At 62.4% G+C, this 115,343-nt stretch carries 102 protein-coding genes (2 of these 102 only partly in view); 59 read left to right on the top strand and 43 right to left on the bottom strand.

The window, feature by feature from the left end; all coding sequences use genetic code 11:
* Positions 1-1,066, top strand: the 3' portion of a protein-coding gene (locus ACIQH5_RS02130; protein WP_400399845.1) for a DUF3500 domain-containing protein. 179 nt of this gene lie to the left of the window's left edge; the window shows 1,066 of its 1,245 coding nt (coding positions 180-1,245); the start codon falls outside the window, past its left edge; the stop codon is at positions 1,064-1,066.
* Positions 1,067-1,153: 87 nt separating this feature from the next.
* Here the strand turns inward: ACIQH5_RS02130 and ACIQH5_RS02125 are convergent, their stop codons facing one another.
* From ACIQH5_RS02125 to ACIQH5_RS02110, 4 genes are all read right to left on the bottom strand, one after another.
* The gene (locus tag ACIQH5_RS02125) at positions 1,154-2,221 is read right to left on the bottom strand and encodes a quercetin 2,3-dioxygenase (protein WP_400399843.1); all 1,068 of its coding nucleotides are present in this window, start codon (positions 2,219-2,221) and stop codon (positions 1,154-1,156) included.
* A gap of 81 nt (positions 2,222-2,302) precedes the next feature.
* Complete coding sequence (locus tag ACIQH5_RS02120) at positions 2,303-4,582, bottom strand: family 78 glycoside hydrolase catalytic domain (protein WP_400399841.1); 2,280 nt, start codon at positions 4,580-4,582, stop codon at positions 2,303-2,305.
* Between the two features lie 36 nt (positions 4,583-4,618).
* On the bottom strand, positions 4,619-5,908 hold the full coding sequence (locus tag ACIQH5_RS02115) for a glycoside hydrolase family 1 protein (RefSeq protein WP_400399839.1): 1,290 nt from the start codon (positions 5,906-5,908) through the stop codon (positions 4,619-4,621).
* Positions 5,909-5,917: 9 nt separating this feature from the next.
* A complete protein-coding gene (locus ACIQH5_RS02110; RefSeq protein WP_400399837.1) occupies positions 5,918-7,258 on the bottom strand; it encodes an MFS transporter in 1,341 nt (446 codons plus the stop codon).
* 189 nt (positions 7,259-7,447) lie between these two features.
* On the opposite strand from ACIQH5_RS02110, the gene ACIQH5_RS02105 reads away from it, so the two are divergent.
* Together ACIQH5_RS02105 and ACIQH5_RS02100 are read left to right on the top strand one after the other, a co-directional pair.
* On the top strand, positions 7,448-8,089 hold the full coding sequence (locus ACIQH5_RS02105) for a TetR/AcrR family transcriptional regulator (protein WP_400399833.1): 642 nt from the start codon (positions 7,448-7,450) through the stop codon (positions 8,087-8,089).
* 54 nt (positions 8,090-8,143) lie between these two features.
* The gene (locus ACIQH5_RS02100) at positions 8,144-8,530 is read left to right on the top strand and encodes a nuclear transport factor 2 family protein (RefSeq protein ID WP_400399831.1); all 387 of its coding nucleotides are present in this window, start codon (positions 8,144-8,146) and stop codon (positions 8,528-8,530) included.
* Here ACIQH5_RS02100 and ACIQH5_RS02095 read toward each other — a convergent pair.
* Positions 8,527-8,931, bottom strand: coding sequence for a RidA family protein (locus tag ACIQH5_RS02095; protein ID WP_400399829.1), 405 nt, complete (start codon positions 8,929-8,931; stop codon positions 8,527-8,529). The two genes, ACIQH5_RS02100 and ACIQH5_RS02095, sit on opposite strands and share 4 nt — an antisense overlap.
* 45 nt (positions 8,932-8,976) lie before the next feature.
* Positions 8,977-9,396: an alternative ribosome rescue aminoacyl-tRNA hydrolase ArfB gene (gene arfB, locus ACIQH5_RS02090; protein WP_400399827.1), complete on the bottom strand. Its 420-nt coding sequence runs from the start codon at positions 9,394-9,396 to the stop codon at positions 8,977-8,979.
* Between the two features lie 104 nt (positions 9,397-9,500).
* On the opposite strand from arfB, the gene ACIQH5_RS02085 reads away from it, so the two are divergent.
* The 6 genes from ACIQH5_RS02085 (at position 9,501) to ACIQH5_RS02060 (ending at position 15,483) form a co-directional block, all read left to right on the top strand.
* Complete coding sequence (locus ACIQH5_RS02085; protein WP_400399825.1) at positions 9,501-10,325, top strand: ABC transporter ATP-binding protein; 825 nt, start codon at positions 9,501-9,503, stop codon at positions 10,323-10,325.
* Positions 10,326-10,382: 57 nt separating this feature from the next.
* Positions 10,383-11,357: an ABC transporter substrate-binding protein gene (locus ACIQH5_RS02080; protein ID WP_400399823.1), complete on the top strand. Its 975-nt coding sequence runs from the start codon at positions 10,383-10,385 to the stop codon at positions 11,355-11,357.
* 10 nt (positions 11,358-11,367) lie between these two features.
* On the top strand, positions 11,368-13,506 hold the full coding sequence (locus tag ACIQH5_RS02075; RefSeq protein ID WP_400399821.1) for an iron ABC transporter permease: 2,139 nt from the start codon (positions 11,368-11,370) through the stop codon (positions 13,504-13,506).
* Between the two features lie 130 nt (positions 13,507-13,636).
* On the top strand, positions 13,637-14,032 hold the full coding sequence (locus ACIQH5_RS02070) for a hypothetical protein (protein ID WP_400399819.1): 396 nt from the start codon (positions 13,637-13,639) through the stop codon (positions 14,030-14,032).
* Between the two features lie 101 nt (positions 14,033-14,133).
* Positions 14,134-14,754 (top strand): dihydrofolate reductase family protein, encoded by a 621-nt coding sequence (locus ACIQH5_RS02065; RefSeq protein ID WP_400399817.1) that lies wholly within the window; start codon positions 14,134-14,136, stop codon positions 14,752-14,754.
* 90 nt (positions 14,755-14,844) lie between these two features.
* Positions 14,845-15,483 carry an MBL fold metallo-hydrolase gene (locus ACIQH5_RS02060; protein WP_400399815.1) on the top strand — a complete coding sequence of 213 codons (639 nt, stop codon included), beginning with the start codon at positions 14,845-14,847 and terminating at the stop codon, positions 15,481-15,483.
* A gap of 27 nt (positions 15,484-15,510) precedes the next feature.
* Here the strand turns inward: ACIQH5_RS02060 and ACIQH5_RS02055 are convergent, their stop codons facing one another.
* The gene (locus ACIQH5_RS02055; RefSeq protein ID WP_400399814.1) at positions 15,511-15,951 is read right to left on the bottom strand and encodes a hypothetical protein; all 441 of its coding nucleotides are present in this window, start codon (positions 15,949-15,951) and stop codon (positions 15,511-15,513) included.
* A 253-nt stretch (positions 15,952-16,204) separates the two neighbouring features.
* Here ACIQH5_RS02055 and ACIQH5_RS02050 point away from each other — a divergent pair, with 253 nt between their 5' ends.
* Both ACIQH5_RS02050 and ACIQH5_RS02045 read left to right on the top strand, forming a co-directional pair.
* On the top strand, positions 16,205-16,687 hold the full coding sequence (locus ACIQH5_RS02050; RefSeq protein ID WP_062065594.1) for a pyridoxamine 5'-phosphate oxidase family protein: 483 nt from the start codon (positions 16,205-16,207) through the stop codon (positions 16,685-16,687).
* Between the two features lie 6 nt (positions 16,688-16,693).
* Positions 16,694-17,050 carry a TraR/DksA family transcriptional regulator gene (locus ACIQH5_RS02045; protein WP_400399812.1) on the top strand — a complete coding sequence of 119 codons (357 nt, stop codon included), beginning with the start codon at positions 16,694-16,696 and terminating at the stop codon, positions 17,048-17,050.
* A 17-nt stretch (positions 17,051-17,067) separates the two neighbouring features.
* Here ACIQH5_RS02045 and ACIQH5_RS02040 read toward each other — a convergent pair whose 3' ends face one another.
* A complete protein-coding gene (locus ACIQH5_RS02040; RefSeq protein ID WP_400399810.1) occupies positions 17,068-17,328 on the bottom strand; it encodes a hypothetical protein in 261 nt (86 codons plus the stop codon).
* Positions 17,329-17,484: 156 nt separating this feature from the next.
* On the opposite strand from ACIQH5_RS02040, the gene ACIQH5_RS02035 reads away from it, so the two are divergent.
* A complete protein-coding gene (locus tag ACIQH5_RS02035) occupies positions 17,485-18,069 on the top strand; it encodes a peroxidase-related enzyme (RefSeq protein WP_400399808.1) in 585 nt (194 codons plus the stop codon).
* Between the two features lie 10 nt (positions 18,070-18,079).
* Here the strand turns inward: ACIQH5_RS02035 and ACIQH5_RS02030 are convergent, their stop codons facing one another.
* From ACIQH5_RS02030 to ACIQH5_RS02000, 7 genes are all read right to left on the bottom strand, one after another.
* Positions 18,080-19,387, bottom strand: a complete 1,308-nt coding sequence (locus tag ACIQH5_RS02030) for an MFS transporter (RefSeq protein WP_400399806.1) — start codon at positions 19,385-19,387, stop codon at positions 18,080-18,082.
* Between the two features lie 205 nt (positions 19,388-19,592).
* Positions 19,593-20,963, bottom strand: a complete 1,371-nt coding sequence (locus ACIQH5_RS02025; protein ID WP_400399804.1) for a DUF3100 domain-containing protein — start codon at positions 20,961-20,963, stop codon at positions 19,593-19,595.
* On the bottom strand, positions 20,960-22,186 hold the full coding sequence (locus tag ACIQH5_RS02020) for an amidohydrolase (RefSeq protein ID WP_400399802.1): 1,227 nt from the start codon (positions 22,184-22,186) through the stop codon (positions 20,960-20,962). Before ACIQH5_RS02020 ends, ACIQH5_RS02025 begins: the two co-directional genes overlap by 4 nt.
* A gap of 11 nt (positions 22,187-22,197) precedes the next feature.
* Complete coding sequence (locus tag ACIQH5_RS02015) at positions 22,198-23,745, bottom strand: aldehyde dehydrogenase family protein (protein ID WP_400399801.1); 1,548 nt, start codon at positions 23,743-23,745, stop codon at positions 22,198-22,200.
* A 27-nt stretch (positions 23,746-23,772) separates the two neighbouring features.
* Positions 23,773-24,678, bottom strand: a complete 906-nt coding sequence (locus tag ACIQH5_RS02010) for an NAD(P)-dependent oxidoreductase (protein WP_400399799.1) — start codon at positions 24,676-24,678, stop codon at positions 23,773-23,775.
* Between the two features lie 60 nt (positions 24,679-24,738).
* A complete protein-coding gene (locus ACIQH5_RS02005) occupies positions 24,739-25,593 on the bottom strand; it encodes a MurR/RpiR family transcriptional regulator (RefSeq protein ID WP_400400238.1) in 855 nt (284 codons plus the stop codon).
* A 215-nt stretch (positions 25,594-25,808) separates the two neighbouring features.
* Positions 25,809-27,758, bottom strand: coding sequence for an FAD-binding monooxygenase (locus ACIQH5_RS02000; protein ID WP_400399797.1), 1,950 nt, complete (start codon positions 27,756-27,758; stop codon positions 25,809-25,811).
* Between the two features lie 167 nt (positions 27,759-27,925).
* Between ACIQH5_RS02000 and ACIQH5_RS01995 the strand changes: the two genes are divergently transcribed.
* Positions 27,926-28,876: a 5'-3' exonuclease H3TH domain-containing protein gene (locus tag ACIQH5_RS01995; protein WP_400399795.1), complete on the top strand. Its 951-nt coding sequence runs from the start codon at positions 27,926-27,928 to the stop codon at positions 28,874-28,876.
* Positions 28,877-29,049: 173 nt separating this feature from the next.
* A complete protein-coding gene (locus ACIQH5_RS01990; protein ID WP_400399793.1) occupies positions 29,050-29,625 on the top strand; it encodes a Clp protease N-terminal domain-containing protein in 576 nt (191 codons plus the stop codon).
* Between the two features lie 464 nt (positions 29,626-30,089).
* Here the strand turns inward: ACIQH5_RS01990 and ACIQH5_RS01985 are convergent, their stop codons facing one another.
* The 4 genes from ACIQH5_RS01985 to ACIQH5_RS01970 form a co-directional block, all read right to left on the bottom strand.
* A complete protein-coding gene (locus ACIQH5_RS01985; protein ID WP_400399791.1) occupies positions 30,090-32,249 on the bottom strand; it encodes a DUF222 domain-containing protein in 2,160 nt (719 codons plus the stop codon).
* A gap of 125 nt (positions 32,250-32,374) precedes the next feature.
* On the bottom strand, positions 32,375-34,054 hold the full coding sequence (locus ACIQH5_RS01980) for an acyltransferase (protein WP_400399789.1): 1,680 nt from the start codon (positions 34,052-34,054) through the stop codon (positions 32,375-32,377).
* Positions 34,055-34,157: 103 nt separating this feature from the next.
* On the bottom strand, positions 34,158-34,562 hold the full coding sequence (locus ACIQH5_RS01975; protein ID WP_400399787.1) for a cupin domain-containing protein: 405 nt from the start codon (positions 34,560-34,562) through the stop codon (positions 34,158-34,160).
* A 22-nt stretch (positions 34,563-34,584) separates the two neighbouring features.
* Positions 34,585-35,481, bottom strand: coding sequence for a helix-turn-helix transcriptional regulator (locus ACIQH5_RS01970; protein ID WP_400399785.1), 897 nt, complete (start codon positions 35,479-35,481; stop codon positions 34,585-34,587).
* Between the two features lie 129 nt (positions 35,482-35,610).
* On the opposite strand from ACIQH5_RS01970, the gene ACIQH5_RS01965 reads away from it, so the two are divergent.
* Both ACIQH5_RS01965 and hrpB read left to right on the top strand, forming a co-directional pair.
* Positions 35,611-36,654, top strand: a complete 1,044-nt coding sequence (locus ACIQH5_RS01965; RefSeq protein WP_400399783.1) for an NAD(P)-dependent alcohol dehydrogenase — start codon at positions 35,611-35,613, stop codon at positions 36,652-36,654.
* Between the two features lie 107 nt (positions 36,655-36,761).
* Positions 36,762-39,545, top strand: coding sequence for an ATP-dependent helicase HrpB (gene hrpB / locus ACIQH5_RS01960; protein ID WP_400400236.1), 2,784 nt, complete (start codon positions 36,762-36,764; stop codon positions 39,543-39,545).
* Between the two features lie 53 nt (positions 39,546-39,598).
* On the opposite strand, the gene ACIQH5_RS01955 is transcribed toward hrpB, so the two are convergent.
* Positions 39,599-41,254, bottom strand: a complete 1,656-nt coding sequence (locus ACIQH5_RS01955; RefSeq protein WP_400399781.1) for an amidohydrolase — start codon at positions 41,252-41,254, stop codon at positions 39,599-39,601.
* Positions 41,244-42,701 (bottom strand): APC family permease, encoded by a 1,458-nt coding sequence (locus tag ACIQH5_RS01950; RefSeq protein WP_400399779.1) that lies wholly within the window; start codon positions 42,699-42,701, stop codon positions 41,244-41,246. The genes ACIQH5_RS01955 and ACIQH5_RS01950 overlap by 11 nt, the downstream gene beginning before the upstream one ends.
* A 158-nt stretch (positions 42,702-42,859) precedes the next feature.
* Between ACIQH5_RS01950 and ACIQH5_RS01945 the strand changes: the two genes are divergently transcribed.
* The 3 genes from ACIQH5_RS01945 to ACIQH5_RS01935 all read left to right on the top strand — a co-directional run bounded on the left by ACIQH5_RS01945 (position 42,860) and on the right by ACIQH5_RS01935 (position 46,496).
* Positions 42,860-43,477: a TetR/AcrR family transcriptional regulator C-terminal domain-containing protein gene (locus tag ACIQH5_RS01945; RefSeq protein WP_400399777.1), complete on the top strand. Its 618-nt coding sequence runs from the start codon at positions 42,860-42,862 to the stop codon at positions 43,475-43,477.
* A 13-nt stretch (positions 43,478-43,490) separates the two neighbouring features.
* Complete coding sequence (locus tag ACIQH5_RS01940) at positions 43,491-44,225, top strand: M50 family metallopeptidase (RefSeq protein ID WP_400399775.1); 735 nt, start codon at positions 43,491-43,493, stop codon at positions 44,223-44,225.
* 159 nt (positions 44,226-44,384) lie between these two features.
* A complete protein-coding gene (locus tag ACIQH5_RS01935) occupies positions 44,385-46,496 on the top strand; it encodes an elongation factor G-like protein EF-G2 (RefSeq protein WP_400399773.1) in 2,112 nt (703 codons plus the stop codon).
* Here the strand turns inward: ACIQH5_RS01935 and ACIQH5_RS01930 are convergent.
* Entirely contained in the window at positions 46,493-47,158 is a 666-nt protein-coding gene (locus ACIQH5_RS01930; protein WP_400399771.1) for an alpha/beta family hydrolase, read from the bottom strand. The two genes, ACIQH5_RS01935 and ACIQH5_RS01930, sit on opposite strands and share 4 nt — an antisense overlap.
* Before the next feature lie 75 nt (positions 47,159-47,233).
* On the opposite strand from ACIQH5_RS01930, the gene ligD reads away from it, so the two are divergent.
* Together ligD and ACIQH5_RS01920 are read left to right on the top strand one after the other, a co-directional pair.
* Entirely contained in the window at positions 47,234-48,259 is a 1,026-nt protein-coding gene (gene ligD / locus ACIQH5_RS01925; RefSeq protein WP_400399769.1) for a non-homologous end-joining DNA ligase, read from the top strand.
* Positions 48,260-48,285: 26 nt separating this feature from the next.
* Entirely contained in the window at positions 48,286-49,443 is a 1,158-nt protein-coding gene (locus ACIQH5_RS01920; protein WP_400399767.1) for a serine hydrolase, read from the top strand.
* A gap of 26 nt (positions 49,444-49,469) precedes the next feature.
* Here ACIQH5_RS01920 and ACIQH5_RS01915 read toward each other — a convergent pair whose 3' ends face one another.
* The 5 genes from ACIQH5_RS01915 to ACIQH5_RS01895 all read right to left on the bottom strand — a co-directional run bounded on the left by ACIQH5_RS01915 (position 49,470) and on the right by ACIQH5_RS01895 (position 54,224).
* Positions 49,470-50,090: an L-threonylcarbamoyladenylate synthase gene (locus ACIQH5_RS01915; RefSeq protein WP_062069781.1), complete on the bottom strand. Its 621-nt coding sequence runs from the start codon at positions 50,088-50,090 to the stop codon at positions 49,470-49,472.
* Positions 50,091-50,110: 20 nt separating this feature from the next.
* A complete protein-coding gene (locus ACIQH5_RS01910) occupies positions 50,111-50,938 on the bottom strand; it encodes an ABC transporter permease (protein ID WP_400399765.1) in 828 nt (275 codons plus the stop codon).
* A gap of 28 nt (positions 50,939-50,966) precedes the next feature.
* On the bottom strand, positions 50,967-51,983 hold the full coding sequence (locus ACIQH5_RS01905; RefSeq protein WP_400399763.1) for an ABC transporter ATP-binding protein: 1,017 nt from the start codon (positions 51,981-51,983) through the stop codon (positions 50,967-50,969).
* Complete coding sequence (locus ACIQH5_RS01900; protein ID WP_400400234.1) at positions 51,980-53,206, bottom strand: outer membrane lipoprotein carrier protein LolA; 1,227 nt, start codon at positions 53,204-53,206, stop codon at positions 51,980-51,982. The genes ACIQH5_RS01905 and ACIQH5_RS01900 overlap by 4 nt, the downstream gene beginning before the upstream one ends.
* A gap of 94 nt (positions 53,207-53,300) precedes the next feature.
* Positions 53,301-54,224 (bottom strand): N-acetylglucosamine kinase, encoded by a 924-nt coding sequence (locus ACIQH5_RS01895; protein WP_400399761.1) that lies wholly within the window; start codon positions 54,222-54,224, stop codon positions 53,301-53,303.
* A gap of 152 nt (positions 54,225-54,376) precedes the next feature.
* Here ACIQH5_RS01895 and ACIQH5_RS01890 point away from each other — a divergent pair, with 152 nt between their 5' ends.
* The 6 genes from ACIQH5_RS01890 to ACIQH5_RS01865 all read left to right on the top strand — a co-directional run bounded on the left by ACIQH5_RS01890 (position 54,377) and on the right by ACIQH5_RS01865 (position 60,340).
* Complete coding sequence (locus tag ACIQH5_RS01890) at positions 54,377-55,108, top strand: GntR family transcriptional regulator (protein WP_400399759.1); 732 nt, start codon at positions 54,377-54,379, stop codon at positions 55,106-55,108.
* Between the two features lies 1 nt (position 55,109).
* Positions 55,110-55,904 (top strand): IclR family transcriptional regulator, encoded by a 795-nt coding sequence (locus ACIQH5_RS01885; RefSeq protein ID WP_400399757.1) that lies wholly within the window; start codon positions 55,110-55,112, stop codon positions 55,902-55,904.
* A 169-nt stretch (positions 55,905-56,073) separates the two neighbouring features.
* On the top strand, positions 56,074-56,862 hold the full coding sequence (locus ACIQH5_RS01880) for an SDR family NAD(P)-dependent oxidoreductase (RefSeq protein ID WP_400399755.1): 789 nt from the start codon (positions 56,074-56,076) through the stop codon (positions 56,860-56,862).
* A gap of 120 nt (positions 56,863-56,982) precedes the next feature.
* Complete coding sequence (locus ACIQH5_RS01875) at positions 56,983-58,668, top strand: FAD-dependent oxidoreductase (protein WP_400399753.1); 1,686 nt, start codon at positions 56,983-56,985, stop codon at positions 58,666-58,668.
* Positions 58,665-58,955, top strand: coding sequence for a Dabb family protein (locus ACIQH5_RS01870; protein WP_400399751.1), 291 nt, complete (start codon positions 58,665-58,667; stop codon positions 58,953-58,955). The genes ACIQH5_RS01875 and ACIQH5_RS01870 overlap by 4 nt, the downstream gene beginning before the upstream one ends.
* A 41-nt stretch (positions 58,956-58,996) precedes the next feature.
* The gene (locus ACIQH5_RS01865; RefSeq protein ID WP_400399749.1) at positions 58,997-60,340 is read left to right on the top strand and encodes an MFS transporter; all 1,344 of its coding nucleotides are present in this window, start codon (positions 58,997-58,999) and stop codon (positions 60,338-60,340) included.
* Here ACIQH5_RS01865 and ACIQH5_RS01860 read toward each other — a convergent pair.
* From ACIQH5_RS01860 to kynA, 3 genes are read right to left on the bottom strand one after another with little or no spacing between them, the layout of a single operon-like run.
* Positions 60,337-61,242 carry a PaaX family transcriptional regulator C-terminal domain-containing protein gene (locus tag ACIQH5_RS01860; protein ID WP_400399747.1) on the bottom strand — a complete coding sequence of 302 codons (906 nt, stop codon included), beginning with the start codon at positions 61,240-61,242 and terminating at the stop codon, positions 60,337-60,339. The two genes, ACIQH5_RS01865 and ACIQH5_RS01860, sit on opposite strands and share 4 nt — an antisense overlap.
* Before the next feature lie 7 nt (positions 61,243-61,249).
* Positions 61,250-62,488 (bottom strand): kynureninase, encoded by a 1,239-nt coding sequence (gene kynU / locus ACIQH5_RS01855; protein ID WP_400399746.1) that lies wholly within the window; start codon positions 62,486-62,488, stop codon positions 61,250-61,252.
* A gap of 46 nt (positions 62,489-62,534) precedes the next feature.
* Positions 62,535-63,404 (bottom strand): tryptophan 2,3-dioxygenase, encoded by an 870-nt coding sequence (kynA, locus tag ACIQH5_RS01850; RefSeq protein WP_400399744.1) that lies wholly within the window; start codon positions 63,402-63,404, stop codon positions 62,535-62,537.
* A gap of 114 nt (positions 63,405-63,518) precedes the next feature.
* Here kynA and ACIQH5_RS01845 point away from each other — a divergent pair, with 114 nt between their 5' ends.
* The 5 genes from ACIQH5_RS01845 to ACIQH5_RS01825 all read left to right on the top strand — a co-directional run bounded on the left by ACIQH5_RS01845 (position 63,519) and on the right by ACIQH5_RS01825 (position 67,411).
* Complete coding sequence (locus ACIQH5_RS01845) at positions 63,519-64,037, top strand: HAD domain-containing protein (RefSeq protein WP_400399742.1); 519 nt, start codon at positions 63,519-63,521, stop codon at positions 64,035-64,037.
* A gap of 181 nt (positions 64,038-64,218) precedes the next feature.
* Positions 64,219-65,424, top strand: a complete 1,206-nt coding sequence (locus ACIQH5_RS01840) for an inorganic phosphate transporter (RefSeq protein ID WP_062069754.1) — start codon at positions 64,219-64,221, stop codon at positions 65,422-65,424.
* Positions 65,421-65,642, top strand: a complete 222-nt coding sequence (locus tag ACIQH5_RS01835; RefSeq protein WP_062069752.1) for a hypothetical protein — start codon at positions 65,421-65,423, stop codon at positions 65,640-65,642. The genes ACIQH5_RS01840 and ACIQH5_RS01835 overlap by 4 nt, the downstream gene beginning before the upstream one ends.
* A gap of 95 nt (positions 65,643-65,737) precedes the next feature.
* Positions 65,738-66,793, top strand: coding sequence for a hypothetical protein (locus ACIQH5_RS01830; RefSeq protein WP_400399740.1), 1,056 nt, complete (start codon positions 65,738-65,740; stop codon positions 66,791-66,793).
* Positions 66,794-66,871: 78 nt separating this feature from the next.
* The gene (locus tag ACIQH5_RS01825; RefSeq protein WP_400399738.1) at positions 66,872-67,411 is read left to right on the top strand and encodes a dihydrofolate reductase family protein; all 540 of its coding nucleotides are present in this window, start codon (positions 66,872-66,874) and stop codon (positions 67,409-67,411) included.
* Here ACIQH5_RS01825 and ACIQH5_RS01820 read toward each other — a convergent pair.
* Positions 67,405-67,869, bottom strand: coding sequence for a hotdog fold thioesterase (locus ACIQH5_RS01820; protein ID WP_105693359.1), 465 nt, complete (start codon positions 67,867-67,869; stop codon positions 67,405-67,407). The two genes, ACIQH5_RS01825 and ACIQH5_RS01820, sit on opposite strands and share 7 nt — an antisense overlap.
* A 160-nt stretch (positions 67,870-68,029) precedes the next feature.
* On the opposite strand from ACIQH5_RS01820, the gene polA reads away from it, so the two are divergent.
* The 4 genes from polA to rpsA all read left to right on the top strand — a co-directional run bounded on the left by polA (position 68,030) and on the right by rpsA (position 74,759).
* Positions 68,030-70,672 (top strand): DNA polymerase I, encoded by a 2,643-nt coding sequence (gene polA / locus ACIQH5_RS01815; RefSeq protein WP_400400232.1) that lies wholly within the window; start codon positions 68,030-68,032, stop codon positions 70,670-70,672.
* A gap of 84 nt (positions 70,673-70,756) precedes the next feature.
* Positions 70,757-72,070 (top strand): GNAT family N-acetyltransferase, encoded by a 1,314-nt coding sequence (locus ACIQH5_RS01810; RefSeq protein ID WP_400399736.1) that lies wholly within the window; start codon positions 70,757-70,759, stop codon positions 72,068-72,070.
* Positions 72,071-72,460: 390 nt separating this feature from the next.
* Positions 72,461-73,099, top strand: coding sequence for a polysaccharide deacetylase family protein (locus ACIQH5_RS01805; RefSeq protein WP_400399734.1), 639 nt, complete (start codon positions 72,461-72,463; stop codon positions 73,097-73,099).
* 184 nt (positions 73,100-73,283) lie between these two features.
* On the top strand, positions 73,284-74,759 hold the full coding sequence (rpsA, locus tag ACIQH5_RS01800) for a 30S ribosomal protein S1 (protein WP_011774756.1): 1,476 nt from the start codon (positions 73,284-73,286) through the stop codon (positions 74,757-74,759).
* 116 nt (positions 74,760-74,875) lie between these two features.
* Here rpsA and ACIQH5_RS01795 read toward each other — a convergent pair whose 3' ends face one another.
* Positions 74,876-75,565 carry an IMPACT family protein gene (locus ACIQH5_RS01795; protein WP_400399732.1) on the bottom strand — a complete coding sequence of 230 codons (690 nt, stop codon included), beginning with the start codon at positions 75,563-75,565 and terminating at the stop codon, positions 74,876-74,878.
* Between the two features lie 22 nt (positions 75,566-75,587).
* Here ACIQH5_RS01795 and coaE point away from each other — a divergent pair, with 22 nt between their 5' ends.
* The 4 genes from coaE (at position 75,588) to ACIQH5_RS01775 (ending at position 81,534) form a co-directional block, all read left to right on the top strand.
* Positions 75,588-76,826, top strand: a complete 1,239-nt coding sequence (coaE, locus tag ACIQH5_RS01790) for a dephospho-CoA kinase (RefSeq protein WP_400399730.1) — start codon at positions 75,588-75,590, stop codon at positions 76,824-76,826.
* Between the two features lie 29 nt (positions 76,827-76,855).
* Positions 76,856-78,955, top strand: a complete 2,100-nt coding sequence (uvrB, locus tag ACIQH5_RS01785; protein WP_400399728.1) for an excinuclease ABC subunit UvrB — start codon at positions 76,856-76,858, stop codon at positions 78,953-78,955.
* Between the two features lie 168 nt (positions 78,956-79,123).
* Positions 79,124-80,152, top strand: coding sequence for a TerC family protein (locus ACIQH5_RS01780; protein ID WP_400399726.1), 1,029 nt, complete (start codon positions 79,124-79,126; stop codon positions 80,150-80,152).
* A gap of 29 nt (positions 80,153-80,181) precedes the next feature.
* Positions 80,182-81,534, top strand: coding sequence for an MFS transporter (locus tag ACIQH5_RS01775; protein WP_400399724.1), 1,353 nt, complete (start codon positions 80,182-80,184; stop codon positions 81,532-81,534).
* On the opposite strand, the gene ACIQH5_RS01770 is transcribed toward ACIQH5_RS01775, so the two are convergent.
* Genes ACIQH5_RS01770 through ACIQH5_RS01755 form a run of 4 tightly spaced genes read right to left on the bottom strand, consistent with a single transcriptional unit; the run spans position 81,531 to position 87,327 of the window.
* Positions 81,531-82,874 carry an alpha/beta fold hydrolase gene (locus ACIQH5_RS01770; RefSeq protein WP_400399722.1) on the bottom strand — a complete coding sequence of 448 codons (1,344 nt, stop codon included), beginning with the start codon at positions 82,872-82,874 and terminating at the stop codon, positions 81,531-81,533. The two genes, ACIQH5_RS01775 and ACIQH5_RS01770, sit on opposite strands and share 4 nt — an antisense overlap.
* Positions 82,867-83,379, bottom strand: a complete 513-nt coding sequence (locus ACIQH5_RS01765) for a GNAT family N-acetyltransferase (protein ID WP_400399720.1) — start codon at positions 83,377-83,379, stop codon at positions 82,867-82,869. Before ACIQH5_RS01765 ends, ACIQH5_RS01770 begins: the two co-directional genes overlap by 8 nt.
* Positions 83,380-83,411: 32 nt before the next feature.
* Positions 83,412-84,785: a CoA transferase gene (locus tag ACIQH5_RS01760; protein ID WP_400399718.1), complete on the bottom strand. Its 1,374-nt coding sequence runs from the start codon at positions 84,783-84,785 to the stop codon at positions 83,412-83,414.
* Between the two features lie 7 nt (positions 84,786-84,792).
* Positions 84,793-87,327 carry a DEAD/DEAH box helicase gene (locus tag ACIQH5_RS01755; protein ID WP_400399716.1) on the bottom strand — a complete coding sequence of 845 codons (2,535 nt, stop codon included), beginning with the start codon at positions 87,325-87,327 and terminating at the stop codon, positions 84,793-84,795.
* 70 nt (positions 87,328-87,397) lie between these two features.
* Between ACIQH5_RS01755 and ACIQH5_RS01750 the strand changes: the two genes are divergently transcribed.
* The 15 genes from ACIQH5_RS01750 to ACIQH5_RS01680 all read left to right on the top strand — a co-directional run bounded on the left by ACIQH5_RS01750 (position 87,398) and on the right by ACIQH5_RS01680 (position 103,440).
* Positions 87,398-88,222, top strand: a complete 825-nt coding sequence (locus tag ACIQH5_RS01750) for a trans-aconitate 2-methyltransferase (RefSeq protein ID WP_400399714.1) — start codon at positions 87,398-87,400, stop codon at positions 88,220-88,222.
* Between the two features lie 154 nt (positions 88,223-88,376).
* Positions 88,377-88,757: a GntR family transcriptional regulator gene (locus ACIQH5_RS01745; protein ID WP_024821008.1), complete on the top strand. Its 381-nt coding sequence runs from the start codon at positions 88,377-88,379 to the stop codon at positions 88,755-88,757.
* A 65-nt stretch (positions 88,758-88,822) separates the two neighbouring features.
* Positions 88,823-91,750, top strand: a complete 2,928-nt coding sequence (gene uvrA / locus ACIQH5_RS01740) for an excinuclease ABC subunit UvrA (protein WP_400399712.1) — start codon at positions 88,823-88,825, stop codon at positions 91,748-91,750.
* A gap of 112 nt (positions 91,751-91,862) precedes the next feature.
* The gene (locus tag ACIQH5_RS01735; protein ID WP_400399710.1) at positions 91,863-92,579 is read left to right on the top strand and encodes an HAD hydrolase-like protein; all 717 of its coding nucleotides are present in this window, start codon (positions 91,863-91,865) and stop codon (positions 92,577-92,579) included.
* Positions 92,566-93,234, top strand: coding sequence for a 1-acyl-sn-glycerol-3-phosphate acyltransferase (locus ACIQH5_RS01730; protein WP_062069713.1), 669 nt, complete (start codon positions 92,566-92,568; stop codon positions 93,232-93,234). The genes ACIQH5_RS01735 and ACIQH5_RS01730 overlap by 14 nt, the downstream gene beginning before the upstream one ends.
* Positions 93,235-93,308: 74 nt before the next feature.
* Positions 93,309-95,324, top strand: coding sequence for an excinuclease ABC subunit UvrC (uvrC, locus tag ACIQH5_RS01725; protein WP_400399708.1), 2,016 nt, complete (start codon positions 93,309-93,311; stop codon positions 95,322-95,324).
* 130 nt (positions 95,325-95,454) lie between these two features.
* Entirely contained in the window at positions 95,455-96,375 is a 921-nt protein-coding gene (gene rapZ / locus ACIQH5_RS01720) for an RNase adapter RapZ (protein ID WP_400399706.1), read from the top strand.
* A complete protein-coding gene (yvcK, locus tag ACIQH5_RS01715; RefSeq protein ID WP_400399704.1) occupies positions 96,375-97,391 on the top strand; it encodes a uridine diphosphate-N-acetylglucosamine-binding protein YvcK in 1,017 nt (338 codons plus the stop codon). The genes rapZ and yvcK overlap by 1 nt, the downstream gene beginning before the upstream one ends.
* A gap of 9 nt (positions 97,392-97,400) precedes the next feature.
* Positions 97,401-98,381: a DNA-binding protein WhiA gene (gene whiA / locus ACIQH5_RS01710; RefSeq protein ID WP_062069705.1), complete on the top strand. Its 981-nt coding sequence runs from the start codon at positions 97,401-97,403 to the stop codon at positions 98,379-98,381.
* Positions 98,382-98,555: 174 nt separating this feature from the next.
* The gene (locus ACIQH5_RS01705; RefSeq protein ID WP_400399701.1) at positions 98,556-99,179 is read left to right on the top strand and encodes a superoxide dismutase; all 624 of its coding nucleotides are present in this window, start codon (positions 98,556-98,558) and stop codon (positions 99,177-99,179) included.
* Between the two features lie 271 nt (positions 99,180-99,450).
* Complete coding sequence (gene gap / locus ACIQH5_RS01700) at positions 99,451-100,461, top strand: type I glyceraldehyde-3-phosphate dehydrogenase (RefSeq protein WP_024821016.1); 1,011 nt, start codon at positions 99,451-99,453, stop codon at positions 100,459-100,461.
* Positions 100,462-100,470: 9 nt separating this feature from the next.
* A complete protein-coding gene (locus ACIQH5_RS01695) occupies positions 100,471-101,697 on the top strand; it encodes a phosphoglycerate kinase (protein WP_400399699.1) in 1,227 nt (408 codons plus the stop codon).
* Positions 101,698-101,771: 74 nt separating this feature from the next.
* Positions 101,772-102,587: a triose-phosphate isomerase gene (tpiA, locus tag ACIQH5_RS01690; protein ID WP_400399697.1), complete on the top strand. Its 816-nt coding sequence runs from the start codon at positions 101,772-101,774 to the stop codon at positions 102,585-102,587.
* 36 nt (positions 102,588-102,623) lie between these two features.
* Complete coding sequence (gene secG / locus ACIQH5_RS01685; RefSeq protein WP_024821019.1) at positions 102,624-102,881, top strand: preprotein translocase subunit SecG; 258 nt, start codon at positions 102,624-102,626, stop codon at positions 102,879-102,881.
* Positions 102,882-103,044: 163 nt separating this feature from the next.
* Positions 103,045-103,440 (top strand): RNA polymerase-binding protein RbpA, encoded by a 396-nt coding sequence (locus ACIQH5_RS01680; RefSeq protein WP_400399695.1) that lies wholly within the window; start codon positions 103,045-103,047, stop codon positions 103,438-103,440.
* Here the strand turns inward: ACIQH5_RS01680 and pgl are convergent.
* Genes pgl through tkt form a run of 6 tightly spaced genes read right to left on the bottom strand, consistent with a single transcriptional unit; the run spans position 103,393 to position 111,627 of the window.
* The gene (gene pgl / locus ACIQH5_RS01675) at positions 103,393-104,211 is read right to left on the bottom strand and encodes a 6-phosphogluconolactonase (RefSeq protein ID WP_400399693.1); all 819 of its coding nucleotides are present in this window, start codon (positions 104,209-104,211) and stop codon (positions 103,393-103,395) included. The genes ACIQH5_RS01680 and pgl overlap by 48 nt on opposite strands.
* Positions 104,201-105,142 carry a glucose-6-phosphate dehydrogenase assembly protein OpcA gene (locus ACIQH5_RS01670; protein WP_400399691.1) on the bottom strand — a complete coding sequence of 314 codons (942 nt, stop codon included), beginning with the start codon at positions 105,140-105,142 and terminating at the stop codon, positions 104,201-104,203. Before ACIQH5_RS01670 ends, pgl begins: the two co-directional genes overlap by 11 nt.
* The gene (gene zwf / locus ACIQH5_RS01665) at positions 105,139-106,695 is read right to left on the bottom strand and encodes a glucose-6-phosphate dehydrogenase (RefSeq protein ID WP_400399689.1); all 1,557 of its coding nucleotides are present in this window, start codon (positions 106,693-106,695) and stop codon (positions 105,139-105,141) included. The genes ACIQH5_RS01670 and zwf overlap by 4 nt, the downstream gene beginning before the upstream one ends.
* 15 nt (positions 106,696-106,710) lie before the next feature.
* On the bottom strand, positions 106,711-108,342 hold the full coding sequence (locus ACIQH5_RS01660; RefSeq protein WP_400399687.1) for a glucose-6-phosphate isomerase: 1,632 nt from the start codon (positions 108,340-108,342) through the stop codon (positions 106,711-106,713).
* Positions 108,343-108,348: 6 nt separating this feature from the next.
* A complete protein-coding gene (tal, locus tag ACIQH5_RS01655) occupies positions 108,349-109,467 on the bottom strand; it encodes a transaldolase (protein WP_400399685.1) in 1,119 nt (372 codons plus the stop codon).
* 33 nt (positions 109,468-109,500) lie between these two features.
* Positions 109,501-111,627, bottom strand: coding sequence for a transketolase (gene tkt / locus ACIQH5_RS01650; protein WP_400399683.1), 2,127 nt, complete (start codon positions 111,625-111,627; stop codon positions 109,501-109,503).
* A gap of 428 nt (positions 111,628-112,055) precedes the next feature.
* Between tkt and ACIQH5_RS01645 the strand changes: the two genes are divergently transcribed.
* A complete protein-coding gene (locus ACIQH5_RS01645) occupies positions 112,056-113,018 on the top strand; it encodes a heme o synthase (RefSeq protein ID WP_400399681.1) in 963 nt (320 codons plus the stop codon).
* A gap of 184 nt (positions 113,019-113,202) precedes the next feature.
* On the opposite strand, the gene ACIQH5_RS01640 is transcribed toward ACIQH5_RS01645, so the two are convergent.
* Positions 113,203-113,751: a TOPRIM nucleotidyl transferase/hydrolase domain-containing protein gene (locus ACIQH5_RS01640; RefSeq protein ID WP_400399679.1), complete on the bottom strand. Its 549-nt coding sequence runs from the start codon at positions 113,749-113,751 to the stop codon at positions 113,203-113,205.
* A 219-nt stretch (positions 113,752-113,970) separates the two neighbouring features.
* On the opposite strand from ACIQH5_RS01640, the gene ACIQH5_RS01635 reads away from it, so the two are divergent.
* The 3 genes in view from ACIQH5_RS01635 to ACIQH5_RS01625 are tightly spaced (at most 25 nt apart) and all read left to right on the top strand, a layout consistent with a single transcriptional unit that may run on beyond the window.
* A complete protein-coding gene (locus tag ACIQH5_RS01635) occupies positions 113,971-114,354 on the top strand; it encodes a peptidase inhibitor family I36 protein (RefSeq protein ID WP_400399677.1) in 384 nt (127 codons plus the stop codon).
* 25 nt (positions 114,355-114,379) lie between these two features.
* Positions 114,380-115,267: a hypothetical protein gene (locus ACIQH5_RS01630; protein ID WP_400399675.1), complete on the top strand. Its 888-nt coding sequence runs from the start codon at positions 114,380-114,382 to the stop codon at positions 115,265-115,267.
* A protein-coding gene (locus tag ACIQH5_RS01625; protein ID WP_400399673.1) for a hypothetical protein crosses the window boundary here: on the top strand, positions 115,254-115,343 show its 5' end (the start). The gene runs 1,095 nt beyond the window's last position; 90 of the gene's 1,185 nt are visible here — the first part of the coding sequence; its start codon is at positions 115,254-115,256; its stop codon lies off the right edge, out of view. The genes ACIQH5_RS01630 and ACIQH5_RS01625 overlap by 14 nt, the downstream gene beginning before the upstream one ends.

Raw genomic sequence — 115,343 nt, 5'->3', positions numbered from 1 at the left:
CGGAACCATCCGTAAGGGCCTGTATCCGCTGAGCCACGCGTCGCCGGGCGAGGAAGCGCCGACGTCGGACATGGTCACCGCAGCTGAAAAGTTGCTGGCCCTGCTGACCACTGATCAGCGCGAACGCCTCAGCTATGCCGTGGACGCCATCCAATGGCAAAGTTGGGCCAATCCCGAATTCATGCAGCACGACACCGGGCTGCGCCTGGACGAGGTGGATCCCGCCGTGCGGGACGCCATGCTGGCCGTTGTTGAGGCCAGCCTCAGTCCCGAGGGGTATGCGTTGGCGCGAAGCCTCATGCGGATCAACGGCTTCCTGGGCGAACTGGTGGAGTTGCCGCTGCTCATGAACGAGTTCAGCTACAACGTGGCGCTCTATGGCACCCCCTCAGAAACGGAGCCGTGGGGCTGGCAGCTGTTCGGCCATCACGTCGCCTTGAACTGCCTGGTGGTTGGAAGTCAGCTGGTCATCTCACCGGTCTTCCTGGGAGCGGAGCCGGACGTGATCGACGACGGCCCGCACCGGGGCGTCAAGGTCTTCAAGGAGCGCATCCAGTGGGCCCGTGAGCTCATGGCCGCGCTGCCGGTGGACCTGCGCACCGACGCCGTGGTCTTTGAACTGATGCAGGACCCCACCATGCCTGAGGGCCGGCTGCACCCCGGAGACGAACGGCACCTGGCGGGCTGTTTCCAGGACAACCGCGTCATTCCCTACGAGGGCATCCCGGTGACGTCGATGCCCGCCCCAGCGCTGGCCCTGCTGGACCGGATTGTGGAGGACTCCATCGCCTACCTTCCGGCAGGCCCGCGTGCAGCACGCCTCAGGGAAATCCGTGGACAGTACCCTGAGACGTTCTTCTCGTGGATCGGGGGCTGGGAAGGTGACGAGGCGTTCTATTTCCGGATCCAGAGCCCCGTGGTGATCCTGGAACTGGACCACCACACCGGCGTCTTCCTCGACAACCATCACCCCGCACCGTTCCACATGCACACCGTGGTCCGTACCCCCAACGGCAACGACTACGGCCGGGCGCTGGTCCGGCAGGCCGCATCCTGCGTGGAATGATCTCAAGCCCGGCTATGTATACGCCGTCGGCCACACTGAAGAAGGCCCGGATCCCTGCAGGGGATCCGGGCCTTTCTGTGGTCGACCTTAGATATCAAGCGCAATACGACGCTGCGGTGGAGGACCAACCACGGTCAGGTCCATTTCCGCTTGGGCGCGGCCAAAGCCTTCCATGTCCATGTAGGGCTCGCCACCCTCGGTGTAGGTGTAGTCCTCAGTGGGCTTGTTGAAGTACTCGAAGAAGCCGTTGAAGACCGACGGCGTCAGGAAACCCACCATTTGGGTGTTGTGGGCATCGAACGCAAACGAGTGCACTGTGCCGGCAGGGGCATGGACAAAGTCGCCCTTGGTCAGCAGCATTTCGCGCCCGTTGGCGTACAGCCACATGCGCCCCTCTGTGCAGAGGAAGTTCTCTGTGTGCTCCGAGTGGAAGTGCAGCGGAATGTACGGTGACTTGGCGCCCTTGGTGTGCACCGCGAAGTAGTTCTCGCCCGTATTCTGCGGCCGTGAGAGGTAGGAGAACATGGTCTGGTAGCTGACCAGTCGTTCGCCTTCTCCGGCACTCAGGAAGTAGGGACTAAGCGACGCCGGCAATCCTGCGTTCTGCTGCAGGCTTGGGGCCACGCGCTCCACGTCAGTGTAGGTGATGCCGAATTCTGCGCCCACCTCAGCCAGCTCGCGGGCACTGGGCTGATGGCCCGGACGCGCCGGAGGAACGTGGGAGTCGATGGGTGTGCCAACGCGCTCGTAGTAAGCCTCCGCCCCACCGGGAGTCATCCAATTCAGGAAACGGGTGTAGTGGCTGGCCATGCGGTAAGCATGCGGGGTTCCCGGAGGAATGACCACGGAGTCGCCCGGGGTCAGGATGCGGCTTTCTCCGGGCAACCAGACATGGAGGATGCCGTCAAACACGTACAGCGTTTTGTGTTCGATGGCGTGGGTTACGAAGGGAGATTCAGCACCCATGCCTCCTGAGATGTAGGCGGCGCTGAAGATTCCGCCCGTGTCGGCAGCCCGGGCGATGACGGTGATCAGCTGTCCGTTGAGCTCATACCGGGCACCTTCGCCGGAGGCCATGTAGTAGGGGACGGCTTCGCCGGGCAACGTGTTGGCCAGGGGGAGTGTTTTGTTAATTTCCTCGACGCTAAGGGACATGTGTTCCTTCTTTCCTTCGTCGGCATAAGTACCTTGTACAAGCTTTGCTCATCGGCTGAGGGCCGTGGCGGGTGATTTCACTCAATGAAAGCTGAGCTCTGCGGGCGAACTCTTTCTGATGTGGTGACCTGGGCCCACCGCTTCGTCGTCCGATCCGGGAATCCGGAGGACGGCTTCGCTGCCGTCAGGCACTGTGGCTGTGACCTCCACCCGGCCCTCAACCATGTCCCAGCGCACTGAAGCCAATCCCAGCGGTGTTTCCAGTGTGGTTTCTGCCCAGTCGAGCCCGCCACCGGGCCGCGGTGCCATCAGGATGCGGCTGTAACCGGGTTCCAGTGGGGCCAGTCCGCCAATGGTCCGGTGCATCCAGTCCACCACGGCGCCCAGCGCGTAGTGGTTGAAGCTGGTCATTTCACCAGGGTTGATGGTGCCGTCAGGAAGCATGGAATCCCAACGTTCCCAGATGGTGGTGGCACCCATTGACACGGAATACAGCCAGGACGGGTTTTCGGTCTGGAGCAGCAAACGGTACGCCGCGTCCAGGTGTCCTGTCTCCGTGAGTGCATCCGTGACGAACGGTGTGCCGGCAAAGCCGGTGGAGATGCGGTAACCCGATTTTTCCACCAGTTCGGCCAGCCGGTGCCCGGCAAACTCGCGGTCGGCCTCGTTGAGGATTCCGAAGACGATCGCCAGGGCATAGACGGTGGTGCAGTCGCTGGTAATGACGCTTTCGGAAACGTAGTGTTCGGTGAACGCTGCCTGCAGCTCGTGTGCCATGGTTCCGAACTCGGCCGATGCCCCCGCATCTCCCAGAACGTCAGCGGCAGCCGCCACCAAGGACGCTGTGCGGAACGCACACAGTGTCGCCACTACATGCTTGTCGGCCTTGGCCGCCCACGGCTGGTCCGGCGCGGCGTCGGGGTCGAGCCAGTCCCCAAACTGGAATCCCGTATCCCACAGGCCGTTGGGTGAAAGCTTGCTGCGCAGCCGCCGGGCGTGGCCGGTCATTGATTCGAATTGCTCTTCAAGCACCCGCCGATCACCGTAGGCCCGCCACAATGCCCAGGGAACCCAGACCGCTGCGTCGCTCCACACTGCGGCAGTGTCCGGAGCACCGAACTCTGCGGGCTGCTCGATGTACTTGAGGACGTTGGGCACCACAAACGGCACCAGGTCCTGGTCATGGCTTTGCTCCAGGGCAAGGTCACGCAGCCAGTCGCGGAGGAAGTCCCGGCTGTCGAACAGGAACGCGGCACTGGGCGCGAACGCCGAAAGGTCACCGGTCCAGCCGAGGCGCTCGTCGCGCTGCGGACAGTCCGTAGGGACGTCCACGAAGTTCCCGCGCATACCCCACACTGCGTTTTCGTGCAGGCGGTTCAGCAACGGGTTGGACGTCTGGAAGGTTCCGATCCGCTTCATGTCCGAACTGATCACGACGGCGGTCAGGCCGCCATGCTCGCGAAGGGCATCGGCGCCGCCGGGCCACCCGTCAACCTCGGCGTAGCGGAAGCCGTGGAACGTGAGTGTCGGCTCGAAGGTGTCGCTTCCTCCGGAGAGGGTGAACCGGTCTGTCGCTTCTGCCGAGCGCAGCGGGCGGGTACCCAGCTCGTTCTCTTCCAGCACTTCCGCGTGGCGGACCGTGACTACCTGACCGGAGGTCCCGGTCAGCGTGGCCCGCACCCAGCCCACCAGGTTTTGGCCGAAGTCCACCAAAACCTTTCCTGCGGGCGACGTCCATACCTTCACTGGTTGCAGTTCCATCTGGCGGCGGACGGGAGGTCCGATGTAAGGCTCAAGGCGGCTGAGGTCGTCGTCGAGCACTTTGGCGGCGGACCATTCGGAGGAGGCGAAGCCGGGGGACAACCACGCGTCGTCGAAACGCCGGGCATCAATGGACTGGCCATCGTAGAGATCATTAGCTGCGGTGGCCGACGGGCCGGCCGTCCACGAGGCATCCGTTCCGATGACTTGCTCATGACCATCCGCGAAACGGATCCGGAGTTCAGCAAACGCGCCGAGTTCCTCACCGTAATACTTGGAACCCCCCGACCACGCCAGCCGCCCCCGGTACCAGCCGTTTCCGAGCGCAAGCCCAACCACCGTCGTCGTACTGACCAGTTCGGTGACGTCGAGTTCGCTGTACCGGACACGCCACTCATAGCTGGACCAGCCCGGGGTAAGGAGGTCCTCGGACGCCGGCTGACCGTTGACCCACGCCTCCACCACCCCCAAGGCGGACAGGAAAAGGGTGGCGGACACCACGTCGCCGTGGCTGTCGTCGAGCCGGAACTCGCCGCGCAACAAAGGTGCGCCGTCGAATTCCTTGTCCGCAGTGATCATGCGGGCGTGCCAAGTGGTCATCAGTGATCTCCAGTATCGGTAGTGGGGGAGTCCAGGTCAGGCGGGTTGGGTGACGCGGTCCAGGGCCGCGCCGTTGTCTTGCGCTACGCCACCCAGCCAGTAAGCGCTGGGTTTGGGAGTGCGTTCCTGGGTCTGACGGTCCACGGCGATCAGTCCGAACTTGGGGACGTAGCCGAACACCCACTCAAAATTGTCGAACGCTGTCCAGGCGATATAGCCGCGGACGTCAATTCCGTCAGCCAGGCAGGAAGCCACGCCGCTCACTGCGGTGCGGAGGTAGTCCAGGCGCTGAGTGTCATCCTCGGTGGCGAGGCCGTTCTCGGTGACGATGACCGGGATCTGCGCAATACGAGCAGCCTCTCGGATGGTCGCTTCCAGTCCCTCAGGGTAGATTTCCTCTCCCATTTGGTTGGTGGGAACGCCATCTTCGGCGTGCACAAGTCCATCTGCGCCGAACACCGTCCGCCCGTACGTCTGGATGCCCACAAAGTCGTCTCCCCGGGAAGCTTCAAGGAAGCGCTCGTTAACCTCACGGCGGATGCGGTCTGCGTTGGCTTCTCCGCCGGATGCGGCATGAATGTCCGTGTTGGCCAGGGTCCAGCCGACCATCAGGTCCGGATAGCGGGCCTTGATGGCATCGCGCCCGGCCTGGTGCGCTGCGAGCTTCACATCGAAGCCTGCCTTGGAGACGGTGAACTGGAACGGGGCCACCCGGGCTGCCTCAATGTTGAGGCGCTCTGCGGCTGCCGCCCAGATGGGCACCTCGCCGCGGCTTTCCGCAGGTCCGCCCCCGATACCGATTTCCTTGAGCAGCCACGGAAGGTTGGGCTCGTTGAGCGTGCACGCGACGCCGATGAGGTCACCAAGATGTTCAGTGGCGCGGTCGCAGAAACGGGCGAATCGTTCAGGGGTCGCTGAGTCTTCCCAGCCACCGGCGGCCAGCAACCACAGAGGGGAGGTGAAGTGGTGGAAGGTGACCACCGGTGTTAGCCCGTGCTCGTGGCAGGTTTCCAGGACGCGGCGGTAGTGGTTGAGTGCCGCCGTCGAGAACTGACCTTCAACCGGCTCGATCCGGGCCCACTCCAAGGAGAAGCGGTACGTGGTGAATCCCAGGCTGGCGATGAGCGCGATGTCCTCGCGATACCGGTGATAGTGGTCAATGGCGTCACCGGAGGGTTCGGCGAAGATGGTGCCGGGCAGCTGCTCCAGCAGCCAGGTGTCACTGTTGACGTTGTTCCCTTCCACTTGGTGTGCGGCGGTTGCGACTCCCCAGAGGAAGTCGTCGGGGAAGGACTGGGAGGTGGTCATGGTTGTTTCCTTTTCCATGCCCGCTTGTTAGCGGACACCCTTGATGAATGTGACGGTGACGCTTCCCAGGGCACACAGCGCGGCGGCTGCGAACCAGAGGAAGCCATAGTTGTGGCCGCTGCCGATGGCCAGGATCGCGGGGGCGGCTGCGGGAACGATGATGTTGGGGATGCTGAGGGCGAGGCTGAAGACTGCCATGTCCTTACCGGTGTCCTTGGCGTCGGGGAGGACCGCGGCGCACAGGGCAAGATCCACGGTGAGGTACATTGCCTGGCCCATGGCGAACACGATCCACGCCACCACGAACTGTTCGAAGGACGTTGCCGTTGCGCCGATGACCAGGGCAGTGGCCATCAGCAACGCGGCGGCGATGACGAACGGTTTGCGGCGGCCGATCTTGTCGGAAAGCCAACCCGAAACGGTGAAGAAGAGGATGCTGACAGGTGCCGAGATCAGGGTCAGCAGACCCGCGCTCTTCCCGGCCTCGGCAATCGGCATACCCAGCCCGTCCATGAGGAAGAAGATGAAGTAGGCGAACAGGGCCGTCATGGCAATGCCTGCCAGGAATCGTGAGGCCCATGCCCAGGCAAAGTTGGGGTGTTTTCGGGGGTCAACCAGGAACGTTTTCGCCAAGCCCTTGAGGTCCAGGGGCGGGAGTTCGGCGCGTGTCTTCGCGGGGTCCTTGTACATCACCAGGAGCGGGATGCTGCAGATGAGTGCCAGCAGGACCGGGACGCACATCATGAGCAGCGGGGCGTCCACCAGCCACGCGGCGATGTACGAACCAGCGGACATTGCCAGTGCGCCGGCCATGCCCATGGCCCCCATGACACGCGCCCTCTTGTTATCCGGCAGCGCCTCGATGGGGATGACTGCGTAAGCGTTGAACGCAGCCTGGGCCGACACCAGTGCAACCACGTACGCCGTGACAATCACGGGTGTGGAGGGCACTGTGCCGATGACGGCAGCGGCAAGCAGGGCAGGGACGAGCCCGCCGATGATCCACGGGCGACGCCGGCCGAAGCGGCCTGCCGTACGGTCGGACAGGGCGCCAGTCAGCGGGATGGTGACGAGCAAGAGGAGTGAACTGATGGAGACAGCCATGCCGTAGCTCGTCTCCTTGGCGGCCGGATCAACTGCGGCCAGGCGCAGCGAGAGAGCCGTGCCCAGAGTCAGGCTCATGATGTACATGCCCAAGGCGGCGATGAGTACCAAGGCCATGGTCTTTTTGGTGGACGGCTGCTGCGGTGCTGCCCCTGAAGGCACTGCGCTCGACGGCGGTGTGGCGGCTTCCGTGCCGGCGCCGGCGTCCAGTGTTGCTCGCCCGGCAGGATCCAAGACCTGTGCCTGCGTTGTTGGGTCACCCATGGGAATCCTCCTTTGGACCAGAGCCACCGTTGGCTCCTAATGACAGGTGATGCGGGCCGTGGTGAAGTCCCGGCCCTTGATGTCTCCTGCAAAGGTATCCATACTTTGACCACTTTGGAATACTTTCGGCAAAATTTCTTTACCAAAGTGGAAAAGAAACTTGATAGCCTCATCCGAGGAGGTCTTCACATGGATCAGGAAACCCGCACTCAGTCCAGCCACAATCAGCCCAGCCGCACACCGGGCCGGACGGGCAAGCGCGCCCCCTACGCGAACGGGGCAAAAAAGCGGGCTGAACTGGTGGAGGCTGCTTTTCAGGTGTTCGCCGAAAAGGGGTACCTTGGCCTGTCCATCCGGCAGATTGCCGAAGCCGTAGGCACTAGTCACACCGCACTCCTCCATCACTTCGGGAGCAAGGAGGCGCTGCTCGAGGCCGTGTTGGTCTTGCGCGAAGAGAGGGAAGGGCCCTGGCGCACGGAACTCATCAGCGAACGTGGCCTTCTGGAAACCGTGCCGGCAGTCATGCGCCACAACGCCGGGATCCGTGGCGTGATCCACCTCGACGCAACGCTGCGCGCCGAAGCCATCAGCCCCGACCACCCCGCCCATGACTTCCAGCTCCGCCGAAACCAGGACTTCGTGGCCTCCGTGGAGGCTGAACTCGAACGTGAACTTGCGGCGGGTCGGCTGCGGGAAGGCCTCTCGCCGCGCGTTGTAGCCCGCCAGATCACCGCACTGGTGGATGGAATCCAATTGAGCTGGCTCTATGACGAATCGGTGGACATGGCCGAACATCTCCAAGGCTTCATGGATCTCATCAAAAAGCCCTGAGAGCGGGCCCACCTTCCGTAGCGGTGGCCTCTACCCAGGAGGACAATGCGGTTCATGGCAGATCAAATTGGCAATGAAAACGTGGTCAAACGGCTGATCGACTGCATCAACGAACGCCGCATTGACGTCATGGATGAGCTGTTCCATGATGACGCGGTGATGCACTGGCCACAGTCCGGGGAAGTGGTGCGCGGCGCTGGGAATCGCCGGCGTATATACAACGCCTTTCCACAGTTGCCCACCATCACGCCCCGCCGACTGCTCAGCGGCGGGGATCTAGTGGTGGCAGAGGCGCTTCTGGACTATGACGGCCCTCAGTACCAGACGGTCTTCATCTTCGAGTTCCGGGACGGCAGGATTGCCAAGGAGACGGCGTACTGGAGCGAATCCTTCCAAGCTCCGGAGTGGCGCGCCGAGTGGGTGGAGATCAGCGGCAGCTAGTCCCGTTCGACTGCGGCTATCGCGCTGATCTCCACCAGCGCGCCCGGCACCCCCAGCCCTGCCACAAACGCAGCAGTCACCAGGGGTGGCTCCTCGGATGCCAGCTTGGCGGCAATCGCCCCGTATCCGGCGGCGAGGTCGGCGCCCTGGACGAAGAGCACATTCCACTGGACCACATCGCTTAATGTGGCACCTGCGGCTTCCAGCGCGGTCTTGGCGTTGTCGAGTGCCCGGGCAGATTGGGCGGCCGCATCGCCCTCTCCGAGCAGTGCGCCCTTGGCGTCAACGGCGTTTTGGCCGCCGACGTAGATGGTTGTGGCGCCGGGTGGGACGACGGCGACATGACTGAAAGCCGGGCTGGAAACCAACCCTTCCGGACGGATGCGCTGTATAGGTGCCATGACTGTATGGTCCCACTGACCTGCCGCTGCCGACAGGGGAGCCGGCTACTCGGCCGCGGGCCGGCGTCGTTGCTGTTTGGTTGCCGACCTGTGCTCCTTTGCCACGCGGTGGCGCCGGGCAGAGCCCCTGGTCGGTTTGGAGGGGCGGCGGACGGTTTCCGGGACCAGGCCATTGCTGATGAGCCGGGCCAGCTTGGCCAAGGCAAGCTCGCGATTACGAAGTTGGGACCGCTCCTCGGAGGCTGTGACTGTGATGACTCCGGCCACCAGTTTTGGTCCGAGGCGCCTCAGCAGCAGCAGCCTTTGCTCATCGGTCAGCGCGGAGGAATCGGCGACGTTCCACAGCAGTTCTGCGCGGCTGTCGGTGGTGTTGACGTGTTGACCGCCCGGACCCGACGAACGCGAAAAGCGCCAGCCAAGCTCCGACGCGGGAATCGTCAGCAAGGGCGGGATTTCCAGGTCCATGGAACAAGCCTCGCACGTCCCGGACGCTCCAGGGGGCAGCCATGCGAGGACATCCACGGACACGTTTTTAGGAATTAGGTAAGCCTAAGCTAATCTTTCATTTTGTGATTGAACTGAACGAACTCTCCGGCCTTGAAGCCTCGGACCTCGTCCTCCGTTACGGGGACAAGGACGTGGTGCACGGTGCGGGCCTCAGGCTGGAACCGGGCCGCATCGTAGCCCTGGTGGGTCCGAATGGCAGCGGCAAGTCCACACTTCTGCGGGCCTTGGCCCGTTTGCACGAGGCATCATCCGGTTCTGTGACCGTTCGACCCGCTGACGGTGAAGCCAGTGACGCCCTCATGATGAAGCGCAGCGATTTCGCCCGGCATGTGACGTTGCTATCCCAAAGCCGTCCCGTGCCGCACGGCCTGAGTGTTCGTGATGTTGTCGAGTTCGGCCGCCATCCGTACCGCGGACGGTGGCGTGCCGCCGATCCGGAGGGCCCGGCCGCCGTCCACCGCGCCATGGAGCTGACGGGTGTTGCTGAGCTTGGCAGCCGTGGCGTCCACGAACTGTCCGGAGGGCAGCTTCAGCGCGTGTGGCTGGCAAGCTGCCTCGCGCAGGACACGTCCGTACTGCTGCTCGACGAGCCGACAAACCACCTGGACCTGCGCTACAAGGTGGAGATTTTCGACCTGGTGCATGACCTCGCCCGCGTTCACGGCGTGGCCATTGGTGTTGTTCTGCACGACCTCGATGAGGCGGCCGCATTGGCCGATCACGTGGTGGTGCTCTCCGAAGGCCGCATCGCAGCCGCCGGGCCGGCTCACGAGGCCCTCGACGCAGCGCTCCTGAGCGAGGTCTACTCCATCCCCATCGTTACCCACACAGACCCGCTGACCGGCCGGCTGCGCACTCGCGCGGTGGGTCGGCACAGCAATAGCTAGACCCCCAAGCGTCACCACAAACGAGTCATTCCCCACCAAGAAAGGGACCCCGAGTCCATGAAGATCCATAAGGCCCTTGCGGCCACTGCCGCCCTGGCAATCCTGCTCACCGGCTGCGGCACCACCGAGGGCCCCGCCAGCTCGGCATCAAACACCGCCGCTGCCGGAGGAGCCATCACCGTCACCGATGCCCGCGGCACTGAGGTCAAGCTCGACGGCCCTGCCAAGCGTGTAGTGGGCACCGAATGGAACGTGGTGGAGAACCTGACCACCCTCGGCGTCATGCCAGTGGGTGTCGCAGACGTCAAGGGTTACAGCGCGTGGGTTACCGCTGGCAAGCTGGACAGCACCCCCACGGACATCGGAACCCGCAACGAGCCCAGCTTCGATACCATCGCGTCGTTGGATCCTGACCTGATCGTCGCCACCACCGACCTCGCCGAGCCCGTCATCAAGCAGCTCGAAGAGTTGGCTCCTGTGGTTGTAGTGAAGTCCGCCGATGGCAGCCGCCAGATTGCGCAGGCGGAGGACAACCTTAAGCTCGTCGCCAAGGCAACCGGCACCGAGAAGAAGGCCGATGAAGCCATCGCCGCATTCGACGCCGCCGTAGCCAAGGGCAAAGCTGACCTTGAGAAGGCCGGACTCGGCGGATCCCGCGTAGCTTTCGCAGATGGCTGGGTTGCTGACGGCAAGGTCTCCATCCGCCCGTTCACCAAGGGTTCCCTGCTGGCCGATATCAACACTGAACTTGGCCTCGTGAACCCGTGGACGGTTGAAGGCGATCCGGCTTACGGCCTGGGCTCCACCGACGTCGAAGGCCTGACCGCTGTCACCGCCGACCACTTCGTGTACATCACCAACAGCGCCGACGGCGATTTCACCGAGCAGCTGACTGACAACGCTGTCTGGAAGTCCCTCCCCTTCGTCTCAGCAGGCAAGGTGCACCGCCTTTCTGACGGCATCTGGATGTTCGGCGGCCCTGCCTCGATGACCCAGTACGTCGACGCAATCGTCGCGTCCCTGACCAAGTAGTCCCACCCGCATGACCGACACTGTGAAGAGGCCCGCCATGACCGTACCCACGGCCGTGGCGGGCGCTCCCGTACCAGCCGCGCCGTCCGGACGAGACGGCCGCTTTCGTTCCGGCCCAGCCCTGGTGGCTGGCGTTGGAGTAGTTATTCTGGCCATGTTTTCGATGATTCACCTGACTCAAGGAACGGCCGACGTCGGCCCTTTCCAGTTGTTGGGGCTTCTCACCGGCGACGGAACAGACCAGGAAACCGCAGTGTTGCTTGCTTCGCGGGTGCCGCGCCTTTTCGCCGGCCTGCTGGTCGGTATCGCGTTGGGGGTGGCCGGCGCAGCCTTGCAGTCGGCCACCCGCAACGTCCTTGCTTCCCCTGACACGCTGGCTGTCAACGCCGGCGCACATTTCGCGATTGTTGCTGTAGCCGCGTTCGGCCTGACACTTCCGGCCCTCTTGTCCGGTGGCATCGCGTTCATCGGTGGCCTCGCCGCGGCAGTGCTGGTGCTTGCCTTGTCCGGCGGTGGGGCGAACGGAAATGGCGGTCCCATCCGTTTGGTGCTGGCCGGTACGGCACTTGCCCTGGGCTTGCATTCAGCCACCAGTGCCCTCCTTCTGCTGTTCAGCCAAGAGACCACTGGCCTTTACGCCTGGGGCCAAGGCAGCCTCGCGCAGTCACGCACCGACGAACTGATCCAGTTCACACCGGTGGTTCTTCTGGCCATCGCCGGCCTCTTTCTCCTGGCCCGACGGATGGATCTTTTGGGTCTGGGCGATGACGCCTCGAGGCTGGCCGGTGCGGATCCGCGCCTGGCCCGGGTCGGCGCCGTCGTGCTTGCCGTGGTCCTGTCCGCTGCTGCTGTGACCATCGCCGGTCCGATCGGTTTCGTGGGCCTGTGCGCGCCTGCCATCGTGCGCCTGCTGGCCTCCCGACTTCGCGGACTGGGCCGGCACAGGGCACTGCTGCCCATCTCCGGCTTGGCCGGTGCGGTGGTTGTGATCGGCGCGGACGTGCTGGTTCGTGGACTTTTCGGCGCCCAGGCAGGGGTTGAAGTGCCCACCGGCGCGGTCACCACAGTCTTCGGTGCCGTATTCCTTGTCATCCTGGCCATGCGGATGTCCGACGCCGGCTTGAGTGTTGCCGGCGACGCCCTGGCCAAGCTTCGATCCCGCAGGTTCTTCCTTGGCGTGTTGATCGGGCTCTTGGTTTTGCTCACCGGTTTGCTGGTGGCCGGAGCACTGCTGGGCGACGCGAAGCTGCTCCTGGGGGATCTGGTCAATTGGCTCACAGGTCAGTCCGGAAACCGCGTCAGCGCTGTACTGGGAACCCGGATGCCGCGTGTCCTTGCCGCTGTACTCGCCGGAGCTGCGCTGGCTCTGGCCGGCGCCTTGATTCAAGCGGTGTCCCGCAATTCCCTGGCCGAGCCCGGAATCCTTGGCGTCTCCGGCGGTGGCGGCCTCGCAGCAATCATCGTCATCACCACTGTCCCCACTGCAGGTTCCTGGGTGATTACCGGCTCCGCGCTCGGGGGAGCGGCACTGTCCGCGCTGCTGGTCTTCGGACTGGCTTTCCGGGGCGGGCTTCAACAAAACAAGCTGGTCTTGATCGGCATTGGCATTTCCGCAGGGCTGGCAGCCGCCATCACTGTTCTCCTGGTGACCACTGACCCGTTCAACCAGACAAAGGCCCTGACCTGGCTGTCTGGCTCTACCTACGGCCGCAACTTCGCCTCAGTTCTGCCCCCGCTGCTGGCCCTGCTGCTTGCCCTGCCCGTGCTCGCGGGCATGCGCCGTGACCTGGACCTGATAGCGGTGGATGACGACTCTCCCCGTGTGCTGGGAATCGGGCTGTCCGGGTCCCGGCTGCTCCTCCTTTCCGTGGCGGTACTTTTGACCGCTGGAGCCGTCTCTTCAGTGGGTGTCATTGCCTTCGTTGGCCTCGTTGCACCGCATGCGGCCCGCACTTTGGTTGGCGCACGGCACTCCCGCGTCCTGCCGGTTGCCGCGCTGATTGGCGCCTCCACTGTGGTGCTGGCTGACACCATAGGCCGCACGCTGATCGCACCGGCCCAGATACCCGCCGGAATCATGACGGCGTTGGTGGGCGCGCCCTACTTCGTGTATTTGCTGTGGCGTTCCCGCGTGGATCGGACAGTCTGACGGTCAGCGACGGCCGGATTGGGGTTGGCAAGAGGAGGCACGCGCTGGAGTCGGAGTCATTTCCAGACATCCTGGCCATAGGCATGGAAGAGAGTCTCGATCCGCGTCGCTGGCCGCATAGGATCGAGTCATGGCCGGTTCCCTGGATGTCCTTGGCCCCATCCTGGAAATGATGACGTGGGTGGGGTTCGTTCCGGGCGTGCCATTGTTGGTCAGCGCATGGATCATTGCCAAGCGCCGTTGCGTCTGGGCCACCGCAGATGGAAAGCAATTCGCCGCAGGTGGCTTCCTGGGACTGCAGTGGCAGGATCAGTCGAACGAGGAACAAAAAGTCCTCCTGGACATTCCTGCTCGGGAGGACAGCATTGATCCCGGCACCGTGGTGGTCCACTATGACCTCTGCCATCCGTCCCGGTGCTCGCTCAGGCCACCCCGCCACGACAACACGGTGTTGATTCTGGGCTGGATCCTCACCGGGGTTGGGATACTCAGCACCCTCGGAGGGTTCGTACTTCTCCTCCTCTAGCCCGGATCCTTCTCTAGCCCGGGCCTCTTGAACACCGGATCGCTCAGGACTAGCGTTTCCCGCGCACGGTCAACGCGCACGGCTAAACGGAGGAGACTGCTATGAGTGAGACCACCGCAACCTTGATGGTGGACCTGATCATTTCCCTGGACGGCTACGCTTCTGCCGAAGGGTGGCCAGGCTGGTGGGGGTTGGAAGGCCCGGAATACCTGGCCTGGCTCGATGAGGAGGGAAAGAAGGAATTCACCACTCTCATGGGGGCCACCACGTATCGGGTGATGTCCAGCATGTCGGAGCAAGCCTCTGAAGACAGCTCCGGGTTTTCGGAGGAAGAGGGTGCCAGCTTGGGCGGTTTGGCCGCCATGCCCAAGATCATCTTTTCCTCCACGTTGAAAGAACCCTTGGTGTGGCCCAACTCGGAGCTCATTTCCGGTGATGCCGTGGAGGCCGTTCGGGAATTGAAGAGGACCAGATCCGGTACCTTCAGCACGCTGGGTAGCCTTAGCCTCTGCCGTTCCCTGCTGACGGCCGGGCTGGTGGACAGATATCGCTTGGTGATCTTTCCAGTGATCACCGGCAGGACCGGAAGCGAGCGGATCTTTGACGGGTACCCGGACGTTTCCCTGGAGCTGGTGGAGAGCCAGACGTTCGATGGCAGGTCTCAGTTGCTGGAGTACGTACCCACTGTTATTGATGGCCCGCCGCCGGCAAGGCAGGGCTGATTACCTGTGCGCCCACGTCCCGAGTCGAGTCCGGAAACTCCCGAACCCCTGACTGAATCTCCATCCCGGCCCGAAGCAGTAGTCCAGCAAGTGCATTTGCCTGCAGGGGTAGCAGGTCCCACGGAAATCAGTTTCGACGTCCGCTGTTTCGTGCTGCCCGTGGCCGAAGGGATTGTCGTGATCGACACCGGCATGGGGGACAACGCCACGGATATCCACCGGGCACTGGAACGTATAGGCGCGGGCTGGGATGACATCTCCGACGTCGTGATTACCCATGCACACGCTGATCATGTGGGCGGTTTGAACGAGGTCCTTTCGAGGGCAGGAAACGCTCTGGTGTGGGCGGGCGAAGCGGATGCGGGCGCCGTATCCGCCGGCATTTCTTCCGGCACTGCAACATCGGAACCGAAGGTCCGGGCCGCCGCCGATGGCGCTTCCTTCCGAGGGTTGCGCGTCATTCACACCCCGGGCCACACCCAAGGCCACATCAGCCTGCTGCACGAAGGAGAGGGCCTGCTATTCGCAGGTGATGCCGTGGGCACCATGAACGGAGTCATGGTGCGGCCCCCTGTTCCCTTCACTGCCGACCCCGCCGAGGCCGAGGTGTCGCTTCGGAATCTTGCCCGCTTGTCACCCCGCAGAATGCTGTTCTCCCATGGTGCAGAGATTCCCGACGCCGCCAGCCGGCTTCGTGAGCTCATCGAACGGTCCGCGCCCCAACAATAAGACCTTCACAGGAGAAACGGCCATGAGCTACCTGGAGTATTGCTCCTGGTGGCCACTGGCGTGTTCGAGCAGCGGTGCCAGGCACTCAGCGTAGTACGTCATGACTTCGGCGAAAGTGAGCAACTCCGGTCCTTCGGCAGCGGTGCCTTCCGCGTGCTGCGGGACAGTCGGGTCCACTCGGCAGAGGACCGGTTCGCGGCTGACACCGTTGGCCGTCAGGGTCGCAATTCCCCAGGGGCGGCTGGGGTCGGTCACGGAAATACCTGCTGCGTCGAAATTATCCCGCAGGACGTAGTGGGTGACTGTGCGCCATGACTGGAGAAATGGCGGCTGCAGCTGTTCTATGAGGTCGTCGTCCTGGCGGCGGTAGGCGTCCGCGAGGGCAGCTGTCAGTCCGTCCCACTCGTTGGCGTCCCGGACCATAAGATGCGCGGTCCTCAGGCGGTCAATGGTTTCGCTGAACGTCATGGCAGTCCCCAAACTTCCCGTCGTTTTCCTGCCCCAAGGGGGCAAGCCTGACCGCCGTCGGCAGGTCACTATCAAAGAGAACGGATGAAGCCACGGCATGATTCCCTGAAAACCCACGCGCTCTGCTTTTTGGCCTGCCAGCGACATTCCTCGTCCGCCTAGCAAATCAGTAGCCTTACTAATAGGGTAGCTATGGGGGAACGACCCCCAGGACGCGAAGTTGAGTCCAGGCACGAGGAGAAGTGAGGCCCGTATGACTGAAGAACAAGCCATCAGCAAGGTCACCGACATCATCAACGACTCCAAGATCGGAATGCTGACCACCGTCAACGAGTCCGGCGCATTGGTCAGCCGGCCCTTGGCCGTTCAGGAAGTCAAGGACGACGGCGACATGTGGTTCTTTACGGGACTGGGAACTTCGCAGGTTGCCCACGTACGCCAGGATCCGCGAGTCAACGTTTCCTTCGGCAAGAAGACCGAGTGGGTCTCCGTGGCAGGAACTGCAGAGGTTGTCACAGATCGGCAGAAGATCCACGAGATGTGGAACCAGGTGGTGGAGGCGTGGTTCCCCGATGGCCCTGACACCCCTGAGGTTTGCCTGCTGCGCGTTGACTCGGACTCGGCAGAGTACTGGACCAGCCCGGGCGGAACGGCTGCTACCGTTCTTCAATGGGTCAAGTCCAAGGTCACAAATTCCCGTTTCAGCGTGGGCGAGAGCGGCACCGTGGAACTATGAGCCGCCGTGGTTGATGCCGAGCGGTTTCGGGTTCTCTTGGAGGACGAACGGAATCGCAAACTCGAACTGCTGAAGGCGCTGCGAAGCGACATTACCTCCGTGAGTCTCGCCCGGCAGGACTCCAACGTGGACGACGAACACGATCCCGAGGGCAGCACCATAGCGTTCGAGCTATCTCAGGCGTCTGCCCTCATGGGCCAAAGCCGGGTGGGTTTGGAGCAGATCGAAGAGGCGCTGGCGAGGATCGCGGACGGAACCCACGGGCAGTGCGCGGTTTGCGGCGTAGCCATTCCCGAGGGCAGGCTCGAGGCCAGGCCCTGGACTCCCTTTTGCGTCGATCATGCCTCAGGAAAGCGACATTGACTGACGAAGAAGTTGGTTCAGCTGGACATGCCCGGTGACACCGGAACGAATTCAATGCCCTGCTGGACCTTCTTCTTGGGTCCCCGGTCAAAGCCCTTGGCGTCCAGATGGTTCGCCGCCCGGTAGCTCGCCAGCGCTTCGTCATAGATTTCGTTCAGCCGCCGCGCGGTGAAGACCTCCTCGGTCCCGTCGGCAAAAACCACGGACACCTCGGTGCTGGCGGGAAAGTGCCTTTTCATCCGGATGAATCCTTGGGCGTCCTGGTGCAGGGAGATCACGTGGCAACCGCGCTTTCAGTAGTGGTGGTAAATGCCAGTCTTCCGTACCTAAGGCGCATTCGCAGCAATGAGCGGTATTGGAGTCGGGCGCCTGGCCCTGATCTTAACGGCGCAGGGGCATTTACAACCGGCGTTGGCAAGGCCACAATAGCGCCCATGTCCATCCTCAAGGTGCCGTCCGAGGCTGAGGCCACCGGCCTGACAGCCGAAATTTACGCTGCAGATGCCCATTCCATGGGCTACGTTCCCAGCCACACCAAGGCCATGAGCTTGAATCCCGAGGCCCACAGGATTTGGGAGTCACTCACGCAAGCCATCAGCTCGTCTTTGGGCCTTCGTCGCTACGAGTTGGTGACCCTTGCGGCGGCCCAGGCCATCGGCTCGTCGCATTGCCGGTTGGCCCATGGCAAAAAGACCCTGACCATCATCGACCAGGAACAATTGCTCGCCATTGCACGCAATTACAGGGAGGCCGGGCTCTCACCTGAAGAAGTGGCGATGATGGACTACGCCGTGAAACTCAGTACTGATGCCGCCGGAATGAACGACGACGACACTCAGCGACTACGCGACGCAGGCTTTAGCGACCGCGAGATCGCGGACATCACGCTCGCGGCCGCAGCGAGGAACTACTTCAGCAGGGCACTGCTTGCCTTGGCGGTGGAGCTGGACGTTCCACCTGGAGTCAGCACTGAACTGCAGGAGGCGCTTTTGGCGCCGCTGCCCCGCAGGGGTGACTAGTCGCTCTTGCTCATGGCCGGGAGTCCGTATCTGATGCGGATTCGGCTGTGCTGGCCCGGTCGGCCGCTGCGCCCTGCTTCCTGCTGGCCAGCAGGAACGGAACAGCTATGAGCTCGACGACGCCCGCTATTGCCAGTGATGCCGGATAACCATAAAGATCAGCTCCCCGGCCCAGGGCAGGCTGGATCACCACGCCGCCGCTGGAACCCATCAGCGAATCAAAACTCAGGACGGTGGCCCGCTGCTTGGACGGGATCATGTCGTTCACGTACGCCTGCCGGACGGGCGTGGCCGCGGAACCCACAACGGCCCACAATGCGAGCAGAACCAGGGCCACCCAGAAGATCCGCGTGAATCCCAGGACCAGCAGGATGAGGGCGCCCACCACTGCGCTGAGGATGAGCACGGATGTTCGCTTGTGGAACAGTTGCCGGGCGTGCGGGGCGAGCCAGCCCCCAAGGATCTGCGATCCGGCTACTATCGCAGCGGCCAAACCCGCGATGGAATACGCTTTCGGGTCGCCAAAGAGGTCCAGCAGGTACGGCTGCAGTGCGTAGAAGACATAGAACCCGACGCCGGCGCTGAAGGGCGCTGCCAACATCACGTAGCGGACGGGCGGGTTCTTCAATCCGTTCTCGATCGACGCCGACAGCACCGCGCGCGTGGCGCGGAGGGGGTGCGTTGAACGCTCAGGCGAGAACCCGACGTCGTGCATGAGTCCGAACGCGACAGCAAACATGCCAAGCAGCACCAACACGCGAAGGAGGAACGGCACGCCAAGGTTGGTTGCCTGGGCTATCACCCCACCTGCCACTGAACCAAGCAGCATCGCTACGCCCTGGACCATCTGCCCGCGGCCCAGCACCGCTTCCAATCCGCCGTGGTAGCCCGAAAAGCGCAGGGCATCGACGAGCCACGCCTCCACAGCGCCGGAAAAGAACGTGAAGCCGAGGCCCAGGAGGACAGAGACAACGGCCCACATCCAGAACGGCGCGGAGATCTGCCACATCACGAAATAAAGGTAGGTGGATACTGCCAACGTCACTGTCCCCAGCAGGAACGAGACACGACGCCCCCAGCCATCCGCAACAACGCCCGTGGGAACTTCGAAAAGAACCATGCCAACAGTGAAGAAGGCATTGGCGGCAAACGCCTCCAGATTACTCAGGCCAGCGTCCAGGAGGAAAAGGGTGTTGATACCCCATATGAAGGACGCCGCAACAGTATTGCCCAGCGTCAATGTCAGGTAGACGCGTTGGATCTTCCGGGCGGCATCATTCAGGGTGTCGCCGCCCTCACCGGTGCGGGGAGTGACCACCAGCTAATTCTCGTCCCGTGTCCCGTACTCCGCTAGTGCTTCGTCCGCCGGTGGGCTGGTTTTCCATCTGTTGCCAGACGAAGCCGCGCCGCAGCTCTGCAGCTGACCAGTCAACAGTCCTGCACCTGACCGTCCAACCGCACAAGAACGGCCCGGATGTTCGCACAGGTGCGAGCATCGGGGCCGAAGCTTGGCGGGGGACTTGCTAGTGCCAGAGTCCCAAAGCAAACTCAGCGATGACCGTGGAGAGCAGGAACGACGCTGTGATGGCAACGAGGCCCACCGGAATGATCTTCCACCCGATATTCCGCAGCAGGGGGATGTCCTTGCCGAGCGACAAGCCAGCCAAGGTCAGCATCACTGTGGCGATGGACAAGAAGTCCACAGTCTTGACTGCCTCATTCAAGACCCCGGACCCAAAGAACCACGGACTCGAAACATAGGCACCGATGGTGGTGATGAAGACAATGGCCGAAATCTTCCTCGTGATCTTGGCAAGCAGCAAGCTGACCAGCACCAGAGCCAACATAATTCCGTACCCAGCGAGGATCGAGAGGCTCAAGCCCTTCGCGGCCACTGCCGCAGTACCGACACCCAACACCGTGAGCACAGACAGGGATAGCCACAGAGGCAACTTCATCGCCGCGGAAGACTTCGCAACCTCTTCGCGGAAGCGACGGTTCTCCTCAGCCTGAACCTCGTCCTGTTCCAGCTCAGCGGCGGAGCGGGCCTGGGGAGCCGTGCCGGCAGCAACCTTCTGCGATTCCTTGTTGCGGGTGAGTACCTTATAGAACTTGTCAGCCACGGGCAGTGCGATGTAGATGCCTACATAGACCCCCAGAATGGTGGTGATCAGGTTGGAAACGGCAGCCATGCCGAGGATTGCTTCCTGATCTCCCGGATAAGCGGCAATGATGCTCGCAGCCGAGGCGGCCATCATGGAGCCCGAACCAACTCCGGCGCCCATCGCCAGAGCCAGGGGATCGAAGATCTTCCAGTTGGCCACCAGGGAGGTCAGTAATGTGATGAAAATTGCGCCAAACAGGGTGCCGAAAACGTACATGGCCAGGACGCCGCGGTACTGGTCTGAATCCGGACCGTATTTCTCTGAGACCATGGCGAACGACGGTTCGCGGTCAAGGGAGAACGTGGCGCCCACGGTGGCCTTGCCCATGCGCAGCAAGACAGCGAGCGGAAGTGCCAACACGATGGTTCCCAGCAGATGGCCCACTTCCTGCAGGAGCAGTGCGGGGCCGGCCTTGATCAGGCTCGGCAGGCTCGGGCCGATATTGAAGGCGAGCCTGGCCACCAGGAGCAGGACTGCTACACCAACGAGGGCTGCCGCCACACGCTGGAGGTCCAGGCCCAGCGGCTTGAACTTCTGGATGGAGACCAGCAAGCCAAGGATCAAGCCCCACACCATGGGGAATATGATGATCGCGCCAATGCCGAGATCAATTTTGGCTTGGCCGATGAACTGGACCGCAAGGGCAATGACAAACGCCAGCGCGGCAACAGGAAGCGTCAGCCGTGTGCCGGCCTTGTCCGTCCGCGTGGTTTCGGTGCTGGTGCTCATGATGATGCTTCCTGAATCGTGGCTTCGCGACGGTAGGCCGCCCTAACGAAGCGATCTCTCTGTTGGGGATTGGTTGCGGCGCCCGCCACGGTCCAAGCCAGCGCGGTGGCTGCCTCGAACATCACGGCGTACGCCTCGGGGGTGTTCGCAAGGGCTGCGAAGCCGTGCGAATGGATGGGAACGTTGGCGCCGGGGATACTCAGCCACGGATGCAGAGATGGAATCACTTGGGAGATATTTCCCATATCCGTGGAGCCTCCTCCCATGCCCGCCGCCGGGGAAGTGTCCTTACCGAACACGTCCATGGCCTCTGTCCAGTGAGCGGCAAGTGCTGCATCCTGAATCAGCGGCTCGTAGAGCGGTTCCGCGGCAGTGATGTCCAAGGTGGTTCCTGTGGCAATCGCCGCACCTTCAAAACACCGCTTGACCCGCTCAAGCAACGCTTCGTACTCCGGAAGAGTAAAAGCACGGCACTCAAACGGAACCACGGCCCGATCCGGGATGATATTGGTGACATGCCCGGCCTCAGCCACATAGCAGGCAACCCGGTGATCGCCGGGAATCTGCTGACGAAGCAAACCAATGGCTACCTGACTGAGCACCGCCGCGTCCCCGGCGTTGACGCCCATATGGGGGGCCGCCGCAGCGTGGGCGGCTTTACCCGTGAAGACAGCCTCGTAACGGCCTACGGCCTGGGCTGTGGTCCCCGCGGGGTTGTACGTAACGCCGTCCTGCACTGGGTGGACCATCAGGGCCAGCCCAACGCCATCAAAGGCGCCGCGCTCCAGCATCAGCACTTTGCCGCCGCCATGCTCCTCAGCAGGAGTGCCGATCGCTTTCAACGTGATGCCGAGTTCGTCCACGTGGGGAAGGAGAGCGAGCGCCGCAGCTACAGAGGCCCCCGCGATCAGGTTGTGCCCGCAGGCGTGGCCTACAGACGGCAGCGCATCATATTCGACGCACAGGGCAACAGTCAGGTCGCCGGTCCCCGCGCTCGCAGTAAAGGCAGTGGGCAGATCAGCCGTTCCATGAGTGACATCGAAGCCCCCTTCGGAGAGGAGGGATGTAATAGCCTCGGCCGCCCGAACTTCTTCGAAGGAGATTTCGGGATTGGCGTGCAGATCCTCTGACAGTGCCCGCACGCGCGGCTTCCACGATGCGACGCCATCCGCCAGCACTGTGCGAAGGCCTTCATCCTGGGATGCTGTGTTGGTGATTTCCATGGTTCTTCCTGCTAGTAGGACAGGGACGGGAAGGGAGAGCCGGCCGCCCGTGTTGGCACCCAAACAGCCTTCGTCTGGGTGTATTCGTCCAGGACGCCCGGGCCGGAGGAGCGGCCGTGCCCGGAATCGCCGAAGCCACCGAAGGGAACAGCAACGTGGATGGTCTTGTACGAGTTGATCCAGAAGGTCCCGGCCTTCACTTCGCGGGCGATGTGGTGGGCCCGTGAAATGTCCGATGTCCACACGGCACCTGCCAGTCCGAAGGTGGTGTTGTTGGCCCTGGCGATGGCCTCGGCTTCAGTGTCGAAAGCGTCGGCTCCCACCACGGGTCCAAATACTTCAGTGGTTTCCAGGCGGTTCGCCGGTGTTACGCCGTCCAGCAGCGTTGGCATGACCCAGTGGCCGCCGGCCAGCGTGGAGCCAGCCAGCGAGTCCGGCAACGCTGCCCCCGTAACGCGGCGGCCGCCGTCGTTCATTCCTGCCTCAATCAGTGAGGTGACGGTAGCAAACTGAGGGGCTGTGATGATGGGGCCAACCTCGGTGTCCGGGTCCAGGGGGTCGCCGACGCGGAGCCTGGCAGCGCGTTCTGCCACCATCTCCACGAAGCGGGAGTGCACGCTGCGTTCCACGAGGAGACGCGAGCCGGCCACACAGGATTGGCCGGCGCCGGAGAAGATCGCGGAGATGGCCCCATCGGCGGCCCGCTCCAAATCCGCATCCGCGAAGACGATGTTGGCGCTCTTGCCGCCAAGTTCGAGCAATGCTGGAATTCCGGCCTGCGCGGCAGCGACGGCGACGCGGCGTCCTGTGGGGACGGAGCCGATGAAGCTGACTTTGCCGACGCGTCGATCCGAGGTCAGCGTGGCTCCGACGGTCTGGCCCAAGCCCGCTGCGACGTTGAAGACGCCGGCGGGGAGTCCGGCTTCATGGGCCAATTGGGCGAGGCGGACGGTGGTGGCGGGCGTGAACTCACTGGGCTTGATGATGACGGCGTTGCCAGCGGCAAGCGGTGCAGCTGAGTTCCAGCCAGCGGTGAAGAGCGGAGCATTCCAAGGGGTGATGGCGACCACCACACCCCAAGGCACGCGCTCTGTGTAAGTGTGCCAGGGGCCTGGAACAGGAATCGTCTGGCCCGTCAGCTTGTCCGCCCAGCCGGCGTAATAGCCGAACATCTCAGCAACTTTGGCCGCTTCAACGCGGGCATCGCGGATGGGTTTCCCCGTGGTTGCGGATTCGAGGATCGCCAATTCTTCGATGTGGGCTTCCACCACCCGGCTGACGTTGCGGAGGATGGCGGCCCGTTCGAATCCATTCAGGGCGCCCCAGACGGCTGCGCCGCGGACGGAACTCTCCAGGATGGAATCGGCGCCTTCAGTGCCTGGATCCGCGTAGCTCGCAAACGGTTCACCCGTGGCCGCCGACGTCAACGTGATGGTGTTGCCTGATCCCGGCACTACCTTTCCGTCCTGGAAAGCGCCGAAACCTGCGGGGAAAGCTGCGCTCAGGACTTCACGGGCTGTGCTGGTGGATGATGCAGCGGGGGCTGTGGTGATACTCAAAGTAGTGTCCTTCTCTTGCTGGAATGGCTACGCTGCGTGCGTGGTGTTCGGGGCGCCCGCGGGAGTCACCGAGGGAGCCACAGTCCTTGCGATTTCAGTGAAATCGGCTGCCGGTCCAAGGGCTGTGAGTGCTGCCTGCCACTGCTCCGCGGCCGCCGCCAGGAGGTCGGGCTGTTCGCCGACCTGCCGGGCCACGTCGATGGCGAGGGCGGCGTCCCGTGCCATCAGGCCGAGGGAGAATCCGGAATTGTGGGTACCGGACAGCACCCAGTTGGGATACATGGCGGCGGAGACTTTGCTCCCACCGGAGGCGTTGCTGATGCTGGCGGCCGCCACGGCGGGGTCGATGCCGTAGGCCTTTGCCACACCGAGGGCTTCTCCCACGGAAACCAAGTTGGCTGCCGCAAGGACGTTGTTCAACAGTTTGACCACGTTGCCGCTTCCGGGGCCGCCGATGTGGGCGTACTTGCCACCTGTGAGGGCATCAAGGACGGGTTGAGCGGCGGCCGCTGCAGTATCAGAAGCTCCCACGAATGCACTCAAGGTGCCGGTTGCTGCTCCGTCACGTCCGCCGGACACCGGGGCGTCAACAAACGCTGCGCCCTTGGACTCCGCCAGGCCAGCCATTGCCTTGCTGGTGCCTGGCTCGGAGGTGGTGGTGTCCACGATCGCGATGGTCCCGGCCACTGAGAGGAGCGTGGGAACTGTTGCTTCCACGATCTTGGCCGAGGGGAGGGACAGAACCACGTAGGGGGTGCCGGCGAGATCATTGAGTTCTGCCGTGGTGGATATTCCCGTTTCGGCGGCTGCGAGTCGCGCGGCTTCCGAGGGATCGAAACCCGTGACGTCCCAGCCAGCGCTGTGCAGGGTGGAGGCCATCGCCCCTCCCATGGATCCGAGGCCGATGACGGCGATTCGTTGGTTGTTGCTCATGAGGTACTCCTAGAGGGGATTTTGTAGCGACAAGACTAAGATGGGGGCCATCCGCGGACGTCAGTCCAGGTAGATGTCCAGGTCTTTCCAGAGCTGCTGGGTTCGCCGGATTGCGGCGCGGCTGCGATCAGGGTGGGCCGCTTCCATGCCGGCGAGTAGTCCGTAGACCATGGAATTTGCCGCAGTCACGGATTGGAAGAAGGAGATTCCTTCGGAAGCGACAATTAGCAAGTGATCTGCCGCTGCGGCGAGGCGGCCACGGCGCATGTCGCTGATGGCGACGACGGTGGCACCGGCTTGTTTGGCGGCTTCAGCAGTGACGATGATCTGCTGAACAGACCGCCACATGTTGACCACTACCAGAACGTCCCCGGGACCCAGGCTGTTGGCTGCCGAGGCCAGGTGGACGCCGCCGCGGTTTTCCAGGGTGATGGGGTATCCCATGGTTGAACCGAGGTGGGCCATGACGCTTGCCGGTCCTGCGAAGGATCCGATTCCGATGGCCGTGATGGATTTTGCCGCAGCCAGAGCGGCAATGGCGGCTTCGACGTCGTCGGCGTTGTTGGACTCAAGTGTCAACCGCAGGTTGTCGATGTCGTGATTCAGTGCGTCATGGAGGGGGCTGCGGTGCTCGCCGTGTTCCAGGAGGGTGTCCTCCGTGGAGATCATCACCAGGTAGCGGGAGCGCAGTTCGCGCTGGAGGTCCGGCCAGCCTCGGTAGCCCAGGCGCTGGGCGGTGCGGACAACGGTTGAGTTGTTGACGTCTGAGCGCTGGGCAATTTCTGCGATGTCAGCGTAGGACGAAAGCTGGGGATTTCGGGCGATGACCTCCACTACCCGCGCTTGGGATTTGGACAGGGCAACCTCCGGAAGTGCGTCGCCCAGCCACGCATGATCCACGGCTTCCCGTGCCATGGGGGCGGTGCCGGCCTCTTCGTGCTTGGTTGTCACAGTCTCTTCTCCTTGTAACCCACATCACTCTGCAAGCTGCATTGCATTTAACATACTCTGCAATTTGGTTTGCGACTAGTGGTTTGCGTTACAGGCATGTAAACCTTGCACGAGGAGGCAGCCTTAAACGGCAAATGCCGGGAAACCCCACTGGGGCTCCCCGGCATTCCTGCCAATCCCTACGCCTGGTTGCTCACCAAGCCGGCAGTTACGTCTATTCCCGCAGCTGGATTCCTGCCCTCGCGCTGCGTCGATAGCAGCGGCGCGAAGAACCCACCAAGTTCCGCCGTCGCTGTCAAAGGCAACACGTTGGCGACGTACTGGTCCGGGCGGACCACCACCACGACGCCGTCGCGGCTGAGGCCCCGGAGGTCGAAGATGTCAGCGTTGGGGTCGGTGCCAAACACCTTTTCGAGGTAGGTGAGCTTGAACGGTCCAACGGTGGGTTTAAACGCAGCGGGTACGGCGTTAATGTCCACGTTGGTGTGGTCCTGTTGGTAGATCACCTTCACGTCGAACCAGGCGTCACGGTCAGCGTCCGACGGCGTCGCGGCCAGCGGCGAGTCCGGCGAGTTCGCGATCCACTCGGCGAAGTCCGCCACAGGGCCTTCGGCGCCTGCTTGCGCTGCGTCGGCAAAGACATAGATGCGCCAGCGTCCGTCCGCTTTGGCATGGTGGCCCAGGTGCATGGGGTTGGTGTCGCAAACCCTCTGGACTGGCGCCGATTTGAAGCGTTTACCCACGGGGAAGCCGGTGGCGAGATCCTGGTGCTGTGCCTCGGCAACGAGCATTGAAGGCGCGTATTGGGTCATGAAGCCGGCCGGGAACTCGGCGGTGCTGGTGTAGAAGGTTTCCAGTTCAGCTGGGTCTTCAAACTCTTCGGGCTTCTTTGCCATCAACGTGGACCACTGCTTGTCGAAATCGATGAGGTTCTTGGCCACCACTTGGCGCTCTGCGGAGTACGTGTCCAGCAGGCTTTCAGGGCTGCGGCCCTCCAGCACGTGGCCGAGTTTCCAGCCGATGTTGAAACCGTCCTGCATGGACACGTTCATCCCTTGCCCCGCTTTGGCACTGTGGGTGTGGCATGCATCGCCGGTGATGAACACGCGCGGGGTGCGCGTACCACGCTCCTCCGGCAGAACGTCGTCGAACCTGTCCGTGAGCCGGTGACCTACCTCGTACACGCTGTGCCACGCCACGTTGCGGACATCCAACGTGTACGGGTGGAGGATGTCGTTGGCTTTCTGAATGATTTGCTCAATGGTGGTCTGACGCACGGCACCCTTGTCATTGGGGTTGACTTCGCCCAGGTCCACATACATGCGGAACAGGTGTCCACCCTCGCGGGGGATCAACAAGATGCTGCCGCCCGTGCCGGACTGGATGGCACATTTGGTGCGGATATCCGGAAAATCGGTCACCGCAAGCACATCCATGACGCCCCAGGCGTGGTTGGCCTGATCGCCGGCAAGGTGACAGCCGATCGATTCACGAACCTTGCTGCGGGCGCCGTCTGCACCCACCACGTACTTGGCGCGGACGATGCGTTCCTGGTCTTCGTTGGGCCCGGAGGTGTGACCCAGGGTCACCTCGACCGGGTAGTCACCCTCGCCTGTGACGTTGAGACCGTGAAACTCGTAGCCATAATCCGGCGTCATGCGTGTGGGGGAGTTGGCCATGAACTCTGCGAAGTAGTCCAGTACGCGGGCCTGGTTGACGATCAAGTGCGGGAATTCGCTGATTCCTGCGGGGTCATCCACAGCTCGGGCTGCCCGGACAATCCGGGAATGATCGGCCGGATCCGGCTTCCAGAACGCCATCTCCGTGATCCGGTACGCCTCCGCGATGATGCGCTCGGCAAATCCGAAGGCCTGGAATGTCTCCACGCTGCGGGCCTGTATGCCGTCGGCCTGGCCGATGGCCAGACGCCCGGGGCGACGTTCAATGATTCGAGTGGTGATGTCCGGGAACTGTGAAAGCTGCGCCGCCGTGAGCATGCCCGCGGGGCCGGTGCCCACGATGAGAACATCAACCTCGTCAGGGAGTTCGGCCGGGCGGTCAATTCCTACGCCGCCAACCGGCTCAACTCGCGGGTCACCGGATACATAACCGTGATGGTGAAACTGCACGGGCTTTCCTCACTTCTTTGTGGGCTATTGCACTTGGTTGTTCGATAATGGAACACCATGTTCTATTATCGCTCCATCAATCGTAATGCGGCTCACACCCGTGAACAAGTCATTCACGCGTCTTATGCGGGAACCTTGTCCGGCTTGCTGCGGTTCGGACTCCTGACATGTCAGGATCAGGTATGCCGCGACTGATGCTCTTGGACACAGCCTCCTTGTATTTCCGCGCCTTCTACGGCGTACCCGATTCCATTCGCCGTGCCGACGGAACGCCGGTGAATGCCGTGCGGGGATTAATGGACATGATCGCCCGACTCACCACCGACTACGAAGCCACTCATTTGGTGGCCTGCTGGGACAACGATTGGCGCCCGCAGTGGCGCGTGGACCTCATCCCCAGCTACAAGCAGCACAGGGTCGCTGAGATCGTCCCACATGGCCCGGATGTAGAGGTTGTCCCGGACCCGCTTGAGGCGCAGATCCCCATGATCCGCCGGGTCTTGGACCTCGCCGGGATCGCTGTTGTGGGCGTTGACGAGCACGAGGCGGATGACGTGATTGGCACCTACGCGAGCCTGGCGACCTTCCCGACGGACGTGGTCACCGGTGACCGTGACCTTTTCCAGCTCGTTGATGATGACCGCGGGGTGCGTGTCATCTACACCGCTCGTGGAATGAAGAATCTGGAAGTTCTCACCGACGTCGTCGTAGTGGGCAAGTACCGTGTCCTGCCCCAGCAGTACGCTGACTTCGCAATGCTTCGCGGCGATGCCTCCGACGGGCTTCCAGGCGTTGCCGGCATCGGCGAAAAGACTGCGGCGTCGTTGCTCGGTACCCATGGATCGCTGGAAGGGCTACTTGAGGCGGCAGAAGCTTCCGACGGCGATGTGTCGGCTTCGGTGAGGGCCAAGCTGTCCGCGGCGGCTGACTATCTCAAGGTGGCCCCCACAGTGGTGAATGTTGTGCGTGACCTGGCGGTTCCGACACTTGACGAAGCAGGCGCTGAGCTGCGCCCCGTCACCGGCGAGGCGCGAACTGAACTTGAGCAGCTGGCCACCGAGTGGAACTTGGGCGGCTCGGTCAAAAGGCTGCTGGACGCGCTGGACCGTGTCCATTAGGGGGCTCCGCTTCCACTAGGGGCTCCGCGCACAGACTGCGGTTCACTTTCACAGCCGAATGACAGGTTCGAAACAGCCTGGGCTGTGGTGCGTCTCCCATCGTGTTAAGAGGACGGAACCAATAACCGTCCCTCAGACGCCAGCCGGATCAACGGCTCATTGAGGAGAGGCATATGTCGAAAACCAAGAGAATCACCCTGGGAGTTGCAGCCGGAGCACTGGCACTGGGCGCAGGCTTGGGTGCAACCGGTATCGCGACGGCGGCCACCACACCGTCGCCGAGCGCCACCTCGTCACCTGGCACCACGTCGTCTACAGATGCGGGCACCCCGTCCGATCGTGGGGGTAAGCCTGGCGGACACGGTCCAGGTCGCGATCGGGGGCAGATAGCTGCTGAGTTGGCCACCAAGCTCGGCGTGGACGAAGCCAAGGTCACTGAAGCCTTGAAGGCGTTCCGTGAGGCGAACAAACCCACAACGCCTCCTGCCGAAGGAACGGAAGGAACCCGGCCGGACCGCACAGCGCAGGACGCTGCCTTGGCGAAGTCGCTCGCTGAATCATTGGGCGTTGACGAAGCCAAGGTCACCACGGCCCTGGAAGAAATCCGGGCCGCAGGCCAGGCGGAACGTTCGGCTGCCTTGAAAACCAAGTTGGACAAAGCGGTAACGGATGGCAAGTTGACCCAGGCCGAGGCTGACGCCGTGACCAAAGCTGTTGAAGCTGGGGTCATAGGAGGAGGCGGCCGCTAGGCGACCTGGAAGTCGATTTCACTAAAAGGGTCTCCCGGGATACAGCCGGGGGACCCTTTTCGTGTCACCTGCAGGTGGCCTTACCGCCTGGAGCAGAACTGGTCCGCCCTCCCGGGGCGGGGCGAGGGGGTGTGCCCTCATATTGTGGGAGGGAAATCGGGGCAGCATGGAGAAACCTAATACCCCTTGATCTGCGCGAACGAGAGATTCGTAGATAGCCGCAGGCGGAACGGCCGTAGTGAGAGCCCAAGACTGAGAACACCAGGACAAAGAACACTAGGACAGAGAACACAGGGACAGGCGCCGCCACTCGTCCCGCATCTCTCTGGTCCTACGGCCCTTCCCGACCCTCGCGTCAGACCAGGTTTCACGCGGTAACTCACTTCCGGGGCCGCCTTTTGATTTGGCCCGCACTATTCCTTGCGTGCCAAGCAGCACCCGGCTCCCTCTCTTTGGGGTGGGGTTTATGTTCTTTGGGGTGTGTGGTGGTGGTTTCGTCGGGGTTTCTGGTTTGGGTCGATGTGGGGTGGGGGGATGAACCAGGGGACCCCTGTTGTCATGTCGATGCGCCATTGTTCTTTGTGGATGAGGTGGTGGTGGTGGCTGCAGAGCAGGGTGCCGTTGTCGGTGCTGGTGGTGCCGCCGTGTGACCAGTAGGTGGTGTGGTGGGCTTCGCACCAGGGGGCGGGCATGGTGCAGTCGGGGAAGGCGCAGCCGCCGTCGCGGGCGGTGATGGCTTTGCGGATGTGGGGTGGGAAGATCCGGGTGGTCCGTCCGATGTCCAGGATTCGGGAGTCGCTGCCGAGCAGGACGGGGAGGATGTCCGCGTCGCAGGCGATTTTGCGGATGGTGGTGGGGTGGATCGGTCCGAGGAACGTCGCCGTCCCAGAGCTTGACCCGGTCCCTGTCCTTGTCCCGGACCTCGTCCTTGTCCCGGTGCCCGTGCCTGCTCCGGCGCCGGTCCCGTCACTGTTGCCTGCCCCTATCCGAGTCCGCGTCCCGGTCCCTGTTCCGTTGCCGTTGCCGTTGCCGTTGCCGTGGTTCGGGCCCGTTCCGGTGCGGCCGTGGTCTTCGTGGTGCCGGGTGTTGTCGTTGAGGTGGTTGAGGAGTTCCTGGTATCCGATGGTGACGGTGAGTTGGGGTCGGAGTCCGCCGTTGGCGGGTAGTTTCCCGGTGGTCATCGCGACACTGCAGGCCCCGACGAGGCCGTTGAGGTGTTTCTGGGCCCGGGTACGCAGGTCCAGGACGGGCCCCGCTCCGGCTCCAGTGTCAGATTGGGACTCAGATCCGGCGTCGGACTCTGTGGTGGTGGTGAGTCTGGGGTTGGTGGCGGTGTTCATGACGGTGGTGAGGGTTTCGTATTGTTCGTCGGTGGCGAAGATTTCGATGTGGTGGAGTCCGTAGCGGCGTCGGCGGCGCAGGAACGCGCCTTGGTGCTGGCGGAGGATTTCTTCGGAAGGTTCGGGGCCGTCGTGGTCGATGTGGTCGATCCAGCGTTTGGTCATTTTGGTGAGGAAGTCCGGGTCGGTCTCCACCGCGGTGTCGGTCAGGGCTTGTTCCATCCGGGTGATGGTTTCGTCGTCGGTGAGGTGCCGGACTTTGTCCAGGGCGGTGCTGATGATCGTCGCGGACCGGGAAGGCACCAACGCGGCCCCGACAGCGTCGGCGAGGATTTCGCGTCGGGCCGGGATCTGTTGACCGGTCATTCCGGTTTGGGGGAGGACCTCGGGGGCGAGGGCGAGCCTGCGCCGGGCTTCACCGATACTGATCCGTAACCGTGCCCGAAGGAACTGCGCCGCGTCCCGGTACCCGTCATCCACCACACTGCGCCCGTCATCTACAGCTTTGGTCGCCCCCGGAACCGTTGCGCCTGTGGCTGGTTCGGTCCAGCCCGTCCGCCACTCCGGTGCTGCCGCCGAGGGTCCCGGACCGGCTTGCTGTGCCTCTGTACGGGTCCGTTCCACAGCCTGGGCCGCGACCACCTGCAAATACTCCACCGACCGGGAAAGCTCCTCGACCCTGCCCGCGAAATCAGCAGCCTCAACAAACCCCAGCAACCGCACCTCATCGATGACGGACAATCGTGCGGAGTCCAGAAGTGCAGCGGCGTCGTCAAGAAGTTCACCCAGCTCCACTCCCGACACCGCAACGGGGTCAAGACGCTGCCCGTGCGGACGTTGGATCCACTGATCAGGAACCGGGCTGGAGCCGGTCAGGGCTTCCCGCCATGGGCCGGACGCCGATCCGGCATTGATTACCGGATCACCTACACTCTTGGCGCCGGTGGACCCGATTCCGCTGGCCGTGGCGCCCTTGGGCCCGATTCCGCTGGCTGTGGTGCCCTTGGGCCCGATTCCGCTGGCTGTGGTGCCCGTGGCTCCTGAAGTCCGAGCGAATTTGGCTTGGTTGTTGAGTCCCACAGTGCCTTTGAGCTGGCCAGTGCCGTTGAGCTGCCCCGCGCCGTGGAAATTTTTGATCACGGTGACGTGCGGGGCCGAATCCTTGAACCCTGCCTTGTCCACGTGCGGCATGCTCACGATGCGCTGTGACCGTATAGCAGCCAGGGCAGCGACAGCAGGGGAGGGTTCCGCCCAAGATGCCATCGACTGCGCCAGTATTTCCATGAACAAATCATTTCATTGGGGTCTGACATTAATAGCCGCCGGAATTCTCACCGCCGTATGCCCAGCGTAGAAAATGACAGGCGACCTCGCCTCTGGAGGTAATCGGCGGAGGGCTTGGCGAGGGCCTACAGCGTGGGAAGCAAGTACGCTGGTTCAGGTCTGTGGACGCCCCGGGGCCGGTACCCGAGCGCTTCGGCACAGCCGAGAAGGTCGGCCAGGTACCAGATGATTGCCAACCACATCTCTGTGCCCTGCAAGGTGGGGAGAGCTTGGTGACCGCTTTCGCGTGCAGCGCTGAACGCCATTCCTTCACCGGTTCGCCACCGCACAAGTGCCTGTTTGAGCTGTGTCCGTGCCCAAGCTTTGGCGTCCTCCTGGCGGTGGGAAGTCTGCTTGGAGGCCAGCCATAGGGGGTGCGCCACGTCCAGGACGTTGCAGGCGTTCTGCCGGCCGGAGGCGAAGTAGCGGGGCTCAGCCGAGTGCGCCAGAACTGTGTCTACGAGCCGCTCAACGTGAGGAACCGGCACACCGAATTGGGCGAACGTGCCGCGCGTCAACCGGTAGTAACCATTGACCACCTTTAACCGGTTATCCACCGTCGGTGTGCCCCATGTTCCAGCTGCGACGTTGACACGGGTCTGCAACCAACCGAAGAGCGCCTCAAGAGCACCCGGAGAGTTCGGATGCGATTGAGCGAGATTCCAGTACGCTGCCGTACCCCAGGCATCCACCCATGCACCGGACTCCCATGCTTCCTTCGTCCACGGCAGAGCATTCAACGATGCGACCAGGGCCGCCGGATTCATGTCCGCAATGGCGTGGATCGGGTGCTCGAAGCCGCTGCCGGCCAGGTCCAGGGCGTAGCCAACGGAGAGCACATGGTAGGTAGCGGGACCGCTGCCGAAGGCGAGTGTCGATACTCCGTTAGTCTCGGATCCGAACTCTGGAACCAAGCCGGTCACCGGGTCTTGCAGCTTGCGGAGCCGGGCAACGTGTTCGTCCTGAGACAGTTGCGGAGGTACGGAACCCAACAGCAGGTCCGCGATTTCAATCGCGTCGCAGTGGGCCCTGACAGTGGGGGCAGCACCTGGCCGGTCTACGTAAAGGCCGCCGGCTTCAGGAACCCAACTCGTCGAAAGTATGGCTGGAGCATCGGCGCGGGCAGCGTTTGCGAAGGCCGCCAGCTCAGCCAGCATCCCGTCGTCGAACGGTGCCTCATCCGTTGTTGCCCGGATTACTGCGTCGCGTCTGTCCCTGATTCGTCGCGCGGGGTTTCCGCCCACTATGGCCCATTCAGGGACGTCCTTGGTCACTACCGCCCCGGCGGCCAGCACGGCGTGCGACCCAACTGAGACTCCGTCCAGTATCACCACGTTCGAACCAATCCAGACGTCGTCACCTATGGTGATGCCTTTGCTGGTCAGCGGCTGCTTGAAGACCGGTTTGGACGGCTCCATTGAGTGGTTGAAACCCAGAATGGATGTGTGGGCGCCGATCCGAACCCCGTTGCCCGCGGTGATTTTGCCGCGAACCACGCTGAACGCATTCACGGTGCAGTCGTCGCCAAGGGTGATGGTGCCCGTGACGTAGGCGTGGGCCGCGATGAAGGTATCTGCGCCCACCGTCAGTGTCTCGGGATCAATGTTCGCCAAGGGAGACAGGAAGGCCCGGTCACCAATATCTATGCCGCCCCGTTCGGCGAAGTCCTTGTGGTAGGCATCCTGCGCCGCGCGTTCTGTTTCTGAGGCAGAGTCCCAGAATGTCCACGGGGAGTAGTCATAGTTGAGGCTGTGCTGGGGATTCACGTCGTTGTCTCCGCATCGGGCATGTCACTGGAAAGCGCTTCCCCTATTATTTGCGTCCCGAATACGCCCGGTCAATGCCCCAATGACAAACGATCAACCTCGATCACTCGGGGTATCCATACTCCTCGTCGGTGACCAACTCACCCCACGTGGTTTCGGAACCATCCGTGGCGCCAGCGGTTTCCCACATGGCCAAGTGGCTCATGAAGTGGTCCGGCGCAGCGCCATGCCAATGCCACTCACCAGGGGGCGTGTAGATGGTCTGGCCCTGCCGAATCACTTGCACCTCACCACCACGAGCCTGCACCAAGCAGACGCCGTCAGTGACATGCAGTGTTTGCCCGGCTGCATGAGTGTGCCACGCCGTCCGCGAGCATGGAGAGAAGCGAACGATGTTTACCCGGAGCTGAGAGGTTTCTTCACCTTTCGCTATGACGTCAAAATAGACGTCGCCCGTGAAGAGCTCCGCGGGTCCTTTTGTACTGGTGGTCTTGGGAAAAATGTCCATGGTTCCTTGTGAAATTGATGAATTACTTGGTGTGTATGTCCCGGACAAGCCCTGAATCCTCAGAGCTTGTAAGAGTCGTCGCCGCCCAGCTTGCGAGCAATTTCAGAGCGTCGTCCGTGCCGGTGCCGGGCTCGGCGTTGTATACGGTCAAGGTCAGGCCGGCGTCAGCAGACAGCTCAAGGGCTTCGTACAGCAAGTGGAGGTCGCCCACTGTCCGGTGACGGAAGTGCTTCTTACCGGTGAAGTGCTGGCGGACATTGTGGGAGGCCCAGCGGACCCGGAATTCTTCGCTGCGGGTGGACAGTTCGCCCACCAGGTCGCTGAGTCCCCGGTCGTAGGGATCCCTGCCCGCCTCGGTCCGCATGATGGCCACGGTGTCGTTGGCCGCGCGTTCCCAGTCGGCGTAGAAGTCATGGCTGCGAGAATCGAGGAAAAGGAACCGGGCGTGGTTGGGCGGCCCGGTGGGATTGTCGTAAATGTCCGAGTACAGAGCCCGGCCCAGGGCGTTGGTGGCCAGCAGATCCAAACGACCGTTACGGATGAAGGCGGGCGATCCGCTGATCGCATCCAAAGTGAGCTGAACGCCAGGCCGGATGGCCTGCTTCCGCACCGGACGGCGTCTGGACCTGCCGCCGTCGCTCGCCGCACGGGCGAGATCGTATAAGTGGGCGCGTTCGGCGTCGTCGAGCTGCAAGGCGTTCGCCAAGGATTCCAGCACGTTTTCAGAGACCCCTGCGAGGTTTCCCCTCTCCAAGCGGGTGTAATACTCCACACTTACTCCGGCCAGCATGGCCACCTCGCCGCGACGGAGGCCCGGCACGCGGCGGTTGCCGCCATAAGCGGCAAGTCCCGCTTGCTCCGGTGTGATCTTCGCCCTCCGGGTGGAGAGGAAGTCGCGCGTTTCGGTCCGGTTGTCCATGCTTTAACGGTAAGACTTCCAGCCCGCTGAGGGAGTCCCTGTCATTACCCCTAACAGCAGTGACTCCTTCCGTTCAGGGAAGCAGGGTTAGATGGAGTTATCCAACAAAGTGAACCACGCAGGAGAAACATGCCTACCGCTAACGCTTATGCTGCCCCCTCGGCCACGGGCGACCTGACTCTAACCACCATCGAACGCCGCGAGGTGGGCCCGAACGACGTCCACATTGACATCAAGTTCGCGGGTATCTGCCACTCTGACATCCACACAGTCCGGGGTGACTGGGGACCGCAGCAGTATCCTTTGGCCCCGGGCCACGAAATCGCCGGCATTGTCACCGAGGTCGGCTCGGACGTCACCAAGCACAAAGTGGGCGACCGCGTTGGCGTCGGCTGCATGGTGAACTCCTGCAAGGAGTGCAAGAACTGCCTGGCGGGAGAAGAGCAGTACTGCCTCAAGGGAAACGTGGGCACCTACGGCGCTGTCGACCGCGACGGCACCATCACCCAGGGCGGCTATTCCAGCAACGTCGTGGTGAATGAAGACTTCGTGGTCACCATTCCGGAAGGATTGGACCTCGACGTCGCCGCTCCGCTGCTGTGCGCCGGCATCACCACCTACTCGCCCCTGCACCACTGGGGTGCCGGCCCCGGCAAGAAGGTTGCCGTGGTGGGTCTTGGCGGACTCGGCCACATGGCTGTGAAGATTGCCGACGCCATGGGTGCGGAGGTGACCGTGCTCTCGCAGTCGCTGAAGAAGATGGAAGACGGCTTGAAGCTCGGCGCCGACCACTACTACGCCACCAGCGATCCCTCCACGTTTGAGGATCTCGCGGGCACTTTCGACCTCATCATCAACACCGTTAGCGCCTCCATCGACATCAGCGCCTACCTGCAGCTGCTTACGCTCGACGGCACTCTGGTTAACGTTGGCGCACCCGCCGAATCGCTTCCGGTGAACGTGTTCTCGCTGATTACGGGTCGACGTCGCTTTGCCGGTTCCGCGATTGGCGGGATCCGCGAAACCCAGGAAATGCTGAACTTCTGCGCGGAGCACGGCCTTGGCGCAGAGATCGAGGTCATCCCGGCCAGCAAGATCAACGATGCCTACGAGCGCGTCCTTGCCTCGGATGTCCGCTACCGCTTTGTCATTGACGCCTCCACTATCGGCTAGAGACACCGCATTTCAAGAGGTTGCTGCACCATAGAGGTGCTGGACCATAGAGTCGCAGCACCTTAAGTCGCTGCACCACAGGAAAGGCCATGCCCCCATTGACGGGCATGGCCTTTCCAGTACCCCGCAGCAGGGACAATGGTCAGGTGACTTTCAGACTGGACACCATGGGCACGGGGCTGATCTTTGCTGATTCCCTCCCGAACCTCGCTGCCGCCCTGACGAACCAGACCGACGGTGGCACTGTCCTCGGCGGAAACGCAGCGATTGGGGGAGCGGCAGCGGTTGGAGGAGTTGCCGTGGTTCAGGCGCCTCCGGGTACGGGCAAAACCACGCTGGTTCCACCGCTGCTCGCCAATCTTGCGTCGGCACAGAACCTCGTCCGGCCGCGCGTCGTCGTGACCCAGCCGCGCCGTGTGGCGGCCCGCTCAGCCGCACGCCGCCTGGCTTCGTTGGACGGAAGCCGCCTGGGCGACAGGGTGGGCTACACCGTACGGGGTGAAAGCAAAATCAGCCGGAACACGGTGGTGGAATTCGTCACTCCAGGCATTCTTTTGCGGCGCCTCCTGGCCGACCCGGGACTTGAGGACGTCCATGCTGTGGTCCTGGATGAGGTGCACGAACGCGGGCTCGAAACGGATCTCCTGGTGGGCATGCTCGCCGAGGTCCGCGAGTTGCGAGGCGACCTCACACTGGTGGCAATGTCCGCCACTCTCGACGCGCCGCGTTTTGCCGCACTGCTGGGATCGGTCGGAACAGGGCTCGACGGCGGCGGACCGGCTCCGGTGGTCGACTGCCCTTCGGCGCTGCACCCGATGGAGGTCCAATGGGCTCCTGCCCGGGAGCATCGACTCGATGCCCGGGGAGTTTCCCGGAGTTTTCTCGATCACGTGGCCAGCACTGCGGCGGCGGCCTACTTGGCGGCCCTGAACCGGCACCCGGAGGTTGACGCCCTGGTTTTCCTCCCGGGAGCCCGGGAAGTTTCCGACGTCGCATCCCGCCTTCGCGGGCAGCTACCACACAGTGTGGAGGTGCTCGAGTTGCACGGCCAGATCGGTCCGGAAGCCCAAGACCGGGCGGTATCCGGCCGGGAACCCGGCGGGTCGCCCCGGATCATTGTGTCCACGTCCCTGGCGGAATCGTCCCTGACAGTCCCAGGCGTACGTTTGGTCATAGACTCGGGGCTTTCAAGGGAACCACGGCGGGACGCCGGCCGCGGCATGTCAGGACTCGTGACGGTCTCTTGTTCCCGAGCATCGGCCGATCAACGTGCAGGCCGTGCAGCGCGTCAGGGGCCGGGCACCGTGGTTCGCTGCTATGACCCGCAAGCGTATGCCGCGGCGCCGGCGCACCAGACCCCCGAAATCGCAGTCGCGGACCTCACCGGAGCTGCCTTGGTTCTAGCGTGCTGGGGTGCGCCCGGCGGTTCCGGCCTGAAGCTCCCGGACACACCGCCCGCCGCCGCCATGAACGACGCCGTGGCGGTCCTGCGTGAACTGGGCGCCGTAGGTGGGGACGGAACAGTCACCACCGTGGGCAAGACTTTGGCCCGCATTCCCGCCGATCCACGGCTTGCCCGGGCCCTACTGGAAGGATCTGCGGTGGCGGGCCGACGCGTAACCGCTGAAACCGTGGCACTCGTGGCCGGTGACCACAGAGCCCCCGGCGCTGACCTGACAAAGCTGCTCACTATGCTGCGCTCGGGATCAGACCCTGGGACCCGACGTTTCGCGGAGGACGTCAAGCGGATGGAGGCGCTGGTCGGGAACGAATCGCGGACGGGGACGGAGGCCGCCGCAGTGGTACCTCTTCGACCCGCCGCAGACATCACGGCGAGGGAAGCGCCCGGCTTTGTGGTGGCGCTGGCATTCCCGGACCGTATAGCCAGACGCGTACCCGGTGACGGGTCCACAACATATTTGCTCTCGTCCGGGACACGGGCCGGGCTCCCTGCCGGGAGTTCACTGTCCGGGCATGATTGGCTTGCCGTCGCCGAGGTGTCGCGCGCGCAAGGACGGGATGCTGCGGGAACGGGCGCCGTCATCCGTTCTGCCGCGCCATTGTCGGCCGAACTGGCGGTCGCCGTCGCCCCGGGCCTTCTCACGGAGAAGGTGCAGGCAAAGTTCGAGCAGGGCCGGGTGATGGCCAGGTTGGAACGCAGTCTGGGGGCCATTGTGTTGTCCTCCACGCCCGTCCGTCCCACCGCCGAATCCGGGCGCAGCGCGGTGTCCAGGGCGTTGGAGAAGCAGGGGTTGTCCATGATCGGCTGGTCAACGGCAGCCGATTCCTTGCGCCGGCGCCTTGGAATGGTGCACCGTGAACTCGGGAATCCCTGGCCTGACGTCAGCGAGGCCGCGCTGCTGTCCATGCTTGATGAATGGCTGGGCCCGGAAATGGAGGCGATGGCCACAGGTGCCGCGGCGAGCTCCATCAACCTCGTTGACCCCTTGCGACGCCTGCTCCCATGGCCGGACGCCGCGCGGCTTGAGGACCTCGTGCCGGAGCGCTTGGTGGTGCCGAGCGGTTCGCGTATCCGGATCGACTACCCGGAGGTTGTGGACGGCCGGGTTGTGGACAGCCCAGTTGTGGACGGCGGCACAGCTCACCGCGGTACGGGTCACGACGGCGGCCGCCCGGTGGTGGCGGTCAAGCTTCAGGAATGCTTCGGTTGGGACCGCACGCCGCGCCTGGTCGAGGGCAGGATGCCTGTGTTGTTTCACTTGCTATCCCCGGCAGGAAGGCCGTTGGCTGTGACGGATGATCTAGCGTCCTTCTGGTCCGGTCCTTACGCCCAGGTTCGGGCCGAGATGCGTGGGCGCTACCCCAGGCATCCCTGGCCCGAAGACCCGTGGACCGCACCGGCCACGGCTAAGACGAAGAACAGGATGTAGCCCAACGCTTGCCCCGTAGGCGTGACGGAGGCGTTCCGGAGTTCCGCAGAACGCTACGCGAGCCGCTCCAGCATGAACTGAATCTCGCCATCCACGAACGTTCCCAGAACGCTGCTTGCCGCAAATTCATCCGGGGCAGTGGTCAGTGGATCGAGTTCGAAGGCAGTGAAGTCTGCCCGCTTGCCCACCGTAATGGAACCCGATACGTCCCACAGCCCGGCAGCCTTGGCCGCGTGGGAGGTGTACCCCTCCAGCGCCTGAAGTGCGGTGAGGGCTTGGGATGGCGCGATGGGTTGCTGGTCCGGATTTCCCGATCGCCGGCGCAACTGGGCGTCCGCGATGATCGGAAGCGGCTCGAAGGGGGCAATCGGCCAGTCAGAGCCGATGCCCAGCGTCACACCCACATCGCGAAGATCCCTGCAGCGCCAGGCCCTGTCCGCCCGCTCAGGGCCAAGCCGGGTGGACCAATTGTCGCTGTGATCAGCCAAGGAGTAATGGGTGCAATGGGTCGGCTGCATGCTCGCCACCACGCCCGCGCCCTGGAAGCGAGCCACCAGCTCATCCGGCACGGTTTCCAGGTGCTCAATCCTGTGGACTGTACCGCGCAGAACATCGGCAGGTACCTCGTGACGCAGGGATTCCAGGGCCTCCAACACATGGTCAACCCCGGCATCGCCGATTGCGTGCGTGGCAGTTGGAATACCACGGGCGGCAAAATAGCGGACGGCCGCGGAGTATTCCTCGGGACGTGGCCAGAACGGCGCAGTGGACTGTCCGTGAACATCAGGTTCATAGAGCCAGGCCGTCCCGTTGTCCACGGTCCCATCAACGAACAGTTTTATGGCTTCAACGGACCACCGGCGTCCGCCTGTACCTATACTGCGGGCCAGTTCCTTCCAGGTTGCTTCGCCGCTGCCCGGCATGCACCAGGGCGCGGACCGGAGCCGCAACGGAAGCTCGCCTTCGGCCTCCAACGCCTGGAAGAGTGCAGCGGATTCCTCGCTGTGGTCCATGATGTGACCGCCGGTCAGTCCCGATCGGGCAAAGTCTCTCAAGAGCTCACCGAGGCGGGCTTTGCGCTGGGCAAACGACTCCTGCGGGATGTGGCGCTGGACCAACTCCATGGCTGCGGCTTCGAGCAGGAGCCCGGTGGGAACACCGTCTGCGTCGCAGACCACCTCGGAGGCTTGATCAAAGTCGAACCGGCCATGGATTCCGGCCAGTTCCAAGGCCCGGCTGTTGGCGAGTGCTGAATGGCCGTCGAAGAGGCGGATGAATGCGGGCTGATCGCCGGTGACCCGGTCCAGGACACTTCGGTGCAGCGGCACTGTTCCGAAAGCGTTCGGGTTCAGCCCCCAACCACGCAACCAGCCGCCGTCGTTCGCTGCTTCTGCCCGAAAGTGCGCTGCTTCTGCCTGTAGTAGGTGGAGGACTTCCTCCAAGGTCGCAGCGCCGGCCAGCTCGATGCCGATGGTCAGATCCAGGCCAAACACCGGGTGGATATGGCAGTCCACCAATCCCGGCGTGAGTGTCGCGTTGCCAAGGTCCACCACTCGGGTGTCCGCTTGTTGCCAGTGCGTGGCATCGTGGCGGCTTCCGACGGCGGCAATCAGCCCGCCGCTGATGGCGACGGCCTGGACAGGCTCCTTGTGGGGTACCCCGTCCATGGTGTGAATGGTGTCGGAAAGAATGATCAGGTCAGGAGTCATGGGTTTCGAAGCTTCCAATCCGGGCGAAGACGTGGGGGCGGGTGGTGCGCAGTCTGCGGGCAATCAGCAGGCCCGTGAGGAAAACAACAGGGGTGACCAAGAGCAGGATGGTGTTGGTCAGGGCATCGGCAAAGGTGAGGAGCTCGATGTTGACGGCGATCAACGCCACCACGCCGAACAGCAGGACGGCAGAGGCCACGCTCAATGGAATGAGCAGGCGGTTGGTGGCTGCGTCCGGGTTGCGCCGCAGGTAGATGAACGCCGCTACGGATACCAGTCCCTGCAGTGCCACGATCCCGAAGATGCCCGGCGTGTTGACCCAGATCAGGAGCTGCTTGTACGGGTCAGCGCCGGCGATGGCACAAATGATAATGACGACGGCGGCCAGGATGGTCTGAATCTGCCCGGCACGGTGCGGGGACTTGTACTTGGGGTGGGTCCTGCCGAGGAACGCTGGGAGCACGCCGTCTTTAGCGAGCATGTAGACGTAGCGGTTGATGGCGTTGTGGAAGGCCAACTGGGAGGCGTAGACGCTGGTCACGATCAGCACGTACATCACCACTTCAGCCCAGGGGCCAACGTATTGGTTGATGGTGGCAAAGAACATGCCATCGGCCAGTTCACCGGCAGCAGCGATCACGTTTCCATCGCCGAAAGCCTGAATGACGGTCCACACAATAAAGGCGTAGAACACGGACATGAAGCCCACCGCAATGTACGTTGCACGGGGGACGGACTTGTCCGGATTCCTCGCCTCACGGCGGTACAGCACGGTGGATTCGAAGCCCATGAAGGCGGCGAAGCAAACAGCGAGGATGGCAAGAACACCAGGGGTGAAGGCATGCTCTGGGGCGAACGAGGAGAAACTGATGCCTTCGGCGCCACCGCGGGCCAGGATTCCGAAGCCCATGATGGCCAGGATCGCGGTCTCGGCAATAAGCAGGACTCCCAGTACCTTCGCGCCGACGTCGATGCCCCGGTAGCCAAGGAACCAGACGGCAGCGATGGCTGCCAGTGCAACGACGGGCCATGGCACATCCAAGCCAAAGAGGGCACGGAGCATGCCTTGGGTTTGGACGGCGAACAGCCCGTAGACGCCAATTTGCAGGCAGTTGTAGGAAACGATCGCCAGGATGGCTGAGGCCAGCCCTACGGTTTTGCCCATGGCCAAGGTGATGTAGGTGTAGAAGCCTCCGGCTGCTTTGACGTGCTTGGTCATCGCCATGAAAGAGATGGCGAAGATCAGTAGGACTGCGCCAGCTATGACGTAGCCCATGGGAGCACCTATGCCCCCGACGCCGATGGCAACGGGCGCCACTCCAGCCATCACGGTCAGGGGAGCCGCAGCGGAGATCACCAGGAAGGCAATGCCGCCGGTGCCTATTGCATTTCGTTTGAGCCCATTGCCGGCGTCTGCTGCCGGAGGTCGCGTTTCGAGGTCAGACATGGGGATCCTCTGAGTGTTTGGGGAGGGAAATTCACTGGGGAGCCAGACGTTAAGCGAAAGGCTTTCGTTTATCGTAGGTCCTTGTGACCCCGGGCACAATACCTCGAAGCAAAGTTCTGGCTAGAGTCGTAACTACAACCTTGAATGGAGACACCCGTATGGCACGCCCGCTGGTCCCGCTGATATCCATCGATGCTCTCGTCACCGCTGCCCTTGAGCTGGTGGACGAGGCAGGAGACTTCAGCCTGCCCAAACTGGCCAAGCGGATCGGCGTCAGCCAGTCATCCATCTACAACCATGTCAGCGGGCGGGAGGAGATTCTCGAGCTCATGCGCGGCCGGATCATCTCCGAGAGCCCCTATGTCCTGGAGGATGAGCAGGATTGGGAAGCATCCCTCCGGGCCATTGTCCGAAGTTACAGGGATGCCTTCGCCCGTCACCCCAAACTCGCACCTCTGCTGGTACTCCAAACTGTGCAGGATGCCCAAGTCATGGCCCTCTACGAGAACCTGGCTCTGGCCCTCGAAGCCGCAGGTTTCCGCGGGCGGGACGTGATGTCCGCGATCTCCACCATTGACAGCTTCGCCTTGGGCTTCGCGTTGGATCTGGCAGCTCCCGACGTCGTCTGGGCGCCACCCGCTCAGGGTTACCCTGCCCTCACTGATGCCCTGTCCCAAGCGGGTCCTGCAGCGGAGCGAGGCGAGGCGGCCTTTGATTTTGGCCTTGAGATCCTTATCGCCGGACTGCATTCCCGGCTGCAGCCGAGCATCCTGTGAGGCTGGCAGTCCTGTGAACGTCATCCAAGGTTGGTGGGCCGCGGTGACCCGGGGCTTCACAGACGTCCATACCACAGCTGTGCCTTTACCCGCCCTGCTGGGCATCCTTGCCTGCGCCGTTGTCCTGAGCATCCCGCGTGCCACATGGCGGTGGTTCGGCTTGTACGTGACGTTCGTCCACGAACTCGGACATGCCTACGCCGCCCTGATGACGGGGCGCTTCGTCCACGGGCTTCGGATCGGGCTGGACCATTCGGGCCGCCTCGTCAGCAGCGGTCGGAGCGCCTTCGGGGCAGCGTGGTCCGGCTTCTGGGGCTATCCGGCGCCGGCGGTGGTCGGTTTGTGCTTGATCGCGGCTTTTGCGGCAGGCCGGTCCGGCGCAGCAATGTCCGTCGGGGCTTTGATCCTGCTCGTCTCGCTCATCTTCCTGAGGAACCTCACCGGGATCCTTGTGGCGGTGTTGAGCGCAGCCATTGCCCAGCTCCTGATCCTGTTCGCGACGCCCACCGCGGTCAACTACGTGGTGTTGGCGCTCGGTGTGGCACTGTCCGTGGGCGGCGTCAGGGATCTGTTCAAACTCGCTGGCGTCCACACCAGACGCCGCGATCGCCTGCAGGCTTCTGACGCCTTCATCCTGGGCCGCACCACGGGAGTCCCGGCGTTCGTATGGCTGACCGGATTCACAGAAGTGATCATCGGGTGCTCTGTGGCGTCAGCCTGGTTGCTATGGGGGATGCTCACCGTTTAGCCCGGTGAGTGAACGCCATAAAGGCGCCCGACGGCGGTTATCCGGTCTTCGTGCCTGCGAGGCCTTGCCCTGTGGTCGCTTCAGGGTGTCCAATCCTTCTTAACGTTCGAACGGGAGGTGTTCGGACTTCGTGCCGGGATACAAGACCAGGAGGTGCCCATGTCCGCGAAGGGCACGCGCGAAACGGTCAGGGGGCCAGGAGCCGGCGCCACGGATGCTGGACGCGGCAACAACGGCGCTGTCTTGGCGGCGAGCGATCCAGCAAAAATCCGGAATGTGGCACTCGTGGGGCATTCGGGTGTGGGTAAATCAACGCTCGTGGAAGCCCTGCTGGCCGCCACCGGTGCCATCACCAGGATGGGCTCCATCAGCGAAGGCACCACCGTCAGCGATTCGGACCCCTCCGCGATCCATCAGCAACGATCGGTCACGTTGTCCGTGGCCCCCATCCTGGTAGGTGACATCAAGGTCAACCTCATCGACACCCCCGGCTACACCGACTTCACCGGCGAACTGCGCGCTGGTTTGAGGGCCGCCGATGCGGCCCTTTTTGTTGTGTCGGCCGCAGACGGCATCGACGCTGCCACCGTGGCGTTGTGGAGCGAGTGCGCAAAGATCCGGCTCCCGCGGGCAGTGGTCGTCAGCAAACTGGACCATCCGCGCGCTGACTTCAGTGCCGCCGTCGTGCGCTGCCAGGAAGCGTTTGGTGAATCAGTTCTCCCGCTGTACCTCCCGGCTGTAGGCAACGCCGGCCTCATCGGTGTCCTCCACGGCACTGGGCCCGAGGACCTGACGCCAGCCCGGGACCTGGAAGCAGCCAGAGGAGCCTTGATCGAAGGAATCATCGCTGAGAGCGAAGACGAAACCCTCATGGACCGCTACCTTGGCGGCGAAGAACTGCCACTTGCGGACCTGATCACCGACCTTGAAACGGCGGTGGCGCAGGGCAGCTTCTTCCCCGTGGTGCCCGCTTCGGCCGAAACCGGTCTTGGCCTTCCTGAACTCATGGCACTGCTGACCGAAGCTCTGCCATCACCGTTGGAACGGATCGCTCCCTCGGTCATGAACCCCGACGGTTCGTCATTGAAGCCCCTGAAGTGCGATCCCGCCGGTCGCCTGGCCGCTGAGGTAGTGCGGACCACCGTAGATCCTTTCCTCGGCCGTGTGTGTTTGGTCAGGGTCTTTTCCGGAACCCTGAGGGAAGATTCCTCGATCCACATCGGCGGAAGGGGCTTGGCGGACAGGGGGCACGAGGATCACGACGCCGATGAACGCGTCACACATCTCTACTCTCCAGTGGGCTCCAGTCTCAAAGCGGTCCCTCAGTGCATTGCCGGCGACATCTGCGCCATCAGCAAGCTGGCCAGCGCCGAAACGGGGGACACCGTCTCCGGCCGTGAGGCGCCGCTGCTGATCGAGACCTGGAACATGCCCGAGCCCTTGATGCCGGTAGCCATTGAAGGGGCATCGCGCAGTGATGAGGACGCGCTCGCCAAGAGCATTGGCAAGGTGGCCGCTGCCGACCCCACTCTCCGTTTGGAGCGCAATCAGGACACACACCAGCTCATCCTGTGGTGCATGGGAGAAGCCCACGCCGAAGTGGTCCTGGACAGGCTCCGCAGCCAAGGCGTCAAGCTTCAGACCGTGGACGTCATCACTCCGCTCCGGGAGACCTTCGCCAGCAAAGCCACCGGGCATGGACGTCACGTCAAACAATCCGGTGGGCACGGGCAATTCGCCATCTGCGACATCGAGGTGGAGCCCTTGGCCCGCGGGGAGGGTTTCGTGTTCGCGGACAAAATCGTGGGCGGCGCTATTCCCGGGACGTTTGTCACGTCCGTGGAGAAAGGTGTCCGTTCCCAAATGCTCAAAGGCGTGTCGGCTGGTTTCCCGGTAGTGGACATCAAGGTGACACTTGTGGGCGGAAAAACCCACAGCGTTGACTCGTCCGACGCAGCCTTCCAGGCTGCCGGCGCCCTGGCACTGAGGGAAGCTGCGGCAACAGCCAAAATCCAGCTGCTGGAGCCCGTCTCATCCGTTTCCATCAGCGTTCCCGACGATTACGTTGGCGCGGTGATGAGCGATCTTTCAGGACGCCGGGGCCGCGTTACCGGCACCACCGCCGCGGACGGAGAGGGAACCGAAATCAGCGCCGAAGTACCGGACCAGGAGCTCCTGCGGTACGCCATTGAACTCCGCGCCCTCACGGCAGGAACGGGGCGTTTCCGCCGGTCCTTCCTGCGCCACGAACCCCTGCCGAAGCAGGTCTAGCCGTTTGACCGGAGGAAGGCGGCAACCGCCGGCGCAAGGGACGCCCCTACCTCGGCCGCGCTACGCTTCACCCCCTTGACTGCGAACGAATGGTCACCACCCTCTGCCCACTGGAGCGTCGCCGTCGGGCCAATCTTCGCCACCACCGCCTCCAGAAGTTCCGGCGTCGCGAAAGTATCGCGGGTGCCTTGGAGGAAGAGCATCGGTACCGTGACGCCATAGAGATGCTCATCCCTCAGTTTCTCCGGCTTGCCGGGGGCGTGAAGCGGGTACCCCAGGTACACCAAACCATGTGCGGGCATGCCCTCGGCCACCGCCATGGAGGCCATGCGTCCACCAAAGGACTTACCAGCCGCCCACAAGGGCTCTCCTTCGCTGAGTCCAGTTGCTGTGTCCATCACTGCCCTCCACGTGGCGATAGCCAGCGGCGGACGATCCGGAAAACGGCGGCCAGCCTCCCGGTACGGGAAGTTGAAGCGCAACGTGGCCACACCTTCGCCGGCCATCGCCTCAGCGAAGCCCTGCAGGAACGGGTGCTCCATTCCCGCACCGGCTCCGTGGGCCACCACCAGGGTGGCGAAGGGCTTTTCGGGGCGGATATGGAGGGCAGATACTTCAGTTTCACCGACAGCGATGGTCACGGATGTTTCAGTGTTTGGCATGCATCCATCATTGCCCACCACATCAAAACCCGCTGGATGCTGACGCGCACGGCTTAAACGGGGTAGCTTGTGGCCATGGCGAGCGAAGCAACCACCGTTACTGTCCCTGGTCCCCACGGCCCACGCGAGGTAAGGATTTCGAGTCCAAGCCGGGTGATGTGGCCTGAGGCGGGACTGACCAAGCTGGACCTGGCCAACTACCTCATTGACGTCGGCGAGGCTTTTGTGACTGCCAACGGGAACCGTCCGATCAGCCTTCAGCGATACTCCGGCAACATTGAAGGCGAGATGTTCTTCTCCAAGAATCCACCCAAAGGGGCACCGGAGTATGTCCGGTCCGTGCCTGTGACCTACCCCAGCGCGCGGTCACATCCCCAGTTGGTAGTGGACGAGCCGGCGGCTGCAGTGTGGGCCGCTCAGATGAACACGGTGGTCTTCCACCCCTGGGCTTCCCGGGCGAACGATCCCGATAATCCTGATCAGCTCAGGATCGATCTGGACCCCCAACCTGGCACGGACTTCGACGACGCCATCCCGGCGGCACTGGAACTGCGCTCGGTGCTGGAAGAAGCCGGACTCGTGGCGTTCATCAAAACCTCCGGCAACCGCGGGCTCCACGTGTATGCGCCGATCCACCCGAAGCACGAGTTCCTCGACGTACGGCACGCCGTTATTGCCGTTGGCCGTGAGCTGGAGCGCCGCATGCCGGAAAAAGTCACCACCGCCTGGTGGAAGGAAGAACGCGGAACCAGAATCTTCGTGGACTTCAACCAGGCCAACAGGGACCGCACCATTGCTGGAGCATACAGTCCCCGCGCCGTGCCCACGGCCCAGGTCTCCTGCCCCTTGACGTGGGACGAACTGGAGAACGCCGATCCTGCGAAATACACCATCACCACAGTCCCGGACCGCCTGGCCAAAATAGGGGACCCTTGGGCTTCCATGCACGATCATCCCGGTGACATCGATGTCCTGCTGAAGTGGTGGGAGCGCGACGTCAAGAACGGTCAGGGCGAAATGCCCTTCCCTCCGGAATTCCCCAAGATGCCGGGCGAACCCATGCGTGTTCAGCCGAGCCGGGCACGCAAGCCGGAGGAGTAAGCCGGAAAAGTGAACCGGGAGGGCACGTGCCACGACGTCCAGCTAAAGGCAGTCTCATCACCGTGCTCGCCTGCGGCCTGTTCCTCGGCGGGTGCACGCCAACCCCCGAACCACTGCCGGCTCAGCCCACCACTGAGGTGAAGACCCCGCCGGCACCAACAGCCCAACCTTCGACGACGGGCCCTCCGGCCGGGCCCACGCTGGCGCCCGCGCCGGTGCCTACAGAGAGTGACGCAGTCACACCTGCGTTCCAGGAGCTCCGTGCCACTCTTGAGCTCTTCTCGCGGGAAAAGCTCGAAGAAGGAGCATCGGCTGTCCTCATCAAAGCGAAGGTCGGCCAGCAGGTGTGGACCCTCGCGGAGGGAGTGCGAAGCCGCGACAGACGCGTGCCCGCCCAACCGGGCGATCGTTTCCCTGTGGGCGAGCAGTACCGGTCATTCTTGGCTGTGTCCGTCATGAAGCTCGTGGAGGAGGGCCGTCTGGGATTGGATGACCCCGTTGCTGCCTATCTTCCGGGATCTCTCACGGCAGGTAGTCCGGTGACCATCCGGGAGCTCCTTGGCGAGGCAAGGGACGTGCCTGCTGACGTGCCTGCAGCGGCACGGTCAGACGCCTGGTCATTGCTCGCCCGGGTGGTGGAGCAGCTTCGGGGTGCGCCATTGGAGGCTGTCCTGCGAACCGACGTCCTGACGCCCCTGAACCTCCGTTCCACGCAGTTACTGGCTGCAAACACCGCAGCCCCCGATGACCTCATCCACGGATACGTCCAGCTTGACGGCGAAACCGTAGACGTTGCCGGCACCGGAATCCCTGACGGGATCGCCGCAGGGGGGTTGGTGTCTTCCGTTGAGGACATCTCCGTGTTCCACGCCGCGCTGCTCAGGGGCCAAGTGATATCCCCGGCGAGCCTTATCGCCATGAAGGGGACGGTTTTTGCCGACTATGGCCTTGGCCTGGACCACTGGGATGACCGTTGCACCAACGGTTCCTACTACGGCCACGCCGGAGACATTCCCGGGTACGGGTCCATTTCCATCAGCAGCGCCGACGGTAACCGCCAACTGTCCATTTTCATGGCATACCCGCCGCAGCCGGTGTCCTCCCAGCCCTCAGCTCTGGCGCTGGAGATGACGGGCGTCGCGCAGGTAGCGCTGAATTCGGGGTGTCGGTTCCAGTTTCGGTGAAGGGCCACAACAGGAACCTCCGGATTCTATTCGAACCGTGAGGGATCGCCCGTCCCGTAGCGGACAACTTCAGCCACCCCGCTGGAGAAGTCGATCACGGTGGTGGGTTCAGAGCCGGTGTCGCCGGCATCAATGACGCCATCCACCTGATTGTCCAGCCGTTCCTTGATCTCCCAGCCCTGGGTCAACGGTTCTTCCTCGTCCGGCAGCAGGAGGGTGCTGGAGAGCAGTGGTTCGCCCAGCTCGGCCAAGAGCGCCTGGACCACCCGATGATCCGGGATGCGCACACCCACGGTCTTTTTCTTGGGGTGCAGGAGGCGCTTGGGAACTTCCCGGGTGGCGGGGAGGATGAACGTGTAGCTGCCTGGGGTAACAGCCTTGATGCTCCTGAAGATGTCGTTGTCCAACATCACGAACTGACCCATCTGGGCAAAGTCCTTGCACACCAGGGTGAAATGGTGTTTGTCGTCCAAATGCCTGATGGACCTGATGCGGTCCAGTGCTTCCCTGTTGCCGATCTGTGCGCCAAGCGCGTAGCAGGAGTCGGTAGGGTAGGCGATCAGGCCGCCGCCTTGGAGCATGTTCACCACTTGGCCGATGGCGCGTGGTTGGGGATCTTCTGGGTGCACGTCAAAGAATCTGGCCATGGGAAGAGCCTACGACAAAGCTATGACAAGACGTCCTTGTTGGAGAATTTTGCGTAAGCCAGCGCGCCGCACACCGCGATGTACCCTGCTTGGAGGAGCGCGTTCTCACCGAATGACGTCCATGAGATGGGTTGGCGCAACAGGTCCGCGAAGTTCAGCCAGTGGTGGCTGAACAGCCACGGATGCAGCCACTCCAGCTGAGGCAGGTTGTCCAGCACCTGCGACACCACAGAGAGCACAATGGTTGCTGCCATGGCTCCCACAGGAACGTCCGTGAAGGTGGAGATCAACAGGCCGATGGCGGAGAGTCCCAGGAGGGACACCGTGATGTAGGCGGCGATCAGCAAGGATCTCAACGCCGATTCGCCGACGCTGATGGTGTCCCCGGACAGCAAAGTGACCGGACCTACAGGAAAGAGCACGACGCCGGCCAAGGCACCGGACGCTGCCACGGTGGCGGTAGCGGCGAAACAGAAGGCGACGGCCCCGGCATACTTCACGAGCAGCAGGCGTATCCGCCCTGCGGGCGCGATCAACAGGTACCGCAAGGTTCCCAGGTTCGCCTCCCCGGCAATGGTGTCTCCGGCTACCACCCCAACTGTGAGCGGCAGAAAAAGAGGGACACACACCACCAATGCAGTGACGGCTACGAACAGGCCGTTCTGGGTGATGCGGTCCAGGAAAAGTGGGCCGCGCCCCGGGGCGGTGGGCCGTGAAGATAGCTTGACAGCCACGGCGATAAGGATGGGCACGGCTGCGAGGGCGATCAGCATTGCCCACGTTCGGAGCCGACGGAAGAGTACGGACAACTCCGAGCCCAGGAGCGCCCATCCGATCCCGGGATGCACGGCGTTCTCCCGGGAAGGACCAGCGGTTTTAGCCGACAACGTCGAACCCCTCCCCGGTCAGGGACACGAAACGCTCTTCCAGGCTCGCGTTCTCCACAGTGAATCCGCGGACACGGACGCCCTCAGCAACCAATGCGGCCACAATCGACTCGGGAACCCGGCCATTGATCCCGGTGCCCACCACAGCAGGGGTTCCCCATGGGCCGCCCGTAGCGGGCGCTTCGGCGGGAACCAGTCCAAGGCGCGTCAACACCCGTGACGCCAAGTCGACGTCGGGCGTTTGAACCACCACGTGAGCCTGTCCGGCGGACCTCAGCTCCTCAATCGGCCCCTGTGCCACCAGCCGGCCGGCGCTCATCACGCCCACATGGGAACACATCTGTTCCACCTCGGCGAGCAAGTGGCTGGAGACGAAGACGGTGGTTCCGCCGGCGGCGAGGGAGCGAACCAGGTTGCGGACTTCACGGGTGCCTTGGGGGTCCAGGCCATTGGTTGGTTCGTCCAGAACCAGAAGCTCCCGCGGCCTGAGCATTGCGTTGGCCAGGCCGAGGCGTTGCTTCATGCCCAAAGAGTAGGCCCGGACCTTCTTACCGGCCGCGTGGCTCAGACCCACCCTTTCAAGGGCGTCGTGAACGCGCCGCCGCCTGGTGGACGAGGAAGCATGGGGGTCGGCGGCATCCAAGCGCATCAGGTTGCCCGTGCCCGACAGGAAGGGATAGAAGCCCGGCCCCTCCACCAAAGCGCCAACATCCGGCAGTACAGAAGCCAAAGCTTGGGGCATCTCCTTGCCCAGAACGCGGATGTCCCCGCTGTTCGCCGAAGCAAGACCCAGCAGCACCCTGATAGTGGTGGTCTTCCCCGAACCATTCGGTCCCAGGAAACCGAACACCGAGCCGCGGGGCACCGCGAGGTCTATACCGTCCACGGCGGACCTGCGACCGAAGCGCTTCACCAGGCCATGGGTTTCTATGACTAGATCGGAAGACCGGACGGGAGCCGCACGCTCAATTGCACCAACAGAGGCGGCCGTCCGGGATTCGTTCACTGGGCGGCTGCGGCTGACTGGAGCCGTTCCAAAGGCACCATGCCGGCAAAGACGCGGCCGTCGTCGAGTATCAACACGCTCACCAGCGACGTCGTCAACGCCCGGCCGCCGTCAACAGGCTGCAGGGCTTGGGACAGTAGGGGATTGGACGCGAACTCCGTCGGAGCAGCACCAGCGGGCAAGGCAATCACGGAATCCCAACCCTGGCCCGTGACGGTCGCCCCGTGGCTGCGGGAACCATGGCCCGGGACGGCTTGGTCTTCCGGAGTGGTGGCATCCGGGGCCGGAGCCGGCGCATCAGGTGCCGGCGTGGACGGCTGGGTCATGGTCGGCACAGGCTTGGCTGGCAGTACCTGTTCAGTAACTGTTGCTCCCGGCGGCGGGGTGAAGTTGAAGAGTGCCGCGTCCGGCTTGGACAGGTCCAGTTGCGTGTAGGCAAGTGAGTAGGCGGGTTCGGCCTGGCCTGTGGCCCGCACCTCGACACCCAAGGGCAGGCCCGTTTCGGAGTCGACGTCGATGGTCACCGAATCGACCAGGGTTTCGGTACTGCGCGGGTTGAGGACCAAAGAGTAGACGCTTCGGCCGGCCACCGATGAAGCCTCCGCAACCGTGACCTCCGTGGTGGCATCGACGGCTGCAAGGAAGCGGCTGGCCATGGCTTCGGGGGTCGGCATATCCCGCTCGGGATTGGCTGGTGCAGGCATGTCTGTTGGAAGCATCTCTGGTTCAGGCATATCCGACGCAAACATCCCGGGCGTCGGCCTGGTGGGCAGGGAGTTCTCAAGGTCAGCCAGTGACGGCGCCGGCACGGTCAGATGTGTGGCGCTGTTTTCCTTCGAGTTGTACAACCAAACGTCGCCGCCGTTGATGACAACGTCGCGTTCGGCCATCTGGTCAAGGATTTGCAGACGCGCCTTCAGGGGACCATCCACGTAGACCCTGGCTGTGTGGGATCCAGTGAGGAACTCCAAGGCAGAGGCAGCACCCGGGACCGCGCCCGCGCCAGACGTAGGTAGCTCGGGAAGACCGAGCTCGGCTTTCTGCTCAATGGTTCCGGACAATGCCCGCACCTGGGTGCGCGCAATCATGGCAAGGATTTCTTCAGCGCTCTTGGGCGGGAGAGAAACGCTGGCGCCGGCTTGGACTGAGCCAAGCACCACGGCAATGGCCAAGGCAAGGGGAAGCAAGAGAGCTGGCAGCCACCGCTGCCGGGCCCGCGTCATTGTTACCAACCACCGATCGTGAGAGGCATGAGTCCAGACTACTCCGGTTGGCCGAAGCGATCACGTGGTCAGATTTACCCGTGTGTCAGCTGGCTCAGTCCCGAATGAGCTGGCGGGCCAGTTCCACCGCGCCATGAACAGGAGGCTGCGCCAGGATCCTGATCGAGGACGGATCCTCAACGGAAACCTTGCGGGCCACGGCACCGGCCAGCTGGCTCTGATTCACCAACAGGGCACCGGCCATCACCAACGGGAGGTCCAGGCCCAGCTCGCCCAGGACTTGGCGTGCGAGCGTCGCCAACGAATGCGCGGCCTCCGCCTGAATACGCAAGGCCGCCGGATCGCCCTCCGCCGCCAAATCCAACACCAGGGGAGCCAACCCGGCCCAATGGTCGGGTTCGGGTTTGGCATAGAAAGAGTCCATGAGCTGCAAAGCGTCGACGCTCGCTGTCGCCGCCATCAGGGCACGGACCAAGGTGCCTGGTTCCAGCCCGGCATAATACTCGCGCAAAGCCTCCCGGACGGCGTCGCGCACCACCGAATAGCCACCGCCCTCATCGCCCAGCAGGTACCCGTAGCCTCCGCTGCGGGCTTCCTGCCCTTCGTGGTTCCGGCCCCACGCCACCGAGCCGGTCCCGGCAACCACCACAGCTCCGACGTCGAGCCCGGCTGCTGCCAAAACGATTCTGGTGTCATGGACGACGTCGATCCTGGCGCCGGGGAAATGTTCCGTTAGCAGGGCGGACAGGACAGCACGGCTCGCCGGGGTATCTGCTCCGGCGGCTCCGGCACATACGGCTTCAATTCCGTCGCCCACGCTTGCAGCGATCCTCCGCAGTACGGCGTCGGCTCCTTGGTGCCCTACGGAGGACAGGTTGGCGCTGGCTTCGGTGATTTCGACGCCGCCACCGGCTCGAGTGCCTGTGTCGCCCTGTGCTGCGTCAGAGCGGACGGCGTGCGTCTTGGATCCGCCAATGTGAAGGCCAAGAACGGCGGGAGTCACAGGATTTCCGCCCATTCACTGCTCATTCGCTGTATTTCCTCCACCTGACGGCCCTTCGTTTCGAGTGCGGGATTTTGGACAAACATCAACCCGAGGATAGCCACCTCATTGATGCAGACCAACGGGATCAACATTGGCATAGACCAATGGTGTTGTCCATAAGTAGGATGTCCACTATGTCCAGCGATGTCGCGCAAGCAACGCCCAAGTACTACCTCCTCAAGACTGAGGTATTAGGGCTCATAGCAAACCTCCGGCCGGGCACCCTCATTCCCACCGAGCGTGCCCTGGCGGAAAAGTATGCGACATCCCGGACCACGGTCAGGCAGGCCATCAGCGAGCTCGTGGCCGAGGGGAAGCTGGGCCGCATCCAGGGCCACGGAACGTTCGTTGCGCCTCCTAAGGTGACTCATGTCCGGCAGCTGACCTCCTTCTCCGATGACGCCCGGTCCCAAGGCCTGCGGTCTGACTCCACGGTGCTTGCCCTTGACGTCGTGGGTTCTGATGCTGAAGTTTCTGCGCATCTGGAGTTGGATCAAGGTAATCCGGTCACCCGTCTGGAGCGGATTCGCCTGATTGAGGGGGAGCCGTTGGCCCACGAGACAGCCTGGCTTCCCGGCAAGCTGCCCCGGTTCAAGTCCAAGCTGACCAAGGCGGGCTCACTGTATGCGGTCCTGGCCGAGGACTACGGGATCCGGATAGCCGACGTTGAGGACACGGTGGAGACTGCACTCGCCGGTCCGGCTGATGTCAGGCTGTTGGGAATCGAGATGGGCGCACCCCTGCTGGTGGTACACCGCTTGGCACGGGATGCTGGTGGCACGCCGGTGGAGTGGACCCGGAGCACCTTCCGCGGCGACAGGTTCCGGTTCGTTTCCCGCGTGAAGTCCGGGAACTGAGGTGGCCAACTCGTCCTCGGGTGAGTCCGTTATCCGCCGGGTGGTCCGCCTGGTAGGAGCATTCGACGATGCTCACCGCACTATGAGCGTCGCCGCGTTGGCCCGGCGTTCCGGATTGCCCGTGACCACCACTTACCGCTTGGTGGACGAGCTCTTGGGTGAGGGCTTGCTGGAACGGGAGCCCAACGCCGAGGTTCGGGTCGGCACCCGTTTGTGGGAGCTGGTATCCAGGAGCTCCCGCATGGTTGGCCTCCGCGAGGCTGCCTTGCCGTTCATGGAGGACGTCCAATCGGTGGTGCAGCACTCCACCACCTTGGGGATCCTGGATTCCGATGAAGTCCTCTACATAGAGCGAATCGGTTCCGGGGATTCCATGGTGGACATCACCAAGGTAGCTGGCCGGCTGCCGGTCCATGGAACGTCCTCGGGGCTGGTGCTGCTGGCTTATTCCCCGCCTGCCTACCAGGACTTGTTTTTGTCCCGGACGCTGGAAAAGTTCACTGACGCGACGCTGACCGAACCCACGGAACTCCGACGCCACTTGGCAGGCATCCGCCAACGCGGGTTCGCCTCCATGCCCGGAATCATCGTTCCTGAATCCAGTGGGATTGCAGTGCCCGTCTTCGGCCGGGCAAATACCGTGGTGGCCGCGCTCAGCGTGGTGGTTCCACGGAACGAGGAGAGCCCGGCCACCCGCGTGCCCGTGTTGATGACAGCAGCGCGGGGAATTTCCCGCGCGCTGGGTTGGCGCGGAGAACTCAAAGGTGCGCTCCGACAAAGCAACGGAAACTTCTGATTCCCGTTCATCGGTAACGCTGTGGTTCCACTCACAGCCCGCTGGCAGAGTGGAACCAAGCAGGGCAACTCGCCCGGTCACCACACATTTCGGCCCTTGTGGGTCCATTCCGTGCTGCCCTGCATCCAACTGAGGTTTCAGCAGCCGCAATGCAGCGGCAGGAGGAGTTGTGGTGGAAACAGCAATGCAGGCAGGTAATGAATCCAAGGCCGGGAGGGTGGCTGGCAAGGTTGCCATAGTCACTGGAGGCAGGGGAGACCTCGGCAGCGCAACGGCCAGGTTGCTCGCCGATCACGGAGCAACGGTCGCCAGCCTTGACCGGGCGGGAGCGCCCGCTCCCAGCAGCCACCCCGGCATCACCGAGTATGACGTCGATGTCACTGATGAAGCCAGTGTGGCCGAGGCAATCCACAGGGTTGGTGCGGAGCTCGGTACCCCGGATGTCCTGGTCAATGCAGCAGGAATCATCGGCGCGGCGGGAGCCAGCCACACTGCCACAGTGGACGACTTCAACCTCATCTTCGATGTCAACGTCAAGGGCGTGTGGCTCATGACCAAGCATGTCGTTCCCGGAATGATTCGTCAGGAGTCAGGCAGCATCATCAACTTTTCCTCGATCCATGGGTTGACCGGCGGACGCAACGTGCCCCTCTACCATGCCACCAAGGGCGCGGTCCGGCTCCTCAGCAAGTCTGATGCGGCAAGCTACGGGGTCCACGGTGTCAGGGTGAACTCCATCCATCCCGGATCGATGAATACCCGTATGAGCCGCCGCTCGGCCGAGCAGTCGGACATCGGTGCGGAGGCCTATTACCAGCAATTGGTGGGTGGAAACCCGCTTCCCCGGCAGGGCGAACCGGACGAGATCGCGTACGGGGTCCTCTACCTTGCCTCCGACGAGTCTCGGTTCACCACGGGTTCAGAGCTTGTCATCGACGGCGGCTACACGGCGGTTTGATCAGCATCGCTGACAAACAACACCAACAAATATCACTGGCCAACATCGCCGACAAACCCCCGTCACCCCGGAACTCCAGATTCTTTGAGTGACCACGTTCCACAGTCGAGAGGTACCACCATGAAATTCATCAACGGAACACCAACAGATACCTACGATGTCGTAGTTGTCGGTTCCGGCGCAGGCGCACTGACGGCAGCGGCGACGGCCGCGCGGGCCGGCAAGTCCGTCGTCGTGCTTGAAAAGACCGAGCTGCTGGGCGGCACGACTGCCGTGTCCGGCGGCATGCTCTGGGTGGCCGACAACCACCATGCCCGCGAAGCGGGGCTGAGCGACTCCAAGGAGGCGGCTGCTGAGTATGTTCGGGCCGTGGCACGCGGCCGGAGCCGTGAAGAACTGCTGGACGCCGCGCTGAATTACGGCGACGCCATGCTGCAATTCACCGAAGACCAATGCGGTGTACGTTTCATCTTCCTGGACAATTTCCCGGATTACCGTCAGGACCTTCCCGGCTCTGTGGAAGGCGGCAGGACGGTGGAGCCCGAGCTGTTCAACATCCGTGAAGCACTCGGGGAACTCGCTGTCCATGTTCGCTCTGATGGCCGGGCCCCCTTCACCATGCAGGAATATGAAAACTGGGGCGCTTTTACCAAGTTCCCCTGGGAGGAGCTGAACAAGCGCCAGGAGCACGGTCTCGTGGCTAAGGGCCAGGCTCTGGTTTCGATGCTTGTGGCCAGCTTGGTCCGTGATGACGCGGCGTTGGTGATTGGTGCCCGCGGACATCGGCTGCTGAACGACGGCGGCAGGGTAGTGGGCGTCGAGCTCGAGTCGGGCGAGACGTTCCACGCCAACGACGGCGTTGTCCTCGCTACGGGCGGTTTCGAATGGGACAAGTCATTGGCGGACTCGTTGTTGGCTTCAAGGCTTTTTATCATGTGCTCGCCTCCATCGAATACGGGCGATGGCCTGAAGATGGCCCAACGAATCGGTGCCCAAACCCGCGGTACCCGGGAAGCCTGGTGGGCGCCCATGGCCATCACCGGAGACACCAGGGACGGGCAACCCATTGGAACCCTCCTCCGCTTCGAGCGGCAAGGTCCGGGCTCCCTCATGGTGAACCGCCATGGCCGCCGCTTCGCCAACGAATCCCAGAACTACAACGACCTCGCGCGGTGCCTGCAGTCATGGGATTCGCCTCACAACCAAACGTTGAACACACCGGCTCACGTCGTGTTCGATCACAGCTACTTGGAACGCTACGGTGTGCTCGCTCACCGGGCGGGTCAGCCGACGCCGGACTACCTCGTGGAAGCTCCCACAATGACAGAACTCGCCGCGAAGATCGGCGTCTCCGCCGCAAACCTTCAGGCCACGGTAGAGCGCTTCAATGAGTACGCCGTGAAAGGTCAGGATCCTGACTTTGGGCGGGGAGAAAGCGCCTACGACAAATACTGGGGCGACGACGACTGCCCTTGGCCCAACCCTTCCCTCGGGCCGCTGCAGACAGGACCGTTCTATGCCATGGAAGTGGTCAACGGCGCCTTCGGCAGTAATGGCGGAGTTGCCACCGATGGTTCGGCCAGGGTCCTGGATGTGGACGGACAAGCAATTCCCGGGCTGTTCGCCGCGGGAAACACCACGGAGAATGCCTACGCTGCCGGCTATCCGGGGGCCGGGGCCACGCTGGGACCCATCATGACCATGGGGTACCTCGCCGGCCGTACGATTTCCGGGCAAGCGGCCGACTACGACCCTGCAGTCTTCGCAGGTGCCGGAGCCGGTGCTGAATCCGGAGCCGGCGCATGATCCGCCACGCGGTGCTTTTCAAATTCAAGCCGGATTTCCCGGCAGCGGACAGGGCCGCATGGATCGAAGGTTTGAACCGGATGAAGGGCAACATTCCGGGGCTCCTGAGCCTCACGCATGGAGCGGATGTGCTCCAGCATGATCGTTCTTTCGATTACGCGATCGTGGCCGACTTCAATGCTGTGGAAGACCTTGATGTCTACAACACACACCCGCTGCATGAACCGCTCAAGAAATACTCGTTCCCCAACAGCGAGCAGATCATCGCCGTTGATTTTCCGCTTTAGCTTCGGAACTTTCGAACCTGCGCCATTCAAAGGAGAATCGCATGCCAAGCACAATCCAGCAGCCCCCAACGCTGCGCAAGACCCCCGGAAAAGCCGCTCTGGCCTCCTTCCTGGGGAGCACCCTCGAGTATTACGACTTCTTCATCTACGGCTCCGCCGCTGCCTTGGTGTTCGGCCCGCTCTTCTTCCCCTCGGATGACCCCGCTGTGGGGCTGATAGGTGCCTTCGCTACCTTTGGGGTAGCCTACGTCGCCCGTCCCGTGGGTGGACTGGTGATGGGCCATTTCGGCGACAAACTGGGCAGGAAGAAGATTCTGCTCATCACGCTGAGCGTCATGGGTCTTGCTTCCCTGGGCATTGGCTTCCTGCCCACGTACAGCCAGATCGGCGTCTGGGCACCCATCCTGCTGGTGGTCGGACGCTTGGCGCAAGGCTTTTCCGCCGGTGCCGAATCGGCGGGGGCCTCCACGCTGACCTTGGAACACTCTCCGGAGGGTCGTCGCGGATTCTTCACCAGCTTTGTCATGACCGGGTACGCCTCAGGAATGGTGCTGGCCACGCTGGTTTTCATTCCCGTTGCCGCGCTTCCCACTGAAGCACTCATGAGTTGGGGCTGGCGTGTACCGTTCTGGCTTTCGATCGTGGTCCTGGCCATCGCTTACTGGGTGCGGACCCACTTGAACGAGACACCGGTGTTCGAGGGAGCAAAGGAGCGCAAATCAGTTGCGCCCATGCCGCTCCGGGAGGTCCTGCGTTTTCAATCGGCAGACGTCGTCCGGGTAGTTGGCATGTCCATCATGTCGGTCATGCAAACCATCTTCACAGTCTTCGGCCTGTCCTACGCCACAGGTGCCGCAGGATTCGACAAAGCCTCGATTCTCACCGTCAATGCTGTGGCAATCGGCCTGTCCATGTTTGTGATGCCATTGACGGCCAGGATCTCTGACCGGGTGGGCCGGCGGCCTCTGCTCCTGACGGCGGCCATCGGCTGTTCGCTGACAATCTTCGCTTACTTCGGGGCGTTGTCCACCGGCAACATCTTCTTGGTCTTCGCCGCGGCGTTCGTCAACATGACGCTGCTCTACTCCTGCTTCAACGGGATCTGGCCCGCCTATTTCGCTGAACTCTTTGCTGCCCCTGTCCGCTATTCCGGAATGGCATTGGGCAACCAGCTGGGCTTGGTGGTTGCCGGATTCGCGCCTTTGATCGCCGGGTTGCTCCTCGGCAAAGGCAGCGACGGATGGCTCCCAGTAGCCTGCTTCGCCGTCGTCTGCATGGTTATCGCAGGTGTAGCTGCCTTCCTCTCCCGTGAGACTGCAAAAACGCCCATCGAAGATCTCGGGGAACCCTACTGGCGGGGTATCGCAGCCAGGAACGGGAGCTAGGCGCCAAGAGCCTGCAGCGTGTTGCGCACAAACTTCCCGCTCGGTTCCGCGTAGACATCAACTATCCGGCTGAACAAGGCCGTACCTTCGGCCCCGGGCCAGTCCGCAGGCAGGAATGCAGGCGGCAGTCCGGGGTCGAGGTACGGAATGATCCGCCATCGGTCGATGCACTGCACGTAGGCGGCGAAGGCCTCAGGAGAAGGCTCCACAGAGTGCGCGGCGTGCAGCGGAACATCCGAGCTGGTTCCACTGGCTGCCCCGTTTCCATTGGCTGCCCCGGTTCTACTGTCCGCCCCGTGCTCACGGACGAAATCCCGGTGCAGTTCAGCTACTGCGTCCAAGTCCCACCACCTGGATGCAGCGTCCCGAAGGCTGCCGCCCACCAGCGGAGTTTCCGTGATGAAGATGGTGGCCATGGCCCGCAGCTCCAGATCTGCGAGAATCTCCTCCACCTCCTCGCGCAGCGAATCGGGGCAGATCCACAGTCCGGCGGCCACTGTGCCGCAACCAATCCAGTGAAGCCTGCGACGCAACTGATGCCGTTTCTCGCGTTCCGTCTCCGGGATGGAGAAGGAAATCAGGCACCACGGATCAGATTCGGACATACTCCGCGGGTTGTAGATCCTTCGGTCGCCGCGAGCCAGCATGGTTGCGGCGCCGTCGGTCAGCGTGAACCCGGGCACGCCATCCCGGGATTCCTGCAGCACCACATCTTTCTTGCGGAGCCGGCCCAGGGCAGTCCGGGTTACTGTTCCGGATGTGCCCAGGGCTTTCATGAGGGTCACGATGTCCTTAGTGGACATCCAGCCCCCGGCATCGCGCAGATACAGGCCGATGACGGTGCGAAGCAATGACGTTGTACTCCCGGGGCGGGAGTCCATGTCATCAAGGACAGCACTCATTTCCGGCTCACAGCAGTTCAGAGAGGGCGTCTCGGATGGCCGTGACTCCCAGCTCAACCTCGGCATAGCTTGTGCTCAGGGGTGACAGGCCAATGCGAAGGCCGTGCGGGGGACGGAAGTCCGGGATGACACCCTTTTCCCAAAGCTTGGACGTGACGTCGGCGAAGAGCGGGTGGTCCACGGTGATGTGTGAGCCACGCTCGGCAGGATTCCGGGGACTCACGATCTCCGCGCCAAGGGGCACCAGGTACTGCTCGGACAGGGCGATCGCGTATTCGGTGAGCTTGATGGATTTCTCGCGCACGGCATCCATTCCCACTGACGCGATCAGTTCCAGCATGTCCTTCATCGGCTGCATGGCCAGCACCGGAGGTGTTCCGGTGATGAACCTGCGTATGCCCTGCGCGGGCTTGTACGAGTCCGTCATTCCGAACGGGTTGTCCGCACCCATCCAACCCCAAATGGGCTGCTGCAAACGAGCCTGCTGCGAGGCGTTGACGTAGGCGAAAGCGGGCGAGCCCGGCCCTCCGTTGAGGTATTTGTACGTGCAACCAACGGCGAGGTCCACGCCCCACTCGTCAAGTTCCATGGGCACTGAACCTACGGAATGGCACAGGTCCCACAACATCAGTGCACCGGCCTGGTGCACTTTGGCTGTGATTCCTTGGGCGTCCGCCAGGAACCCTGAGCGATAAGCCACGTGGCTGAGGACCACCACGGCCGTCCGCTCGCCCAGCAGTCCATCCAGGTCTTCGGCACGGACACCACTGGCAGGGTTCGCAGCGATCCATGTAATGCTGGCACCGCGCTCCTTGGCGATGCCTTCGATGATGAACCGGTCCGTGGGGAAGTTGTCGCGGTCAATGATGATTTCGTCGCGGTCCGGCTGAGCATCCACGGCTGCGCGGATCATCTTGTAAAGCATCACTGAGGTGGAGTCACCTACTGTGGTTTGTCCCGGAGCGGCCCCCAGGGCCACCTCACCTATGCAGTCTCCCACCGTGGTGGGCTCGTCCATCCATTGTTCGTCCCACCCGCGTATGAGGCGGCTGCCCCAGGCGTCGTGAACGAATGAGGCCAAATTACCGGCCGTGACCTTCAGCGGCCGGCCAAGAGAGTTGCCATCCAAATATGAGACGAGCTGATCAGCCTCGGGCGCGTGGAAAGCATCACGTTGGGCGGCCAGGGGATCAGCAGCGTCCAACTCGGCCGACGTCGGCTTCTGGGTCTTTTGCGCTGTGGTCATGGTTTCTCCTTCGGAAGTCGTGGACGGCGGGTGCCGGGCGGTGCGGTTAGTTGCCGATCTCGGTACGAACGGCGTAAAGCTCAGGGAAGAACGTGAGGTCCAAGGCCCGCTTCAGGAAGTCCACTCCCGAAGACCCGCCGGTGCCTACCTTGAAGCCGATGGTGCGCTGGACTGTCCTGAGGTGACGGAACCGCCAGGCTTGGAAGTTGTCCTCGATATCCACCAGGTCCTCGCAGGCCTCGTAAAGGCCCCAAGGGGTATCGTCCGATTCGTAGATCTTCTGGAAGATGGGCACGAGGTCTTTCCGGAAAGTCCACGGCTCGCTCGTATCCCTGTCCAGAATGTCGGCAGGGATGTCATACCCGGCCCGTGCCAGGACTTTGAGGAACGCGTCGTACAACGTGGGCTCCTCCAGGAGCGTGCTGAGCAACGCGTGTGCTTCGGGTTCGCTTTCAAACACGCGCAGCATCCCACGGTTCTTGTTGCCCAACAGAAATTCCACGCCGCGGTATTGATACGACTGGAAGCCGGACGAGCTTCCCAGGAAGCCGCGGAACTGGGCGTATTCGCGGGGCGTCAGAGTTCCGAGGACGGACCATTGCTCGGTCATGGTTCGTTGAATGGCCTTGACGCGGGCGATGCACTTGAGCGCCTTGCCCAGGTTGTCGGCGTCGAAAAGCCGCCTGGCTTCCAGCAATTCATGCAGGACGAGCTTCAGCCAGAGCTCACTGGTCTGGTGCTGGATGATGAACAGCAACTCATCGTGGTGTTCGGGTTTGCTGAGGGGGTGCTGGGAGCTGAGCAGGCGGTCAAGGTCCAGGTACCCGCCGTAAGACATTGCATGCCGAAAATCGGTGCGGACGGTGTCTTCGATGTCACGGACGCTTTGGGCGGAATGGACTGTGGGCTTTTCCATGCTCCGAGAATATCACTTACCTGACGCACGTCAAGAGATTGATTCTCGGCGAATTCCGGATTCCGGTGACCGGCAAAGTTGTCGCGTAGTCTGAAGCTCAAAGGGGGAGTGGCCATGAATTCCAGCAGAAGCACCGTCGCGCCGGTGTCCATTTATCTCGACGTGGACGGCGTGGTGAATCCCTTCAGTCCCAGCGGAACCACCGACTGGGGCAGTGAGTGGACCTTTGCTGACGCCGGAATTCTTGATGTCGCTTTTGCTCCCGAGGCGGTGTCCGAACTCAATGACCTTGCCCGTCACCCCGATGCCCGGTTTGTTTGGTTGACCACGTGGGAAGGGCTCGCGCCGGAGTTTCTCTGCCCAGCCATTGGCCTGAACGGACAAGACTGGCCGGTGCTCTCCAGCGTGGGCTGGGACGAGGGCCCTGAATGGTGGAAGTTGGTGGCCCTCCAAAAGGATCTGGCAAGCGCCGGCAGCGAGCGAATCATTTGGCTTGACGATCAACTCAACCAGGAGTCAGACGCCCGATCCTGGGCCGAATACCAGCAGGACCGTGTGCTTTGCATCTCACCGGATCCCCGCAAGGGTCTTTCCCGTCGCGACCTCGCGGCTGTCAGGGCTTATCTGGGGTGAACCGGAGCCCCGGCACGTTTGTCCGCTCACCGGAAGGCACGTAGGATTCTTAAGGTTTCAAGCCCGCCGGAGTGAATATCGCAAGCCGAGTCAGTTGAACACTTGCTGAACTATGCTGTGGATGGCAGGTATGGGGAAGTGAAACTGCTGAACGTCGTCGACTCTGCAGATTGGGCAACAGGTGGATATCACCTTCATGGTCGCGCTGGTAATAGCGTTGGCCCTATTCTTTGACTTCACCAACGGGTTTCACGACACTGCCAACGCGATGGCTACGCCCATCGCAACGGGGGCGATCAAGCCCAAAACAGCTGTCGCCCTGGCGGCCGTGCTCAACCTCGTCGGCGCATTCCTGTCCACGGAAGTGGCCAAGACCATCTCCGGTGGCCTGATCCGGGAAGGGTCAGACGGTATCCACATCACGCCGGACATCATTTTTGCCGGCCTCATGGGGGCTGTTCTCTGGAACATGATCACCTGGCTCAAGGGCTTGCCGTCAAGTTCATCGCATGCCCTGTTTGGTGGCCTCATCGGCGCCGCAGTGGTGGGCATCGGCTTCCACTCCATCAACTTCGAGACAGTGCTGCAGAAGGTCATCCTGCCAGCCATCTTCGCACCGCTCATTGCTGGTCTCGTGGCGTACATCTGTACCCGTCTCGCCTACGCCCTGACCTCGCGGCACGATCCCGAAACGGGCGACAAACTCACGCAGAAACGTGGCGGCTTCCGCACCGGACAGATTTTCACGTCAAGCCTGGTGGCCCTCGCACACGGAACGAATGACGCGCAGAAGACCATGGGCATCATTACCCTGGTTCTCATTGCAGGCGGGACGCAGGCTCCGGGCAGCGGTCCGCAGTTCTGGGTTATCGCAGCTTGTGCTTTCGCCATCGCCATCGGTACTTACGCAGGTGGCTGGCGCATCATCCGCACCATGGGCTCAGGCCTCACGGAGGTCAAGCCGGCGCAGGGCTTCTCCGCTGAAACCAGCACCGCCTCGGCCATCCTCGCCTCATCCCACTTGGGCTTTGCCCTTTCCACCACGCAGGTAGCGTCCGGCTCGGTCATCGGCTCCGGCCTTGGCCGCAAGGGAACGTCTGTCCGCTGGGGCACGGCCGGCAAGATTGCCCTGGGTTGGTTGTTCACGCTGCCGGCCTCGGCCATCGTCGGCGCGCTGACGGCTCTCCTGGTAAGCATCGGCGTCGTAGGCGTCATCATCGCCGCAGTGGTGGGCACTGCCGCGGTCCTGTTCATGTTCGTGGTGTCCCGCAAGTCGCACGTTGGCCACCACAACGCCGTCGAAGTTGAAGAAGCCGGCCACGCCGTGCGGTTCCGCAAGAAGAAGAAATCCCGAAAGACCACCCCCAGCGAGGATGTGCAGCGATGAAATGGTTGGAATTGCTGCAAGTGGCTGGAGTCACCCTCGTGGCCGCAGTGACCTTGGTGGTGCTCTATTCGTTGGGCGTTCGCCTCACGGCCATTGCTGGTGATGCCCAGCAGAAGTCGCCCGTTTTGGTGCGCTCCCTGGCCTATGTCTGCTTTGCTGTCTGCGCAGCCGCAGTACTCTTTGGCATCTACCTGATTGTGCCCTACTTCGGAAAGTAGCGTTCTTCTGGCCGTCAGGTCTTCCGGGGAGAATAATCAGCAGTGTGGTTATGCACATAGCTGCGTGAATCTGATCCGGCAGATACGGGGCCGTTATGACGTTCCTTCTCCGGAACCAACTCGTCCGACTGGCGCTGGTTCCTGCTGTGGTGCTGGGTCTTTCGGCCTGCATTCCTCCGGAAACGGACGGCCTCCCACCCGACCTGACGTCCGCCGCGTCCCCGGCGGCCTCCTCGTCCCCGGCGGCCTCCGCGGATCACACTTCTCAACAAGCAATCTCACCGCCGGCCTCACCGCCAACCACCTCAACACCGGCAGCCACCCCGCAGGCCACCGCACCCGCGCAACCCACCGGCGTCGAACCGACAGCTAGTTCCACCAGCGGCAGTCAACCCGAGCGCGCTCCGGAGCCCCGGGAGACCACCGTGGAGCCCCCGCAGGATCCCATCGTGGTGAGCTGGGTGCCCGAGGGGCCCATCGCTGCAGATGATCCCGTCTCAGGCCAGCGGTACCTCATGCTGCAGCACTTCCAATGCGACGCTTTGGCTCAGAGCGTTGAGGGCGCCGCAGACGCTGCCGTCTGGCAGGCAGGCGCCGCCGTCTGCCAGGCCCTTCAGACCGGCGACCACGATGACTGGCAGGAGGCGTCCGTCGCCGTAGCCAGGACTCCTCGCATCTCCCAAAAGCAGTGCCTTGAGTTCCGGGTGGCGGCCACATCGGCATTGCTGGTATCGCAGTACCGCAGCAATCCCGGCAGTATCTTCACAGCGGAACCCGGGCCCGGCGAAGCCTGCCCCCGGCAATTGCTGGGGCTGACCGTCGTGGACGAGGATCTGCGAGCAGTCGTTGGCATGCCCCGCGCTTCGGGCCCCGCGTCAGGGGGCACCATAGTTCGCTTGGACGGATACTACGTGCGGGTGGGAGACATCCTGATGGATGGCGTTCCCACTGTTCCGGACATTGTTGCCGGGGGAGGGGACTACCAAACGTTGTATCTGCGGATGCCTCCGGCTAACGGCAGGAGGACCATCAGCATCTCCATCACGGACACGGTGGAGGTTGCCGGAACGGTGACGTTCTTCTACGACGACCCCGCGGTGCCCGGCAGCACACCGTCATCTGCCGCCGAACCAAGTCCTCCGCGGCCCTGACGGGTCCTATGGAGCGGGGCCACTTTCCTAGCTCGGGAACACTGTCCTGTGCCGGGAACACTGACCTAGGCTGGGGCCATGTCGATTTTCCAGTATTACGTTGCTTCAACTATTGATGGCTTCATCGCCTCACCTGACGACGACCTTGGCTGGCTCCTCCAGTTCGACCAAGCAGAGGGCGTCAATGAGAGCATCGAGTCTTTCATGGCAGGCGTCGGATGCATCGCCATGGGCGGCGACACCTATCGCTGGCTCATGGAGCACGAGCCCGGCGCATGGCCGTATCCGAACACTCCGTGCTGGGTCTTCACCCACCATGAGTACTCGGCACCGGCCGGATCGGATATCACTTTTGTTCGTGGCGACGTCCGCGAGTTCGCACCGGACTTACTCAAGGACGCAGGAGACAAGAATGTCTGGCTGGTGGGTGGAGGCCACCTCGTGGCGCAGTTCGCCAATGCCGGGCTGCTCCACGAGATGATCGTCACCATCATTCCCGTGGTGCTGGGCGCGGGCAAGCGGCTGCTGCCGCTTAACGGCCCGACGGCGCCGCTTGAGTTGGTGTCGTCCAAGATCCTTGGCGGGGCTGCGGCTGAGCTGCACTACCGGCTTCAGTGACGGTTATCCCGGATCATGTTGGTGATCCTGGCAGTTGAGAGCCGGCGGCCTTTGTCATCGGTGATAACAATCTCGTGAGTTGCCAGGGTTCCACCGAGATGGATGGCTGTGCAGGTGCCGGTCACGGTGCCGCTGGCCACCGAACGGTGATGTGTAGCTCCCACCTCTATACCTACGGCGTGGCGGCCCCGCCCGGCATGGAGCGATGCAGCGAACGAACCCAAGGTCTCGGCGAGGACAACATGGGCGCCGCCGTGGAGGATGCCCGCCACCTGCGTATTTCCTTCCACAGGCATGGTGGCCACCGTGCGCTCCGCGCTCATTTCGGTGAACCGGATACCCAGTTTCACCACGAGGGCACCAACGCCATGCGCTGAGAGCCAATCGTGGAACTCTTCCGGAACACCTGCTTCATTGAGCTCGTCGACAAACCGGTTCGGCGTGAAATTGTCCATCATGCCAACTAGGCTGGCACCTGTGAGTGAAACAACCAAACCGGACCAGGTTCCAACGGCCCAAGCTGCTGCCATCGCAACAGCACCCACCCCCTCTGCTACAACGTCGATCAGCGCCGCGGGGGAGGGCCGGCCCAGGCTGCTGGTCCTGGACGGCCACTCCATGGCGTTCAGGGCTTTCTACGCCCTGCCCGCAGAAAATTTCTCGACCGCCAGGGGCCAATACACCAACGCCGTGCATGGGTTCACCTCCATGCTGATCAACCTGATCAAGGACCAGAAGCCCACCCACGTTGCCGTGGCCTTTGACGTCTCGGATGACACCACGTTCCGCAAGGCGGAGTACAGCGAATACAAAGGCGGCAGGAATGCCACGCCTGCGGAGTTTGCCGGCCAGATCGGCCTCATAGCCAAGGTCATGGAAGCCTGGGGTATCAGGACCATTGCGATGCCCGGATATGAAGCTGACGATGTCCTGGCCACGCTGGCAGCACAGGGTGACGCTGCGGGCTTCGAAGTCCTTCTTGTCTCCGGGGACCGGGACGCGTTCCAACTGATCAACGACAACGTCTTCGTGCTGTACCCCAAGCAGGGTGTGAGCAACATTCCCAGGATGGACGCCGCGGCCATCGAGGAGAAGTACTTCGTCAAGCCCGGTTTGTATTCCGACCTCGCCGCCCTCGTAGGCGAAACTGCGGACAACCTCCCCGGCGTTCCAGGTGTTGGCCCCAAGACTGCTGCCAAGTGGATCAATCTCTACGGAGGCCTTGAAGGCATCCTGGAAAACCTTGACTCCATCGGCGGCAAGGTGGGCGGCGCCCTTAAGGAGAATATTGAGAACGTCAAGCGCAACCGCAGGCTCAACCGGCTGTTGACGGACCTTGACCTTCCCCTCACCTTGGCTGACTTGCATGAGCCACGTCCGGACCGCCAGGCGATCGAGGATCTTTTCGAGGAACTGGAATTCCGGACGCTCCGCACGCGCCTGTTCGATCTCTACGGTGACGACACCGCCGGAGAAGCCCCGGACACCATTGATGCCCCGGAATATTCTGTCCTCACAGATGCTGCTGAACTTGAGTCCTTCTTCGCAGCCGGATCCGGGGTGCGTTCGGCGCTGGCAGTGCAGCTTGTCCCGGGGCGCATCGGTGATGACGCGAGTGCCCTGGCTGTTGTCAGGAGCAACGGAGCAGCGTACATCGAACTGACGGGGCTGGACGCTGCGGCTGAGTCGGTCTTGGACCGGTGGCTCAAGGACCCCGAGGAAGCCAAGGTGCTGCACGAGTTCAAGTCGGCACTGAAGGCTCTTCACAACCGTGGCCTCGGCCTGGAAGGCGTGGTGGATGACACCTCCATCTCCGGCTACCTGATCCAGCCGGACCGCCGCAGCTACGATCTCGCCGAACTCGCCCAAGTGCACTTGAAAATCTCACTTGCCACGGCCGCTGCACAGTCCGGGCAGCTGGAGCTCGACCTCTCGGGTGAAACAGACCAGGCTGCCGCAGCAGCGCTCGTCCAGCATGCCGCCGTCGTGCATGCCCTGAGCAAGCACTTCGAAACGGAACTTGCCGACATCAAGGCCGACGCCCTGTTGACGACGCTCGAACTTCCGGTGGCACGAGTGCTGGCGCAGATGGAACTGACTGGCATCTTTGTGTCCACGGACCGCATGGACGAGCAGCTCGCTGACCTCACCAAGGTGATCGAGAACGCCCAGGAGCAGGCTTTCGCGGCGATCGGGCACGAGGTAAACCTCGGTTCGCCCAAGCAGTTGCAGACAGTCCTTTTCGAGGAACTCGGCTTGCCGAAGACCAAGAAGATCAAGTCGGGCTACACCACCGACGCCGCGTCCTTGAAGGGCCTGCTGGAGAAGACCGGACACGAATTCCTGGTCCAGCTCATGGCGCACCGTGAGTCGTCCAAACTGGCTCAGATGGTTGAAACCCTCAAGAAGTCTGTTGCGGATGACGCGCGTATCCACACCACGTATGCGCAGAACATTGCAGCCACAGGCCGCATCTCGTCCAACAACCCCAACCTGCAGAACATCCCGGTCCGCAGCGAGGAGGGTCGTCGTGTCCGCGGCATCTTCGTGGTCAGCGAAGGCTACGAGTGCTTGCTTTCGGCCGACTACTCCCAGATTGAAATGCGCATCATGGCCCACCTGTCCGGGGATGAGGCCCTCATTCAGGCCTACCGTGATGGCGAGGACCTCCACCGCTTCGTCGGCTCGCGGATCTTCAACGTTGAGCCAGCCGAAGTCACCAGCGCCATGCGCTCCAAGGTCAAGGCGATGTCCTACGGCTTGGCGTATGGTCTGACGTCCTTCGGACTGTCCAAGCAGTTGGAGATCTCCGTGGATGAGGCCCGAACGCTGATGAAGGACTACTTCGACCGCTTTGGCGGCGTGCGTGACTACCTGCGTGGCGTCGTGGATCAGGCCCGAACGGATGGCTACACGGCAACCATCGAGGGTCGACGTCGCTACCTCCCGGACCTGACCAGCACCAACCGCCAGGCGCGCGAAGCAGCCGAACGCATCGCCCTCAACTCGCCCATCCAGGGCTCGGCCGCGGACCTCATCAAGCGGGCCATGCTGGGCGTCGCTGCAGAGCTCGCAAGCCAAGGCCTCACATCACGCATGCTCCTTCAAGTCCACGACGAACTTGTCCTCGAAGTTGCCCCGGGGGAGCGCGAGGCAGTGGAGAAGCTCGTCATCGAACAGATGGGCTCCGCAGCTGAATTGTCAGTCCCTCTCGACGTCCAGATTGGCGTTGGTTCCAGCTGGTACGAGGCCGGGCACTAGATACGCCAAGGATTCAAGGGAACGCCGAAGGGCGCGCCGCCGAGATGGTGGCGCGCCCTTCGGCGTCTGGCTAGGCTCAAAGGCGTGGCCGATCCCAATGAAAACACGTCCGGAAAGTACACCGTCCAACGATTCCCCGCCGTAGCTGACCCAGATCACGCCGGCTACAGCCGCTGCACCACCTGGGTACAGGCTGTCTCCCACGGATTCCATCAGCAGAGGCGCGATGATGAGTTCCTCGCTAAGACCTTGGCGTCGTACCAAACAGATCAACGCGAGCTGACAGGTGTCTACATCAATGGCAGCGTCCCGGAGCACTCCCTTGGCGCAGAGGTTCCGGTGGCAACGTACGCGACCATGCGTAAGGCTTTGAACATAGGTTTTGGCCGCCAACTGGAATCCAACCTCGTCACAGCTGTGACAGTCCGCGGCACCCACCGGCGGAACGGCATCCTGCGGGGAATGATCACGGCAGACTTGGAAGCTGCAAAGGATGACGGCCTGGCGATTGCAGCCCTTACGGCGTCCGAAGCGTCCATTTATGGCCGCTTCGGCTTTGGTGTAGCCACCTTCGAGCGGAGCATCAAGGTTGATACCGGCCCGCGCTTCCAGCTCCGGGGCCTTCCGGAAGGCACAGTTGAAGTCGCTGATCCCTCGGTGTTGTTGGACGTTGCTCCCAAGGTCTTCGAACGTGTCCAGCGGCTCTCGCCGGGTTCCGTAGACCGGCAGGAGTATTACCGCCTGCTGGCCTCTGGCTCCATCGGCCATGACGGTAAACCGGATACGTCCGTCCGCTGCGCCCTCCACTACGATCCTTCCGGGTCTTTGGACGGCTACGTTTCCTACCGCTTCAAGGGATGGGACCACAAGCCGTACACCATGGAAATCGTGGACCTCGTAGCGGCGAGCAACGCGGCTTACCTTGACCTGTGGCGATTCCTGGGCAGCATCGATCTCATTGATGAAGTGACGTGGGCCGAAGCTCCTGTGGACGATCCCCTGGCATGGGCGCTGGTGGATCCCAGGTGCATCGAGGCCTCTGAAATCCGCGACATGCTCTGGCTCCGGATCCTGGATACACCTGCCGCCCTGCGCGCCAGGAAGTTCCCTGCGGCCGGCAAGCTGGTGCTGGAAGTGAGCGATTCTCTGGAGATGGCGGGCGGCACCTGGGTTCTTGAGTCCGACGGCGGTGCTGCCGCCGTCGTCACTGATGCCTCCGGCGAGGCGCCAGACCTCAGCCTGGACGTGGCCGATCTCGCCTCCATTTACCTTGGCGCTGTTTCGCCGGTGACCTTGGCGGCGGCCGGTCGCCTTCACGAACACACTCCGGGAGCTGCCTACCTGGCGCAGCAACTTTTTGCCGTGGAAAGATCCGCGCACTGCCTGACGCACTTCTAGGCAGCGTCAAGCAACCGCGACCACGGACACCGCAACCACCACAAACAACATAGTCATCATCAGATAGGGATATCCATGGGGGATTCCAAGCGGCGGCCGTTGGCCGGCCGGCGATCAGTGCTGCTTGGAATGGCAGGATTGGCTTCTGCTGCACTGTCGGCTTGCGCGAACAGCGGAAGCTCGGCATGAACAGCAGTCTCCGGATCGGGGCCGGCAACGGGTCATGCGCCAGCAACAGGTCCGGCCACGCCGCCGCCTTCCATTGCCGCCAGGTCCAGCGAGCAGGCTTCCGCAGCTCTCGCCCCGACCACACCTGTAACCGCACCGCCGGCGAAACAGCACATCCTGGCGGAGTTCGCCGGGCGCCACCCCAAAGAATGGGGGCTGCACGTGACGGGGGTGGTGAATGGTTCAGCGTCCGCCAAAGTTGCCTTGACCTTTGATGCATGTGGAGGTCACGGAGGCACAGGGTGCGATCACGCACTCTTAGAGACCCTTCGTCGACTCAACGTCCCTGCAACGCTGTTCATCAACAGCCGATGGATTCACGCCAACCCGGGGTTGTCCGCAGAACTGGCCGCTGACCCGCTGTTCGAACTCGCCAATCACGGCACCGCCCACCTGCCTCTCTCGGTGAACGGCAAGTCCGCTTACGGCATTCAGGGGACCGCTTCTGTTGCAGCGGCTTACGATGAACTGATGGGCAACCAGCAGATCCTGCAGGGTCTCACTGGAAAGGTCCCGCAGTTCTTCCGTCCAGGAACCGCGTTCTACGACGACGTCGCTGTGGCTATGACGCGAAGGCTTGGTTTGTTGCCGGTCAACTTCACGGTTAACGGCGACGGCGGTGCCACGTATTCGGCGGCCACCGTCGCCGCCGAGGTGGGGCGGGCCGCGGCCGGTGACATCGTTATCTCACACTTCAACAGGCCGGCCTCAGGCACAGCTGGCGGATATGCGCGCTCCCTGCCGCGGCTTCTCGATCATGGAGTCTCGTTTGGCCGCCTCCGGGACGTCCTGATGCCGTAACACTCCTTTTGACCCTGCTTTGCCTATGCGACTAGAATAAACGGGCGTGTACTACGTGCATGCATCCATTTTGTATTAATCCACAAATCAGGATGACCCGGTAATTTGCCGTGTTCTGCCGTCCGGACCCGGACGGCAGCGGTTTGCCTGACCGACTAACTATCCACAACGGAGCCCCTACTACATGACCATCACCTCCACCGAGAAGCCCGGTACCCCCGTAGTCGCGATTAACGACATCGGTACCGCTGAGGACTTCCTCGCAGCTGTCGACGCCACCATCAAGTACTTCAACGACGGAGATCTCGTCGAAGGTACCGTCGTCAAGGTCGACCGCGACGAAGTTCTGCTCGACATCGGTTACAAGACCGAAGGTGTCATCCCTTCCCGCGAGCTTTCCATCAAGCACGATGTTGATCCCGGTGACGTCGTCGCCGTTGGCGATCAGGTCGAAGCTTTGGTTCTCACCAAGGAAGACAAAGAAGGCCGTCTGATCCTCTCCAAGAAGCGCGCTCAGTACGAGCGTGCCTGGGGCGACATCGAGAAGGTCAAGGAAGAAGACGGTGTCGTTACCGGTACCGTCATCGAGGTTGTCAAGGGTGGCCTCATCCTGGACATCGGCCTGCGTGGCTTCCTGCCCGCATCGCTCGTGGAGATGCGTCGTGTCCGCGACCTCGCTCCGTACATCGGTCAGCAGATCGAAGCCAAGATCATCGAGCTGGACAAGAACCGCAACAACGTTGTGCTGTCCCGCCGTGCATGGCTCGAGCAGACCCAGTCCGAGGTTCGCTCCACGTTCCTCAACAAGCTGGAAAAGGGCCAGGTTCGTCCGGGCGTCGTTTCCTCCATCGTCAACTTCGGTGCATTCGTGGACCTGGGCGGCGTAGACGGCCTCGTTCACGTTTCCGAGCTGTCCTGGAAGCACATCGACCACCCGTCCGAGGTTGTCGAGGTTGGCCAGGAAGTCACCGTCGAGGTCCTCGAAGTGGATCTGGACCGCGAGCGTGTCTCCCTGTCGCTCAAGGCTACGCAGGAAGATCCGTGGCAGACCTTCGCCCGCACCCACGCCCTCGGCCAGGTTGTTCCGGGTAAGGTCACCAAGCTGGTTCCGTTCGGTGCGTTCGTTCGCGTCGAAGACGGCATCGAAGGCCTCGTTCACATCTCCGAGCTGGCTGTCCGCCACGTTGAGCTCGCCGAGCAGGTTGTCTCCGTTGGCGACGAACTGTTCGTCAAGGTCATCGACATCGACCTCGAGCGTCGCCGTATCTCCCTCTCCCTCAAGCAGGCTAACGAGGGCGTTGACGCTGACAGCACCGAGTTCGATCCCGCTCTGTACGGCATGGCCGCTGAGTACGACGAAGAGGGCAACTACAAGTACCCCGAGGGCTTCGATCCCGAGTCGAACGAATGGCTCGAGGGCTACGAGACCCAGCGCGCCGCTTGGGAGCAGCAGTACGCTGACGCCCAGACCCGCTGGGAAGCTCACAAGAAGCAGGTTGCCCAGCACGCTGCTGACGACGCTGCTGCTGCAACGTCCGGTGAGAGCGATTCCGGCACCACGAGCTACTCCTCGGAGCCGGCTGCTGCAGAGTCCAACGCTGGTACCCTGGCGTCCGACGAAGCACTCGCCGCACTGCGTGAGAAGCTGACCGGCAACTAATTCCGCCTCCCTCACGGGATGTGCTGAATAGCCAAAGAAGGACCCCTGCCTCCGGGCAGGGGTCCTTCTGCTTTAAGACTTCTCGCCGCTTTTAGTCTTCTCTGCGTGCGAACTTCTCAGAGCGGGACGTCTACCCACTCCGTTCCTTGGGGCCGCAACTCAAGATGTCCCGCCGTCAGGGAAGCCAGCCGGGCATGAGCCTCGGAGATGGTGGCTGCATCATCAGGCAAGGCAATTCTAAGAACCGCATGCCGGGCTTCGTATCCGGTCTCCGCCATGACGTACCCGGCATTGCGAAGGTCGTTTTCCAAACGTCCGGCATCTGCGTGGGGGACCTCTACTGCGCACAGACGAAGCCGCCGCCGATGAACCAAAGGAGCCAGGTCCAAGGCCGCAGAGACCGACTCGGAGTAGGCGCGGACCAGCCCGCCCGCTCCCAGGAGGATCCCACCGAAATAGCGCACGACGACGACACTGACGTCGCTGAGGTCCGCCACCTTGGGTAGCGTCTCACGCTTGATAAGTGCCTCCAGCATGGGGATCCCGGCTGTGCCCGAGGGCTCTCCGTCGTCACTGGAGCGTTGAATCATCCGATCGGGACCGATGACGAAGGCGGAGCAGTGGTGGCCGGCATCATAAAATTCGCGCCGAAGGTCGCTGACCAGTGAGCGTGCGGTTTCCTCATCCTGTGACCGGCGAAGGACTGTAATAAAACGCGATCTGCGGATTTCCAGTTCGTGGCGGAAGTCAGGGCCGAGCGCAATTGTTGTGTATGTTGCAGCGCGGCTGTCATCCTCTTTTTCCACCGCTTCAGTCTAGTGTTGGAGGGTGCTGAAGATTGGGCTGACGGGCGGCATCGCCTCGGGGAAATCACTGGTGGCCTCCAGGCTGCGGGAATTGGGTGCAGCCCTTGTGGACGCAGACGTCTTGGCGCGGGAGGTGGTGGAGCCTGGAACTCCCGGCCTGTCCCGCGTGGTGGAAGCGTTCGGCCCTGGGATTCTGGATGCGCAGGGAAGACTTGACCGGCCCAAGCTCGGGGCAATTGTGTTTCAGGATCCCGCTCAGCGTGAAGTTCTCAATGGCATCGTTCACCCGCTGGTCCGGCAGGCCGCTGCAGCCACCATCTCAGGGGCCGGACCCGGCGACATCGTGGTCCAGGACATTCCCTTACTTGTCGAAAGCGGGCAGGGCAGCAACTTCCACTTGGTGCTGGTGGTCGATGCCCCCGATGACGTACGCATTCAACGCATGCTGGAGTTTCGGCAGATGACCACGGAAGACGCTGTGGCACGTATGGCCTCACAAGCCACGCGGGATGAACGCAACGCCGCGGCCGACGTCCTACTGAACAACTCAGGAACCCGCGAAGAGTTACTCGCCACGGTTGACGCTCTGTGGGAGCAGCGGTTGGTGCCCTTCGCGGAAAACCTGAGCCGGGGTGTCAGGGCCACCCGACAAGGTGTCCCTGTTCTGGCTGCCTCCACAGCTGATTGGAGCCGGCAAGGCGCCATGCTCGCAGACCGGATTGCCGCGGCCGCACCCCAGGAAATCCTTGCGGTGGACCACATCGGTTCAACGTCCGTACCGGGGCTGGCAGCGAAGGACGTGATCGATCTCCAAGCGGCCGTGCCTGATCTCACAACAGCGGACCGCATCGCGCCTGTCCTGGCGGCAGCCGGCTTCCCGGCGGTGCCTGAGGTTACTCGCGACACTCCGAAGTCCCCGCACCTTGATCCCTCGCAGTGGCAAAAGCGTTTCCATGCCAATGCTGATCCCGGGCGTGCGGTGAACCTGCACGTCAGGGTAGCCGGTTCACCGGGATGGCGGTACGCGCTGCTGTTCCGTGATTGGTTGAGGTCGGATCCGTCCGCAGCGGCGCAGTATCAGGCGCATAAGCTTGAGTTGGCTGCCGCCGATGCGGGGGATTGTTGCACCGCCGCCTATGCGGAGGCCAAAGAACCATGGTTTACCGATGTTGCCTGGCCGCTCATGGAGGAGTGGGCACAACGCACAGGCTGGATGCCGCCGTCGTATATGTCTTCTGCTGAAGGCAAACGCGGACAGTAGCTGTCCTAGGGCGGGGGTAGATTGGTTTCATGAGCCTTGCCCAGGAAATCAACCGTGTCGTCGCGCCTTTCGAAGTGATCAGCGAGTTCAAGCCAGCCGGTGATCAGCCGACCGCTATTGCAGAACTGACGGAACGAATCAACAACGGTGAAAAAGACGTAGTCCTCCTCGGCGCCACCGGCACGGGTAAGAGTGCCACCACGGCGTGGCTCATCGAACAGGTCCAGCGTCCCACCCTGGTTATGGTCCAGAACAAGACACTTGCCGCGCAGCTGGCCAATGAATTCAGGGAGCTGCTGCCCAACAACGCAGTGGAATACTTTGTCTCCTACTACGACTACTACCAGCCCGAGGCGTACGTAGCACAGACCGATACCTTCATTGAAAAAGATTCCTCCATCAACGAGGAAGTGGAAAGACTCAGGCACTCGGCCACCAACGCCCTCCTGACCCGCCGCGACGTCATCGTGGTGGCTACGGTGTCGTGCATCTACGGCCTGGGCACGCCTGAGGAGTACATCGCCGGCATGGTGACGCTCCGCAAGGGCGCGGAAATGAACCGCGACCATCTTCTGCGGAAGTTCGTCTCCATGCAGTACGCCCGGAATGACATGGACTTCCACCGGGGCACCTTCAGGGTCCGCGGCGACACCGTGGAGATCATCCCTATGTATGAGGAACTCGCCATCAGGATTGAGTTCTTCGGCGACGAAATCGAGAACATCCAAACGCTCCACCCCCTCACCGGCGAGGTACTGCGGGATGAAGAAGAGATGTACGTTTTCCCGGCGTCGCACTACGTGGCTGGTCCTGAACGCATGGCCCGTGCCATCAAACGGATCGAGGACGAACTCGCTGACCGCTTAAAGGTCCTTGAAGGTCAAGGGAAGCTGGTGGAAGCCCAGCGGCTCCGGATGCGCACAACCTACGACCTCGAGATGATGCAGCAGATGGGTTTCTGCAACGGCATCGAGAACTACTCCGTCCACATCGATGGCCGGGAAGCTGGAACTGCGCCGCACTGCCTGATCGACTACTTCCCGGACGATTTCCTCTTGGTGGTGGACGAATCGCACGTGACCATTCCGCAGATCGGCGCCATGTACGAGGGCGATATGTCCCGTAAGAGAAACCTCGTGGACTTCGGCTTCCGCCTACCCTCAGCCATGGACAACCGGCCGCTGAAATGGGATGAATTCCTGGAACGCATCGGCCAGACCGTGTACCTGTCCGCAACCCCTGGCAAGTACGAGCTCGGTAAAGCGGATGGCTATGTTCAGCAGATCATTCGTCCCACCGGCCTCATCGATCCCGAGGTAGTGGTCAAGCCCACCAAGGGACAAATTGACGACCTTCTGGGGGAAATCAGGACCCGCACGGAAAAGAATGAACGCGTTCTAGTCACCACTTTGACCAAGCGCATGGCGGAGGATCTCACGGACTACCTGGTAGGTCATGGCGTCAAGGTGGAGTACCTGCACTCCGACGTCGATACTCTCCGGCGAGTGGAACTGCTCCGGGAACTCCGGATGGGCGTTTTCGACGTCCTGGTGGGCATCAACCTGCTCCGCGAAGGTTTGGACCTTCCCGAGGTTTCCCTTGTCAGCATTCTGGATGCTGACAAGGAGGGCTTCCTGCGTTCTTCAACTTCCCTGATCCAGACCATTGGCCGTGCCGCCCGTAACGTTTCTGGTCAGGTACACATGTACGCGGACAGGATCACAGATTCCATGGCACATGCCATTGAGGAGACCAACCGACGCCGCGCCATCCAGGTGCAGTACAACACGGACCACGGCATAGACCCCCAGCCGTTGCGCAAGAAGATTGCCGACATCACCGATCAACTGGCCAAGGAAGACGCAGACACCCAGGAGCTGCTCAACAACAACCGGCTGGCCAAGGGTGGCAAGCGCGGCAAGACGTCCGCCAAGGGTGCCGCCACCGTTCGCCAGGACGGACTCGCCGCAGCTCCTGCCGAAGACCTGGTGGGCCTCATTGAACAACTGACCGAACAGATGCACGGGGCGGCTGCTGAACTGCAGTTCGAAGTCGCTGCCCGCATCCGTGATGAAGTCAAGGAGTTGAAGCGCGAATTACGCCAGATGCAGTCTGCCGGGCACGCCTAAGGTAAGGTTGAGGTCACGTAGGGGAGTATCCCAAGCGCTACGTCCGTCAGCACGCAAGGCACAGATGCCTCGCCGGATCTAGCGGGCCGCCAAATTCTGCATTCACCGCACCCTGGCAGGCCGGAGAGACTTACACCGCTTTCCCGTACCCTGCGAAAGGCACCTTTAATGCAGCTTCCCGTCTGGTTTGAGATCGGCTCCTTTGTCGTTCTCGGAATCATCCTGCTGATTGACCTCCTGTTGGTCGTCAAGCGTCCCCATGAACCTTCCATGAAGGAAGCCGGCCTGTGGGTTGGCTTCTACGTAGGACTGGCCCTGCTTTTCGCAGTAGCCATGTTCGCATTCGCCGGCCCCGAGTACGGCGGTCAGTTCGTCGCCGGTTGGGTCACTGAGTACAGCCTCAGCATCGACAACCTCTTTGTGTTCATCATCATCATGGCCCGCTTCTCGGTGCCCCGTAAGTACCAGCAGGAAGTGCTGATGGTGGGCATCATCATCGCGTTGATCCTCCGCGGTATCTTCATCGCCTTGGGTGCTGTTGTCATTGAGCAGTTCAGCTGGGTCTTCTACATCTTCGGTGCCTTCCTCCTCTGGACTGCATGGAAGCAAGCCAAGGATTCCGGCGAAGACGAGGAAGAAGGCGCCGAGAACCCCCTGATCGGCCGCCTCCGCAAGGTCCTGCCGATGTCCGAGAAGTTCGACGGCAACAAGATCCGCACCGTGGTGGACGGCAAGAAGGTCTTCACCCCCATGTTGATCGTCTTCGTGACCATCGGTTTGACCGACCTCTTGTTCGCTGTTGACTCCATCCCCGCGATCTTCGGCCTCACCCAAAGCGCTTTCATCGTGTTCACTGCGAATATCTTCGCCTTGATGGGCCTGCGTCAGCTGTACTTCCTCCTCGGCGGACTCATGACACGCCTGGTCTACCTCAAGCACGCTCTGTCAGTGATTCTGGCCTTCATCGGTGTCAAGCTTGTGCTGCACGCCATGCACGTGAACGAGCTCCCGTTCATCAACGGTGGCCACCACATCGAGTGGGCTCCTGAAATCCCCACCTACGTGTCCTTGGCAGTCATTGTGGGCACCATCGTCGTAGCTGTGGTCGCCAGCCTGCTGAGCCCGCAGGCACGGCAAGCCAAACTGGATGCCCGGCTCGAGGAAGATGCCAAAAAGAGCTTGAGCGAGGCAGAGTAACTGAACTCCAAAAGTTGTAGTCTCGTGAAGTGACTACCACTTCAACTACGGCGCTGGACCCACAACGGGTTCAGCGCCGTACTGTTTTCCTGCTCAGTTCGGCACAACTGCTGAGCGGTGTCGGCAATGGGGCCACACTCTCCATAGGCTCCCTGCTCGCCGTTGACTTATCAGGCTCCGAAGCCTGGGCGGGCTCCATCACCACCGTCCTGACACTTGCCGCAGCAATTGCAGCACTGCCGCTGGCCAGGTTGGCTGAGGCGCGCGGCCGCCGCGTGGGACTCGTCACCGGTCTGGTAGCTGCGATGGTCGGGGCGCTGCTCATCATTGCATCAGTAATGGGCCAGTCCTTCGTGCTGCTCTTGCTGGGCGCAGCCTTCCTTGGTCTTGGCACGGCCGCGAACCTGCAGGCGCGTTTCGCCGCCGTCGACCTCGCGGAACCGGAGCGCCGCGGACGGTCACTGTCCACGGTGGTGTGGGCCATCACGATCGGAGCTGTTGCGGGGCCTAACCTGATCCAGCCGGGAGCCGCAGTAGGTGCCGCCCTTGGCCTTCCGCCGATCGCTGGACCCTTCGTGTTCTCAGCTGTCGGTTTGTTCCTGGCAGCTGGTCTTCTGTTCGCGGGCCTCAGGCCGGATCCGCTGCTGCTGTCCCGGCGTTTGGCCTCGGAAGCCGATGTCAGCGGCGAGCAGGGGGAGCGGCCCGTCAGGGGAATCATCCGGTCCGGCCTTCGCGCCGTTCGTTCATCACCGAAAGCGATGCTGGCGCTGGCGGCCGTCGTAGCCGCCCACGGCGTCATGGTGGCGGTCATGTCCATGACCCCCCTGCACCTTCAACAGCTTGTAGGCGGATCGCATGAGGGCCACCATGGCGGGACCACCGACAGTACGGATGCACTGGTGGTTATCGGGCTCACCATTTCGCTCCACATCGCCGGCATGTTCGCCCTTTCGCCCCTCTGGGGTTGGCTCACGGACAAAGCCGGCCGCTTCCAGACCATTGCCATGGGTCATGGGCTTCTTCTGGTGGCGGTGTTCATCGCCGGGTTCGGCCAGCGGGAGCCAGTGTTGGTGACCGCAGGGTTGATTCTCCTGGGGCTTGGCTGGTCTGCGGCAACCATTGCCGGGTCAACGCTGTTGGCCGAGAGCGTTGAACCCGATCAACGGGTCACCGTCCAAGGCGTTTCGGACACCCTCATGGGTGCCGCAGGAGCGCTCGGGGGCGCAACGTCCGGCCTGCTCCTTGCCTGGATCGGTTATCAGGGTCTCAACATTGCTTCCAGTGTGCTGGCGGCAGCGGTGCTGGCCTTGACAGCCGTCACTGCTGCCCGCCAGCGTATGTCAGCCGGGAGGAGCGGACCGCCGGATGGCACGTCCACCTAGCGGTGGGCGCGCACCATGCCAAAGAGCCTGCGGAAAATACCCTCTCCGTCTTCGCCGATGCCGTCGTGGTGGAAGTCCGATGTGACCCAGGTCTGGAGTCCGCGCACTGCTGCGGCGGTTTCCAGAGAGAGATCGTGGTCCACGTAGATGTCGTCCTGGTACACCGCTGCCGCGACAGGAACGGTATTGACCCCCAACCGGGCGGGGTCGTACAAAGGTTTCCAGTCTTTCCGGGCAGCCAGTTGTTGGGCGACGGCATGTAAGGGAACGAGCGCCGGGTCTTGTTCGAAGTACCAGGGGTACACCATTTCCCCTGTGAGCAGTGGCTCTTCTGCGTCGGGTTTGAAATCAGGAAAGTCCTCCAGGACCCGCCACGCTGCCCAATTGGTTGCCTCGTTTTGGCCATAGATGGACTCGTGGAGGACGGCATAGAGCGGGTTGGCCGCACGGCTGACCAGGGCCCGTACCTGTTCAAGGAACGATTCGGACAACCGCTCTCCGTCGATCGTCTCTATGAACGCGTCCTCCAGAAGGTAGTGGAGGGCATCCACCCTGGTGTTGCCGCCCAGGAAGGACCCCACCATTTGGAATCGCTCCGGCGTCAGCCGTTCGCCGCTGGCGAGAAATTCAGGCTGCTGCTCCAGATGGCGGGCGATGCGTGTGACTTTATCCCTGTCCTCCGGGTACCACGAGAAATACTCGGCGTTTCTCGCCGCAACCCGACGGAACGTTGCTTGATAGACACGATCCGCTGGGCCGTGGAGGGGAGCCAGGCCACCGGTGATCATTACCTCCCGCAAGCCCTCCGGGGCGAACGAAAGGTACGTGAGCGCGCAAAAGCCGCCGAAGCTCTGTCCCAGCACAGACCATGGGTCGGAGCCCAGAACCCCCCGGATGTGCTCGGCATCGGCCACGATGGAGTCAGCACGAAAGTGGGTCAAGTAGTCCGCCTGCGCTGCGGCGTCGCCCCGGAGCTCCAACGACTGCCGCTCTATAGGCGAGGACAATCCTGTGCCGCGTTGATCCAGCATCAGGATGCGGAAGTCCTTCGCTGCCGCCTTCATCCAGCCGGACAGCGAGGTGACGCGGTTACCCCGGCCGCCTGGCCCGCCCTGAAGGTAGAGGAGCCACGGCAGCTTGGCGGCCTCTTGAGGTGAATGGCTGGTAGAGGAGTACTCCCGGGCGAAGATGGGGATCGTCTCTCCGGGGACCACCTCCTGGTGTACCAAAGGGACGGTGAAGTAGTGCTCCGCGGTCCGGAGTCCGCGGAATTCGTGGCGGGCCTGTATACGGTGCTCGCTGGCGGAGGGCCGCTGGTTAGCCACTGACAATTCAGCCATGGGTAAGAGCCTCTTTCGCCTCACCGACGTTCGTCCCATAAGCCTGGAGCGCGTCGCCGGTCAACCTGAACGTTGACCATTCCTCCATGGGGAAAGCACCCAGGTTCTTATAGAAATTGATGGAGGGCTCGTTCCAGTTCAGGACGCTCCACTCCACGCGGGCATAACCCCGTTCGACGGCGGTGGCGGCCAGGTGCTGCAACAGCGCCTTGCCGTGGCCCTCACCACGGGCATCCGGAACCACATAAAGGTCCTCCAGGTAGATGCCATGAACGCCTTCCCACGTGGAGTAGTTCAGGAACCAGAGGGCGAAACCCTGAACGGTGCCAGCACTGTTCTCCGCAATGCTGGCGTAGACGCGCGGGTTCTCGCCAAAGAGTACTTCGGTGAGCATGGCCGGGGTGTTCTTAACGGCGTCCGGTTCCTTTTCGTAGATCGCAAGATCGTGAATCATACGCAGGATTGCAGGAACGTCTTCAACGGTGGCGGGGCGGATTACACTCATGCATTCGAGCTTACTAGGGGCTTGCCGGCTTCCTACTGCCAGGCTGGCGTGGAGGAACCATAACGCACCGGCGGCTTCCGATAGCTGAGAGGGGTACCGTCAACAGAAAGTGGCGGCCCCACAAATCTGAGCTGCCCGTAGGGGCTGTCGGCAACAAAGTACTCTGGCTCCGGGAGCGGGGTCACAGGGATTCCGTGGTGGCTGGAAGACAGGGAGAAGAGTTCCTCAGCTGTCCGAGCCAAAGACAGCGTTGCTGATCCACCGGCGCCTGTCCTCACGCGGCCGGCGAGCAAAGTCAGCACTGCCGCCGCGAGCCCGTAACCCGTGGCGTGGTCCAGTGCCTGGACCGGGAGCACACCAGGTTTCCATCCGTCGTCGCCATGCTGTCCGTAAGTTACGGCGATCCCGCAGGCTGCCTGAACGAGGCTGTCAAAGCCACGCCTTTCCCGCCACGGCCCGCTGCCGCCCCAAGCGCTCAATGTGACCACCACAAGTTCCGGTCTGGCAATCAGCAGCGCGTCCCGGCCCAAACCGAATCTGTCCAGGACCCCGCTCCGGTATCCGGTGATCACCACATCCGCAGAGGAAACAAGACCATGGATAGCTGCCAGATCCCCGGTCTTCCTGAAATCAGCTTCGGTGCTGCGTTTGTCGAACCCGGCGTCGATGAACGCCTCCGGTAGCTCCGGAAGGAAAGGAGGATCGATCCGCAGGACATCAGCACCCAACGCCCCCAGAAAGCGTGTGGCAGTCGGTCCGGCGATGACCCGGGTCAGATCCAGCACCTTCAATCCGTCCAGCGGTTGGAGCGGGTTCCCGGAAGGCACCCACGAGGAGAGGGCCTGCCCCTTGGATTGATCAGGGTGAGGGGCGAGGCTGATCCAAGGCCCTGTGCTTGCCGCCGAATACATGTCGGAAGAAACCCACTCCTCACGGCTCCGGACAGCGGTGGCAACACCCCGGTGTGCCACGATCACCGCCTCGGCCTCCAGGGAGGTCATCGATGTCAAGGCACGGTCCACATCCTGCGGCATCGTGGCGGAGAGGGCTTCCATCAAGCGTGCCGCGTGATGTGGGTAATTGGCGTGGAGGCGGATCCAGCCGTCCGCAGTGCGCCGAAATCCGGATGACGGAGCGAAGCCCTGGGGCTTCCGGCCGGCAATCCGAAGGTGTCCCAGCGAATCAAAAGAAGCTGCAGTCAGCCCTGAGTCAACCGAATATCTCCCTGGAGAATCAGCCAGCACACTAAGCGCCGTTGCTGCGCTTTGAACCGAACCCAGCGCCAAGCCCTCTACATCCAGGGGGCCACCCCACCAACGACGCGAACCAGTACAGCTTGCCCGCCGTACATTGCGCAGGGCTTCCACCTCAGCCAAGCCGGCGGTCAGATCAGGGACTGATTCCATGGTGGACCTAGAGCCTGTTGACGTCCGTCACCCGCACCACCGCGGTGCCGGTCTCGTCCGACGCGGCCAAGTCCACCTCAGCGGAGATTCCCCAGTCGTGGTTTCCTCCCGGGTCATCGAAGATCTGGCGGACCTTCCAGGTTCCCGGTTCCTCGGTGATGATGAGCAATCCTGGGCCCCTGGCGTCGGGGCCGGTGCCGATGTCGTCATGTTCGTCGAAGTAGTCGTCCAGAACTTCTTCCCAGCGCCCTGCCTCCCAGCCGGCGTCGGCATCGAGTTCCCCCAATGCCGCAGAATCCTCATCTGCAAACAGTTCAACCCTGCGGAACATCTCGTTCCTGACCATGACCCGGAAAGCCCGGATATTCGCGGTCAGCAGCGGGGGTGGGGGCGGGGGAGCGTCATGGGGGGTCGGGGCAAGCCCTGACGTTAGTTCCTCCCACTCGTCCAGCAGGCTGGAATCCACCTGGCGTACCAGCTCGCCCAACCACGCAATAAGATCTTCAAGATCCTCTCGGAGGGAGTCCTGGGGAACTGTCTGCCTCAGCGCGCGGAAGCCGTCCGCCAGGTAGCGCAGGACGATGCCCTCCGAACGGGCCAATCCATAGAACTGTACAAACTCGCCAAAGTTCATGGCGCGCTCGTACATGTCCCGAATGATCGACTTCGGAGCAAGCTCAAAGTCGCCCACCCATGGCGCTGCCTTGCGGTAAACCTCAAAGGCCTCGCCAAGGATCTCCGCCAACGGCATGGGGTAGGTAACTTCGTCCAGCATGGCCATGCGCTGGTCATACTCAATACCGTCAGCCTTCATGGCAGCGACTGCTTCGCCCCGCGCCTTCTTCTGCTGCGCCGAGAGAATCTGGCGCGGCTTCTCAAGCGTCGATTCAATGACGGAGACAACATCCAAGGCATAGGAAGGAGACTCCGGATCAAGCAGCTCCAAGGCGGCCAGGGCAAAGGGGGAGAGCGGCTGGTTGAGGGCAAAGTTCGCCTGGAGATGAACAGTCAGACGAACGGAGCGTCCCTCGGCCTCCTGTTCCTCCTCCGGAATACGTTCCACCACACCGGCGGCCAGCAGTTCCCGGTAGATCCCCAAGGCCTTCTTCATCAGTCTGAGCTGCGCGGGGCGGCTCTCATGGTTCTCACTCAGAAGGCGCCGGGTGGCTTGGAAGGGGTCGCCCGGGCGTTCCATGAGGTTTAGCAGCATGGCGTGGGTGACGGTGAAACTGGACGTCAAGGGCTCGGGAACAGACTCGACGAGCCGTTTGAACGTGGGCTCGCCCCAGGACACGAATCCTTCCGGCGGCTTCTTCTTGACCACTTGGCGCAGTTTCTTCTGGTCATCGCCAAATTTGGCGGTGGCCTTGGCCATGGCCCTGGTGTTTTCCACCACGTGCTCCGGGGCCTGAACCACCACAGTGCCCGCGGTGTCGTAGCCTGCACGGCCCGCACGGCCCGCAATCTGGTGAAATTCCCGCGAGTTGAGAGACCTGGTGCGTACGCCGTCGTATTTACTTAACGCCGTCAACAGCACTGTGCGGATGGGCACGTTGATGCCCACCCCCAAAGTATCGGTGCCACAGATGACTTTCAGGAGGCCGGCCTGCGCGAGCTGCTCCACCAGGCGGCGGTACTTGGGCAGCATGCCGGCGTGGTGGACGCCAATGCCGTGCCGTACAAGCCTGTTCAGCGTCTTTCCGAATCCAGCGGCGAACCGGAATCCCGCAATCAACTCAGCAATCCGGTCCTTTTCGGCACGGCTGCACATGTTGATGCTCATGAGATTCTGGGCACGCTCAATGGCTTCAGCTTGGCTGAAGTGGACCACGTAAACAGGAACCTGTTTGGTGGAAAGCAGTTCTTCCAACGTCTCGTGAACCGGCGTCAGGTGGTAGTAGTAATGCAGCGGAATGGGACGCTCCGCGGAACTCACAGTCGTGGTGGTACGGCCTGTCAATGCTGTCAGACCGGTCTCGAACCGGGAGACATCGCCGAGTGTGGCCGACATCAACAAGAACTGCGCTTGGGGAAGTTCCAGGAGCGGCACCTGCCATGCCCATCCGCGCTGGGGGTCTGAGTAGAAGTGGAACTCGTCCATGATCACGGAGCCAAGCTCTGCCTCAGAGCCCTCGCGAAGTGCGATGTTGGCGAGGATTTCCGCCGTGCAGCAAATGATGGGCGCATCCTGGTTGACACCGGAATCACCAGTGATCATGCCAACGTTTTCGGCGCCAAAGATCTCGCAGAGCGCAAAGAACTTTTCGGAGACCAGAGCCTTGATGGGGGCGGTGTAGTAGCTTCGCTGGCCGCGTGCCATGGCTTCGAAGTGCGCTGCGATTGCTACCAAGGACTTGCCGGAGCCCGTGGGGGTGGCAAGGATGACGTTGGCGCCGGAAGCGAGTTCCATGATGGCCTCGTCCTGCGCCGGGTAGAGCTGCAGCCCGCGGCTCTCGGTCCACTCCACGAACCGTGTGTAGATTTCGTCCGGGTCCAGGGGACCGGTGGCGGTGGAACCGGGGAGCTGCTCAAGAAGTTTCATTGGTTTCAGCTTAGTGCCCGGACGGATTAGGCTCAGCCCAGCAAGCATGCCAGGCGCGAGGAGGCTTTCAATGAAATGGGATCCGTCCAAATACGTGGAGTTCGGCAACCATCGGGACAGGCCATTCCATGACCTCGTTGCCAGGGTGCGGTCCGTCCAACCGGGCAGGGTGGTTGACCTCGGCTGCGGCCCGGGAAACCTGACGGCAACCCTTGCCGAGCGTTGGCCGGAAGCCCGCATTGTGGGCATCGATTCGTCGGCGGAAATGCTGCTGAAGGCCGAATCCGCTCGGCAGGATTCGCTCGAACAGCAGGTATCTCCTGAGCAGTCCCGCGATCAGAAGACGGCCAGCCTGACCTTCGAATTGGGCGACATTGCTGAGTGGCATCCGGATGCGGACACAGACGTGGTGGTCACCAACGCCGCCCTCCAATGGGTTCCGGGGCACCAGGACATGCTGGCCGGTTGGCTTCGCGACCTCAAACCGGGTGCGTGGTTTGCCCTGCAAGTTCCGGGGAACTTCACGTCGCCGTCCCACACACTCATGCGGAGATTGGCCGAATCCCCTGAGTGGTCCGGGCGACTGGGCGGCGTGCTAAGGCACGATGACGCGGTGGGCAGTCCTGCGGACTACCTGGGCATCATGCTCGACGCCGGATGTTCAGCAGACGCGTGGGAGACCACCTACCACCAGGTGCTGCAGGGTGAGGACCCGGTGCTGGAGTGGGTCCGCGGCACGGGCCTTCGTCCGGTATTGGCAGCCCTCACTGCGGAAGAGGCTGCGGATTTCGAAGGTGAGTATTCGGCACTTTTGCGTGAGGCCTACCCGTCAACGAGCCACGGAACGGTCTTCCCGTTCCGGCGCATTTTCGCTGTAGCCCAAAAGCCCGCATGATGCGCCGGGGCTCTTCGCCGCGCGTAGCATTCACCTTCCAGCATCGTGACGGCTTGTCCCATTCCGGCGTCGCTGGTCTAATTCTCGGCATGGACCAAGGACGCTTCGAACAACAGATGCCGCGGGTTGAGCGGTCAGCGGGCCGGAGTACGCCGTGACTCCCACAGGAGATTTTCCGGGCAATTGGCGCCCCAACACCGGCAGCGCTGTGGCGCTCTTTGAACAGTTGAGATTGCGGATCATTGAACTCGTGGATGCCGGAGCACTGGCCGTTGGGGCAAAGCTCCCTCCTGTTCGCAACTTAGCCGGGGTATTGGACGTCGCACCCCACACGGTGGCCCGTGCCTACAAGGAGTTGGAGGCAGCGGGCGTCGTAGCGACTCGAGGACGCAACGGCACCGTGGTCTGCGCACGGGATGACCGCTGGGGAGCTCTGGCAGGGGTCGCTGCTGAATACGCCGCCGCCTCGAAGGCCCAAGGAGCTTCTTTCGCCGAAGCCGTACAGCTTCTTGCTGCGGCCTACGACGCCGACTGATACCGATCAGTAGCGTGTGAGGCACGACATGGAAATTCGAAGAAGTTTTCGATTAGCATTGGTAGGTGCCCAAAGCCTTAGCTGAAGATACCGCCATGGACGCCCTGAACAGCGTCCCCGCCCTTTCCGATACCAAAACCGTCAAGCCGGATCTTTCCCGCTTGGTGGTCAAGGGTGCTCGGGAACACAATCTGCGTAACGTGGACCTCGATCTCCCGCGCGACGCCATGATCGTGTTCACCGGACTCTCCGGCTCGGGCAAGTCGTCCCTGGCTTTCGACACCATCTTCGCCGAAGGCCAGCGCCGCTATGTGGAGTCCTTGTCCGCCTACGCCCGCCAGTTCCTTGGCCAGGTGGACAAGCCGGATGTCGATTTCATCGAGGGTCTTTCTCCCGCCGTATCCATTGACCAGAAGTCCACCAGCAAGAATCCGCGTTCCACGGTGGGCACCATCACCGAAATTTACGACTATATGCGTTTGCTGTGGGCGCGCGTGGGCCGTCCGCACTGTCCTGTTTGTGGCGAGCCCATCGCCCGGCAGACGCCGCAACAGATCGTGGATCAACTCCTTGAGTTGGATCCGGGCACTCGATTCCAGGTCCTGGCCCCCGTCGTCCGAGGGCGCAAGGGTGAATTTGTCGATCTTTTCAAGGAACTGACTGCCAAGGGCTATTCCCGCGCCCGTGTAGACGGCGAGCTTGTTCAGCTCAGCGATCCGCCCAAGCTCGGCAAGCAGTTCAAGCACACCATTGAAGTTGTGGTGGACCGCCTGGTGGTCAAGGACGAGATCAGCCAACGCCTCACTGATTCCGTGGAAACAGCCCTGGGCCTTGCCGAAGGCCGCGTGCTGGTGGAATTCGTGGACCTCGATGCCGAGGATCCTGCGCGCATTCGCGCCTTCTCAGAGAACCTGGCGTGCCCCAACGAGCACCCGTTGGCCATCGACGAGATCGAGCCCCGTTCATTCTCCTTCAACAACCCCTTCGGCGCCTGCTCTGCCTGCAGTGGAATCGGCACCAGGCTGGAAGTGGATGAAGAGCTGATCGTCCCCAATCCGGAGCTCTCCCTCGGCGAAGGCGCCATTGCCCCGTGGGCCCTCGGTACGGCCACTACAGAGTACTGGAACCGGCTCCTCGAGGGTCTGGCCCACGAACTTGGCTTCTCCATGAAAACCTCCTGGGAGAAACTACCCAAGGACGTCAGGAACACGGTGCTTCATGGCAAGGACCACAAGGTTGTTGTTCAGTACAAGAACCGCTTCGGCCGTGAGCGTAAGTACAGCACCGGCTTTGAGGGTGCCATCCAGTACGTTCACCGCAAGCACGGGGAAACAGACTCCGACTGGGCCCGCGACCGGTACGAAGAGTACATGCGCCAGATTCCCTGCCCCGAGTGCAACGGTGCCCGCCTGAACCCGGCTTCACTGTCCGTGCTCATCAACGGAAAGTCGATCGCCCAAGTTGCGGCACTGCCCATGCGGGAGTGCGCGGAGTTCCTGGGGAGCCTTACCCTGACCAACAGGGAAGCCCAGATTGCCAACCAGGTCCTGAAAGAGATCCAGGCCCGCCTGACCTTCCTCTTGGACGTCGGCCTGGAGTACTTGAACCTGGAACGCCCCTCGGGAACCTTGTCCGGCGGCGAGGCTCAGCGCATCCGTTTGGCCACCCAAATAGGTTCCGGCCTGGTGGGTGTCCTCTACGTGTTGGATGAGCCTTCCATTGGCCTGCACCAGCGTGACAATCGGCGGCTCATCGAGACACTCACCCGGCTCCGGGATCTCGGCAACACACTGATTGTGGTGGAGCACGACGAAGACACCATCCACGAGGCCGACTGGGTGGTGGACATCGGACCAGGCGCCGGCGAACACGGCGGCCAGGTGGTGCACTCCGGTACCTACAAGGAGCTCCTGGAGAACACCAACTCGCTGACGGGTGACTACCTGTCCGGACGCCGCAAGATCGATGTGCCCACCAAACGCCGCAAGTATGACAAAAAGCGTGAGCTCAAGGTTGTTGGTGCCAGGGAGAACAACCTCAACAACGTTGACGCCACCTTCCCCTTGGGACTTTTCACAGCGGTGACCGGCGTCAGTGGTTCCGGTAAGTCCACATTGGTGAACGAAATCCTGTATAAGGTCCTCGCCAACAAACTCAACGGAGCCAAGCAGGTTGCAGGACGTCACCGTACGGTGGCTGGCCTCGAGCACCTGGACAAGGTGGTCCACGTTGATCAAAGCCCCATCGGCCGCACCCCCCGGTCCAACCCGGCCACCTACACCGGCGTCTTCGACAACATCCGGAAACTCTTCGCTGAGACCACCGAAGCCAAGGTACGCGGTTACCAGCCGGGACGCTTCTCCTTCAACGTCAAGGGCGGGCGCTGTGAGGCCTGCTCAGGCGACGGCACGTTGAAGATCGAGATGAACTTCCTGCCGGATGTTTATGTTCCTTGCGAGGTTTGCCACGGCGCCAGGTACAACCGGGAAACCCTTGAAGTTCACTACAAGGGCAAGACCATTGCCGACGTCCTCAACATGCCCATCGAGGAAGGCGCCGAATTCTTCGCTGCCTTCACTCCCATCGCACGTCATTTGAACACCTTGGTGGATGTGGGCCTTGGCTACGTCAGGCTCGGCCAACCCGCAACCACCCTGTCCGGCGGCGAGGCCCAGCGCGTAAAGCTGGCAGCCGAGCTTCAGAAGCGCTCCAATGGCCGCAGCATTTACGTCCTTGATGAGCCCACCACGGGCCTGCACTTTGAGGACATCCGTAAGCTGCTCATGGTTCTTCAGGGCCTGGTGGACAAGGGCAACACAGTGATCACCATTGAGCACAACCTGGATGTCATCAAGTCCGCGGACTGGATTGTGGACCTCGGTCCAAATGGTGGCTCGGGCGGCGGAAAGATCGTAGCCACCGGAACTCCGGAACAGGTGGCCAAATCAACTGACAGCCATACAGCGACCTTCCTGGCTGAGATTCTCGGATAGTTGCTCACGGGTGGCCTGAGGGCCGCCGAAGGAATATCTCCGCCACCCTGGAAGTATTCCGGTAGCGGCATGCGAGTTTCAGGCATGCCGCTACTCGTGAGAAACTAACCCGGTGACTCAAACAACGGTGCCCGTAATATTCGATCTGGACGGCACCCTTGTCGATCCTGCCGGCGGTATCACGGGAGGTATTTCTGCGGCCCTCCGGGAAATGGACCTCCCTGTTCCGGAGCAAGCCGTGTTGAATTCCATGGTGGGCCCCAAACTCAGCGATTCCCTCCTGCATTTGGCGAACGTCCCCAGCGAAATGGTGGATGAAACCATCGAGCGGTACCGGCGCCATTACAAGGAAACCGGTATTGGCCAGAGCAAGCTGTACCCGGGAATCTTCGACCTCCTGGAATTCTTCGCCGAGACCGGAAGGCCAGTGGCGGTCGCAACACAGAAGCCGCAGTCGATCGCACGCCTCGTGCTGGAGCATCACAAAATTGCTGACTTCTTCGTCTCCATACGTGGAGCGGCAGTTGACGAATCCCTGGGGGCCAATACAGCGCCGGGCAAGGTTGAGATCGTCGGGGCGGCTTTGAAGGACCTTCATTCCCAGCCTGCCGTCATGGTAGGGGACAGGCACCAGGATGTCGTCGGCGCATTGGCCAACGGGCTGGACTGCATCGGGGTCAGTTGGGGATTCGCGCCCGAAGGTGAACTTGAGGAAGCCGGAGCAGTGGCCGTTGTGGCCACTGCACTTGAGCTGCGCACCAAAATTGAAGAACTTGACGCTGTCCGTACGGCAGCCCTGAGCGAGGTACAAAACGATGGCAGTCTTTGATGCGATCCGGTGGACAACCCGTGGCCTGATTTCTTCCACGTGCCGGCCTACGGTTATTGGGCTGGAGAACGTTCCCAAGGAGGGGCCCTTCATCGTGGCCCCCAACCATCTCTCCTTCCTGGACAGCGTCATCGTTCAGGCCCTGATGCCCCGACCGGTCGCTTTTTTTGCCAAAGCCGAATACTTCACCACCAAGGGCGTCAAGGGTGCCGTGATGAAGTCGTTTTTCGAGGCCGTGGGTTCCATTCCCGTTGAGCGTGGCGAACAGGCTGCCAGCGTGCAAGCGCTTAAAACACTCCTGGACATCCTGGAATCCGGCAAGGGCATTGGTATATACCCTGAAGGCACCCGGTCCCGGGACGGCATTCTGTACCGTGGCAGGACGGGCGTGGGTTGGCTTGCGCTCACCACCGGTGCTCCGGTGATCCCGGTGGGGTTGATTGGCACCGAGAAATTGCAGCCTGCGGACAAGAACGCCGTCCGCCCGCAGCACTTCACCATGAAGGTGGGCGAGCCCCTCTACTTCGATAAGACCGGCCCGGACCATTCACTGCCGGCACGGCGCGAAGTCACTGACAAAATCATGGATGCCATTGCAGTCCTCAGCGGCCAGGAACGGTCCACCAGCTACAACCAGAGCAAGTCTGTCGACTAAGTTTCGGAACGGAACAGGCAGTGTCCGTGCGCACCGTGGCAATGAGTGTCGTTCCGGTTCACTAGACTGGAATTGTGGCAGATCCAGCAAGTTACCGGCCCCAAACGGGTGAAATTCCCACCACCCCAGGCGTCTATCGTTTCCGTGACCCCCATGGTCGCGTTATCTATGTGGGCAAGGCAAAAAACCTCCGCTCGAGGCTGAACTCCTATTTCGCCAACCCTGCGGGCCTCCTTCCCAAGACCCATGCAATGGTTCACGCCGCCAGCAGCGTTGAATGGACCATGGTGGCCAGCGAGCTGGAGTCATTGCAGCTGGAATACACCTGGATCAAGGAATTCAAGCCACGGTTCAATGTGGTGTTCCGGGATGACAAAACTTACCCCTACCTCGCGGTCACCATGGGAGAGAAATACCCCAGGGTGCAGGTCATGCGCGGGGAACGAAGGAAAGGGACCAGGTACTTTGGTCCTTACACTGCCGGTGCCATCAGGGAAACCATGGACACTCTCCTGCGGGTTTTCCCCGTGCGGAGTTGCAGCGCAGGCGTCTTCAAGCGTGCGGAGTCCAGCGGACGGCCCTGCCTACTGGGTTACATCGACAAATGTTCGGCACCCTGCGTCGGGCGCGTTACCCCGGAAGAACACCGCGGGCTCGCAGAGGATTTCTGTTCCTTCATGGGCGGCGAGGCCAAACGCTTCATAAGCCGTCTGGAAAAGGAGATGTCCGCCGCCGTTGCCGAGCTGGACTACGAGCGCGCAGCCGGACTCAGGGATGACATCATCGCGCTCCGGAAGGTCTTTGAACGCAACGCAGTGGTTCTTGCGGAAGACACCGACGCGGACGTCTTCGCCCTGCACGAGGACGAACTCGAAGCGTCCGTCCAGGTGTTCCACGTTCGCGGTGGCCGCGTCCGCGGGCAGCGCGGCTGGGTGGTGGAAAAAGTGGAAGATGCCACGACCCCGGAACTCATCGAACATTTGCTGCAGCAGGTCTACGGAGAAGACAGCGAAGTTCAGGGCCGGATTCCCCGGGAGGTCTTGGTCCCGGAGAACCCCAGCAACCATGCCGAGCTGGGCGAATGGCTGGCTGGCTTGCGCGGAGCAAGAGTGGACATCCGGGTCCCTCAGCGCGGTGACAAGGCCGCCTTGATGTCCACCGTGCGCGAGAATGCAGAGCAAGCATTGAAGCTGCACAAGACACGCCGCGCGGGAGACATTACCGTCCGGTCCATGGCCCTCCAGGAACTGCAGGAGGCTTTGGAGATTCCGGTTCCCCTGCTCAGGATCGAGTGCTTCGACATTTCCCACGTCCAAGGGACCAACGTAGTGGCCTCCATGGTGGTGGTGGAAGACGGTCTGCCCAAAAAGTCGGACTACCGGAAGTTCTCCATTACCGGCGCGGCGGCAGCAGACGACACCGCCGCCATGCACGATGTCCTTACCCGTCGGTTCAGGCACTACCTGAACGACAAAGCCGCCCAAGTCCCCATCATTTCCGGCGAAATCATCAACCCGACGCGAAGTGGTGCCAAGACCACCACTGACGCGCCGACGTCGGACCCTGACGTTCCCGCCCCGAAGGCCAAGTTCGCCTACCCGCCCAACCTGGTGGTGGTGGACGGCGGGCAGCCTCAGGTTAACGCGGCGGCCCGCGCCCTGGCGGAGCTGGGCATTGATGACGTCTACGTGGTGGGTCTGGCTAAACGGCTCGAGGAAGTCTGGCTGCCTGACAGCGACTTCCCCGTGATCCTGCCCCGAACGTCGCAAGGTTTATATCTGCTGCAAAGGATCCGTGACGAAGCCCACCGATTCGCCATCACCTTCCACCGCCAGAAGCGCGGCAAAGCCATGACAGTTTCTGTCCTGGACGGCGTTCCTGGCTTGGGTGAGGCGAAACGCAAGGCCTTGGTGGCACATTTTGGTTCGCTCAAGAAGATCAAGGCCGCGTCAGTGGAGGAGCTCACCTCCGCCAAGGGCATCGGGCCGGCGTTGGCTGCCGCAGTGTCCCAACACCTTGGTGCTTCCGCGGACGCGGGTGAAACGGCACCGGCAGTGAACATGACCACCGGCGAAATCCTTGAATCTTAGTTAGGGTAAGAACCTGGCCGGTCGGCGCAGGTGAGCTGCTGGCCGTCTGAAACCGGCTGCTTGAACCACGGCGACTCAGGCGCCGACCACGATCTTTGAATGACCACTTCCTACGAAACGGGGACAACTGATGGATGAGGCTACGGCAGGGTCCGGCACGGAGGACGGCCTGACGCCCGTCAAACCACCAGAGGCAGAGCTGTTGGTGGTTACCGGCATGTCGGGCGCCGGACGCAGCACCGCCTCGGATGCTTTGGAGGACCACGGTTGGTACGTTGTAGACAACCTTCCTCCGCAGATGCTGGGGACTTTGGCCGAAATTGTGTCTCATGCGCCCAAGTCGATTCCCAAGCTGGCCGTCGTGGTGGACGTTCGGAGCAAGGACCTCTTCACGGACATCCAGACTGCGTTGGGAGCCCTGAGCGCGAGCGGCATCACTTTCCGGGTGCTCTTCCTCGACGCCAACGACGACGTCCTGGTCCGCCGTTTCGAGCAGGGGCGTCGCCCGCACCCGCTGCAGGGCGGCGGGAGGATCCTGGACGGCATCGGGATCGAGCGCGAAGTACTGCGGGAACTGCGCGAACACGCCGACGTCGTCCTGGACACCTCGGACTTCAACGTCCATGGCCTGGCCACTGCCATCACGGAATTGTTCAGCGATACAGGGCCAGTAACACTTCGCCTGAATGTCATGAGCTTTGGTTTCAAGTACGGGCTGCCCGTGGACGCAAACTTTGTTGCCGACGCCCGCTTCATTCCCAACCCGCACTGGGTTCCCCAGCTCCGGCCGCATACCGGCCTGGATGAAGACGTCAGTGACTATGTCCTCGGCGCGGCGGGTGTCCAGGAGTTCGTGGACCGCTATGTCCGGGCATTGGAGCCCGTTCTGGACGGCTACCGCCAAGAGAACAAGCACTACGCCACCCTGGCTGTGGGCTGCACAGGTGGCAAACACCGTTCGGTGGCGGTCACCATGGAACTGTCCAAGCGCCTGGCGCAATACCCGCGCGTCACCGTGACCACCACCCACCGCGACCTGGGACGCGAATAGTGGGAGTTCTGACAGGGCCTTTGCCACTCATCCCGCCCAAGGGTGTTCCCGGCAGTCAGCAGAAGAAGAGCCCCTCCGTGGTCGCTTTGGGAGGCGGTCATGGCCTGGCGGCTTCGTTGTCCGCCCTTCGACTCCTCACCTCGGAGCTGACGGCAATCGTCACAGTTGCTGACGACGGCGGCAGTTCCGGGCGTCTAAGGGACGAGTACGGCGTCCTCCCGCCCGGAGACCTGCGGATGGCGCTGAGCGCCCTGTGCGATGACACCGACTGGGGCCGGACGTGGCGGGACGTCATGCAACACCGTTTCGAAGCCGGTTCGGCTAAAGGCGGTTCACTGGACAACCATGCGATGGGCAACCTGCTCATCGTCACGCTCTGGGAACTGCTGGGGGACACCGTCGCTGGCCTGAAGTGGGCCGGAGCGCTGCTGGGTGCCCGCGGTCAAGTGCTCCCCATGTCCAGCGTTCCCCTCACCATTGAGGGCAAGGCCCGCGTGCAGTTGCCCGATGGCGGACATGAACTGCGGACGGTTCGGGGGCAGGCAAAATGTGCAGTTGCAGGAAAGCTGGAAGAAGTCAGGCTCCTGCCCGAAGCAGCTCCGGCCTGTACCGAGGCCCTCACGGCGATTGAGCTGGCTGATTGGGTCATCCTTGGCCCGGGTTCCTGGTACACCTCGGTTCTGCCGCACTTGCTGCTGCCTGAGCTTCGACGGGCCCTGGGTGACACCGCCGCCAAACGCTGCCTCACCATGAACCTGGATGTGGAAACCAAGGAAACCTCCGGCATGACAGCAGCGGACCACCTGGATGTCCTTCGCCGCTATGCACCTGAGTTCACGGTGGACGTGGTCTTGGCCGATCCTGCAGCTGTGCAGGATCTCAAGGCCTTTGAGAAGGCCGCTGCGATGATCGGCGCCGAAGTGGTGTTGGGTAGAGTAGGGGCGTCGAGGCGCCGCCCCGTCCATGATCCACTGCTGTTGGCAGCGGCGTACCACGATATTTTCGGGAACAGTTAGGAACACGCGATGGCACTTACTGCGTCGGTCAAGGACGAACTGTCCCGGCTGGACATCAAGAAATCTTCGGTCCGTAAGGCGGAAGTTTCGGCAATGCTGCGTTTTGCCGGCGGCCTGCACATTATTTCGGGACGGATCGTCATCGAGGCTGAGGTGGACCTCGCTTCAACGGCACGCCGCCTCCGGGCAGCGATTGCGGAAGTCTATGGGCATCAGAGCGAAATAATCGTTGTCTCCGGCGGAGGGTTGCGCCGGGGGAGCCGTTACGTCGTCCGCGTCGTACGTGACGGGGAGGCGCTTGCCCGCCAAACGGGCTTGCTGGATGGCCGTGGCCGCCCTGTCCGCGGCCTTCCGTCAGCTGTGGTGAACGGTTCCGCCGCAGATGCCGAGGCGGTGTGGCGGGGCGCTTTCCTTGCCCATGGCTCCTTGACTGAACCGGGCCGGTCTTCTTCCCTTGAGGTGACATGTCCCGGACCTGAATCAGCTCTGGCGTTGGTCGGTGCAGCCCGCCGCCTCGGGATCCAGGCCAAGGCGCGCGAAGTTCGCGGTGTTGACCGCGTGGTGATTCGCGACGGCGACACCATTGCTGCTCTCCTGACACGCATGGGCGCCCATGACGCCCTGATGGTCTGGGAAGAACGGCGGATGCGAAAAGAAGTCCGGGCCACCGCCAACAGGCTTGCCAACTTTGATGACGCCAATCTGCGCCGCTCGGCGCAAGCCGCTGTGGCAGCGGGCGCCCGGGTGGACCGCGCGTTGGAGATCCTGGGAGACGACGTCCCGGACCACCTCAAGTACGCGGGGGAGCTTCGGGTGGCCCATAAGCAGGCAAGCCTTGATGAACTCGGCCGACTGGCCGATCCGCCCATGACCAAGGACGCCATTGCCGGCCGTATCCGAAGGCTCCTGGCCATGGCGGACAAACGTGCTGTTGATTTGGGCATTCCCGGGACTGAGGCGAATGTGACTCCCGAAATGATGGACGAGTAGGGCGCACCCCTAGAATCGAGAAAGTGCGGAGGAAATACTGCGAGGCCACCGCGGGTTGTTCCCGGTGGAGGCAAGTGCAGTTTTCTTCGCCAAGGATTTCCGGCCGGCCCGCTGGCCGGATGAAATAACGAGAGTTACCAACCCGGACGTGAGTCCATTACATTGGAGGATTTCGTGACAGAGTACGTTCTGCCCGAGCTCGGCTACGACTACGCAGCACTCGAGCCGCACATTTCGGCAAAGATCATGGAGCTGCACCACAGCAAGCACCATGCTGCCTACGTTGCAGGCGCCAACAACGCGCTCAAGCAGCTGGCCGAAGCGCGCGAAAAGAATGATTTCGCCAACATCAACCGCCTCTCCAAGGACCTTGCGTTCCACACTGGCGGTCACATCAACCACTCCGTGTTCTGGAATAACATCTCCCCGGACGGCGGCGACAAGCCCGAAGGCGAACTCGCAGCCGCCATTGACGACGCCTTCGGCTCGTTCGATGCTTTCCGTGCACAGTTCAGCGCAGCTGCGCTGGGCCTGCAGGGTTCCGGCTGGGCGTTCCTGGCCTACGAGCCCATCGGTGGAAACCTGCTCATCGAGCAGCTTTACGATCAGCAGGGCAACGTGGCAGTGGGCACCACCCCGCTGCTGATGCTGGATATGTGGGAGCACGCCTTCTACCTGGACTACGTCAACGTCAAGGCTGACTACGTCAAGGCATTCTGGAACATCGTCAACTGGGCAGACGTCGCCAAGCGCTTCGAAGCTGCCCGCGCCAACGCTACGGGCCTCATCGTCCTCTAGTTGGTGAGTTCCGGTTCACGCAGATGTAATAAAAGTCACCTTTAGCGTGAATTCGGGCCAAATGCTCGAAAGCCTGCCTCCGCAGTTGCGGGGGCAGGCTTAGTTAAACGTAAGATGGATCACGGAAGGCGGTTAGCCTTCAGCAACGTGGCTGGTCGCCCTCCGATCTGATAATCACCTCTGCCCAAAGACGTGCGGGGTCTGTTAGTTGGAAATATTTGATCCGACTCACTAGGCGTGCTTGCAAGAGCACCAAGGAGATTGACACATAGTGACCACCCGTATTGGTATTAACGGCTTCGGCCGCATCGGCCGTAACTACTTCCGCGCAGCACTGGCCCAGGGCGCAGACCTTGAGATCGTTGCAGTGAACGACCTCACCAGCCCCGAGACGCTCGCCCACCTCCTGAAGTACGACTCCGTTGGTGGACGCCTCGCCCAGACCGTGGAAGTTGTCGATGGAAACCTAGTAGTCGACGGCAAGTCCATCAAGGTTCTTGCTGAGCGCGATCCCGCCAACCTCCCCTGGGGCGAGCTTGGCGTGGACATCGTCATCGAGTCCACCGGCTTCTTCACCAAGGCAGCGGCAGCGCAGAAGCACATCGACGCCGGAGCCAAGAAGGTCCTCATCTCGGCACCTGCCAGCGACGAAGACATCACCATCGTCATGGGCGTCAACCACGAGCTCTACGACCCCGCAGCGCACAACATCATCTCCAACGCATCCTGCACCACCAACTGCCTTGGCCCGCTGGCCAAGGTTGTCAACGACGCCTTCGGCATCGAGCGTGGCCTCATGACCACGGTCCACGCTTACACGGCTGACCAGAACCTGCAGGACGGCCCGCACGGCGACCTCCGCCGTGCACGCGCTGCCGCCATCAACATGGTTCCCACCTCCACCGGTGCAGCAAAGGCAATCGGCCTGGTCCTGCCGGAACTCAAGGGCAAGCTCGACGGCTACGCCATCCGCGTACCCGTGCCCACCGGCTCGGCAACGGACCTTACGGTCACGGTTTCGCGCGAAGTCACGGTTGAGGAAGTCAATGCCGCTGTGAAGGCTGCAGCAGAGTCCGAGCAGTGGGCCGGCATCCTGTCCTACACGGACGCCCCGATCGTCTCCTCGGACATCGTCGGAGACCCCGCTTCGTCCATCTTCGATTCCGGCCTTACCAAGGTCATCGGCAACCAGGTCAAGGTTGTTTCCTGGTATGACAACGAGTGGGGTTACTCCAACCGCCTCGTAGACCTCACGGAGCTCGTCGCATCCAAGCTGGGCTAGGGTAGACACATGACATCTCACACCCTCAACGAACTCATCGCTGAAGGTGTCCGCGGGCGGTACATTCTGGTCAGAAGTGACCTGAATGTGCCGCTCGACGGCTCTGCAGTGACCGACGACGGCCGTATCAAGGCCTCCCTCCCGGTCCTCAAGAAGCTCTCGGACGCCGGTGCCCGTGTGCTCGTAACTGCCCACCTCGGCCGCCCCAAGGGTGCTCCCGAGGACAAGTACTCCCTGCAGCCTGCTGCGGCCCGCCTGGCGGAGCTCGCGGACTTCAAAGTCCAACTGGCCAAAGATACTGTGGGGGACTCCGCCAAGGAGCTGGCAGCCGGTCTCCAGGACGGCGAAGTTCTCGTCTTGGAAAATGTTCGCTTCGACCCCCGCGAAACCAGCAAGGATGACGCCGAGCGCGGCGCGTTCGCTGATGAGTTGGTTTCCCTCACCGGAGCCAACGGCGCATTCGTCGATGACGCCTTTGGGGCTGTCCACCGGAAGCACGCCAGCGTCTTTGATGTCGCTACCCGCCTGCCTTCCTACCTGGGCGATCTTGTGCACACAGAGGTGGAGGTTCTCCGGAAGCTCACCACTGATACCCAGCGTCCCTACGTGGTGGTTCTTGGCGGCTCCAAGGTTTCGGACAAGCTGGCAGTCATTGACAACCTGCTGGGCAAGGCTGACACCATCCTTGTGGGCGGTGGCATGCTCTTCACCTTCCTGGCAGCAGCTGGACACAAGGTGGCGGGCAGCCTCCTCGAGGAAGACCAGATTCCGGTTGTCCAGGATTACCTCAAACGCTCGTCCGAGGCCGGTACGGCGTTCGTGATCCCCACAGACGTGGTGGTCGCCAGCCGTTTCGCCCCTGATGCCGAGCACGAGGTCGTCAAGGCAGACGCCATTGAGGACAGCCGTTTCGGTGCTTCCGGAATTGGCCTTGATATCGGCCCGGAATCAGCCTCGGCATTCGCAGCCCAGATCGAAGGGGCCAAGACAGTGTTCTGGAACGGCCCCATGGGTGTCTTCGAATTCGAAGCCTTCTCCAGCGGTACCCGAGCCATCGCGCAAGCCTTGACGGAAACAGGCGCCTTCACCGTGGTTGGCGGTGGCGACTCCGCTGCAGCCGTCCGCACGCTCGGCTTCGAGGATTCGCAGTTCGGCCACATCTCCACCGGAGGCGGTGCCAGCTTGGAATACCTTGAAGGCAAGGAACTTCCTGGCCTGAGCGTCCTGGACCGCTAAACATCAACCGACCGGCAGGGCGCACCTGCGTCCTGCCGGTCGTTCCATATCTCAACGCATTCTTTGGAGTTCATGTGACTACCTCTGCCAACGGCAACTTCGTCCGCAAACCCTTCATCGCCGGCAACTGGAAGATGAACATGGACCACGTCCAGGGCATCACCTTGCTGCAGAAGCTGGCCTGGACACTGTCCGACGCCAAGCACGATTACAGCCGTACCGAGGTGGCAGTTTTTCCTCCGTTCACGGACCTCCGCGGTGTCCAGACGTTGGTTCAAGGTGATGAGCTGGACGTTGTCTACGGTGGCCAGGACCTGTCCCAGTTCGACTCCGGTGCCTACACGGGTGACATCTCCGGTCAGTTCCTGAGCAAGCTGGGATGCAGCTACGTCCTGGTGGGCCACAGTGAACGCCGCACCATCCACAACGAGACGGACGACGTCCTGAACGCCAAGGTCAAGGCCGCATTCCGTCACGGGGTCACTCCGGTACTCTGCGTCGGCGAGGGCCTGGAAATCCGCCAAGCCGGGACTCACGTAGAGCACACCTTGGCTCAGCTCCGCGCCGGTGTTGAAGGACTCACCGCTGAGCAAGCTGCTGAACTCGTTGTGGCCTACGAGCCCGTCTGGGCCATCGGCACCGGCGAGGTGGCAGGCCCGGAAGACGCACAGGAAATGTGTGCTGCCATCCGCGCCGAGCTTGCCGAACTCTTCGACGAGACCGTTGCTGCGAAGACGCGCCTTCTCTATGGTGGCTCCGTCAAGGCCAACAATGCTGCCGCCATCATGGCTGAAAGCGACGTTGATGGATTGCTTGTGGGTGGCGCCAGCCTGGACCCCGCTGAGTTTGCTAACATTGTCAGGTTCGAGAGCCACCTCGTCAAGGACTAGTCCGGCTCCCGTTTTCCGCTTCTTCGAAAGGCCGTCGTGGACGTTCTTCAAGTCATTCTGCAGATCCTGCTGGGCATCACCAGTCTTCTGCTGACGCTGCTCATCCTCCTGCATAAGGGACGTGGCGGTGGTTTGTCCGACATGTTCGGTGGCGGAATGAGTTCCGGGTTGAGTTCGTCCGGTGTAGCCGAGCGCAACCTGAACCGCTTCACCATCATTCTTGGCATTACGTGGGGCGCAGTGATCATCGGCTTGGGCCTGATCATGCGATTTACCTCAGGTGGCGACTCGTAGTCGTCCCGGGAAAGGGAGACTCCTTCTACAGGAGCCTCCCTTTTCTTTGCCCGTGGCACCCGGCGCTACTGCCGCCGTCGAGCCCCTCGCATTAGAATGACCCTGTTGGCCGTGAGGCCCGCAGGCCGTGACGGCCCACCACCGAGTCGCGAGGGGTTCGAAAATGGTTCATGGCACGCCTGGATATCAGGGCACCCGCGTAGGGGTGACCCAGGGTTCAACTCCACGGCATCAGAGCGACCATGGCCCCGGGCAACAACTGCCGCGTATTCGCGTCCCCTACTGGTGCGCCAAGGGACACGAAACGCGGCTTGTTTTTCTTAAGCTGCCTGATGAACAGATACCCCGGACCTGGGACTGCCCCAAATGTGGAGCCCCCGCAACACGGGATCCCGGAAACCCGGCCCCTCCAAGACCTGAAGATGAGATCTTCAAATCGCACTTGGATTACGTTAAAGAGAGACGCTCCAGCCAGGACGCCGAAGTTGTCTTGGCTGGAGCGCTGGATAGGTTACGCGCCCGCGGGGTCCTTCCGGACCAACTGCTGGGGGACTCGTGACGCAGCATTCTCATCAACGAGCCATAGGGTTCTGGCTCGCCCCACGGGTCCCGCTGCGGGGACCTGAACGGGGTTGGCGCCTGCCAGGGCCAAGCCCACTGCTCCGGCCTTGTCCTCGCCGGCAACAACCATCCAGATTTCCTGGGCGGTGTTGATGGCCGGAAGCGTCAACGAGATGCGCGACGACGGCGGCTTGGGCGAGTTCTCCACGCCCACCACAGTGCGGCTCTTCTCACGTACACCGGCCTGCTCCGGGAACAGCGAGGCCACATGGGCATCCGGCCCCACGCCAAGAAGAAGAATGTCGAAGCGGGGAAGAATGCCCGGCTGTTCGGGCCTGTCATCGGAGGTATCAGCCGAATGCTCGGCCTCAGCTGCGGACTTCAGTTCTTCCGCATAGGCAGCAGCAGCTTCGTCCGCTGTGCCGAACTCATCTGTGGACCCGGGTTCGTGAACACGCGCGGGATCCACCGCCAGATGAGCCAGCAAAGCCTGATGTGCCTGACGGGTGTTCCTGTCATCGCTGTCAGCGGCAACAAAACGCTCGTCACCCCACCAGAAGTTAACCCGCGACCAATCCACTGCAGGCGCCGCGGCGGAGTCGGCCACTGCCTTCAGGGTTCCAATACCAATAGTTCCGCCGGTGAGGACCACCGTCGCTTCACCGTGCTTGTCCTGGACATCCACGAGCTTGGTGATCAGACGTGCCGCAATGGCCGCCATCAACACCTTGGAATCGGGGTGGATGCTAACTCTTGGCTCAGCGTGCACTTGTCTGGACTCTCCTCTGGCTGGTAAGTGGAAGTCCCATCGTAATCACTTCTCCGAAGACTTCGTCGGGGTCGAGCCGGCGGAGTTCTTCGGCGAGGCAGTCTTTGAGGCTTCTGCGGGGGAGGGTGATGCGTTGTGCGGGCTGCCCGGGTTGGGTCAGTTCTGCCACGGACAAGCCGGGACGGAAGAGCTGGACGTCGCCGCTGGCACGCGTGAGCCTCACACGGCGGATGCCGGTACCTGCGGGGTCTGCCACAATCGTGACGGGCGCCTCCAGAGCCATGCTAAGCCAAGCTGCCAGCAGCAGTGTGCTGGGGGAGTCGGAAGCACCTTCCACGGCAATGGCGGAGACGGGGTCACTATCAACCTGGTCGAAGACCGCGGCGAGTTGCATGCGCCAGTTGGTTAGTCGGGTCCAGGCGAGGTCGGTGTCGCCGGCCTTGTAGGTGGCCCGGATGTTTTCCAGCGCGAGACGGGGGTCCGGTTCGTTCGCCGAATCGGTGATGCGGCGATGCGCGATACGGCCGATGGAGGTTTCACAGGCGCTTTCCGGGGCGCCGTGCGGCCACCACGCCACGATCGGCGCATCGGGCAGGAGCAGGGCCGCGACCAGGGACTCACTTTCGTGGGCCATGTGCCCGTGACCGCGCAGGACGATGACCTCCGAGGCGCCGGCGTCCCCGCCCACCCGGATCTGTGCGTCCAGACGGTCCGGGCCTTCCACCCCGGCATCGGCCAGGACAATGATCCGGCAGGGGTGTTCCCGGCTGGCTTCATTGGCTGCTTCGATGGCTTCTTCTTCCTGCCCGGACTTCGTCACCACCACCAATGTCAACACCCGCCCCAGCGCGATCACACCGCCTTGCTCACGCAGGGACATGATCTTCTTGGAGATCTTGGAAGTAGTGGTATCGGGAAGATCTACAATCATGGCCTTCTCCAGGTTCGTCCGTCACGGGCCAGCAGGGCATCGGCCGAAGCCGGCCCCCAACTGCCCGGAGCATACGGTTGGGGTTGTTCATCGAGCCCGGCCCAGTATTCCTCGAACGGATCAAGGATCTTCCAGGACAACTCCACTTCCTGATGCCGCGGGAACAGCGGCGGCTCACCCAGCAAAACATCCAGGATCAGCCGTTCGTAGGCTTCGGGGCTGGACTCGGTAAAGGAATGTCCGTAGCCGAAGTCCATGGTCACGTCACGGACTTCCATCTGCGTGCCCGGAACCTTGGACCCGAAACGGATCGTGGCGCCCTCATCGGGCTGGACACGGATCACCACCGCGTTCTGACCAAAATCGTCCTCCCCGTGGTCACGGAAGAGCAGGTTCGGCGCCCGCTTGAACACCACCGCGATCTCGGTGACACGACGGCCCAGGCGCTTGCCGGCCCGCAGGTAGAACGGCACACCATGCCAGCGGCGGGTGTTGATATCCACCCGGATCGCCGCGAACGTCTCCGTCTTCGAATCAGCCGGGATGCCGTCCTCATCCAGGTACCCGAGAACTTCCTCCCCGCCCTGCCACCCACCGGTGAACTGACCGCGCGCCGAGTGAGTGGACAGGTCCTCGGGGAGTTTGACCGCGGCGAGGACCTTTTCCTTCTCCGCCCGCAAATCATCGGCGTTGAAGGAGATGGGTTCTTCCATCGCCGTCAACGCCAGCAACTGGAGGAGGTGGTTCTGGATGACGTCGCGGGCAGCACCCACGCCGTCGTAATAGCCCGCACGCCCACCGGTGCCGATGTCCTCGGCCATGGTGATCTGGACATGGTCCACGTAATTGGCGTTCCAGAGCGGTTCGAACAACTGGTTCGCGAAGCGCAGCGCCAGGATGTTCTGCACCGTCTCCTTGCCCAGGTAGTGGTCGATCCGGAACACCGCATCAGCCGGGAACACCGACTCCACAATGTCGTTGAGCTGCCGGGCCGACTCAAGATCGTGCCCGAACGGCTTCTCGATGACCACGCGGCGCCACTGACCCGGCTTCGCCTGCGCCAGGCCGTGCTTGGACAGCTGCCGGCAGACCTGCTCGAACGCCTTGGGCGGGATGGACAGGTAAAAGCCATGGTTACCGCGGGTCCCGCGGGTCTCATCGAGCTCATCAAGGACATCACCGAGACGCTCGAAAGCGTCGTCGTCGTCGAACTCGCCCCGAACAAAGCGGATACCCGAAGCGAGCTGCTCCCACACCGCCTCATCAAACTTGGTCCGGGCGTGAGCCTTCACGTTCTCCTTGACCTCGGCCGCGAAATCGGCGTTGTCCCACTCACGGCGGCCGAAACCCACCAAAGCGAAGCTCGGCGGGAGCAAGCCACGGTTAGCGAGGTCATAGACCGCAGGCATAAGTTTCTTACGGGCGAGGTCGCCGGTGACTCCGAAGAACACCAACGACGACGGCCCGGCAATGCGGTTCAGGCGACGATCCCGCGGATCCCGCAAAGGATTCCGCAGACCGGCGTTCTTCCTGCCGTTTTCAGTTTCTGGCATGTTTGGTTCTGTGCCTTAGCTTTCGAGTGCGCTGGCCTGGCCGGCCAGCGCAGCGACGACTTCCTGGAGTTGTGCCACGCCTGCTGCACGTTCGGTGAGGTGCAGCCGCAGGACCGGGCGGCCATGGCCCTCAAGGACCTGGGCGTCGCCCGAAGCCTGGGCGGCAATCAGCTGGCCGAAGGTGAACGGACGCTCCGGGATCTCCAGATCAGTGGACGATGCCGCAGTGATCTGCAGGAAGACTCCAATTGCCGGTCCGCCCTTGTGGAACTGGCCGGTGGAGTGCAGGAAGCGAGGGCCCCAACCGAACGTCACCGGACGGCCGCTGACAGCTGCGAGTTCGTCCCGGATTCCTTCGAGCGGAGCGTGGGAGATGCGGTCCAAGTAAGCCTGGACGCTCAAGTAGCCGTCCGAACCCAGTTGGGCGAGCAATGCCTGCACAGCTTCCGAGGCAGTGGCTGCGGAGCCGAGCCACTCACCGCCACGAACTTCCACTTCGCCGTCCGTGAAGGCAGCCGGGGTGGGTTCGGGGCGGGCATCCAGCAGACCGCGCGCAGCCACCTTGGCGGCTTCGACGTCGGGCTGGTCAAACGGGTTGATGCCCAGGAGGCGACCGGCCACTGCCGTGGCAAACTCCCAGACGAACATCTGGGAAGGCAGCCCACCGGCAATTGCCACTTCATTATCGCGAAGTTCGACGTCGGCATCCGCGCCTACCAGCCGCACCACCAACACGTCCTCGGCCCCGTTCAGGGCTTCCGGGGAGTCAGGCCCGGCCACGACCGGCAGCACGCCAGTGCCCAGCTTGCCCGTGGATTCGGCGATGAGTTGCTCGGCCCAGTCGGCGAAACCGACAATGCCGGAGCCGTCTTCCGCGATGACAATCTTGTTGCGCAGCGGGCTGGTACCACCCAGGGCAATGCCAAGGGCCAGCCCGATGTTGTCCGCAGAGTCTTCGTTAAGGATCTCTGCGGCTTCTTCTGCCTCGTCCAGGAAAGCCTGGATGTCCACACCTGCGAGTCCGGAGGGGACCAGGCCGAAAGCGGTCAGTGCCGAGAAGCGTCCACCCACATTGGGGTCAGCGTTGAACACGGCGCGATAGCCTGCCTCGCGGGAAGCCTTGTCCAGCGGGGAGCCTGGGTCCGTGACGATAATGATGCGGCTCTTGGCGTCGATTCCGGCGTCGTTGAACGCCTTCTCGAACACCCGTCGCTGGGAATCAGTCTCAACGGTGGAACCCGACTTGGAGGAAACGACGATTGCCGTCTCCTCCAGCCGGTCGTTCAAAGCAGCGCTGACCTGTTCAGGGTCAGTGCTGTCAAGCACAGTCAGCTCGACGCCGGCGGTACCGGCAATAACCTCAGGAGCCAAGGAAGACCCACCCATGCCACAAAGGACAATGCGGGAAACGCCTTCGGCGCGGAGGGCATCACGAAGCTCCAGAATGTCCCCGACCAGTGCCTGGGACACGGTGGCGGCTTCTACCCAGCCAAGCCGGATCGCGGACTCAGACTCTGCATCCGGTCCCCACAACGTGTGGTCCTTGGCGAAAATCCGGGTAGCGATCTTCTCTTCGACCAAACCGTCAATATGCTGGGCGATTGCCTGCTGGGCGGCACCGCTGGCGTCGTAGCTGATTGTGCTCATAGTGGGTTAGGAAGCCTTCCGTGCGGTGACGAGTGCGCCTTCAACGTCGGCGAGGAGTTCCTTCCAAGAGCCCACAAACTTCTCAAGACCTTCGGTCTCGAGAAGGGTGACGACGTCGTTGTAGGAGACGCCGAGGGCTTCGAGGGCGTTGAGGGTCTCGTTCGCTTCGTCGTAGGTGCCGGTGATGGTGTCCCCGGTGACTACTCCGTGGTCGAACGTAGCGTCGAGCGTCTTTTCCGGCATGGTGTTGACCACGCCGGCCGCAACGAGCTCGGTCACGTAGAGGGTGTCCGGGTATGCCGGGTCCTTCACGCCGGTGGAGGCCCACAGGGGGCGCTGGGGGAGGGCGCCGGCTTCGGCGAGCACTGCCCAGCGTTCGGTGGAGAAGAGCTCTTCGTAGACCTGGTAAGCCAGGCGTGCGTTCGCAACGCCTGCCTTGCCCTTGAGTGCCTTGGCTTCGTCGGTGCCGATGGCGTCAAGGCGCTTGTCGATCTCGGAGTCCACGCGGGAGACGAAGAACGAAGCCACGGAGTGGATCTTGGAGAGGTCGTGGCCGTTCTCCTTGGCCTGCTCAAGGCCCGACTGGAAGGCGTTGATGACCGCGCGGTAGCGCTCAAGGGAGAAGATCAGCGTCACGTTGACGCTGATGCCCTCAGCCAGGGTTGCCGTGATGGCTTCGAGGCCTTCCAGGGTTGCCGGGATCTTGATGTGGACATTGTCCTTATTGACCTTGGCGTAGAGGTGCTTGGCCTCGGCGATGGTACCTGCGGTGTCCCAGGCAAGGCGGGGGTCCACCTCGATGGAGACACGGCCGTCCACGCCATTGGTTGCAGCTGCAACCGGTGCGAAGAGATCGCAGGCGTCGGCGACGTCAGTGGTGGTGATTTCGAAAATGGTCTCTTCGACGCTGGCGCCCGCCGCGGCCTGCGCTGCGATGGTGGCGTCGTAGTCCGTGCCGGAGGTGATGGCGGCGTGGAAGATGGACGGGTTGGTGGTTACGCCAACGACGTTCTTTTCGTCGATGAGCTTCTGCAGGGTGCCGGAATCGAGGCGGGTGCGGGAGAGGTCATCGAGCCAGATGGAAACGCCGGCGTCAGAGAGCTGCTGCGTGGGAGTGCTAGACATGTGTTTTTTCTCCTGTGAGAGGGAAGCAGACTGTTATGCGTTCGAGTCTGCGAGGGAGTCTTTGGCAGCGGCGGCAACGGCTTCGGCGGTGATGCCGAATTCGTTGAACAGACGCTTGTAGTCGGCCGAGGCGCCGAAGTGTTCCAGGGAGATGGAACGGCCGGCGTCGCCCACGAATTCCTTCCAGCCAAGCGCGAGGCCGGCTTCAACGGAGACACGGGCCTTCACGGCGGCCGGGAGGACAGACTCGCGGTAGGCCTCGTCCTGCTTGTTGAACCACTCAACACACGGCATGGACACAACGCGGGCTGCGATGCCTTCAGCCTGGAGGGCTTCGCGGGCCTGCACTGCGAGCTGGACCTCAGAACCGGTGCCGATCAGGATGACCTGTGCGTCAACGGTTTCGCCGTCCTTGGAGGCTTCGGCCAGGACGTAACCGCCCTTGGCCACACCAGCGGTGGAACCGAAGGTGTCACCGCTGGCTTCGCCTTCGCCACGGGCGTAGGTGGGGATGTTCTGGCGGGTGAGGACAATACCTGCCGGGTTCTCGTGGTTCTCCAGCATCGCCTTCCATGCTGCCGAGACCTCGTTCGCGTCGCCGGGGCGGACCACGTCCAAGCCCGGAATGGCGCGGAGGGAGGCGAGCTGCTCCACCGGCTGGTGGGTGGGTCCGTCTTCGCCCAAGCCGATGGAGTCGTGCGTCCACACGTACAGGGACGGAACACCCATCAGCGCGCCGAGGCGGATGGCCGGGCGCTGGTAGTCACTGAAGATCAGGAACGTGCCGGAGAACGCGCGGGTGCGGCCGTGGAGCGAGATGCCGTTCACGATGGATGCCGCGGCGTGCTCACGGATGCCGAAGTGCAGGACACGGCCGTACGGATTGCCCTTCCAGGCGTCCGTGGAGCGCGAGGTCGGGATGAACGACGGCGAACCTTCAATGGTGGTGTTGTTGGACTCGGCGAGGTCGGCCGAACCGCCCCAGAGTTCGGGAAGAACCGGGCCGATAGCGTTCAGGACCTTACCGGAAGCTGCACGGGTGGAAACGTCCTTGCCGGCTTCGAACACGGGAAGCGCGGCGTCGATGCCCACGGGCAACTTCTTCGCTTCAACGCGCTCCAGGAGGGCGGCAGCGTCCGGGTTGGCGGACTGCCATGCCTCGAAAGAGGTCTGCCATGCTGCGCGGGACTCGGCGCCGCGGTCCAAGACCTTGCGGGCGTGGGCCAGGACTTCCTCGTCAACGTCGAAGGACTTGGCCGGGTCGAAACCGAGCACGGTCTTCAGTGCTGCAACTTCCTCGGCGCCCAGTGCGGAGCCGTGGATCTTGCCGGTGTTCTGCTTCTTCGGTGCCGGGTAGCCGATGATGGTGCGCAGCGAGATGATGGACGGCTTGTTCGTCTCTGCCTTGGCTGCCTGCAGTGCGGAGTACAGTTCCTGGACGTCTTCGACGTAGTCGCCGGTCTTGGTCCAGTCCACGCGCTGGGTGTGCCAGCCGTACGCTTGGTAGCGCTTGAGGACGTCTTCGGTAAAGGCGATGTCGGTGTCGTCTTCGATGGAGATGTGGTTCTCGTCGTAGATCACCACGAGGTTGCCCAGCTCCTGGTGCCCGGCGAGGGAGGAAGCCTCGGACGTCACCCCTTCCTGCAGGTCGCCGTCGGAAGCGATCACCCAGATGGTGTGGTCGAACGGCGACTCGCCGGCGGGAGCATCGGCGTCGAACAGGCCGCGTTGGCGGCGCTGGGAGTACGCGAAACCAACAGCGGAAGCCAAGCCCTGGCCCAGCGGACCGGTGGTGATTTCAACGCCTGCGGTGTGCTTGTACTCGGGGTGGCCCGGGGTCAGCGAACCCCAGGTACGCAGCGCCTCAAGGTCCTTCAGTTCCAAGCCGTATCCGGAGAGGAACAACTGGATGTAAAGGGTCAGCGAGGTGTGACCGGGGGACAGGACGAACCGGTCACGGCCGATCCAGTCCGGGTTCTTGGGGTCATGACGCATCAGCTTCTGGAACAGCAGGTACGCTGCCGGAGCCAAGCTCATTGCCGTACCAGGGTGGCCATTGCCGACCTTCTCCACGGCGTCGGCGGCCAACACGCGAACGGTGTCAACTGCCTTCTTGTCCAGATCGGTCCATGACAGTTCTTGCTCTTCCAAATGTGGCACGAAAACCGAGCCCCTCTCTGTGCTGACGGCAGGCGTACGGACACGGCACGCAGGAAGCACAGGATGGCGCCCGCTGCAATGTGTCTACCAGCCGTTCACCATTGAAACGTTGATCTCTCATCCAGACGCACGGATATCCAAGAATACGGTTTCCCGGATCGTCAACGTGTGCTGATCTGCTCAACAGCTTAGCCCTAAACGTGTCATGGAACTCAGGGAATCCCACTAACTGGACAGAAATTCCCTTATATGAATCACCACGGCCCGGCGAAGGAGTGAAGATTCTGAAACATTGACGAATTTTGCGGACAACGGGCCACTTCCGGCCACGGTATGATATTTGGAGGCCACCAGCGGTTCATGCGCCCGTGTTTGCTTTCAACAACAGGGACGGCAGCCGCTGTGAGAACCCCAGAGCATAGAACAGAGTGACTGCCGCCGTGAGCACAACTGATACGCCCGTCAACGCGTCCCCGGCCCGGGGAAGCATTGGAATGTCCCGTAAGTTCAAGGCGTATCTGGCACTGACCAAACCCCGTGTCATCGAACTGCTCCTGGTCAGTACCTTGCCCACCATGATCTTCGCCCAACGCGGATTCCCGTCCATCGGCCTGATTCTGGCCACCCTCGTAGGTGGCGCTTTCGCCGCGGGCAGTGCGGGTGTCTTCAACTGCTACATCGACCGCGACATCGACAAACTGATGCACCGTACCGAAAAGCGTCCGCTGGTCACCGGTGAAGTCACGCCCCGCGAAGCCCTCATCTTCGCTTGGATTCTCGGCGCGGCATCCATCGCCATCCTGTGGTTCGGCGCCAATCCTCTGTCCGCCTGGCTCGGGCTCGGCGCCATCGTCTTCTACGTGGTCATCTACACCATGATCCTGAAACGCCGCACGGCACAGAACATTGTGTGGGGCGGAGCAGCCGGATGTTTCCCGGTCCTGATCGCCTGGGCCGCTGTCACCAACACTGTCGAGTGGCCTGCAATCGTGCTCTTCATGGTGATCTTCCTCTGGACACCTCCCCACTACTGGCCTCTGTCCATGCGCTACGGCGAGGACTACCGCAACGCGAAAGTACCCATGCTGGGCGCGATCGCCGGAGCCAAAGTGGTCTCGGTTCAGGTTGTGCTCTACGCCTGGGCCATGGTTGCCTGCTCGTTGCTGATGGTGCCCGTTGGTGGGGCCGGCTGGGTCTACACGATCGTCGCCGTTGCCGCCGGGGCCTGGTTCCTTTACGAAAGCCACGCTCTGTACAAGCGTGCACAGGGTGGCGATGTCTCTAACAAGGGCGCCATGAAGGTCTTCCACGGCTCCATCAGCTACCTGACCTTGCTCTTCATCGCCTTGGCCGTTGACCCCTTCATCGGTTCCGCGATCGTCGGAGCCTAAGCTCCGCGGCTCCTCCTCGAACAGAAACGTTCGACGCCGGTACTCGCCAGGGTGCCGGCGTCGGGCTTCTTAATCCCCTCCTGTCAACGCTCGCTCACATCCCTCGGGCTTGAACCCAACGCTCGCTCACATCCCTCGGGCTTGAACCCAACGCTCACTCACATCCCTCGGGCTTGAACCCAACTCACATCCCAAAAGATGCAAGCAATCGAGCCAGCGGGGGAGGAGCCTCTCCGGAGGGTAGTGCAGAGACCATCAGGGGCGCGTACCGGATCTTGTTGCCGCTTCGTCCACCAAAGAACCTCCGCAGCTGTGCTTCCACAGGTAGGTCCCGCAGCGACGGCTGGCGCTGGAGAAGCTCAAACGATGCAAGCTCACCTTGATTGGCAATCACGTTGAGCACCTCATCAACGCCTAGGCTGCGGATGAGCTCGTCTTCAAGATCTGCAGTGCAAATCTGAAACCCGAGTCCTTCCAAAGGACCGGATCCAATCCCTGCTCTCGCAAGTGCCCTGGCGACGCCAACGGACTCCCGCACGTCACAAAGGCCGAGCAGCCGGTGGTCGGCTCCGTTCGGGCCGAAGCGATTCAGGAAGTGTCCAATGCTGGTGGCCCCGCCCATGGGAACCACTGAGACTCCCTGCGACGCGAGGTCATGTCCCCAGCGGACTGCCAGTGTCTCGACCGCTAGTCGGTCACTTTCGCCCTCTACCAAAACTGTTGTGGCCAGCATAGGAACAGTATGTCGGACCCCGGCGGTGGCGACTCAGGGTCACCGGGTGAACGCTCACCACCTAGAAGCCATGTCACAGCACCTATTTTGGGTTCTTGGGCACCTAATTCTTGCCGGAACGCCACCTAATTAGCGGCGAAAGCGTCTAGGTGCTGACCTCAAACCCTTAGCGTTCGTGATGGGACAGAGCTGTCCCGCCTCGCACGAACCTAGGGGAAAATGATGAAAAAGATCTTGCGCACCGCCGGAGTGTTGGCAGTTGCTTCAGCCTCGGTATTGGGGGGAGTCACTGCAGCCCAGGCCGCCCCGGCATGCTCCACCGCACGAGTATGCCTCTATGACGATTACTGGTTCACCGGAACGACGCGATCATTTGGTTGGGTCACGTACAACGTTGGAGTGGATGCAAACGACAAGGCGAGCTCCCTCAACGTGGGGCCGCCCACTGATCCCAACTCGCCATACGTCTATTTCTATGTTGACCAAAACTTCAGAGGCGACAGTGTTGTCTTTCGTGCTGGTAACGCTTCGAATGATCTACGCGGTCTCTATATGACTCCCACCCGGAACTGGGACGACGAAATTACGAGTGTCTGGGGTTAATCCCTTGGAACCCACCATCAAGAGGGTGTCCACAACAGCATTGGCGATGTTGGTGATGGCTGTGTTGATATCCAACACCGCCTGCTCTGCACCGCTGGCACCATCGCCCACTGAGACTCCGGCAGTAAGCCTGCCCTCCGTTGATCGTTCTGCCGGAGCTGGGGCCAGGGCCTCCCTCAATGAAATCACTGGCGAGCTTGTGCTCCCCATGAGCGCGTACTGGTACTCGGATCGGGAGAACGTCATTGTCAATTCTGCCGTGGCCTCCCTCATTTTTGACTGCGTTGAAGAAGCGGGCTTCACGGTGGCTCCCTGGGGAGGCGGGGGCAAGGCCCTGCAGGACGGCAGATATGGACAATGGTCCCGGAACTTGGCAGCGAAGAACGGTGCCCTGCCGGAGATCCGCATAATTGCTGGTGTGATGGACGAGCAACCCGAGCGCCCCGCGCTCAGCGCGGAGCACCAGGCGGCAGAAACTAAGTGCACTAACTCCGTGGGAAGGGCCGGGCTGCCCGAACTATTAGAGGGTTTGGTCGGTGACACTTCAGTCCAGAACCAGATCACGCGGAACGCAGTGGCGCTGACGGAGCACGACCCCGAGTATTTGACCTTCCGGCAGGATTGGGAGAATTGCCTGGCCGAAAATGGTCTGGCACTGACTGAACAGGGTTCGTGGAGCCTGCAATCGAGCGGAACCAAGGAAGACGAGATACGTGTTGCCCTCCTGGAGGTTGACTGCAAGGACTCGAGCGGCGGTGCCAGGAAACCTTATGACATTCTCGCTGAGTACCAGGCGGCGCAGATGAAGGACCATCAGGCTGAGCTCAACGCCTTGGCAGAAGAGAAGGCGGACGCCGTGGAACGGGCCAAGCAAATACTGCGGGACCATGGTGTGGCTGATGCAAGACTCTGAGGTGTCCCCGCCGGGCAGCGCCATGAGGCGCGTTCCGCGATGGTGGCTCATTCCAGCAGTACTGGTGGTAGTCCTT

It is taken from the genome of Paenarthrobacter sp. NPDC091711 (assembly GCF_044756605.1).
Classification (GTDB): domain Bacteria; phylum Actinomycetota; class Actinomycetes; order Actinomycetales; family Micrococcaceae; genus Arthrobacter.
Note: the sequence above shows the minus strand (reverse complement) of the source record. Positions and strands in the feature narration are given on the sequence as shown.

What these genes read in the sequence shown, in the direction of transcription:
- ACIQH5_RS02125 (WP_400399843.1), bottom strand. Translation starts at nt 2,221, where the DNA reads ATGTCCCTTAGCGTCGAGGAAATTAACAAAACACTCCCCCTGGCCAAC.
- ACIQH5_RS02120 (WP_400399841.1), bottom strand. Translation starts at nt 4,582, where the DNA reads ATGACCACTTGGCACGCCCGCATGATCACTGCGGACAAGGAATTCGAC.
- ACIQH5_RS02115 (WP_400399839.1), bottom strand. Translation starts at nt 5,908, where the DNA reads ATGGAAAAGGAAACAACCATGACCACCTCCCAGTCCTTCCCCGACGAC.
- ACIQH5_RS02110 (WP_400399837.1), bottom strand. Translation starts at nt 7,258, where the DNA reads ATGGGTGACCCAACAACGCAGGCACAGGTCTTGGATCCTGCCGGGCGA.
- ACIQH5_RS02105 (WP_400399833.1), top strand. Translation starts at nt 7,448, where the DNA reads ATGGATCAGGAAACCCGCACTCAGTCCAGCCACAATCAGCCCAGCCGC.
- ACIQH5_RS02100 (WP_400399831.1), top strand. Translation starts at nt 8,144, where the DNA reads ATGGCAGATCAAATTGGCAATGAAAACGTGGTCAAACGGCTGATCGAC.
- ACIQH5_RS02095 (WP_400399829.1), bottom strand. Translation starts at nt 8,931, where the DNA reads ATGGCACCTATACAGCGCATCCGTCCGGAAGGGTTGGTTTCCAGCCCG.
- arfB (WP_400399827.1), bottom strand. Translation starts at nt 9,396, where the DNA reads ATGGACCTGGAAATCCCGCCCTTGCTGACGATTCCCGCGTCGGAGCTT.
- ACIQH5_RS02080 (WP_400399823.1), top strand. Translation starts at nt 10,383, where the DNA reads ATGAAGATCCATAAGGCCCTTGCGGCCACTGCCGCCCTGGCAATCCTG.
- ACIQH5_RS02075 (WP_400399821.1), top strand. Translation starts at nt 11,368, where the DNA reads ATGACCGACACTGTGAAGAGGCCCGCCATGACCGTACCCACGGCCGTG.
- ACIQH5_RS02070 (WP_400399819.1), top strand. Translation starts at nt 13,637, where the DNA reads ATGGCCGGTTCCCTGGATGTCCTTGGCCCCATCCTGGAAATGATGACG.
- ACIQH5_RS02065 (WP_400399817.1), top strand. Translation starts at nt 14,134, where the DNA reads ATGAGTGAGACCACCGCAACCTTGATGGTGGACCTGATCATTTCCCTG.
- ACIQH5_RS02055 (WP_400399814.1), bottom strand. Translation starts at nt 15,951, where the DNA reads ATGACGTTCAGCGAAACCATTGACCGCCTGAGGACCGCGCATCTTATG.
- ACIQH5_RS02050 (WP_062065594.1), top strand. Translation starts at nt 16,205, where the DNA reads ATGACTGAAGAACAAGCCATCAGCAAGGTCACCGACATCATCAACGAC.
- ACIQH5_RS02035 (WP_400399808.1), top strand. Translation starts at nt 17,485, where the DNA reads ATGTCCATCCTCAAGGTGCCGTCCGAGGCTGAGGCCACCGGCCTGACA.
- ACIQH5_RS02025 (WP_400399804.1), bottom strand. Translation starts at nt 20,963, where the DNA reads ATGAGCACCAGCACCGAAACCACGCGGACGGACAAGGCCGGCACACGG.
- ACIQH5_RS02020 (WP_400399802.1), bottom strand. Translation starts at nt 22,186, where the DNA reads ATGGAAATCACCAACACAGCATCCCAGGATGAAGGCCTTCGCACAGTG.
- ACIQH5_RS02010 (WP_400399799.1), bottom strand. Translation starts at nt 24,678, where the DNA reads ATGAGCAACAACCAACGAATCGCCGTCATCGGCCTCGGATCCATGGGA.
- ACIQH5_RS02005 (WP_400400238.1), bottom strand. Translation starts at nt 25,593, where the DNA reads ATGGCACGGGAAGCCGTGGATCATGCGTGGCTGGGCGACGCACTTCCG.
- ACIQH5_RS01995 (WP_400399795.1), top strand. Translation starts at nt 27,926, where the DNA reads ATGTCAGGATCAGGTATGCCGCGACTGATGCTCTTGGACACAGCCTCC.
- ACIQH5_RS01990 (WP_400399793.1), top strand. Translation starts at nt 29,050, where the DNA reads ATGTCGAAAACCAAGAGAATCACCCTGGGAGTTGCAGCCGGAGCACTG.
- ACIQH5_RS01985 (WP_400399791.1), bottom strand. Translation starts at nt 32,249, where the DNA reads ATGGAAATACTGGCGCAGTCGATGGCATCTTGGGCGGAACCCTCCCCT.
- ACIQH5_RS01975 (WP_400399787.1), bottom strand. Translation starts at nt 34,562, where the DNA reads ATGGACATTTTTCCCAAGACCACCAGTACAAAAGGACCCGCGGAGCTC.
- ACIQH5_RS01970 (WP_400399785.1), bottom strand. Translation starts at nt 35,481, where the DNA reads ATGGACAACCGGACCGAAACGCGCGACTTCCTCTCCACCCGGAGGGCG.
- ACIQH5_RS01965 (WP_400399783.1), top strand. Translation starts at nt 35,611, where the DNA reads ATGCCTACCGCTAACGCTTATGCTGCCCCCTCGGCCACGGGCGACCTG.
- hrpB (WP_400400236.1), top strand. Translation starts at nt 36,762, where the DNA reads ATGGCCTTTCCAGTACCCCGCAGCAGGGACAATGGTCAGGTGACTTTC.
- ACIQH5_RS01955 (WP_400399781.1), bottom strand. Translation starts at nt 41,254, where the DNA reads ATGACTCCTGACCTGATCATTCTTTCCGACACCATTCACACCATGGAC.
- ACIQH5_RS01950 (WP_400399779.1), bottom strand. Translation starts at nt 42,701, where the DNA reads ATGTCTGACCTCGAAACGCGACCTCCGGCAGCAGACGCCGGCAATGGG.
- ACIQH5_RS01945 (WP_400399777.1), top strand. Translation starts at nt 42,860, where the DNA reads ATGGCACGCCCGCTGGTCCCGCTGATATCCATCGATGCTCTCGTCACC.
- ACIQH5_RS01935 (WP_400399773.1), top strand. Translation starts at nt 44,385, where the DNA reads ATGTCCGCGAAGGGCACGCGCGAAACGGTCAGGGGGCCAGGAGCCGGC.
- ACIQH5_RS01930 (WP_400399771.1), bottom strand. Translation starts at nt 47,158, where the DNA reads ATGCCAAACACTGAAACATCCGTGACCATCGCTGTCGGTGAAACTGAA.
- ligD (WP_400399769.1), top strand. Translation starts at nt 47,234, where the DNA reads ATGGCGAGCGAAGCAACCACCGTTACTGTCCCTGGTCCCCACGGCCCA.
- ACIQH5_RS01915 (WP_062069781.1), bottom strand. Translation starts at nt 50,090, where the DNA reads ATGGCCAGATTCTTTGACGTGCACCCAGAAGATCCCCAACCACGCGCC.
- ACIQH5_RS01900 (WP_400400234.1), bottom strand. Translation starts at nt 53,206, where the DNA reads ATGACGCGGGCCCGGCAGCGGTGGCTGCCAGCTCTCTTGCTTCCCCTT.
- ACIQH5_RS01895 (WP_400399761.1), bottom strand. Translation starts at nt 54,224, where the DNA reads ATGGGCGGAAATCCTGTGACTCCCGCCGTTCTTGGCCTTCACATTGGC.
- ACIQH5_RS01890 (WP_400399759.1), top strand. Translation starts at nt 54,377, where the DNA reads ATGTCCACTATGTCCAGCGATGTCGCGCAAGCAACGCCCAAGTACTAC.
- ACIQH5_RS01875 (WP_400399753.1), top strand. Translation starts at nt 56,983, where the DNA reads ATGAAATTCATCAACGGAACACCAACAGATACCTACGATGTCGTAGTT.
- ACIQH5_RS01870 (WP_400399751.1), top strand. Translation starts at nt 58,665, where the DNA reads ATGATCCGCCACGCGGTGCTTTTCAAATTCAAGCCGGATTTCCCGGCA.
- ACIQH5_RS01865 (WP_400399749.1), top strand. Translation starts at nt 58,997, where the DNA reads ATGCCAAGCACAATCCAGCAGCCCCCAACGCTGCGCAAGACCCCCGGA.
- ACIQH5_RS01860 (WP_400399747.1), bottom strand. Translation starts at nt 61,242, where the DNA reads ATGAGTGCTGTCCTTGATGACATGGACTCCCGCCCCGGGAGTACAACG.
- kynU (WP_400399746.1), bottom strand. Translation starts at nt 62,488, where the DNA reads ATGACCACAGCGCAAAAGACCCAGAAGCCGACGTCGGCCGAGTTGGAC.
- kynA (WP_400399744.1), bottom strand. Translation starts at nt 63,404, where the DNA reads ATGGAAAAGCCCACAGTCCATTCCGCCCAAAGCGTCCGTGACATCGAA.
- ACIQH5_RS01845 (WP_400399742.1), top strand. Translation starts at nt 63,519, where the DNA reads ATGAATTCCAGCAGAAGCACCGTCGCGCCGGTGTCCATTTATCTCGAC.
- ACIQH5_RS01835 (WP_062069752.1), top strand. Translation starts at nt 65,421, where the DNA reads ATGAAATGGTTGGAATTGCTGCAAGTGGCTGGAGTCACCCTCGTGGCC.
- ACIQH5_RS01830 (WP_400399740.1), top strand. Translation starts at nt 65,738, where the DNA reads ATGACGTTCCTTCTCCGGAACCAACTCGTCCGACTGGCGCTGGTTCCT.
- ACIQH5_RS01825 (WP_400399738.1), top strand. Translation starts at nt 66,872, where the DNA reads ATGTCGATTTTCCAGTATTACGTTGCTTCAACTATTGATGGCTTCATC.
- ACIQH5_RS01820 (WP_105693359.1), bottom strand. Translation starts at nt 67,869, where the DNA reads ATGATGGACAATTTCACGCCGAACCGGTTTGTCGACGAGCTCAATGAA.
- polA (WP_400400232.1), top strand. Translation starts at nt 68,030, where the DNA reads ATGGCGTTCAGGGCTTTCTACGCCCTGCCCGCAGAAAATTTCTCGACC.
- rpsA (WP_011774756.1), top strand. Translation starts at nt 73,284, where the DNA reads ATGACCATCACCTCCACCGAGAAGCCCGGTACCCCCGTAGTCGCGATT.
- uvrB (WP_400399728.1), top strand. Translation starts at nt 76,856, where the DNA reads ATGAGCCTTGCCCAGGAAATCAACCGTGTCGTCGCGCCTTTCGAAGTG.
- ACIQH5_RS01780 (WP_400399726.1), top strand. Translation starts at nt 79,124, where the DNA reads ATGCAGCTTCCCGTCTGGTTTGAGATCGGCTCCTTTGTCGTTCTCGGA.
- ACIQH5_RS01770 (WP_400399722.1), bottom strand. Translation starts at nt 82,874, where the DNA reads ATGGCTGAATTGTCAGTGGCTAACCAGCGGCCCTCCGCCAGCGAGCAC.
- ACIQH5_RS01765 (WP_400399720.1), bottom strand. Translation starts at nt 83,379, where the DNA reads ATGAGTGTAATCCGCCCCGCCACCGTTGAAGACGTTCCTGCAATCCTG.
- ACIQH5_RS01760 (WP_400399718.1), bottom strand. Translation starts at nt 84,785, where the DNA reads ATGGAATCAGTCCCTGATCTGACCGCCGGCTTGGCTGAGGTGGAAGCC.
- ACIQH5_RS01755 (WP_400399716.1), bottom strand. Translation starts at nt 87,327, where the DNA reads ATGAAACTTCTTGAGCAGCTCCCCGGTTCCACCGCCACCGGTCCCCTG.
- ACIQH5_RS01750 (WP_400399714.1), top strand. Translation starts at nt 87,398, where the DNA reads ATGAAATGGGATCCGTCCAAATACGTGGAGTTCGGCAACCATCGGGAC.
- ACIQH5_RS01730 (WP_062069713.1), top strand. Translation starts at nt 92,566, where the DNA reads ATGGCAGTCTTTGATGCGATCCGGTGGACAACCCGTGGCCTGATTTCT.
- rapZ (WP_400399706.1), top strand. Translation starts at nt 95,455, where the DNA reads ATGGATGAGGCTACGGCAGGGTCCGGCACGGAGGACGGCCTGACGCCC.
- whiA (WP_062069705.1), top strand. Translation starts at nt 97,401, where the DNA reads ATGGCACTTACTGCGTCGGTCAAGGACGAACTGTCCCGGCTGGACATC.
- ACIQH5_RS01695 (WP_400399699.1), top strand. Translation starts at nt 100,471, where the DNA reads ATGACATCTCACACCCTCAACGAACTCATCGCTGAAGGTGTCCGCGGG.
- ACIQH5_RS01680 (WP_400399695.1), top strand. Translation starts at nt 103,045, where the DNA reads ATGGTTCATGGCACGCCTGGATATCAGGGCACCCGCGTAGGGGTGACC.
- ACIQH5_RS01670 (WP_400399691.1), bottom strand. Translation starts at nt 105,142, where the DNA reads ATGATTGTAGATCTTCCCGATACCACTACTTCCAAGATCTCCAAGAAG.
- zwf (WP_400399689.1), bottom strand. Translation starts at nt 106,695, where the DNA reads ATGCCAGAAACTGAAAACGGCAGGAAGAACGCCGGTCTGCGGAATCCT.
- ACIQH5_RS01660 (WP_400399687.1), bottom strand. Translation starts at nt 108,342, where the DNA reads ATGAGCACAATCAGCTACGACGCCAGCGGTGCCGCCCAGCAGGCAATC.
- tal (WP_400399685.1), bottom strand. Translation starts at nt 109,467, where the DNA reads ATGTCTAGCACTCCCACGCAGCAGCTCTCTGACGCCGGCGTTTCCATC.
- ACIQH5_RS01640 (WP_400399679.1), bottom strand. Translation starts at nt 113,751, where the DNA reads ATGCTGGCCACAACAGTTTTGGTAGAGGGCGAAAGTGACCGACTAGCG.
- ACIQH5_RS01635 (WP_400399677.1), top strand. Translation starts at nt 113,971, where the DNA reads ATGATGAAAAAGATCTTGCGCACCGCCGGAGTGTTGGCAGTTGCTTCA.